Annotated in this window: 108 protein-coding genes and 3 pseudogenes (2 of these 111 running past the window's edge); 66 read left to right on the top strand and 45 right to left on the bottom strand. The window is 61.6% G+C overall.

The window, feature by feature from the left end; genetic code table 11:
- A protein-coding gene (locus tag BOO69_RS21925; RefSeq protein ID WP_237267664.1) for an enoyl-CoA hydratase-related protein crosses the window boundary here: on the bottom strand, positions 1 to 594 show its 5' portion. It extends 213 nt beyond the left edge of the window; only the first 594 of its 807 coding nucleotides appear in the window; its start codon is at positions 592 to 594; the stop codon falls past the left edge of the window.
- 112 nt (positions 595 to 706) lie between these two features.
- Here BOO69_RS21925 and BOO69_RS21920 point away from each other — a divergent pair, with 112 nt between their 5' ends.
- The 6 genes from BOO69_RS21920 to BOO69_RS21895 are packed head-to-tail and all read left to right on the top strand — an operon-like array spanning position 707 to position 5692.
- Entirely contained in the window at positions 707 to 1921 is a 1215-nt protein-coding gene (locus tag BOO69_RS21920; RefSeq protein WP_051372710.1) for an acyl-CoA dehydrogenase family protein, read from the top strand.
- A gap of 13 nt (positions 1922 to 1934) precedes the next feature.
- Complete coding sequence (locus BOO69_RS21915; RefSeq protein ID WP_027264420.1) at positions 1935 to 3134, top strand: acyl-CoA dehydrogenase family protein; 1200 nt, start codon at positions 1935 to 1937, stop codon at positions 3132 to 3134.
- A gap of 11 nt (positions 3135 to 3145) precedes the next feature.
- A complete protein-coding gene (locus tag BOO69_RS21910) occupies positions 3146 to 4000 on the top strand; it encodes an SDR family NAD(P)-dependent oxidoreductase (RefSeq protein WP_027264419.1) in 855 nt (284 codons plus the stop codon).
- Entirely contained in the window at positions 3993 to 4796 is an 804-nt protein-coding gene (locus tag BOO69_RS21905) for an enoyl-CoA hydratase-related protein (protein WP_027264418.1), read from the top strand. The genes BOO69_RS21910 and BOO69_RS21905 overlap by 8 nt, the downstream gene beginning before the upstream one ends.
- Before the next feature lie 12 nt (positions 4797 to 4808).
- Complete coding sequence (locus tag BOO69_RS21900) at positions 4809 to 5291, top strand: PaaI family thioesterase (protein WP_027264417.1); 483 nt, start codon at positions 4809 to 4811, stop codon at positions 5289 to 5291.
- Positions 5291 to 5692, top strand: a complete 402-nt coding sequence (locus tag BOO69_RS21895) for a PaaI family thioesterase (protein WP_027264416.1) — start codon at positions 5291 to 5293, stop codon at positions 5690 to 5692. Before BOO69_RS21900 ends, BOO69_RS21895 begins: the two co-directional genes overlap by 1 nt.
- On the opposite strand, the gene BOO69_RS21890 is transcribed toward BOO69_RS21895, so the two are convergent.
- Positions 5674 to 7038 carry a TetR/AcrR family transcriptional regulator gene (locus tag BOO69_RS21890; protein WP_051372709.1) on the bottom strand — a complete coding sequence of 455 codons (1365 nt, stop codon included), beginning with the start codon at positions 7036 to 7038 and terminating at the stop codon, positions 5674 to 5676. The two genes, BOO69_RS21895 and BOO69_RS21890, sit on opposite strands and share 19 nt — an antisense overlap.
- Positions 7039 to 7165: 127 nt before the next feature.
- On the opposite strand from BOO69_RS21890, the gene BOO69_RS21885 reads away from it, so the two are divergent.
- The 6 genes and pseudogenes from BOO69_RS21885 to BOO69_RS21860 form a co-directional block, all read left to right on the top strand.
- Positions 7166 to 7927 carry a glucose 1-dehydrogenase gene (locus tag BOO69_RS21885; protein WP_027264415.1) on the top strand — a complete coding sequence of 254 codons (762 nt, stop codon included), beginning with the start codon at positions 7166 to 7168 and terminating at the stop codon, positions 7925 to 7927.
- A 113-nt stretch (positions 7928 to 8040) separates the two neighbouring features.
- Positions 8041 to 9978 carry an AMP-binding protein gene (locus BOO69_RS21880; RefSeq protein ID WP_027264414.1) on the top strand — a complete coding sequence of 646 codons (1938 nt, stop codon included), beginning with the start codon at positions 8041 to 8043 and terminating at the stop codon, positions 9976 to 9978.
- On the top strand, positions 9975 to 10829 hold the full coding sequence (locus BOO69_RS21875) for an SDR family oxidoreductase (RefSeq protein WP_027264413.1): 855 nt from the start codon (positions 9975 to 9977) through the stop codon (positions 10827 to 10829). Before BOO69_RS21880 ends, BOO69_RS21875 begins: the two co-directional genes overlap by 4 nt.
- A gap of 4 nt (positions 10830 to 10833) precedes the next feature.
- Entirely contained in the window at positions 10834 to 11538 is a 705-nt protein-coding gene (locus BOO69_RS21870; protein ID WP_223228098.1) for a helix-turn-helix domain-containing protein, read from the top strand.
- Positions 11539 to 11559: 21 nt separating this feature from the next.
- The gene (locus BOO69_RS21865) at positions 11560 to 12015 is read left to right on the top strand and encodes a PaaI family thioesterase (RefSeq protein ID WP_027264411.1); all 456 of its coding nucleotides are present in this window, start codon (positions 11560 to 11562) and stop codon (positions 12013 to 12015) included.
- Positions 12016 to 12280: 265 nt separating this feature from the next.
- Positions 12281 to 12593: pseudogene (locus BOO69_RS21860) on the top strand (DNA-3-methyladenine glycosylase I); the annotation flags it as partial.
- A gap of 64 nt (positions 12594 to 12657) precedes the next feature.
- Here the strand turns inward: BOO69_RS21860 and BOO69_RS21855 are convergent.
- A pseudogene (locus BOO69_RS21855) lies at positions 12658 to 13859 on the bottom strand (IS256 family transposase).
- Positions 13860 to 14023: 164 nt separating this feature from the next.
- Here BOO69_RS21855 and BOO69_RS21850 point away from each other — a divergent pair.
- Complete coding sequence (locus tag BOO69_RS21850; protein ID WP_317512639.1) at positions 14024 to 14254, top strand: DNA-3-methyladenine glycosylase I; 231 nt, start codon at positions 14024 to 14026, stop codon at positions 14252 to 14254.
- A gap of 89 nt (positions 14255 to 14343) precedes the next feature.
- Here the strand turns inward: BOO69_RS21850 and BOO69_RS21845 are convergent, their stop codons facing one another.
- Complete coding sequence (locus BOO69_RS21845) at positions 14344 to 14772, bottom strand: MarR family winged helix-turn-helix transcriptional regulator (protein WP_036051603.1); 429 nt, start codon at positions 14770 to 14772, stop codon at positions 14344 to 14346.
- Positions 14773 to 14870: 98 nt separating this feature from the next.
- Between BOO69_RS21845 and BOO69_RS21840 the strand changes: the two genes are divergently transcribed.
- Both BOO69_RS21840 and BOO69_RS21835 read left to right on the top strand, forming a co-directional pair.
- On the top strand, positions 14871 to 15305 hold the full coding sequence (locus BOO69_RS21840) for a DoxX family protein (RefSeq protein WP_036051600.1): 435 nt from the start codon (positions 14871 to 14873) through the stop codon (positions 15303 to 15305).
- Positions 15302 to 16006 (top strand): glutathione S-transferase family protein, encoded by a 705-nt coding sequence (locus BOO69_RS21835; RefSeq protein WP_027264407.1) that lies wholly within the window; start codon positions 15302 to 15304, stop codon positions 16004 to 16006. The genes BOO69_RS21840 and BOO69_RS21835 overlap by 4 nt, the downstream gene beginning before the upstream one ends.
- Positions 16007 to 16469: 463 nt before the next feature.
- Here BOO69_RS21835 and BOO69_RS21830 read toward each other — a convergent pair whose 3' ends face one another.
- Both BOO69_RS21830 and BOO69_RS21825 read right to left on the bottom strand, forming a co-directional pair.
- Entirely contained in the window at positions 16470 to 17990 is a 1521-nt protein-coding gene (locus BOO69_RS21830; RefSeq protein WP_027264406.1) for a class I adenylate-forming enzyme family protein, read from the bottom strand.
- A 26-nt stretch (positions 17991 to 18016) separates the two neighbouring features.
- Positions 18017 to 20017: an NADPH-dependent 2,4-dienoyl-CoA reductase gene (locus BOO69_RS21825; protein ID WP_036051597.1), complete on the bottom strand. Its 2001-nt coding sequence runs from the start codon at positions 20015 to 20017 to the stop codon at positions 18017 to 18019.
- A gap of 128 nt (positions 20018 to 20145) precedes the next feature.
- Here BOO69_RS21825 and BOO69_RS21820 point away from each other — a divergent pair, with 128 nt between their 5' ends.
- The 18 genes from BOO69_RS21820 (at position 20146) to BOO69_RS21735 (ending at position 40893) form a co-directional block, all read left to right on the top strand.
- Positions 20146 to 21327 (top strand): acyl-CoA dehydrogenase family protein, encoded by a 1182-nt coding sequence (locus BOO69_RS21820; RefSeq protein WP_027264404.1) that lies wholly within the window; start codon positions 20146 to 20148, stop codon positions 21325 to 21327.
- Positions 21324 to 22103 carry an enoyl-CoA hydratase/isomerase family protein gene (locus BOO69_RS21815; protein WP_027264403.1) on the top strand — a complete coding sequence of 260 codons (780 nt, stop codon included), beginning with the start codon at positions 21324 to 21326 and terminating at the stop codon, positions 22101 to 22103. Before BOO69_RS21820 ends, BOO69_RS21815 begins: the two co-directional genes overlap by 4 nt.
- Positions 22104 to 22112: 9 nt before the next feature.
- Positions 22113 to 23273 (top strand): acyl-CoA dehydrogenase family protein, encoded by a 1161-nt coding sequence (locus tag BOO69_RS21810; protein ID WP_027264402.1) that lies wholly within the window; start codon positions 22113 to 22115, stop codon positions 23271 to 23273.
- Between the two features lie 27 nt (positions 23274 to 23300).
- Positions 23301 to 24692: a phenylacetate--CoA ligase family protein gene (locus tag BOO69_RS21805; protein ID WP_027264401.1), complete on the top strand. Its 1392-nt coding sequence runs from the start codon at positions 23301 to 23303 to the stop codon at positions 24690 to 24692.
- Complete coding sequence (locus BOO69_RS21800; RefSeq protein ID WP_027264400.1) at positions 24689 to 26296, top strand: acyl-CoA carboxylase subunit beta; 1608 nt, start codon at positions 24689 to 24691, stop codon at positions 26294 to 26296. Before BOO69_RS21805 ends, BOO69_RS21800 begins: the two co-directional genes overlap by 4 nt.
- A gap of 10 nt (positions 26297 to 26306) precedes the next feature.
- Positions 26307 to 28313: an acetyl/propionyl/methylcrotonyl-CoA carboxylase subunit alpha gene (locus BOO69_RS21795; protein WP_027264399.1), complete on the top strand. Its 2007-nt coding sequence runs from the start codon at positions 26307 to 26309 to the stop codon at positions 28311 to 28313.
- A 4-nt stretch (positions 28314 to 28317) separates the two neighbouring features.
- Positions 28318 to 29277, top strand: a complete 960-nt coding sequence (locus tag BOO69_RS21790; RefSeq protein ID WP_027264398.1) for a hydroxymethylglutaryl-CoA lyase — start codon at positions 28318 to 28320, stop codon at positions 29275 to 29277.
- A 12-nt stretch (positions 29278 to 29289) separates the two neighbouring features.
- Positions 29290 to 30204 (top strand): SDR family NAD(P)-dependent oxidoreductase, encoded by a 915-nt coding sequence (locus BOO69_RS21785; protein WP_027264397.1) that lies wholly within the window; start codon positions 29290 to 29292, stop codon positions 30202 to 30204.
- Positions 30204 to 30998, top strand: a complete 795-nt coding sequence (locus BOO69_RS21780) for a citryl-CoA lyase (RefSeq protein ID WP_027264396.1) — start codon at positions 30204 to 30206, stop codon at positions 30996 to 30998. The genes BOO69_RS21785 and BOO69_RS21780 overlap by 1 nt, the downstream gene beginning before the upstream one ends.
- Positions 30999 to 31001: 3 nt before the next feature.
- The gene (locus BOO69_RS21775; protein ID WP_071974358.1) at positions 31002 to 32165 is read left to right on the top strand and encodes an acyl-CoA dehydrogenase family protein; all 1164 of its coding nucleotides are present in this window, start codon (positions 31002 to 31004) and stop codon (positions 32163 to 32165) included.
- Positions 32166 to 32176: 11 nt separating this feature from the next.
- Positions 32177 to 33016, top strand: a complete 840-nt coding sequence (locus tag BOO69_RS21770; protein WP_027264394.1) for an HTD2 family dehydratase — start codon at positions 32177 to 32179, stop codon at positions 33014 to 33016.
- A 212-nt stretch (positions 33017 to 33228) separates the two neighbouring features.
- A complete protein-coding gene (locus BOO69_RS21765; protein ID WP_028288584.1) occupies positions 33229 to 34008 on the top strand; it encodes an ABC transporter ATP-binding protein in 780 nt (259 codons plus the stop codon).
- A gap of 4 nt (positions 34009 to 34012) precedes the next feature.
- Positions 34013 to 36010, top strand: coding sequence for an AMP-binding protein (locus tag BOO69_RS21760; protein WP_223228100.1), 1998 nt, complete (start codon positions 34013 to 34015; stop codon positions 36008 to 36010).
- A 15-nt stretch (positions 36011 to 36025) separates the two neighbouring features.
- On the top strand, positions 36026 to 36910 hold the full coding sequence (locus BOO69_RS21755; RefSeq protein ID WP_027264391.1) for a branched-chain amino acid ABC transporter permease: 885 nt from the start codon (positions 36026 to 36028) through the stop codon (positions 36908 to 36910).
- Positions 36911 to 36913: 3 nt separating this feature from the next.
- A complete protein-coding gene (locus tag BOO69_RS21750; protein ID WP_027264390.1) occupies positions 36914 to 37966 on the top strand; it encodes a branched-chain amino acid ABC transporter permease in 1053 nt (350 codons plus the stop codon).
- Positions 37967 to 38000: 34 nt separating this feature from the next.
- A complete protein-coding gene (locus BOO69_RS21745; protein WP_027264389.1) occupies positions 38001 to 39239 on the top strand; it encodes an ABC transporter substrate-binding protein in 1239 nt (412 codons plus the stop codon).
- Positions 39240 to 39300: 61 nt separating this feature from the next.
- Positions 39301 to 40092, top strand: a complete 792-nt coding sequence (locus tag BOO69_RS21740; RefSeq protein ID WP_027264388.1) for an ABC transporter ATP-binding protein — start codon at positions 39301 to 39303, stop codon at positions 40090 to 40092.
- 12 nt (positions 40093 to 40104) lie between these two features.
- Entirely contained in the window at positions 40105 to 40893 is a 789-nt protein-coding gene (locus BOO69_RS21735) for an SDR family NAD(P)-dependent oxidoreductase (protein ID WP_027264387.1), read from the top strand.
- A gap of 25 nt (positions 40894 to 40918) precedes the next feature.
- On the opposite strand, the gene BOO69_RS21730 is transcribed toward BOO69_RS21735, so the two are convergent.
- Positions 40919 to 42022: a CaiB/BaiF CoA transferase family protein gene (locus BOO69_RS21730; RefSeq protein WP_036051655.1), complete on the bottom strand. Its 1104-nt coding sequence runs from the start codon at positions 42020 to 42022 to the stop codon at positions 40919 to 40921.
- A gap of 200 nt (positions 42023 to 42222) precedes the next feature.
- On the opposite strand from BOO69_RS21730, the gene BOO69_RS21725 reads away from it, so the two are divergent.
- Genes BOO69_RS21725 through BOO69_RS21715 form a run of 3 tightly spaced genes read left to right on the top strand, consistent with a single transcriptional unit; the run spans position 42223 to position 45362 of the window.
- The gene (locus BOO69_RS21725) at positions 42223 to 42924 is read left to right on the top strand and encodes an enoyl-CoA hydratase/isomerase family protein (RefSeq protein ID WP_237267666.1); all 702 of its coding nucleotides are present in this window, start codon (positions 42223 to 42225) and stop codon (positions 42922 to 42924) included.
- Positions 42925 to 42940: 16 nt separating this feature from the next.
- Entirely contained in the window at positions 42941 to 44179 is a 1239-nt protein-coding gene (locus BOO69_RS21720) for a thiolase family protein (RefSeq protein ID WP_027264384.1), read from the top strand.
- A gap of 16 nt (positions 44180 to 44195) precedes the next feature.
- Positions 44196 to 45362 carry an acyl-CoA dehydrogenase family protein gene (locus BOO69_RS21715; RefSeq protein WP_036051588.1) on the top strand — a complete coding sequence of 389 codons (1167 nt, stop codon included), beginning with the start codon at positions 44196 to 44198 and terminating at the stop codon, positions 45360 to 45362.
- Between the two features lie 84 nt (positions 45363 to 45446).
- Here the strand turns inward: BOO69_RS21715 and BOO69_RS21710 are convergent, their stop codons facing one another.
- The 3 genes from BOO69_RS21710 to BOO69_RS21700 are packed head-to-tail and all read right to left on the bottom strand — an operon-like array spanning position 45447 to position 48746.
- On the bottom strand, positions 45447 to 46610 hold the full coding sequence (locus BOO69_RS21710) for an acyl-CoA dehydrogenase family protein (protein WP_027264382.1): 1164 nt from the start codon (positions 46608 to 46610) through the stop codon (positions 45447 to 45449).
- A gap of 4 nt (positions 46611 to 46614) precedes the next feature.
- Positions 46615 to 47490, bottom strand: coding sequence for a GntR family transcriptional regulator (locus tag BOO69_RS21705; RefSeq protein WP_027264381.1), 876 nt, complete (start codon positions 47488 to 47490; stop codon positions 46615 to 46617).
- Positions 47487 to 48746 carry a CaiB/BaiF CoA transferase family protein gene (locus BOO69_RS21700; protein WP_071974357.1) on the bottom strand — a complete coding sequence of 420 codons (1260 nt, stop codon included), beginning with the start codon at positions 48744 to 48746 and terminating at the stop codon, positions 47487 to 47489. The genes BOO69_RS21705 and BOO69_RS21700 overlap by 4 nt, the downstream gene beginning before the upstream one ends.
- A 217-nt stretch (positions 48747 to 48963) precedes the next feature.
- Between BOO69_RS21700 and BOO69_RS21695 the strand changes: the two genes are divergently transcribed.
- The 4 genes from BOO69_RS21695 to BOO69_RS21680 all read left to right on the top strand — a co-directional run bounded on the left by BOO69_RS21695 (position 48964) and on the right by BOO69_RS21680 (position 52524).
- Entirely contained in the window at positions 48964 to 49557 is a 594-nt protein-coding gene (locus tag BOO69_RS21695; RefSeq protein ID WP_083545805.1) for a TRAP transporter small permease, read from the top strand.
- The gene (locus BOO69_RS21690) at positions 49554 to 50840 is read left to right on the top strand and encodes a TRAP transporter large permease (protein ID WP_027264380.1); all 1287 of its coding nucleotides are present in this window, start codon (positions 49554 to 49556) and stop codon (positions 50838 to 50840) included. Before BOO69_RS21695 ends, BOO69_RS21690 begins: the two co-directional genes overlap by 4 nt.
- Positions 50816 to 51949, top strand: a complete 1134-nt coding sequence (locus BOO69_RS21685; RefSeq protein ID WP_156875021.1) for a TRAP transporter substrate-binding protein — start codon at positions 50816 to 50818, stop codon at positions 51947 to 51949. The genes BOO69_RS21690 and BOO69_RS21685 overlap by 25 nt, the downstream gene beginning before the upstream one ends.
- A 395-nt stretch (positions 51950 to 52344) precedes the next feature.
- Positions 52345 to 52524 carry an SDR family oxidoreductase gene (locus BOO69_RS21680; protein ID WP_027264377.1) on the top strand — a complete coding sequence of 60 codons (180 nt, stop codon included), beginning with the start codon at positions 52345 to 52347 and terminating at the stop codon, positions 52522 to 52524.
- Between the two features lie 96 nt (positions 52525 to 52620).
- Here BOO69_RS21680 and BOO69_RS23530 read toward each other — a convergent pair.
- Positions 52621 to 53238: pseudogene (locus BOO69_RS23530) on the bottom strand (CoA transferase).
- Between the two features lie 43 nt (positions 53239 to 53281).
- Positions 53282 to 53806: a CoA transferase gene (locus BOO69_RS23525; RefSeq protein WP_250637868.1), complete on the bottom strand. Its 525-nt coding sequence runs from the start codon at positions 53804 to 53806 to the stop codon at positions 53282 to 53284.
- A 249-nt stretch (positions 53807 to 54055) separates the two neighbouring features.
- Between BOO69_RS23525 and BOO69_RS21665 the strand changes: the two genes are divergently transcribed.
- The 4 genes from BOO69_RS21665 (at position 54056) to BOO69_RS23655 (ending at position 55884) form a co-directional block, all read left to right on the top strand.
- Positions 54056 to 54862, top strand: a complete 807-nt coding sequence (locus tag BOO69_RS21665) for an ABC transporter substrate-binding protein (RefSeq protein WP_071974356.1) — start codon at positions 54056 to 54058, stop codon at positions 54860 to 54862.
- A gap of 12 nt (positions 54863 to 54874) precedes the next feature.
- Positions 54875 to 55171: a hypothetical protein gene (locus BOO69_RS21660; protein WP_133119767.1), complete on the top strand. Its 297-nt coding sequence runs from the start codon at positions 54875 to 54877 to the stop codon at positions 55169 to 55171.
- 117 nt (positions 55172 to 55288) lie between these two features.
- The gene (locus BOO69_RS23660) at positions 55289 to 55645 is read left to right on the top strand and encodes an ATP-binding cassette domain-containing protein (protein ID WP_198952313.1); all 357 of its coding nucleotides are present in this window, start codon (positions 55289 to 55291) and stop codon (positions 55643 to 55645) included.
- The gene (locus tag BOO69_RS23655; protein WP_051372688.1) at positions 55627 to 55884 is read left to right on the top strand and encodes an ATP-binding cassette domain-containing protein; all 258 of its coding nucleotides are present in this window, start codon (positions 55627 to 55629) and stop codon (positions 55882 to 55884) included. Before BOO69_RS23660 ends, BOO69_RS23655 begins: the two co-directional genes overlap by 19 nt.
- Positions 55885 to 55958: 74 nt before the next feature.
- On the opposite strand, the gene BOO69_RS21650 is transcribed toward BOO69_RS23655, so the two are convergent.
- The 11 genes from BOO69_RS21650 to BOO69_RS21600 all read right to left on the bottom strand — a co-directional run bounded on the left by BOO69_RS21650 (position 55959) and on the right by BOO69_RS21600 (position 68020).
- The gene (locus BOO69_RS21650) at positions 55959 to 57113 is read right to left on the bottom strand and encodes an acyl-CoA dehydrogenase family protein (RefSeq protein WP_027264374.1); all 1155 of its coding nucleotides are present in this window, start codon (positions 57111 to 57113) and stop codon (positions 55959 to 55961) included.
- A gap of 6 nt (positions 57114 to 57119) precedes the next feature.
- Positions 57120 to 58241: a CaiB/BaiF CoA transferase family protein gene (locus tag BOO69_RS21645; protein ID WP_027264373.1), complete on the bottom strand. Its 1122-nt coding sequence runs from the start codon at positions 58239 to 58241 to the stop codon at positions 57120 to 57122.
- Complete coding sequence (locus tag BOO69_RS21640; RefSeq protein WP_036051583.1) at positions 58238 to 59056, bottom strand: citryl-CoA lyase; 819 nt, start codon at positions 59054 to 59056, stop codon at positions 58238 to 58240. The genes BOO69_RS21645 and BOO69_RS21640 overlap by 4 nt, the downstream gene beginning before the upstream one ends.
- Entirely contained in the window at positions 59053 to 61164 is a 2112-nt protein-coding gene (locus tag BOO69_RS21635; RefSeq protein WP_198952314.1) for an acetate--CoA ligase family protein, read from the bottom strand. The genes BOO69_RS21640 and BOO69_RS21635 overlap by 4 nt, the downstream gene beginning before the upstream one ends.
- Positions 61157 to 61648 (bottom strand): MaoC family dehydratase, encoded by a 492-nt coding sequence (locus BOO69_RS21630; RefSeq protein ID WP_027264371.1) that lies wholly within the window; start codon positions 61646 to 61648, stop codon positions 61157 to 61159. Before BOO69_RS21630 ends, BOO69_RS21635 begins: the two co-directional genes overlap by 8 nt.
- On the bottom strand, positions 61645 to 63159 hold the full coding sequence (locus tag BOO69_RS21625) for a class I adenylate-forming enzyme family protein (RefSeq protein ID WP_027264370.1): 1515 nt from the start codon (positions 63157 to 63159) through the stop codon (positions 61645 to 61647). The genes BOO69_RS21630 and BOO69_RS21625 overlap by 4 nt, the downstream gene beginning before the upstream one ends.
- A gap of 10 nt (positions 63160 to 63169) precedes the next feature.
- Positions 63170 to 64342, bottom strand: a complete 1173-nt coding sequence (locus tag BOO69_RS21620) for an acyl-CoA dehydrogenase family protein (protein WP_048534161.1) — start codon at positions 64340 to 64342, stop codon at positions 63170 to 63172.
- Positions 64335 to 65084, bottom strand: coding sequence for an SDR family NAD(P)-dependent oxidoreductase (locus BOO69_RS21615; protein ID WP_027264368.1), 750 nt, complete (start codon positions 65082 to 65084; stop codon positions 64335 to 64337). Before BOO69_RS21615 ends, BOO69_RS21620 begins: the two co-directional genes overlap by 8 nt.
- A gap of 19 nt (positions 65085 to 65103) precedes the next feature.
- Positions 65104 to 66393, bottom strand: coding sequence for a TRAP transporter large permease (locus tag BOO69_RS21610; RefSeq protein WP_027264367.1), 1290 nt, complete (start codon positions 66391 to 66393; stop codon positions 65104 to 65106).
- A gap of 2 nt (positions 66394 to 66395) precedes the next feature.
- Entirely contained in the window at positions 66396 to 66884 is a 489-nt protein-coding gene (locus tag BOO69_RS21605) for a TRAP transporter small permease (protein WP_027264366.1), read from the bottom strand.
- Between the two features lie 92 nt (positions 66885 to 66976).
- A complete protein-coding gene (locus BOO69_RS21600; protein ID WP_027264365.1) occupies positions 66977 to 68020 on the bottom strand; it encodes a TRAP transporter substrate-binding protein in 1044 nt (347 codons plus the stop codon).
- A 312-nt stretch (positions 68021 to 68332) separates the two neighbouring features.
- On the opposite strand from BOO69_RS21600, the gene tnpA reads away from it, so the two are divergent.
- Genes tnpA through tnpC form a run of 3 tightly spaced genes read left to right on the top strand, consistent with a single transcriptional unit; the run spans position 68333 to position 70698 of the window.
- The gene (gene tnpA / locus BOO69_RS21595; protein ID WP_027264364.1) at positions 68333 to 68740 is read left to right on the top strand and encodes an IS66-like element accessory protein TnpA; all 408 of its coding nucleotides are present in this window, start codon (positions 68333 to 68335) and stop codon (positions 68738 to 68740) included.
- A complete protein-coding gene (tnpB, locus tag BOO69_RS21590) occupies positions 68734 to 69087 on the top strand; it encodes an IS66 family insertion sequence element accessory protein TnpB (RefSeq protein WP_027264363.1) in 354 nt (117 codons plus the stop codon). Before tnpA ends, tnpB begins: the two co-directional genes overlap by 7 nt.
- A gap of 54 nt (positions 69088 to 69141) precedes the next feature.
- Entirely contained in the window at positions 69142 to 70698 is a 1557-nt protein-coding gene (gene tnpC, locus BOO69_RS21585) for an IS66 family transposase (protein WP_027264362.1), read from the top strand.
- A 331-nt stretch (positions 70699 to 71029) separates the two neighbouring features.
- Here tnpC and BOO69_RS21580 read toward each other — a convergent pair whose 3' ends face one another.
- From BOO69_RS21580 to BOO69_RS21565, 4 genes are all read right to left on the bottom strand, one after another.
- Positions 71030 to 71833, bottom strand: coding sequence for an IclR family transcriptional regulator (locus BOO69_RS21580; protein WP_027264361.1), 804 nt, complete (start codon positions 71831 to 71833; stop codon positions 71030 to 71032).
- A gap of 144 nt (positions 71834 to 71977) precedes the next feature.
- A complete protein-coding gene (locus tag BOO69_RS21575) occupies positions 71978 to 74092 on the bottom strand; it encodes an acetate--CoA ligase family protein (RefSeq protein ID WP_027264360.1) in 2115 nt (704 codons plus the stop codon).
- A gap of 23 nt (positions 74093 to 74115) precedes the next feature.
- Positions 74116 to 75282, bottom strand: a complete 1167-nt coding sequence (locus tag BOO69_RS21570) for an acyl-CoA dehydrogenase family protein (protein WP_027264359.1) — start codon at positions 75280 to 75282, stop codon at positions 74116 to 74118.
- A gap of 30 nt (positions 75283 to 75312) precedes the next feature.
- Positions 75313 to 76521 (bottom strand): CaiB/BaiF CoA transferase family protein, encoded by a 1209-nt coding sequence (locus BOO69_RS21565; protein ID WP_027264358.1) that lies wholly within the window; start codon positions 76519 to 76521, stop codon positions 75313 to 75315.
- A gap of 186 nt (positions 76522 to 76707) precedes the next feature.
- On the opposite strand from BOO69_RS21565, the gene BOO69_RS21560 reads away from it, so the two are divergent.
- Genes BOO69_RS21560 through BOO69_RS21535 form a run of 6 tightly spaced genes read left to right on the top strand, consistent with a single transcriptional unit; the run spans position 76708 to position 82032 of the window.
- Positions 76708 to 78099: an acetate--CoA ligase family protein gene (locus BOO69_RS21560; RefSeq protein ID WP_027264357.1), complete on the top strand. Its 1392-nt coding sequence runs from the start codon at positions 76708 to 76710 to the stop codon at positions 78097 to 78099.
- Positions 78096 to 78767 carry an acetate--CoA ligase family protein gene (locus BOO69_RS21555; RefSeq protein WP_027264356.1) on the top strand — a complete coding sequence of 224 codons (672 nt, stop codon included), beginning with the start codon at positions 78096 to 78098 and terminating at the stop codon, positions 78765 to 78767. Before BOO69_RS21560 ends, BOO69_RS21555 begins: the two co-directional genes overlap by 4 nt.
- 59 nt (positions 78768 to 78826) lie before the next feature.
- Positions 78827 to 79264: a MaoC/PaaZ C-terminal domain-containing protein gene (locus BOO69_RS21550; protein ID WP_051372686.1), complete on the top strand. Its 438-nt coding sequence runs from the start codon at positions 78827 to 78829 to the stop codon at positions 79262 to 79264.
- The gene (locus BOO69_RS21545) at positions 79261 to 80403 is read left to right on the top strand and encodes an acyl-CoA dehydrogenase family protein (RefSeq protein ID WP_027264354.1); all 1143 of its coding nucleotides are present in this window, start codon (positions 79261 to 79263) and stop codon (positions 80401 to 80403) included. The genes BOO69_RS21550 and BOO69_RS21545 overlap by 4 nt, the downstream gene beginning before the upstream one ends.
- A gap of 47 nt (positions 80404 to 80450) precedes the next feature.
- Positions 80451 to 81623: an acetyl-CoA acetyltransferase gene (locus tag BOO69_RS21540; protein WP_027264353.1), complete on the top strand. Its 1173-nt coding sequence runs from the start codon at positions 80451 to 80453 to the stop codon at positions 81621 to 81623.
- A gap of 4 nt (positions 81624 to 81627) precedes the next feature.
- On the top strand, positions 81628 to 82032 hold the full coding sequence (locus BOO69_RS21535; protein WP_027264352.1) for a Zn-ribbon domain-containing OB-fold protein: 405 nt from the start codon (positions 81628 to 81630) through the stop codon (positions 82030 to 82032).
- Between the two features lie 83 nt (positions 82033 to 82115).
- On the opposite strand, the gene BOO69_RS21530 is transcribed toward BOO69_RS21535, so the two are convergent.
- From BOO69_RS21530 to BOO69_RS21510, 5 genes are all read right to left on the bottom strand, one after another.
- On the bottom strand, positions 82116 to 83993 hold the full coding sequence (locus BOO69_RS21530; protein ID WP_237267662.1) for a TRAP transporter permease: 1878 nt from the start codon (positions 83991 to 83993) through the stop codon (positions 82116 to 82118).
- Positions 83994 to 84148: 155 nt separating this feature from the next.
- Positions 84149 to 85120 (bottom strand): TAXI family TRAP transporter solute-binding subunit, encoded by a 972-nt coding sequence (locus BOO69_RS21525; RefSeq protein ID WP_027264350.1) that lies wholly within the window; start codon positions 85118 to 85120, stop codon positions 84149 to 84151.
- Positions 85121 to 85165: 45 nt separating this feature from the next.
- A complete protein-coding gene (locus BOO69_RS21520) occupies positions 85166 to 85903 on the bottom strand; it encodes a CoA-transferase (RefSeq protein WP_081710587.1) in 738 nt (245 codons plus the stop codon).
- 26 nt (positions 85904 to 85929) lie between these two features.
- Entirely contained in the window at positions 85930 to 86790 is an 861-nt protein-coding gene (locus BOO69_RS21515) for a CoA transferase subunit A (protein ID WP_036051647.1), read from the bottom strand.
- Positions 86791 to 87014: 224 nt separating this feature from the next.
- Positions 87015 to 88442, bottom strand: coding sequence for a hypothetical protein (locus tag BOO69_RS21510; RefSeq protein ID WP_027264347.1), 1428 nt, complete (start codon positions 88440 to 88442; stop codon positions 87015 to 87017).
- A gap of 509 nt (positions 88443 to 88951) precedes the next feature.
- Here BOO69_RS21510 and BOO69_RS21505 point away from each other — a divergent pair.
- Genes BOO69_RS21505 through BOO69_RS21495 form a run of 3 tightly spaced genes read left to right on the top strand, consistent with a single transcriptional unit; the run spans position 88952 to position 92585 of the window.
- Positions 88952 to 90382, top strand: coding sequence for an MmgE/PrpD family protein (locus tag BOO69_RS21505; RefSeq protein WP_027264346.1), 1431 nt, complete (start codon positions 88952 to 88954; stop codon positions 90380 to 90382).
- The gene (locus BOO69_RS21500; protein WP_027264345.1) at positions 90382 to 91440 is read left to right on the top strand and encodes an acyl-CoA dehydrogenase family protein; all 1059 of its coding nucleotides are present in this window, start codon (positions 90382 to 90384) and stop codon (positions 91438 to 91440) included. The genes BOO69_RS21505 and BOO69_RS21500 overlap by 1 nt, the downstream gene beginning before the upstream one ends.
- The gene (locus tag BOO69_RS21495; RefSeq protein ID WP_027264344.1) at positions 91437 to 92585 is read left to right on the top strand and encodes an acyl-CoA dehydrogenase family protein; all 1149 of its coding nucleotides are present in this window, start codon (positions 91437 to 91439) and stop codon (positions 92583 to 92585) included. The genes BOO69_RS21500 and BOO69_RS21495 overlap by 4 nt, the downstream gene beginning before the upstream one ends.
- A gap of 40 nt (positions 92586 to 92625) precedes the next feature.
- On the opposite strand, the gene BOO69_RS21490 is transcribed toward BOO69_RS21495, so the two are convergent.
- A complete protein-coding gene (locus BOO69_RS21490) occupies positions 92626 to 93381 on the bottom strand; it encodes an IclR family transcriptional regulator (protein ID WP_237267661.1) in 756 nt (251 codons plus the stop codon).
- A 97-nt stretch (positions 93382 to 93478) separates the two neighbouring features.
- Positions 93479 to 93961: a MaoC family dehydratase gene (locus tag BOO69_RS21485; RefSeq protein WP_036051571.1), complete on the bottom strand. Its 483-nt coding sequence runs from the start codon at positions 93959 to 93961 to the stop codon at positions 93479 to 93481.
- 320 nt (positions 93962 to 94281) lie between these two features.
- Between BOO69_RS21485 and BOO69_RS21480 the strand changes: the two genes are divergently transcribed.
- The 9 genes from BOO69_RS21480 (at position 94282) to BOO69_RS21445 (ending at position 102658) form a co-directional block, all read left to right on the top strand.
- Positions 94282 to 95394, top strand: coding sequence for an acyl-CoA dehydrogenase family protein (locus BOO69_RS21480; RefSeq protein ID WP_027264341.1), 1113 nt, complete (start codon positions 94282 to 94284; stop codon positions 95392 to 95394).
- 16 nt (positions 95395 to 95410) lie between these two features.
- Complete coding sequence (locus tag BOO69_RS21475; protein ID WP_027264340.1) at positions 95411 to 96637, top strand: acyl-CoA dehydrogenase family protein; 1227 nt, start codon at positions 95411 to 95413, stop codon at positions 96635 to 96637.
- Entirely contained in the window at positions 96615 to 97832 is a 1218-nt protein-coding gene (locus tag BOO69_RS21470) for a TAXI family TRAP transporter solute-binding subunit (RefSeq protein ID WP_237267660.1), read from the top strand. Before BOO69_RS21475 ends, BOO69_RS21470 begins: the two co-directional genes overlap by 23 nt.
- A 68-nt stretch (positions 97833 to 97900) precedes the next feature.
- Positions 97901 to 99520, top strand: a complete 1620-nt coding sequence (locus BOO69_RS21465; protein WP_237267659.1) for a TRAP transporter permease — start codon at positions 97901 to 97903, stop codon at positions 99518 to 99520.
- Positions 99517 to 99867 carry a hypothetical protein gene (locus tag BOO69_RS23495; protein WP_237267658.1) on the top strand — a complete coding sequence of 117 codons (351 nt, stop codon included), beginning with the start codon at positions 99517 to 99519 and terminating at the stop codon, positions 99865 to 99867. The genes BOO69_RS21465 and BOO69_RS23495 overlap by 4 nt, the downstream gene beginning before the upstream one ends.
- A 1-nt stretch (position 99868) precedes the next feature.
- Positions 99869 to 100282, top strand: coding sequence for a PaaI family thioesterase (locus tag BOO69_RS21460; protein ID WP_036051569.1), 414 nt, complete (start codon positions 99869 to 99871; stop codon positions 100280 to 100282).
- A gap of 60 nt (positions 100283 to 100342) precedes the next feature.
- On the top strand, positions 100343 to 101119 hold the full coding sequence (locus tag BOO69_RS21455; RefSeq protein ID WP_027264336.1) for an SDR family NAD(P)-dependent oxidoreductase: 777 nt from the start codon (positions 100343 to 100345) through the stop codon (positions 101117 to 101119).
- 1 nt (position 101120) lies between these two features.
- Positions 101121 to 101516, top strand: coding sequence for a Zn-ribbon domain-containing OB-fold protein (locus tag BOO69_RS21450; protein ID WP_027264335.1), 396 nt, complete (start codon positions 101121 to 101123; stop codon positions 101514 to 101516).
- The gene (locus BOO69_RS21445; protein ID WP_027264334.1) at positions 101513 to 102658 is read left to right on the top strand and encodes a thiolase; all 1146 of its coding nucleotides are present in this window, start codon (positions 101513 to 101515) and stop codon (positions 102656 to 102658) included. Before BOO69_RS21450 ends, BOO69_RS21445 begins: the two co-directional genes overlap by 4 nt.
- A 68-nt stretch (positions 102659 to 102726) precedes the next feature.
- On the opposite strand, the gene BOO69_RS21440 is transcribed toward BOO69_RS21445, so the two are convergent.
- The 8 genes from BOO69_RS21440 to BOO69_RS21405 all read right to left on the bottom strand — a co-directional run bounded on the left by BOO69_RS21440 (position 102727) and on the right by BOO69_RS21405 (position 110937).
- Positions 102727 to 103860: a C4-dicarboxylate TRAP transporter substrate-binding protein gene (locus BOO69_RS21440; protein ID WP_027264333.1), complete on the bottom strand. Its 1134-nt coding sequence runs from the start codon at positions 103858 to 103860 to the stop codon at positions 102727 to 102729.
- A gap of 66 nt (positions 103861 to 103926) precedes the next feature.
- Entirely contained in the window at positions 103927 to 105234 is a 1308-nt protein-coding gene (locus BOO69_RS21435) for a TRAP transporter large permease (protein WP_027264332.1), read from the bottom strand.
- 10 nt (positions 105235 to 105244) lie between these two features.
- Positions 105245 to 105766: a TRAP transporter small permease subunit gene (locus BOO69_RS21430; protein WP_027264331.1), complete on the bottom strand. Its 522-nt coding sequence runs from the start codon at positions 105764 to 105766 to the stop codon at positions 105245 to 105247.
- A 41-nt stretch (positions 105767 to 105807) separates the two neighbouring features.
- A complete protein-coding gene (locus tag BOO69_RS21425) occupies positions 105808 to 106584 on the bottom strand; it encodes an enoyl-CoA hydratase/isomerase family protein (protein ID WP_027264330.1) in 777 nt (258 codons plus the stop codon).
- 28 nt (positions 106585 to 106612) lie between these two features.
- The gene (locus BOO69_RS21420) at positions 106613 to 107755 is read right to left on the bottom strand and encodes an acyl-CoA dehydrogenase family protein (RefSeq protein ID WP_027264329.1); all 1143 of its coding nucleotides are present in this window, start codon (positions 107753 to 107755) and stop codon (positions 106613 to 106615) included.
- A gap of 17 nt (positions 107756 to 107772) precedes the next feature.
- Positions 107773 to 108948, bottom strand: coding sequence for an acyl-CoA dehydrogenase family protein (locus BOO69_RS21415; RefSeq protein WP_027264328.1), 1176 nt, complete (start codon positions 108946 to 108948; stop codon positions 107773 to 107775).
- Between the two features lies 1 nt (position 108949).
- Positions 108950 to 110140 carry a CaiB/BaiF CoA transferase family protein gene (locus BOO69_RS21410; protein ID WP_027264327.1) on the bottom strand — a complete coding sequence of 397 codons (1191 nt, stop codon included), beginning with the start codon at positions 110138 to 110140 and terminating at the stop codon, positions 108950 to 108952.
- On the bottom strand, positions 110137 to 110937 hold the full coding sequence (locus BOO69_RS21405) for an enoyl-CoA hydratase/isomerase family protein (protein ID WP_036051562.1): 801 nt from the start codon (positions 110935 to 110937) through the stop codon (positions 110137 to 110139). The genes BOO69_RS21410 and BOO69_RS21405 overlap by 4 nt, the downstream gene beginning before the upstream one ends.
- 193 nt (positions 110938 to 111130) lie before the next feature.
- On the opposite strand from BOO69_RS21405, the gene BOO69_RS21400 reads away from it, so the two are divergent.
- On the top strand, positions 111131 to 112096 hold the full coding sequence (locus BOO69_RS21400) for an NAD(P)H-dependent flavin oxidoreductase (RefSeq protein WP_027264325.1): 966 nt from the start codon (positions 111131 to 111133) through the stop codon (positions 112094 to 112096).
- A 71-nt stretch (positions 112097 to 112167) separates the two neighbouring features.
- Here BOO69_RS21400 and BOO69_RS21395 read toward each other — a convergent pair whose 3' ends face one another.
- The 3 genes from BOO69_RS21395 to BOO69_RS21385 all read right to left on the bottom strand — a co-directional run.
- The gene (locus BOO69_RS21395; RefSeq protein ID WP_237267657.1) at positions 112168 to 113220 is read right to left on the bottom strand and encodes a phenylacetate--CoA ligase family protein; all 1053 of its coding nucleotides are present in this window, start codon (positions 113218 to 113220) and stop codon (positions 112168 to 112170) included.
- 171 nt (positions 113221 to 113391) lie between these two features.
- Entirely contained in the window at positions 113392 to 114201 is an 810-nt protein-coding gene (locus BOO69_RS21390) for an enoyl-CoA hydratase/isomerase family protein (protein WP_027264323.1), read from the bottom strand.
- A gap of 27 nt (positions 114202 to 114228) precedes the next feature.
- Positions 114229 to 114693, bottom strand: the end of a protein-coding gene (locus BOO69_RS21385; protein ID WP_027264322.1) for an acyl-CoA dehydrogenase family protein. The gene runs 687 nt beyond the window's last position; only the last 465 of its 1152 coding nucleotides appear in the window; the start codon falls outside the window, past its right edge — the gene reads right to left on this strand; its stop codon occupies positions 114229 to 114231.

Raw genomic sequence — 114693 nt, 5'->3', positions numbered from 1 at the left:
GTCGTCCAGCCCCGCGGCATCGGTCACATAGTTGACCAGATTGAACTGCAGGGCTTCCTCGGCCGTCAGAGGAACGCCGGTGATGAACATCTCCATCAGCCTCCGCCGGGGCAGCACGCGCATCATGGGTGGCACGATCGTCATGGGAAACAGACCCACCTTCACTTCCGGCGTTCCGACGCGGGCATGATCCGCCATCACAGCCAGATCGCAGGCACAGATGATGCCCGCTCCCGCCCCCATCGCGACGCCATTGATGCGCGCGATCGTTGGCTTTCGGCACGCCTGTATCGTCTCGAACAACCTTCCGGCAAAATGATCCGGGTCCGCCGGATCCTGAACAAACGGGCCGCCATCCGCCCCCGCCTTGATGTCGCCCCCGGCACAGAAGGCGCGCTCGCCCTCGCCGGTCAGAACGATCACGCGGCAATCGCTGTCCCTCTCGGCAGCACATATGGCGGCCATGATCCCGTCTGCGACCTCACGGTTGAGGGCATTTCGATTATCAGGACGTCGAATCGTGATACGCACTTCTTTGCCGAGCACCTGCGATTGAACAACGCTCTCAGTCATTTCCGAAGTTCCCCCCTGCATTCAGGACGCCGCGCTTTCTTACGTCAGGTCGTCAAAAGCTTGGCTTGATCTATTTTCTAACATGTGTTTGATTTTGGTCAACAACGCAAACAACATTTTTCGGGAGGACGATATGACCGCTCAAAGTGAGGCCATCTCGGCTGATCTGGAAGCCATCAGGGCGAACTATTCTTTGACTGATGAGCAACGCCAGATCGTCGATCACGTGGATCGGGTATCGCGCGAGGTGCTGCACCCGCTGCAGGCGCGCATGGATGACGAGGAATGGTGGCCCGATGATCTGTTCAAGCAGATGGGCGAGCTGGGCCTGCTGGGGATTACCGCGCCGGAGGAGCTGGGCGGATCGGGGCAGAACGAGTTCACCCAGGCGCTGGTGTCCGAGGTGATTTCGAAGTGGAATCCGGCTGTGGGCCTCTCGCACGGGGCGCATGACAACCTGTGCCTGAATAACCTGCTGCGCAATGGCTCCGAAGAGCAGGTGAAGAAATACGTGCCGGGCCTTTGCTCGGGCGAGCTCGTCGGTGCTTTGGGCCTGACCGAACCGGGTGCGGGATCCGATGCGCTCGGATCCATGGCCACCACTGCCCGCCGCGACGGTGATGATTATGTCATCAACGGCTCGAAGATTTACATCACCAACGGCCCCATTGCCGATGTGATCCTGCTTTATGCCAAAACCGACAAGTCGAAGGGCGCCAAGGGCATTTCTGCTTTCATCATCGAGACGGACAATCCCGGTTTCAAGGTGGCGCAAAAGCTTGACAAAATGGGCTTTCGCGGCTCGCCAACCGGAGAACTGGTGTTTGAGGATTGCCGCGTACCCGCATCCGCCATGGTTGGACCGGAAAACACCGGCGTTTCGGTGGTAATGAGCGGGTTGGATCTGGAGCGTGCTATGGTTGCCTCAGTCTGCGTTGGCATGGCCGAACGCGCCCTGGAACTGGGGCTGGAATACGCCAAGATTCGCGAACAGTTCGGCAAGCCGATTGCAAGTTTCCAGATGATGCAGTCGAAACTGGCCGAGATCTACACCGAGGTCGAAACCGCGCGCGCCTTCGGTTATCGCGCGCTGGCCGCCTGTACCGGGTTGCCGAAAGGGGCCGGGGGCCGCGGCGAAATCCACAAACTGACGGCGGCGGCCTGTCTTTACGCCGGCGAGGCATTCAACAAGGCGGTGACCGAAGCCTGCCATATTCATGGTGGCTCTGGCTACATGCAGGACACCGAGATCAACCGGCTGTTCCGCGCCAACAAGCTGCTGGAAATCGGCGCGGGTACAAGCGAAGTCCGCAAGATCATCATTGCCGAAGAACTTTTGCGCGCCTGAGGGGGACGAGACAATGAACAAGCAACTGCGCAACGACACCGCTCTGCCAACACATTTCATGACGGACGAACAGCAGGCCCTGGCCGATCAGGCCGGCAAGTTCTTCATGTCCGAATTCCACCATCTGAACGCGGAAATGGACGATACTGATGACCTGCCGCCTTCGGTTTTCCCCAAGCTGGGCGAGATGGGATATCTCGGCCTGAACGTGCCGCCGGAATTCGGCGGGGCCGGGCTCGACTTTACCTCGGCCTGTATCATCACCGAGGAAATGTCTAGGGCCTCGGCGGCCATCGGACTGACCCATGTGGCCCATGACAATTTGTGCGTCAACAACATCTATCGCAACGCCAATGACGAGTTGCGCCGAAAATACCTGCCGGGCCTGTGCAACGGCACGCTGGTGGGTGCTCTGGGCCTGACCGAACCCGGCGCGGGGTCCGATGCGCTTGGCTCGATGCGGACCACGGCCAAAAAGGATGGCGACGACTACATCCTGAACGGCGCCAAGATCTACATCACCAATGGGCCGATTGCCGATCTGGTGCTGGTCTATGCCAAGACATCGCCCGAAAAAGGGGCCAAGGGCATTTCCGCCTTTATCGTGGAAACCGACACGCCCGGTTTCAAGGTGGCGCAGAAGCTCAACAAGATGGGATTCCGCGGCTCGCCGACGGGCGAACTGGTATTCGAAGATTGCCGTGTTCCGGCCAGAAACATGGTCGGCAAGCTGGATGGCGGGGTTGCCGTTACCATGTCCGGACTTGATCTGGAACGTGCCATCGTCTGTTTCAACGCTCTGGGCATTGCGCAGCGGGCGCTGGATATTTCCATCGATTACGCCAAGACACGCCAGCAATTCGGCAAACCGATCGCCAGTTTCCAGATGGTTCAGGCGATGCTGGCCGACATGTATACGCAGATCGAGGCCGCGCGCAGCCTGTCCTTGCGCACCGCTGCCATGTGTGAAGGCCTCGAAGAGGGCGAAGGCGGGCGCGGCGAAATCCACAAGCTCACCGCTGCGGCGATCTACAAGGCCGCTGAGGCGACATCCTTCGTGCTGGACAAAGCTGTCCAGATTCACGGCGGCTCAGGCTACATGCGTGATACCGAAGTGAACCGGCTGTACCGGACCGGTCGCGTGCTTGAGGTCGGCGCGGGCACCCAGGAGGTTCGCAAACTCATCATCTCCGGCGAATTGCTGAAGAACTAAGGGGGCGGAACATGAGCGAAGCGAAATCAAGGCGTTACGCGTCGGATCTCATGGCGGGCCAGGTTGCCCTGGTCACGGGGTCTGGATCTGGAATGGGCCGGGCGACGGCGATCGAAATGGCCGCTTGCGGAGCCAGGCTTGCGCTGTTCGCGCGCCGGGAAGAGCCGCTGGAAGAGACCGCCGAAATGATCCGCGCGGCGGGGGGCGAGGCCTTCGTCGTGCCCGGAGACACCCGCGACGAAGACAGTATTGAAACTGCGATGGGGCGGATCAAGGACCACTATGGGCAGTTGGATGTCTTGGTGAACAATGCCGGCGGCCAGTATATCGCGGCCGCCCGCGATATCACCAACAAGGGCTTCGAAGCCGTGATCCGCAACAACCTGATCGGATCTTGGCAGATGACCCGGGCAGCGGCGGATCACTTCATGTACGACAATGGTGGATCGGTTGTGTTTGTCACCGCCATCTCTGCGCGCACCGCGCTTACCGGCTTTACACACACCGTCGCCGCCCGCGCCGGTGTGACGGGCATGATGAAAACGCTGGCCGCCGAATGGGGCGAGTACGGCATCCGGCTGAACTGTGTCGCGCCGGGCACGATCAAGACCGATGCGCTTGGCCGCTATCCGATTCCGCCGGAACAGTGGAAAAAGCTGAACCGCTCGGTGCTAAACCGGATGGGGGCGGCCGAGGACATCGCAGGCACGATCATTTTCCTGGCCTCGAAACTTGGCGGTTTCATCACCGGAGAAGACATTTATGTAGACGGCGGTGAGACCTTGCATATGGGTCATGACGCGCGGGACATGATCAACCCCGCGATGTTCGAAAAACGCGAACGGGGAGATGGCAAGAATGAATAAACAGCCCGTCCTTCTGGAGATTTCCGACAGGATCGCCACGGTTACGCTGAACGATCCCGAGCGGCGCAACCCGGTCACCGGAAACGACATGATCGCTGCCCTTCTGAAGACCTTCGCCAAGGTGCAGGCCGATCCTCAGGTCAGCGTGATGATCCTGACCGGCGCCGACCCGGCCTTTTGTGCCGGCGGCGACATCAAGGAAATGAACGATCCCGACAGCGTGTTCCGCAAGGAGCCGCTGGCGGCGGCGCAGAGCTATGTTGATGGGGTGCAGCGGCTGCCGCTTGCGCTCTACAACATGGATATTCCGACCATCGCCGCAGTCAACGGCCCGGCGGTGGGCGCGGGGTGCGACCTGACCATGATGTGCGACATGCGCATCGCGTCGGAAAAAGCAAGGTTCGGCGAGGTGTTTCTGAATCTCGGAATCATTCCGGGCGATGCGGGCAGCTGGTTCCTGTTGCGTCGTCTGGGCCACCAGAAGGCCGCCGATCTGACCTTCTCAGGGCGCATGGTCGAGGCCAAGGAAGCGCTGGAGCTTGGTATGGTGCTTGAACTTGTGCCTCATGAAAAATTGATGGAACGTGCCCGCGAACGGGCCGCTGTCATCGCCGCGAAACCGCCGCGTGCGGTGCGGGTCGCCAAGCGTCTGATGCGCAATGCCGAACGGATGGACCTGCCGGATTTCCTGAATTCCGCGGCGGCCTATCAGGCGCTCATGCATCAGACCGAAGACCACCACGAGGCGGTTGCTGCGTTCGTCGAAAAACGAAAACCCAATTTCACGGGGCGTTAAAGGAAAGATCGCATGTCAGACATCACCCAAAAGAAGATGGAGCAAATCGCGCAGATGTGGAATGCGCGCGGCAAGGGTCTGATAACGCATATGGCGCTTGAGATCGAAGAGGTCTCGACGGAAGGTGTTCGGGTTCGGATGCCGTTCAATCCGGACTTTTGCGTCGATGCGGAACAATCGCTGCTCCACGGTGGTATCCTGACGGCACTTCTGGACAGTGTCTTTGGACTGGCGAACTTTGTTGCCATCGAAGGCGTCAGTACCATGGCCACTCTTGACCTCAGAGTTGATTACCTGCGCCCGGCCCGTTCACGCGCGGATGTCATCGTTCAAGCGCATTGTTTTCGCAAGACCCGCCACATCGCCTTCAATTCCGGCAGCGTCTGGTTCGCGGGCCATGAGGATGCTGAAATAGCCAGGGGAACCGCCTCGTTTGCATTGACGCGCGGCGAAACCAGCCTGTTTGACGCAATGACAAAAGGAAAAACTTCGTGATGGACGTGCAAACTGTCAATGCCAATGTATCCCGGGTGCCGTTCTTCCGATTTCTCAACTTTGAGGTCAGAAGTCTAGACAGTCTCCATGCTGAGGCGGAAATGACCTTTGATGACCGCCATGTCGGTAACCCGATCATGGAGTACTACCATGGCGGCATAATCGCGAGTTTTATGGAGGCCACTGCCGCCATCGCGGTACAGCCCGATTTCGCCGACGTTCCGGCCAAGCCGATCAACCTGACCGTCGATTACCTCAGACCCGGTGTGAAGGGACCGCTTTTTGCGCGCGCTAACGTCACGCGCAAAGGCAAACGGATGGCAAGCGTCAGCGTGCTCAGCTGGCAGACGGATCGGGAAAAGGCGGTTGCCGAAGGGCTGTATCACTTCCTTCTGGTCTGACCGGGGCAACCGCTTTCAGGGCTACCTTGTCCTGTGGACGGGGTCGCTTCCCGGTTACAAATGCCTTCCAATAACAGATTGATGAGCATGCTGGAGAATTCAGGCAGTGATAGATATCCTTCCACTCCTGCCTTGTTCGGGTCGAACCATTCCACCGTCCAGTTTAAGGCACCCAACATCACCTGGCGCAAGGGGACGATCTTGATATCCGACCGTATGGCACCGTCGTCCTGAGCTTCACGGAGTATCCGATCCCAGAGTTTTCCATACTCACGGCGAATACCCCTGTGCCTCTCCCTGAAATGATTGGGGAGCATTCCATAGCTTCTGATATTCGCCGAGGTGAATTCGCTTGCCTTGAAGAGGAAATCCAGGTGCGCCCAGATTGCAGTCGCTATCCTGGCGTAATGATCGTACGGGGCATCGAATTTCCGAACGGCGGCTTCGACACCTGCTAGCAAGTCCCTCAGTCCGGCGTTTAGAACTTCGTCAACGATCGCTTCCTTGGAGTTGAAATGGTAATAGACGCTTCCCGCTTTCATGTCCGCTTCTTCCGCGATCTTTCTCAGCGTGGTCGCCTTGTAGCCATTGTCCCTCAGAACGCGCGCTGCGGCCTTTAGAATTTCTGCACGGGTCTTAGCCGCCTTGCCGTCGGGATCCGGGATCTTGGCGGGAGTGGCGGGGCACAGCTTCAAGCCTTCGGTACCCGCCTTGCGATGTGGACACATTCCGTCAAGTATCAGCTTACTCATTCGTACCGCGAGGATGCGCACCGGATACTTGTCGACATCGTACCATTCTACGGTCCAGTTCATGGCACTCAGGATGAACTGGCGGATCACAGCAGTGGATATGTCGCTTCGAAGGTGGCCGGCGCGTTTGGCGTCATTCAGGAATTTGCCCCAGGCCCCTGCATATGATGCACGCAATTCGCGATGCGGGGCGCGTGTTTCGTCCGACAACATCGGATAGTTCCGAATATTGGCTGACGTGAAGTCGCTGTCGGTCAAGAGATAGTTCAGATGTGTTTCAATCAGCAATTCGAAGGTCTTGCGAAAACCCTCCGAACTTGTCGGTGCCGACCGAACGATTTCACTGACCGCCTGATATAGTTGACGGACGCCAAGATCGAGAACTTCGCTCAGAATCTGGTCTTTGGATTGAAAATGATAATAAATGCTGCCGGCCTCAATGCCAGCTTCCTGCGCGATGTCGCGCATAGTCGTTGCGTGATAGCCTTCATACCGAAAAAGTCGCGCAGCCGCCGAAAGGATACCCTCACGTGTCCTCTCAGACTTGCTCAAGTCTTCGCTCAGTGTCCTGGGTGGGTCAGTCTTGTGTACCATTCCATTTCGATACTTGCGGGACACGAGACTGTCCATTGCATTAAATCTAACAAATGTTAGAATAACGCAAGGAACGTTCCGAATCAAGTTCTTTGCCAAGATGATAGCGGAAGAGGAGGACCTCCATATGCGAGGGTTGAGTGGAAAACGCGTGATCGTGACCGGCGGCGGCAGCGGCATCGGGCGCGCGGTGTGCGAACGGTTCGGCGAAGAAGGTGCCGAGATTGCGATCTTTGACATGAGCGAAGACGGGGCGAAGGAAACGGTTCGCCTGATCACCGAGGCCGGCGGCAAGGCGCAGGCCTTCAAGGTGGACATCACCGACCGTGCCCAGGTCGACAAGGCTGTAGCCGAGTTCGAGGCCGGGGGTCCGGTCGATGTGCTGGTGAACAATGCCGGCTGGGACGTGATCAAACCGTTCCTCGACACCGATCCCGACCTTTGGAAAAAGGTCATCGACATAAATCTTTACGGTCCGCTGAATATGCATCACGCGGTGCTTCCGGGCATGGTCAAGAACGGCGGCGGCCGTGTGGTCAACATCGCGTCCGACGCCGGACGCGTCGGATCATCCGGCGAAGCCGTGTATTCGGCCTGCAAGGGTGGCATCATCTCGTTCACCAAAACCGTAGCGCGCGAACTGGCGCGTAAAGGTATTCAATTGAATGCGGTCGCCCCCGGCCCGACCGATACGCCGCTGTTCGCTCAGGTTGCCGAGGGCGAGGCCGGTCAAAAGATCGCCGAAGGTCTCAAGCGGGCGATTCCGATGAAGCGTCTTGCGCAGCCGACGGATTACCCTGGCATCATCTGCTTCCTGTCGTCGGACGACGCAGGGTTCATTACCGGCCAGGTGATTTCGGTTTCGGGCGGCCTGTCCATGCACGGTTAAAACGCTGGCAGCAGCGCCGGACTCAAGGCGCTGCTGCCATACCGTGCCAAGAGTTACCTCCCCGACTGGCCGCGCCTTATGTGCGGCCCTTTTTCATTCTAGAAAGGTTGCGAATGTTTCAGCCAGGCTCTGACATCCAGCGGACAAGCACGCTGACCTCATTTCTGAAGGGCTGCGGCATTGACAGTTACGAGGAACTCGTCCGCCGTTCGAATGAAGACCCAGACTGGTTCTGGGGCCAGATCATTGACCATGCCGGGATACGGTTCGCGCGGCCCTACAGCCGGTTGCGAGATATCTCCGAAGGGCCCGAATCGATCCGGTGGGCCGTCGGGAGTACTTTGAATCTGACGGAAACCTGTCTTGACGCCCGAATTGCCGATGGCTTGGGCGACAAGGTCGCAATCGACTGGGTCGGCGAAGACGGAAGCCGCCGCCGCTGGACCTATTCCGACCTTACCGCCGAAGCCTCCCGCGTCGCCTCGGCCCTTGCCACGCGCGGTGTAAGGCCCGGTCAGGCGGTGGGCATCTATATGCCGATGATCCCCGAAATCGAGGCCGCGCTTCTGGGTATTGCCCGGCTGGGCGCGGTTGCGGTGCCGCTGTTTTCCGGTTTTGCGCCCCATGCCATCGTATCGCGCCTGAACGACGCGGATGCCGTGGCGGTGTTGACGGCGGATGCCACACCCCGGCGAGGCAAGCCGGTCTGGATGGAAGCGACCCTTGCCCAGGCTTTGACCGACGTACCATCGGTTCATACCGTGATCAGCCTGCGACGGTTCGGCGATGCGGTGGCCGATCCGGCCCGCGATCTGGACTGGACCGAAACAGTGGGCCGCGCCAGTCCGGAGTTTGCCGCCGTTCCCGTCAGTGCCGATGACACCTTTCTCATCGCCTATACATCGGGCACCACCGGGCGGCCCAAGGGTGTCGTGCATACCCATTTGGGCGTGCAGGCCAAGGCCACGGCCGATTTCCTGCTTTGCCTCGACATGAAACGGGATGACCGGCACCTCTGGATGACCGACATGGGGTGGGTCATGGGACCGCTCACCCTTTTATCGGTGCTCTTGTCCGGTTCGACTCTGGTGCTGGCCGAGGGCGCACCATCAATGCCCGGCGATCCCTTCAGGCTGCTGCGTCTTGCGTCCGAGATGGAGGTCACGCATCTCGGCGTGGCCCCGACCCTGGTACGGCAGTTCATGACGCAGGATACTGAATCTTTGTCGGGCTACGACTTGTCGTCCCTGCGCATCGTCGCCTCGACCGGCGAGCCCTGGACCGAGGATGCCTGGCTCTGGCAGCTCGATCATATCTGTCGCCGCCGCGCCGTGCCGCTGAACATCTCGGGCGGGACCGAGCTTTTTGGCGCGATCCTGACCTCGACCGTGCTGCACGAGCTCAAGCCCGGCGGATTTTCGGCCCAGGCCCTGGGTGTCGGGGCCAAGGTTCTGCGCCAGGACGGCAGCGAAGCCGCACCGGGCGAGGTCGGCGAACTGGTCGTGACCCAGCCGCCTCTGGGTCTGACCCCGGCCATCAGGGGGGACCGCGATCGCTACCTTGACACCTACTGGTCCACCTTCCCCGGCCTCTGGCGGCACGGCGACTGGGTGCGCTGCGATCCGGACGGGACATGGTATATCCTGGGCCGGTCGGACGACACGCTGAACATCGCCGGCAAACGCATCGGCCCGCCCGAGATCGAGGCGGCCCTGACCGAAACCGGAGAGGTGGTGGACGCCGCGGCCATCGCGGCACCTGATGACATCAAGGGCGTGGCTGTCGTCTGCGTCTGCGTGGCGGCACCAAATGTGTCGCCGGACGCGGAGCTCGTGAACCGGCTCAAGGATCGTGTCGGGGAGATCGTCTCGAAACCCTTCCGCCCGCGCGAGATCCACTTTGTCGAAGCGCTGCCCAAGACCCGCAGCATGAAAACCATGCGCCGTGTCGTGCGCGCCGCCTTTCTCGGTGAAGATCCAGGCGATCTGTCGTCGATCAGCAACCCGGAAACCATTCAGCCCATCGCAGACCTGCAAAAGGAAAAGTCATGATCACTGTTTTCGGAGCCACGGGCACGACTGGTGCGCCCCTCGTCGACACGCTTCTGGCAAAAGGCGCGACCGTGCGCGCTGTCACCAGCGACCTCTCAAAGTTAGACGCGCTAAAGGCCAAAGGATGCGAGGCGGTCGTCGCGGATTTCACGGACCCTGCCGCGCTGGCGCGGGCCTGTGACGGGGCAGAAAAGATATACCTGGTCACGCCTGCCCATCTGAACATGCGCCAGTGGAAGGCGAACGTGATCGAGGCGGCCAAGGCCGCGGGCGTGCGCCATATCGTTGTGGCCACGGGGCTTGGCGCGTCGCCCAAGGCGGGGCTGACCTTTGGAAAGTGGCATTCCGAAACCCAGGAGCTGCTGAAGCAAAGCGGCCTTGACTGGACCTTTGTCCAGCCGACCTATTTCATGCAGAACCTGCTGTGGCAGGCCGGTAACATTGCAAAGGACGCCGTGTACTATGACGATCTGGGCGGCCCCGTGGCCTGGATCGACGCCCGCGACATCGCGGATGTCGCCGCCGAGGCGCTGACCGCTCCGGGTTACGAAGGCAAGGCTCTTGGTCTGACCGGGCCCGAAGCTCTTACCGGAGAAGATATCGCCGCCCTCCTGTCCAGGGTGACCGGGCGCACTGTCACCTGCGCACCCCTGTCGGCCGAAAATGCCAAGGCGGGCATGGTGGCTGGCGGAATGCAGGACGAGGTCGCCAGAGCCATGGTCGAATTGGCTTCCATCGCGCCCAAGGGCTACCTTGCCGGCATCGAGACCACGGTCAGCGATGTGATGGGACGCCCGGCGCGCCGATTTGCCGATTTCGTCGCCGAGAACCGGGATGCTTTCGTCAAGTAACCTGATGGCGGCGCCGCTTTATCTCGAACTGGCGCCGCCTGAGGAAGCGGCCAAACAGATCGACCATTTGTTCGTGTTCCGCGATACCGGTGTGCTGAGCGGTGGTGGACGCGGGCGGTTCGCAACCGACCTCTTTACCCTTTCGGTAACGCGCGACGACAGCGGCGGCGGGCGCGTATCGCTGGCAGAACCGCGCCCCTATTTTTCGCCCCGCCCAAGGCCATTCCAGGGTGTCGTGGCCGGGCTGCGACTGTCGTCACGACCGCAGCGATTTCCCGACTCCAAAGGGCTGGACATGCTGGCCTCAGAACTGGCCCGGATTCAGACCGGGGACGATGACCTGCCTGCGCTCATCGCGGTGCTTGACGGCCTTGCGAGAGACCTGAGCTTTGCCGCACCAACCGGAGCTTACAGCGACCGGACCAAACGTCGAAAGGTGCGGGCGGAAACCGGCGTGTCGCGGCGGCGGCTTGCGACCTTGCGACGCTTTCGCCGGGCTCTCGGGCAGCTTGCGTCAAAGACCCTGCCGCTGAGCGATCTGGCGCTGGACGCCGGATATTACGATCAATCTCACTTGTCCGCCGCTTGCCGGATCTTCGCCGGCAAACCGCCCGGCGCGTTGCGCGCTCTGTCTATTCCGCGTCGTTTTGACCTTTCGCTACAAGATACGCGCCTCAAAGACCGCCTAAGATTGGTCATTGACGAATGAAATCGAAGAGGAAGACCCGCCATGACACAATTCAAACCGAAAAACCCCGACTATGACGCACGCGTGCGCAACAGTTTCGATCGCCAGAAGGTGATGAACACGTTGGGGATCAGCATTGCCGAGTTGTTACCCGGCCGCATCGTTCTGGAAATGGCACATCAGGTTGCACTGACCCAGCAGCATGGGTTTTTGCATGCCGGAATCGTGTCGACAGCGCTGGACAGCGCCTGCGGATACGCGGCCTTTTCGCTGATGCCAGCGGACGCGGCAGTGTTGACGGCCGAATTCAAGATCAACCTACTCAACCCGGCGGACGGCGAACGGTTTCGCTTCGTCGCTGACGTGGTGAAACCAGGCAGGACGCTGACCATATGCGAGGCGCGTGCCTATGCCGTGAAGGGCCAGGATGAAAAGCTCGTCGCAACGATGACCGGAACGCTCATGGCGCTGATCGGGCGGGCGGGGGTCGCGGACTGAGCGCAACCCGGCCGCAGCACATCCGATCCGGGCGGTCGGGCCGATTATTCAGACAGCTGGATCAGCTGTTCCAGCGGCTCGCGACCTCGGCCAACCGTTTCCCGTAGGCGCGCGCGGTATCCAGATCGCCGCCAGCAGGTTCAGACCTGTCAAGCGGTAATGTTAGCTTTTAGCAGTGCGGTCGCCGATTGTCCGTCGTCAGGGTTTTTCGGAGAGCTGAGACTGTATCGTAACGGAGGATCTGGTTCGGTTTCTGTTCAAGTTTATGCGGCAGCGGCCTGATGCTGCAACCGTAATTGGAACGGATGGACGCCCACGGTGCCGATGGGCTGCCGTCACGCCGGAGTTTCCAGTCAGGGCTGAGCTGGCGCACCATTCTGGCCAAGCGCGAGAACTTTCGTGCTGCCTTCGCCGGGTTCGACTTTCGGGGAGTTGCGAACTTTGACGACAACGACATTGAGCGCCTACTTGCCGATGAAGGAATTGTTCGCTATCGAGGCAAGATCGAAGCCGTGATCAACAACGCTCGCCGTACTTTCGAGGTCGTCCAAGAGGAAGGCTCCTTCGCCGCATTCATCGATCACGTCCCAATTGGTGGTGTAGCTCAAGGCTGGCCAGCTGGTTTTCGGCGCGCCGAGCTGGTCAGTCCGTCTGCGCGGCAGGCAGGCTGACGATGGGATCATCGCAGACGGGCCCAAGGTTTCCAGTGTCATGTAGCGAGAGCGCTGGACGGCCCATTCCTCAGTCTGCTCCATCAGGATCGCGCCGACGAGACGCCGGATCGAGGCTTCATTGGGAAAGATCCCGACGACATCGGTGCGCCGCTTGATCTCGCCGTTCAGACGTTCGATCGGATTGGTCGAGTGTAACTTCGCCCGGTGTTGCTGGGGGAAGGTCATGTAGGCCAGCACGTCCTCCTCGGCGCCATCCATGAGGGTCGCGAGCTTGGGCAGCTTGCCCCGCATCTGGTCGGCGACGTTTCGCCATTGGGTCTTGGCCGCCGCATGGTCCGGCTGGGCGAAGGCGGTGGCGATGAAGGCTGATATGACGCGACGGCTGCTCTTGCCGGCATGGGCGAGCGCATTTCGCTGGAAATGCACGCGGCAGCGCTGCCAGGTGGTGGACAGGACACGCGCCGTGGCAGCCTTGATCCCCTCGTGTGCGTCGCTGATCACCAGCTTCACCCCGTTCAGTCCGCGGCGCACCAGGTCGCGCAGGAAATCGGTCCAGAACGTCTCGGCCTCGGACGGCCCGATGGACATGCCCAGCACCTCGCGGCGCCCGTCCGTGTTGACGCCGACGGCAATGGTCACGGCGACGGAGACGATACGACCGCCCTGTCGGACCTTGAGATAGGTGGCGTCGATCCAGAGGTAGGGCCATTCGCCCTCGATCGGGCGGGTGAGAAAAGTATCGACGCGTTCGTCGATTTCCTCGCACAGGCGGCTGACCTGGCTCTTCGAGATGCCGGTCCCGCCCATCGCCTGGACCAGATCGTCCATGGATCGGGTCGAGACGCCGTGGACATAGGCCTCCTGAATGACCGCCGTCAGGGCCTTCTCGGTGGCCCGGCGCGGCTCGAGAAAGGACGGGAAATAGCTGCCGCTGCGCAGCTTTGGGATGCGCAACTCCACGTTCCCGGCCCGCGTCTGCCAGTCCCGATCTCGGTAACCGTTCCGCTGCACAAGCCGTGCCGGATTCTTCTCGCCATAGTCGGCGCCTGTCTTCGCGCCAACCTCGAGTTCCATCAGCCGCTCGGCGGCAAAACCGATCATATCTCGAAGAAGATCGGCGTCTGCGCTCTTCTCCACAAGCTCTCGCAGGTCCATCATGGGTTTGGTCATCGGGGTCTTCCTTCGGTTCAGGTTGGTTCAGCAACCCGACCCTACCGAAAATTTTCCGATGACCACCGCGCCCTTGATGCCGTCCTACAGCGCCTCATGCGGAACGCGGACGCCATCAAGGGCGCGACCCAGAGTTACACCTCTCCAAGGGACGTGACCCATTCATCTGGCTATATGAACCTGCCAAGGACGACGCACTGCCACAAATGCGGTCCAAATCACCAGCGTCCGAGACCCTTTCCAAAGACCTACGAAAGCTTGGCTTCAAATTCGTGGGACCGACCACCGTATATGCATTCATGCAGGCCATGGGATTTATCAACGATCACGCAGAAGTCTGTTGGATGCGAAAGGACGTCGAAACAGCCCGAAACACCCTTCGCACACCGACATAGGCAACTGTCGGCCAATTAACGTGAAAAAAAATTCAGGGCCACTTAGCGTGGAAAGTCACAGACAGGTTTCGCGTCAGTCGACCGAGACTTCAGAGCCTTGAGAGTAGCGTGGCCAATTGAGCGGCGTCTTTGGGTTTCAGCTTTGCGCCGATCCTTTCCGACAGAACCCGTTCATAGATCGGCCACATCGCCCTCCTGACAGATTTACCCTTTTCAGAGATAGAAATGTTTTGACCTCGCCCATCTTCCAAGCAGTCCTGTCGGTCCACCAGCCCTGCTTTCACCATACGGTTCAGCAACCGCGATGTACCGTATTGGGGTAACAAAATCCGGTCTTTGAGTTCGAATGGCCGGAGTCCGTCTGGGCCTGCCTTCTCGAGTTCCAGAAGCGCGTCATACCATGCAAGTGGCGGGTATCCTGCCGATTTCAGAGACGTTTCGACAGCCTCAAGCAAAACGCGGCTTTTAGTCATGAGGGCTGTCCAGGCGGCCTCAGTAGCATGGTCAATCTCGTTCATACCCAGCACCTATCATGTACATGTAAGTGCATCAACCTTGACGCGGCATATGACGCGGCATATATAGATGCCAATGCATCGACATATGGGATCATATCATGTCACAATCGCACCTCACAGAATTTGGGATATTCCTGCTCCGTATAGCACTCGGGATCATGTTCCTGGCGCACAGCCTGTTTCTCAAGCTCTTCATTTTCACACTTCCCGGAACGGCGCAGTTCTTCATTTCGATCGGGCTGCCCGGCTGGTTTGCTTATATGGTCTTTGCAGTCGAGGCGATTGCCGGTGCCCTTTTGGTCCTCGGCGTACAGGCTCGGTGGGTCGCATCGGCGACCGTGCCCATCCTGGCCGGTGCGACCTGGGCTCACTCCGGAAACGGCTGGATGTTCGGATACGAGAACGGCGGGTGGGAATACCCGGCCTATCTGACGCTGCTTGCCATCGTGCAAGGGCTTCTGGGCGACGGCCGTTTCGCCCTCAGCCCTTCCTTCGCGCCCGGTAACGTGCAGATGGCGGGAGAGACAACATGAGCCTCCACCTCATTAGCCATGCGCTCTGCCCATATGTGCAGCGCGCGGCGATCTCGCTCACTGAGAAAGGTGTCACGTTCGAGAGAACTGACATCGATCTTTCGAACAAGCCCGACTGGTTTCTTGCCATATCTCCGCTGGGCAAGACGCCTGTCCTGGTTGTGGACGGGACGCCGATTTTCGAATCTGCGGTTATCCTCGAATATCTTGAGGATACACAACCCCACGCGCTCCATCCGCACGACGCTCTCGATCGCGCCCGCCACCGTGCCTGGATTGAATTTGGATCTGCTGTCTTGAACGACATTGCGGGGTTCTACTCGGCGCCGAACGAGAAAGCGTTGGAAGAAAAAGTGGCGGCGCTCCGCTCAAAGTTCCTTCGGCTGGACGCGGAGCTTGGGGAGGGACCATGGTTCGATGGCCACCGGTTCAGCCTCGTCGATGTCGTATTCGGCCCGGTCTTCCGCTATTTCGACGTTTTTGACACCATCGGAGAGTTTGGCGTCTTCACAGGGCTTGCCCGTGTAAGGGCCTGGCGACATGAACTGGAGCGTCGGGTTTCTGTGAAGAATGCCGTCAGTGAAGATTACCCGACCCTTCTGCGTGACTTCATCAGACGGCGCAATTCTTACCTGTCCCAGATCATGCAGACAGGAGGGCCGAAGAAGACAGTTACACAGGTGCGATCGGCTGACCGCTGATCACTTGATATCGTTTTGTCGGGCCGCAGTACAGAACCGGACGTTTGAGGTCGCTTGGCGAATGTCCGCTTTGTCCCGCACATCGGATAGTCGCCGACTTTCCCTTGAAGGCCCGCAGCAGCGTCAACCGGCACTTGCCGGCATTCCATGCCCGTCCGTGCGAAGCGCCGGGTTACCTGCTGCTCCCACAGCGCAACCTGGAACAAACCACCGATCGCGCTGATTAATGGCTTAGGGATCGAAGAATCCTCCTGAGCTCAATCCCCCGGAATACCCGCAGCCCTGTGGTCCGACAGAGGGCAGCACATCAATCGCGGGTCAATCTATCCCAGTTGGTGGACCTCTTTCAGGGGGCTACTCCAAAGGGCGGGGATGAGAAGCTCATCGCAACGATGAAAGGAACGCTTATATCGCTAGTGGGGCGAACGGGCGTGGCGGGGTGACGATCGGGTCAGAGCGAAAATTAATCTGCGAGCCGGGCTTCGAGGATATGCCGCTGGACCTTTCCGCTGGTCGATCTGGGAAAGTCCTCGAACGCGATGAAGCGAATTTCGCGCGGTCGCTTATAGCCAGCCAGGCTTTCGCGGCACAAGTTCAGCAGCGCCTCGGCATCCGGCCCGTCATCGTCACAGGCGACAAAGGCCACCGGGCTTTCCCCCCATTTCGCGTCGAAGGCCCTGACCACGGCAGCATCGATCACATCGGGATGGGAAAGAAGCACACGTTCGATTTCCGCCGGATAGACGTTTTCACCTCCGGTCTTGATCAGGTATTTCGCCCGATCCACAAAGTCGACGGTGCCGTCCGCATTGCGCCGGAACAGATCGCCCATGTGGAAAAAGCCGTTGCGAAAGTCACGGGCATTGGTGTCGTCGGCGTTCCAGTACCCGGAAAACAGCGTCGAACCCCGAAGCGCCATTTCGCCCGGCGTTCCATCGGGGACTTCGCGGTCGTCGGGATCGACCAGCCGCACCTCGCAAAAGGCGCTGATGCGCTTGGACAGCCGGTCCGGGGTCACACCCGGCGCGATCAGATCGGCGGTTCCCGGCGGCAGGCCGGTTTCGGTCGCCCCGAAGGAATTCAGATAGGGCGTGTCCAGAAGACCGGTCAGTTCCGCGATCTGATGCGGCGGCACCAGATCAGCCATTGCGCCGCAAACCTTGATCCCCTTCAGCGGCAAAGGGTTGGCGTGCCGTTCGTTAATAAAAGCCTCCAGTGCCCCGGGCATCATCACGAACCAGCCGATCCTGTGGCGTGACAGCGCCTCGTTGATGACGGCGGGCTGCAGCCCGTCCACCATCACCACGGTCCCGCCCCGCAGGATCGTTGCCAGCGCATGATCGGTGGAGGCCATGTGGAACATCGGCGCCCAGGCGATGAACCCGTCGCCGGGATCCAGCGCCAGCTGGGCCGCAAAAACCATGGATCGGGCGATATGCGCGCGGTGGCTGATATGCGCCCCCTTGGGCAGGCCCGTGGTCCCCGAGGTATAGAGGATCGTCAGACCGGCCTCGGGGTCGTCAACCATGGTTCCGGTGCGCGGGTCCGGCTCGACCCCGGCAATGGCCGTTTCCAGGTCTGGCCCGACGGTTAGACAGGGTGTCGACGCGACGGCGCGGTAAGCTTCTGAAAGTTCCGGTTCGACAACCGCGAGAACCGGCTCGACCAGATCGATGCAGTGCCGCAGTTCATCGGGGGCAAGCCGCCAGTTCAGACAGGCGACGATCGCGCCGATTCCCGCTGCTGCAAGTTCGACCTCCAGGTATTCTGAGCGGTTATGCGACAGGATCGCGATCCTGTCTCCGGGCGCCACGCCTCGTGCCAGAAAGACAGCCGCCAGACGATCGACCCGCTCCAGCAGTTCTGCATAGGTCAGTTTCCTGCTGCCGTCCTCGATGGCGAGGGCGCGGGCGCAGTCATGTGCGCGGGTTCGAAAGATCGAATACAGATCAGCGCGCCCCGCGCGGATGACGTCGGTCAGCATAGTTTCCCCCTTGCCCGAGCCTCGGTTCAGAGATCCTGCGCCAGGCGCACGCCCTCATCAATGGCGCGCAGCGCATCCAGTTCGGCGGCCTCCTTTGCCCCGCCGATCATCGTAACCGGGACGCCGCGCGCTACAACCTCTTTGGCCAGGGCTCGTTCCGGTTCCTGACCGGTGCACAGCACAATTGTATCGGCTGCGATGACCGTCGGGTTTCCGTCCGCGACGATGTGCAGCCCCGCATCGTCGATATGTTCATAGGTCACCCCGCCCATTGCCTCGACCCCATGTTTGCGCAGCGCGTTGCGCAGGATCCACCCTGTCGAAACACCAAGCCCCGCGCCCGGTTTAGCGGTCTTGCGCTGCAGCATGACGACCTTGCGGCGCGACGGCTTCGGTGCCAGAGGGTCGCCCGCCAGGGCACCCGAGGAGACAAATTCGGGGTCCACACCCCAGGTTTCGCAAAAGACGTCGGAATTCGCGGTCTCGGCGGGTTTGGTCACTAGGAACTCGGCCACATCATGACCGATGCCCCCCGCCCCCATCACCACGACACGGTCGCCCGCCTCGCGGTCACCGGACAGAATTTCGGCGTAGGTCGCGACGCTGGGATGGTCGATACCCGGCAGGTCGGGAATGCGCGGCGTGACCCCGGTGGCGATGACCACATGGTCAAATCCCTCAAGATCGCTCGCCTCTGCCCGCTGTCCCAGACGCTGCGTGACCCCGTGTTTCTGCATCTGACCGGCATAATACCGCAGGGTTTCGTCGAATTCGTCCTTGCCTGGTGCGGCGCGGGCCAGATTCAGCTGACCGCCCAATTTGTCCTGCGCTTCGAACAGGGTGACATCGTGGCCCAGCCGCGCCGCCTCGGCGGCTGTGGCCATGCCCGCGGCACCACCGCCAACGACGGCCACTTTCTTTGGCGTGTCGGTTGGCGTATCCCGGAATTCCGTTTCACGCCCGGCCCTTGGATTGACCAGACATCCGACCGGCCGGTCCGAAAAAATGAAATCCAGGCAGGCCTGGTTGCAGGCAATGCAGGTGTTGATCTCGTCTGCGCGGCCCTCGCGCGTCTTTTTCACGAAATGCGGATCGGCCAGAAACGGGCGCGCCATCGAGATCATGTCCGCATCGCCAGAGGCAAGTATGTCTTCTGCAAGCTGGGGTGTGTTGATCCGGTTCGAGGCGACTACCGGGATCGACACCGCCGCTTTGACGTTGGCTGCCGCCTTGCGCCAGGCACCGCGCGGCACCGGGTAGGCGATCGTCGGCACGCGGGCCTCATGCCAGCCGATGCCGGTGTTCAGGATATCCGCACCCGCAGCCTCGATCTTGCGGGCCAGTGCGGCAATTTCATCGGCGGGCGCGCCGCCCTCGACCAGATCGGCCGCCGAAATCCGGTAGATGACCAGAAAGTCGGGGCCGCAACGTTCGCGCACCGCGCGCACGATCTCGACCGGGAATCGGTGGCGGTTCGCGGCGCTGCCGCCCCAGTCGTCTTGGCGCTTGTTGGTGTGGGTGACGGTGAATTCGTTGATCAGGTATCCTTCGGACCCCATGATCTCGACGCCATCAAAGCCTGCGGCCTGCGCATTGGCGGCCGCCACGGCAAAATCCTCGATGGTACGGAGAATGTCGGCTTCGGTCATTTCACGCGGGATGAAACGGTTGATCGGAGCGCGGATCGGCGACGGGGCCACACACCCTTCGATCTTGGCATAGCGCCCGGCGTGGAGGAGTTGTGCGCAGATCAGGCTGCCTTCGGCCTGCACCGCCTCGCAGATCGGGCGCAGGTCAAGCGCTTCTTCCGGGTCATCGATTCTCGGACCTTCTGGATCGAATATGCCCTCGGCATTGGGCGAAAACCCGCCGGTGACCAGAATCGCCGCCTCCCCCCGCGCACGCTCGGCGTAAAATGCGATCTGTTTGGCTATGCCGTCGGGCTCGGTTTCCAACCGCGTGTGCATCGACCCCATGATGACACGATTTCGCAACGTATGCTGGCCTGCGCGGATGGGCGAGAGCATGGTTTCAAAGCTTCCATCTGGTCTATTTTTCACTTTGGTTCTCCTCCTCAAAACTGCACTTGATCTACATTCTAACATTTGTTAGATTTTTTTGGAAAGAAGATTTTCGCTCATGGGGAGGAGCACCGATGCAATTCCAGCCTACAGACGATCAGAAGGCGTTTCGCGAGACCGCAAAGCGCTTCGCAACTGAAAGGCTTGCGCCCACATATCAAGAACGCGCCAGCGGCCATACATTCGACCGTGCGCTGATCAAGGAGATGGGCGCACTGGGGCTGATCGGGGCCGATCTGCCCGAGGAATTCGGGGGACTCGGCGAAAGCTCTGTCACGTCAGGGCTGATCGTCGAAGAGATCGCCTATGCCGATTTCAACGCAAGTTACGTGCAGCTTCTGGGCTCTCTCATGGGCGGAATGGTTGCCAAACATGCCTCCAAGAACATCGCGTCGGAATGGGTGCCCAAGGTTGTTTCGGGTGATGCCGTCATTGGTCTGGGCCTGACAGAGCCGCGTGGCGGTTCGGATGCGGCGAACCTGATTCTGAGGGCCGAGAAATCCGGCAACGGCTGGCGGCTGAACGGTGAAAAGACATCCATGAGTTTTGCCAGTCAGGCGGATGCGGCGGTCGTCTTTGCCCGTACCGGCGATCCTGACGGCGGCTCACGCGGGGTCAGCGCCTTTTTCGTCGATCTGAACCAGGAAGGCATCAAGCGCACCCATTTTGACGACATCGGCACCAAGCCTGTCGGGCGCGGCTCGGTTTTCTTTGACGATGTTTTCGTGCCGGCTGAAAACATGATGGCGGAACAGGACCGTGCTTTTGGCACGATCATGGCGGGCTTCGACTATTCCCGCGCACTGATCGGGCTGGAGTGCCTGGGGGCCGCGCAAGCGTCGGTGGATGAAACCTGGGCCTACGTTCAGGAGCGCGAGGCATTCGGAGCCCCGATCGTGCAGTATCAGGGTGTCAGCTTTCCCTTGGCCGAGGCCGAGACCCAACTGACCATGATGCGCCAGCTTTGCTATTACACGCTGGACCTGCGCGACTGTGGCCTGCCCCACACCTCTCAGGCTGCCATGTGCAAATGGTACCTGCCCAAAACCGCCTGCGAGATCCTGCACCAGTGCCTGATCCTGCACGGACATTACGGCTACACCACCGACCTGCCCCACCACCAGCGTTACAACGACGTTCTCGGCCTTCAGATCGGCGACGGCACCGCGCAGATTCAGAAGCTGGTGATCGCCCGCGAGAAGGTCGGTCGCATGGCGCTGCAGTATGACAAGAAGGCGAAGGGAGCCTCGAAATGAGCGACCCCATCCTCGTCACTTCCGAGGGCAACACCGGCATCATCGAACTGGCCCGCCCCGAGAAATTCAATTGCCTATCACTTGAGGTGCATGAGCGTATTTCTGTCGCGCGTGCGGAATTCGAGGCGAACCCCGCTATTCGGGCGATCCTCATCCGGGCGCAGGGCAAGCACTTTTGCACCGGTGCCGATCTGGTGGAAGTGAAAGGTAAATTGAACGATCCCGCCGCGCTGGACCATTTCATCGCCTTTGGCATGAACAACCTGCGTGCGCTTGAAACCTCCTCCCTCCCTGTCGTGGTGGCAGTGCAGGGGTTGTGTCTGGCCGGCGGGATCGAACTGATGCTGGCATGCGATGTGTGTTTCGCGGCCGAAAGCGCCCAGTTTGGCGATCAGCACGCGCAATTCGGGCTGATTCCCGGTTGGGGTGGCTCGCAGCGGTTGACACGGTTGATGGGGCAGCGCAGGGCGCTCGACCTGATGTTCTCGGCCCGCTGGCTCAAGTCGGACGAGGCCAAAGAGGCCGGATTGGTCAACTACATCGTGCCGGATGCGGACCTGCACAAGTCTGCGCTGGAATACTGCGAGAAAATCGCCACCCGTTCACGTCCCGGCATCGCCGAGATGAAGCGGTTGGCGCGCGAAGGCGCGGACCTTGGTATCGACCAGCAGATGCGGCTTGAGCGCGATGCCGCCGTGCGCGCACTGCCCAGCGATGACGTGGCGGAGGGCCTCGATGCATTCGAGAACCGGCGCGCCCCCGAATTCAAGGCTTGAGGACGAAACATGGATTTCATTTTGAACGACGAACAACGCCAGATTTACGACTATGGCGGCCAGCTGGCGCAGAAGTTCGACAACGATTACTGGCTGAGACACGCACGCAAGCACGAGTTTCCGCACGAAATGTTCCGCCAGATCGCCGATGACGGCTTCCTCGGCATCATGGTGCCCGAGGAATATGGCGGCGCGGGCCTTGGTATGACCGAAATGGCCCTGTTCATGGAGGGCACCGCCAATCACGGCATTCCGCTTTTGATGATGGTGGTCGGGCCGACCATGTCGCTGGCCCATATCGCCAGCCACGGAAGCGAGTTCCACAAGAAAGAACTGCTGCCGGCTGCCTGCCGCGGTGATATCCAGTTCTGTTTCGCGATCACTGAACCGGGGGCCGGGTCGAACACGATGAAGGCCACTACGCTGGCCAAGCGTCGAGGCAACCGGTTCAGCCTGTCGGGCGAAAAGACCTTCATCACCGGGGCCGAAGTGGCCGACTACTGCCTCGTGGTGGCGCGGACCAAACCGCATACCGAGGTCAGCCGCAAGACCGACGGCTTTACCCTGTTCGCCGTGGATCTGAAGAAAAAAGGCGTCGACAAGCAGCGGGTGAAGATCTCGATCCCCCTGCCCGAGGAGCAGTGGACACTGTTCTTCGACGATGTGGATCTCGGCCCCGAGGATGTGGTCGGCGAGGTGGACGAAGGGTTCTCGATCCTGTTCGACAGCCTCAACCCCGAGCGTATCATCCTGGCCGCCTTGTGCTGCGGCATCGGCCGGTTCGCCCTGAACAAGGGCGTGGCCTATGCCTCCGAGCGCAATGTGTTCGGCCAACCCATCGGTGCGCACCAGGGCGTGCAGCACCCGATGGCCAAGGCGCACACAGCGGTCGAGATGGCCAGCCTGATGACCCGGCGCGCGGCATGGGAGTTCGACAACAAGCTGCCTGCCGGTGCGTCGTCGAACATGGCGAAATATGCCGCCGCCGAAGCCGGGATCGAAGCGGTCGACGCGGCGCTTCAGGCGCATGGTGGATCGGGCTTTACCGAAGATACGGGGCTTTATGAGATGTACCCGCTGGTCCGCCTGCTGCGCACAGCGCCGGTGAACCGCGAACTGTGCCTGAGCTTTATCGGCGAAAAGGTCATGGGGCTGCCACGATCCTATTGATCGCCACGGCTTGGAACGGAGAACGACATGCAATTTGGAATGCGCTTCCGGCGGGAAGATGCCGCCGACAAGGTAAATGATCGCTTCTGGCACGCGATCGAGGGCACGCCGCTCGACGAGGTGCGCCGTATTCAGGAAGAGCGGCTGCGCGATCAGATGGCCTATCTCAAGGCAAACTCGACTTTCTATCAGGAGAAGTTCGCGAAAGCCGGTGTGGAATTCGACGATATCCGCACCATCGAAGACCTCCAGAAACTGCCCTATACCTACAAGACCGAGATCCGCGAAAGCCTGGCCGCCGAACCGCCGTTCGGCAAACACCGGGCCGCGCCGATGGCCGATATCATCCAGATGCAGGCCTCGTCCGGCACCACCGGAAGCCCGTCTTACGTGGCGCTGACCGAAGCCGATACCGAGATGTGGCACGAGATGACGGCGCGCTGTTTCTTTGCCAATGGCGTGCGGTCCGGCGATATGGTGCTGCATGCGTTTTCGCTGGCCAAGGGTTTTGTCGGCGGCATTCCGGTGATGCAGGGGTTGCAGTACATGGGCGCAATCGACGTGCCTGTGGGGGCGGATGGTGGCGTGGAACGGCTGCTGCGCGCCTGCGCCGACACGCGCCCGCGTTGCATCGTCGGCGCGCCGAATTTCGTGCTGCACCTGGCTGACAAAGCGCCCGAAGTGCTCGGCTGCAAAGCCAGTGAACTGGGCGTCGAACAGATCATCGTCGGTGGCGAACCCGGCGGCGGCATTCCCGCCATCCGGGCCAAGATCGAAGCGGCCTGGGGCGCGAAATGCTGTGAGATGCTGGGCGGCACCGATCTGGGTGTGACCTATTGGGCTGAATGCGATGCCCAGTCGGGGATGCATATGGTCAACATGGACTACATCATTACCGAATTGCTCGACCCCGAAAGCGGAGAAATCATCCCTTGGGAAAAGGGTGCCGAGGGCGAGATGATCTATACCGCGCTCGGCCGTCGGGCGAGCCCGCTCGTGCGATTCCGGTCGGGCGATTACATCGAGGTTCTCGACACCGACTGCACCTGCGGGCGCACCGGGCCCAAGATCCGCTGCACCGGCCGGACCGACGACATGCTGATCGTGCGCGGGGCCAATGTCTTTCCCTCGGCCATCAACAGCGTGATCACCGAGATGGTGCCGGAGACCAACGGCGTCATGCGCATCGTGGCCGATTTCGAGGGTCACACCACGCAGGGCGCGCTGACGGTGATCGTCGAACGCGGTCCCGACCGCGACGCCGCGGATGACCAGGCGCTCAAGAAGAAAATCGAGCAGCGCCTGCGCGATGCCCTTGTCTTCAAGGCCGACGTTCACCTTGTCGCGCCCGACACCTTTGAGAAACCCGGTGCCGCCAAGGTCGCCTTCGTTCTGAGAGAATATCCGGACCTGCCATGACAAGAATGAAATCCCTTCTCGACACCGGGTCCGACGACTTCCGCGCCAACGACGTGTCTTACCGCGAAAAGGTCGATGAACTACATGCCCTCCGGCTCAAACAGCGCGTCGGCGGCCCCGAAAAGGCGCGCAAACGTCATGTGGACAAAGGCAAAATCCTGCCGCGCGAAAGAATTGAAAGGCTGATCGACCCGGGTACACCATTCCTGGAACTCGGCGAGCTGGCCGGGTTGAACAAATATGAAGGCGTGCCACCGGGCGCGGGCATCATCACGGGCATCGGTGTGATCGAAGGCCGTCAGTGCATGATCATCGCCAATGATGCCACCGTAAAGGGCGGCACCTATTTCGGCATGACTTCCCGCAAGCATGTGCGCGCCCAGAAGATCGCATGGAAGAACCGTCTGCCCGTCATCACCCTCGTGGATTCCGGCGGTGCCTTCCTGCCGGATCAGGAAAACATCTTTCCTGACGAAGGCCAGTTCGGGTCCATCTTTCACCAACAGATCGGCATGTCGGGCGATGGTGTGCCGCAAATCGCCGTGGTCATGGGGCCCTGCACCGCGGGTGGCGCATATATTCCCGCGCTCTGTGACGAAGTGGTGATCGTGCGCGGTCAGGGCTTTATGTATCTGGGCGGACCGGAATTGACCTTTGCCGCAACCGGCGAAAAGGTCGAAGCCGAAGAACTGGGTGGCGGCAAGATGCATTCGTCGGTGTCGGGCGTGACCGACCATCTGGCCGAGGATGACGCCCACGCCCTGGCCATCACCCGCGAGATCGTCAGCCATCTGGGCGAAAAGCCCCGGCCCCGCAAGACGCCCGCCGCGCCGCGCCCGCCGGCCTATCCGGTCGAGGAAATCTACGGCATTGTCAGCCGCGATCCCAGGGTGCCGACAGACAACCGCGAGATCGTCGCGCGGCTGGTGGACGGCAGCGATTTTCACGAATTCAAGCCGCTTTATGGCGACACGATCATGACCGGCTGGGGGCGCATCCACGGCCACGAGGTCGGGATCATCGCCAATACAGGCGTGCTTTTCGTCGAAGCCGCGCTGAAGGCGACGCATTTCATCAATCTCTGCGTCCAGCGTGATATTCCGCTGCTGTTCCTGGCCGATGTGAACGGCTTCATGGTGGGCCGCGAGGTCGAGCAGATGGGCATTGCCAAGGCCGGTGCTAAAATGATCACGGCCATGTCTTCGGCCCGGGTGCCGAAATTCACAATCATCACCGGTGGCTCTTACGGCGCGGGATACCTGGCGATGCTGGGCCGCCCGTTCCAGCCGGACGCAATGTTCGCCTGGCCGACGGGACGGTCGGCAATCATGGGGCCGGAACAGGCCGCCAGCGTGCTGGCTCAGGTCCGCGCGCAGATCAACGAACGCGAAGGCAAAAGCTGGACCCCCGAGGAGGAGGAAGCCTTCAAGGCACCGATCCGCAAGGAATACGAAGATTTTCAGGGGGCCTATAATTTTGCTTCCAACCTTTGGATCGACAGCGTGATCGAGCCCTGTGAGACCCGTGACGTCATGGCGCTGATGCTGGATGTAACATCGCGCAGACCCAAGGTCGAAACCAACTTCGGCGTGTTCAGGATGTGAGGAGCGAACCGTGAAAATCAAGACGCTTCTGATCGCCAACCGCGGCGAAATTGCCTGCCGGATCGCGCGCACTGCGCGGGCAAGCGGTATCATTCCCGTCGGCGTGCATTCGCAGGCCGACGTCAATGCCCTGCATGTCCGCGAGATTGGCAAATCTGTCTGTATCGGCGCCGGACCTGCATCCCAGAGCTATCTGAAAATCGACGCGGTGATTGCCGCTGCGCAATCAGTGGGCGCGGATGCGATCCATCCCGGTTATGGCTTTCTGGCCGAAAACCCCGATTTTGCTCGTTCGGTCGAAGCCGCCGGCATGATCTTCATGGGGCCGACGCCGGAAACGCTTGAACGTTTCGGCGACAAGGCCAGCGCCAAAGAGGCCGCCGTGGCGGCCAGCGTCCCGGTGATTTCGGGCGCCGAAGGTGCGCGGTCCGATCCCGAGCAGATTGCCGAGGAGGTGCGCCAAATGGGCCTGCCGGTGCTGCTCAAGGCGGTCGGCGGCGGTGGTGGGCGCGGACAACGGCTCGTCACTGACGAGACCACGCTGGTCGAGGACATCGAAGGCGCGCTGCGCGAAGCAAAATCCACCTTCGGCTCCGAAGGGCTGCTGTTGGAGCGTTTCCTGCCCGAGGCGCGCCATGTTGAAGTGCAGATCGCAGGTGACGGCAAGGGCCATGTGGTGCATCTGTTCGAACGCGATTGCACGCTTCAGCGCCGCCACCAGAAGGTCATCGAGGAAGCCCCGGCCTGGGGTCTGCCCCGAACGCTTCTGGACGACATCGCACGCGACGCGGTGCGCTTGGGCGAAACGCTGGACTATCGCGGGCTGGGCACGGTCGAATTTCTGGTCGCGGGTGGCGAGTATTTCTTCCTTGAGGTGAACCCGCGCATTCAGGTGGAACATCCCGTCACCGAAGCGATCACCGGGCTGGACCTTGTCGCGCTTCACCTGCGGATTGCCGAAGGCGCGGGCCTTGGACTGGTGCAGGACGATCTGACGATCAACGGCCACGCGGTCGAGGCGCGGCTTTACGCCGAAGATCCGGCGATGCAATTCGCCCCGTCGACGGGCACGCTCTCCACGCTCAGCCTGCCATCGGGCCTGCGCATCGACAGCGGCGTCGAAGAAGGCGATGCCGTCACGCCCTACTACGACCCGATGATCGCCAAGCTGATCGTGCACGCGCCCGACCGGGAAACCGCATTGGCACGTCTAGCCACGGCGCTTGATCATGTCGCGGTCGAAGGTGTCGAAACCAATCGCGCCTTTCTGACGGCGCTGGCGCGAAACCATGAATTCGAACGGATGCAGGTGCATACCCGCTGGATCGACGGCAGGCTGGATGAGCTGACACAGGCACCCGGCCTGACCCGCCCAGATCTGTGGAAGGCGACCGCTGCCATTCTCTTCGTGACCCAGTCGCGCAGCGACACAGACGCCAATCCCTGGACCAACCGTGATGCCTTTACCGGCTGGCGGCTTGGACTGGGCGGCGATGCGATTGAAGCGGGGCAGCGCGTGACGCTTACCGATTCTGACGAGGTATCCGAAGAACTGCGCGTCAGTCCTGTCAAACCGGGTGCCAAGTACACCATCCGTTCGGAGAAAGGCGAGGCGCTGATACTGTCGGCACGTGAACTGACCCCGGGCCGTTGGCGTGTCGGCGAAGGCGACACCGTCCATCTGATCGACGCGCGCCTGCACGCGGGCGTGATCGAACTGGATACGCCCGAAGGCCGCCTGGTCTTTCGGCCCGCCGCGCCCCTTGCCTTTGCCGGCGGCGATGCCGCGGCGGATCGCGCCGTGACCTCTCCGCTGACCGGCATGATTGTCGAAATCAAGGTCTCCGACGGTCAGAGCGTGGCCGAAGGCGACGTGGTCGCGGTCATGGAATCCATGAAACTCGAAATCTCGATCCGGGCGGCCGCGGCCGGGATCGCCAGCAATATATCCGTCTCGAATGGGGACATGGTCGATCGCGGCCAGGTCATCGCCGAGATCCTGCCATCCGAGGAGTGATGAAATGAGCGACTTTCCCAAATTCGTAGAATTTCGTGAAGAAGGCCCGCGTGAGGGTTTTCAGATCGAAAAGAAGATTTACCCGATCGAAGAGCGGATCGAACTGATCGACATGCTCAGCGAAACCGGCTTGAAACGCATTCAGGTCGGCAGCTTTGTCAGCCCGAAATACGTTCCTCAGATGGCGGACACCGGCGAGTTGTTCCAGCGTATCAAGCGCAAACCGGGCGTGAACTACACATCGCTGTGGCTGAACGACAAAGGGTTTCGCAAGGCCCTGACCGCGCATGAGGTCGATATCGACCCGCGTCTGCTGTTCTATCCTTCCGAAGCATTCGCCCAATCGAACAACAATTGTTCCTCGGCCGAGATGCGGGAAAAACAACGTGACTGGGTCCGTCTTTACAAGGAAGAGGGATATACCGTCGACGCGGCCTATGTGATGACCGCTTTCGGCTGCAACCTCGAGGGCCCCATCCCCCAAGAACGCATCTTGGACGATTTCCGCTTTATCCTTCAGCTATGCGAAGAAGAGAACATCCCCGTGCCGATCCTCGTGGTCGCCGACACCATGGGTTGGGGAAACCCCGAGGCGGTCAAACGGATGATCGGCGCCCTGCGCGAATTGGCGCCCGAGGCGCGCATCGGTATGCACATCCATGACACACGTGGGCTGGGGATCGCCAACGTTTATGCGGCCCTGTCGATGGGCGTGGACATGTTCGAAAGCTCCGTCGCCGGTCTTGGCGGCTGTCCTTTCGCGGGCCACGGCCACGCGCGCGCCGCAGGAAATGTCTGCACCGAGGATGCAGTGTTCCTGTGTCACGAGCTCGGCATCGAAACCGGCATTGATCTGGACAAGCTGATCGCAGCGGCGGTCAAAGCAGAAGAGATCATCGGTGTGCCGCTCATGGGCCGGGTCATGCACACCGGCGGGTTGGACAAATACCGCAAGTCACGCTGAGGGAGCAAGAAGATGACAAAAGCACTTGACGGAAAGGTCGTTCTGGTCACCGGGGCCGGCGGTGGGATCGGGCGTGATATCGCCTTGATGGCAGCTACCGAAGGCGCCGCCGTGGTGGTCAATGATCTGGGCGCATCCCTGAAAGGCACCGGTCAGACAGAAACTGCGGCGCAGAAAGTCGTCGAAGAGATCAGGGCCGCTGGGGGCGATGCCATTGCCGATGGCGGCTCTGTCACCGATCCCGATGCCGCGCGCGCGATGATCGAAGCCGGGGTCAAGGAATTCGGTCGCATCGACGCGGTGGTAAACAACGCCGGCATTCTGCGCGACGGTTACTTCCACAAGATGACCTATGAGGATTTCGACGCGGTGGTGAAGGTCCATCTTTATGGTGCCTTCAATACCAGCCGCGCGGCCGCCGACTATTTCCGCGAACAGGAAAGCGGCGCGCTCGTGCACATGACCTCGACCTCGGGGCTGATCGGCAATCTGGCGCAGGCGAATTATTCGGCGGCAAAGCTGGGCATCGCGGCCTTCTCGAAATCGGTAGCGCTCGACCTGAAACGCTGGAACGTGCGGTCAAACTGCATCGCGCCCTTCGCCTGGAGCCGGATGATATCGTCGATCAAGACCGACACGGAGGAACAGAAGGCGCGGGTCGAGAAGGTCAAGAAGATGACCCCCGCCAAGGTCGCGCCGATGGCCTGTTACCTGATGAGCGACCGCGCGGCGGATGTGTCGGGGCAAATCTTTGCAGTGCGGATGAACGAGATATTCCTGTTCAACCAGCCCCGCCCGCTCCGGTCCGTCCACTCCGGTGACGGCTGGACCGCCGATGAAATCGCCGAGCGCGCCATTCCCGCGCTCAAATCGCAATTCACACCGCTCGAAGTTTCGGCGGATGTCTTTTCGTGGGATCCGGTCTAATGGGAAAACGCAAAGAAAAAATCAGCTCCGACATTGCCTGGAGCACCCCCGACAAGATCTGCGTGCGCGGGCTCGACTTGCCGAACGAAATCCTCGGCCACATGAACCTGGGCGATCTGGCCTTTCTGCAATTGACGGGCCGCAAGGCCACGCTCGAGGAAAGCCGCGTCTTCAACGCCATCATCATCACCCTTGTCGAACATGGCATCACGCCATCGGCCCTGGCGGCGCGGATGACCTATATGGGGGCGCCGGAATCGCTTCAGGCGGCTGTGGCGGCTGGCTTGTGTGGGCTGGGCACCGTCTTTGTCGGTTCTATGGAAGGTGCCTCGAAAATGCTTTACGAGGCACTGCCACAGGACAAGTTGGGCACCGGTGTCGATCTGGATGCGCTGGCCGTCGAGACGGTGGAAAAATTCCGCGCCCGCAAGATGATCGTGCCGGGGCTCGGACATCCGGTGCACAAGCCGGTCGATCCGCGCACACCTCGCCTGTTCCAGATCGCTGCCGAGAACGGCAAGTCCGGTGAATACATCGAGTTGATCCAGAAAATTCAGGCCGTTGCCGAAGAAAAATCGGGTAAGATGCTGCCGATTAACGCCACCGGGGCGATCGGAGCAATCTGCTGTGAATTTGGCTTCCCCTGGAAGATCGTGCGGGGCTTTGGCGTCATGGCACGCGCCATCGGTCTGGTCGGTCATATCCTCGAAGAGAGCGAAAACCCGATTTCCTATGAGCTTTGGCAGCGTGCCGAGCAGGAAATTCTTGAAACGTCGGGTTCAGGAGCGAAGTAACCGATGCAGACGTCAGCCCCAGACACTCACACCGATCTGCGCGACGCCTTGCGCGCACTTTGCGCGCAGTTTCCGCCAGAATATCATCGCAAGTTCGGCGAGGATGAAACCTACCCCGAGGAATTCGTCGATGCGCTGACCCGCGAGGGCTGGCTCGCCGCGATGATCCCAGAAGAATACGGCGGCTCGGGTCTGGGCCTGACGGAAGCCTCGATCATCATGGAGGAGGTGAACCGCTGCGGCGGCAACGCGGGCCATTGCCACGGGCAGATGTACAATATGGGCACGCTGCTGCGGCATGGTTCGGAGGAGCAGAAACAGAAATATCTGCCCGGCATCGCCAGCGGCGAATTGCGCCTGCAATCCATGGCCGTGACCGAACCGACCACCGGCACCGACACCACCAAACTGAAGACCACGGCGGTGAAAAAGGGCGACCGGTATGAGATCAATGGCCAGAAGGTCTGGATCAGCCGTATCCAGCATTCCGACCTGATGATCCTGCTGGCACGCACCACGCCGCTGGCCGAGGTCAAGAAGAAATCGCAGGGCCTGTCGATCTTCATGGTCGATCTGAAAGAGGCGGTCGGCAACGGCATGGAGGTCCGCCCCATCGCCAATATGCCCGGCCACGAAACCAATGAAGTGTTTTTCGACAACCTGGAAATCCCCGCCGAGAACCTGATCGGGACCGAGGGGCGCGGATTTTACCATATTCTTGACGGGCTGAACGCCGAACGTACCCTGATTGCGGCGGAATGTATCGGTGATGGATACTGGTTCGTCGACAAGGCCCGCACCTATGCCGGCGACCGCATGGTCTTTGACCGCCCCATCGGCCAGAACCAGGGCGTGCAATTCCCTATCGCCAGGTCCTATGTGAACATCGAGGCCGCCAATCTGATGCGCTTTGAAGCCTGCAGGCGGTTCGATGCTGGGCTGGATTGCGGAGCACAGGCGAATATGGCCAAGCTGCTGGCTTCGGAGGCCAGCTGGGAAGCGGCCAATGCCTGCATCCAGACCCATGGCGGCTTCGGTTTCGCACGGGAATACGATGTCGAGCGCAAGTTCCGCGAGGCGCGCCTCTATCAGGTCGCCCCGATCTCGACCAACCTGATCCTGTCATATGTCGGAGAACATATCCTCGGCATGCCAAGATCGTTCTGAAGGCCAGGATTATGGGTGAGATCGACCTTGACGCGCTGGCGCCCTGGCTGGGACGCACCGAGACTAAAGAAGACGTTCTGACGGAGGGGCTGATCGACAAATTCCGCGCCACGCTCGGTCCGCATCTTTGGGACGGATCAGGCGATGTCCCGCTGGGAATTCATTGGTGCATTTCCCTTGATACCGTGCCAGCGACCGCCCTGTCAGAAGACGGCCATGCCGCAAGGGGTGGATTCCTACCCCCTGTCCCGCTGCCCGCCCGGATGTGGGCCGGCGGCGATGTTAAACATATCGCGCCGCTGAAAATCGGCGAAACCATCACCCGGCGCTCTTCGATCAGGGATATTGTGGCCAAGCAGGGCCGTAGTGGACCATTGGTGTTTGTGACCGTCGAACATGAGTATCTGAGTGGCAACCGGCTTTGTATCCGGGAGCAGCAAACGATCGTTTATCGTGAGATTTCCACCCCCCGCACGGGCGAGAGCGCAGCTGACGCGGGTGACCCCACCACGCTTAGATCGACGCTGACACCGGATCCTGTTCTTCTGTTTCGCTATTCGGCGCTGACGTTCAATGCCCATCGCATTCACTATGATTACGTCTACGCCACCGAAACCGAAGCCTATTCCGGGCTTGTTGTGCATGGCCCATTGCAGGCCACGCTGCTTCTGAATCTGGCGGCGGATGCGTTGAAAACATCGCCCCACCGGTTTTCGTTCCGCGGCCTCGCGCCACTCACCCTGCCCTGCGAATTGCAACTGCACAATGAAGAGACCGGCACCTCCGGGACAGTCTGGTGTCAGGATCAAAACGGTCTTCGAAGCTTTTCCGCAGAGTACGCGGCTGTCTGATCGGTTTCCTTTGGTAGCGGATTCAGTTGTTGACCAATTTTTCTAACATCTGTTAGGCTGCGCGGAGAGACTTGGTAAAATAGACCAGGCAAACCTCTGAATTAAGAGGTGGGAGGAGGAACGATGCGAGGAAAACTCGTAACCAACGGAAAACCGTGCGGTCAGGCTATGCGTGCCTCCATGAGGTGTTGGGGAAAAGCACGGGTTGTAACATGACCACGAATAACGGGCACGTATCGTCACCGCTTGCGGTGCGTGGCGCAACTTTGAAATTTGGCGGTGTGACCGCGCTCGACGATGTGAGCATCTCCGTGGCCGACGATGAATTGCTTGCAATTATCGGTCCGAATGGTGCCGGAAAAACATCACTTCTGAACGTGACTGCGGGCTTCTACCGTCCGCAGAAGGGCCGTGTCGAATTGTCCGGGCAGGACGTGACCGGCCTGCGTGTTGACCAGATCGCCCGGCGCGGTCTGGCGCGGACGTTTCAGGGCACCCATCTTTTTGCCGGGCAGACGGTGGTGGAAAACATTATGATCGGCCGCCACATGCTGATGAAATCGAATGTAGTCCAGGCCTTTTTCCAGTTCGGTCCCGTGATGCGCGAGGAATCGGAACATCGTGAAGCCGCAGAGGAGATCATCGATTTTCTCGAGATCGAGGCAATCCGCAACCGGCCCGTGGGCACGTTGGGGTATGGGTTGCGCAAGCGTGTCGATCTGGGCCGTGCATTGGCGCAGGAACCGTCGATCCTGCTGATGGATGAACCGATGGCCGGCATGAACTCGGAGGAAAAAGAAGACCTGGCGCGCTTCATTCTCGATGTGCGCGAGGCGCGCAAGATTCCGGTAGTTCTGGTGGAGCACGACATGGGCGTCGTGATGGACCTTGCCGACCGGATCGTGGTGCTGGATTTCGGGCGGGTCATCGCCGAAGGCACCCCGGAAGAAATCCAGAAGGACCCGGCTGTCATAAAGGCATATCTGGGGTAGCGGCATGGTCAAACAACGGACAGCAATGGTCTTTTCGGACCCAGCAGTGACACATAGCGAAACCCTGCCGCAGGTTTTGCTCGCGCGAGCGACATCCACACCGACCAACCTCGCCGAACGGCACAAGCGCCTGGGCATCTGGCGTGAATTCACCTGGGCCGATGTTCTTGACAGGGTTCGCGCCCTGGCTCTCGGGTTGGAGAACCTGGGCTTGTCGGCTGGCGAATCCGTCATGATGATTGGCGAAAACGAACCCGAACATTTCTGGGCTGAATACGCCGTCCAGTCGTTAGGCGGCAAAGTCCTGTCTGTCTATCCGGATCAAAACGCTGAAGAGATTCTGTATCTGGCCGAAGACTCGCAAACGCGGGTTTTTCTGGCGCAGGATCAGGAGCAGGTCGATAAATGCATCGAGATTGCGGGCAAGTACTCGGGCGCCCTGGCGGTCGTTTACTGGGACGATTCCGGTCTGTGGGGCTATGATCATCCCCTGTTGCATTCGTTTGAAAGTGTGAGCGCGGCAGGGCGTCAGATCCACGCCAAGGAACCCGCCAGATTTGAAGAACACGTAAAACGTGGACGGGCGGACGATACCGCCTTGCTGTCCTATACTTCGGGGACCACGGGAAAACCCAAGGGCGTTGTCATCAGCCATCGCTACCTGTTCGACAATTGCTCGCGGGTGATGGGGGCAATCGAAATCGCGCCGGGCACCGAATACCTGACCTACATTTCGCCTGCCTGGGTCACGGAACAGATTTTCGGCCTGTCGATCGGTTTGATCGCGCCCATGGTCGTCAATTTTCCCGAAGGCCCTGAAGACGTACTGACCAACATTCGCGAACTGGCGGTTGATGCACTGGTGTTCAGTCCGCGCCAGTGGGAAAACCTCGCCTCCATCGTTCAGGCCCGGATGCTGGGCGCGGGCAAGTTCCGCAATGCGATGTACAATTGGGGCATGAAGGTTGGCCGCAACGTTTACGTCGAGCGGCTGGAAGGGCGTAGCCCCAGCCTTGCCGCACGCCTGCAGCTTCCCTTTGCCGAAGCTCTGGTGCTGCATCACCTGCGCGACAATCTTGGCCTTGGTAAGGCCAAAAACGCAATGAGCGGCGGCGCCCTGATGGCACCTGACGTCTTTCGTATGTTCCACGCGATGGGGGTTAAGCTGCGCAACGTGTATGGCGCGACCGAAATCGGCCTTCTGACCGCGCATGTCGGCGAAAGCTATCAGCTGGAAACCAGCGGCAGCTGGATGCAAAGCAACACGAACTACGGCGAACCGCTGGAATACAGGGTCTCGGACGAAGGGGAGCTTCAGGTGCGTGGCGGATCGGGCTTCGGCGGCTATCACGGCAAGCCCGAAAAGACCGCAGAGGTGCTGACCGAAGACGGTTGGTACAAGACCGGTGATGCGGTCTCGATGACCGACGACGGCGAGCTATTGTTCTTTGACCGTGTCAAGGACATGCGCCGCCTGGCAAACGGTCACAGCTATCCGCCGCAGTTCATCGAAACGCGGTTGCGGTATAGCCCCTTCATCAAGGACCTCATGACATTGGGCGACGAACGCCGGAATTTCGTCAGCGCGCTTATCAATATCGATATGGAAGTTCTCGGGCGTTGGGCGGAAGAGAACAAGATCAGCTTTTCGACCTACACCGATCTGTCGCAGAAACCCGAAGTTCTGGACCTTATCAAAGGCGAAGTGGCGCGCATCAATGCGCTCCTGCCCGAAGGCTCGCGCGTGGCACGTTTTGCGAATTTTCCCAAGGAACTCGACCCGGATGAAGGCGAGTTGACCCGCAGCCGAAAGCTTCGCCGGGCCTTTCTGGAGGAACGGTATGCCAAGCTCGTCGAGGCGATCTATGCTGGCGATGACGAGACAGATCTCGAAATCGCTGTGACCTATCAGGACGGTCGTCAAGGCGTTCTCAAGACCACGGTTCGCGTGTCGGATGTTGAAAACGCATCGAAGGCTGCCAAGCGGCAGTCCAAATCTTAAAGGAGGTCGGCGACAATGGTCTATTTCATCAATGACATCATTACCGGGGCTTTGATCGGCCTTCTGTATTCGCTGGTGGCCATGGGCTTTGTTGTGATTTATCGCGCCAGCAAGGTGTTCAACTTCGCGCAGGGCGAGCTTGTGATCATCGGCGGGTTCATCGTCTGGTTCACAACGATGCAAGCGGGGCTTAGCCTTTGGTTGTCGATACCCCTTTCGCTGGTTCTGGCCGGGCTGGTCGGGTACGCAATCGAACGGATTTTCCTGACAAAGCTGATCGGTGAATCGGTTTTCTCGATGGTCATGGTCACCGTCGGTCTTCTGATCCTGCTGCGCGGTCTGGTGCTGCTTGTGTTCGGTCCCGCCGTGCGGCCCTTCCCGATCATTTTCCCGCTGAAACCCTTGTTCCTCGGCGACATGTTGATCCCGATGAACCTCCTGATAGGCGGGATCATCACCATTGTCGCCGCCGTCGGCCTGTCGTGGTTCTTCAACCGGACCCGGTCCGGCCTGCGGATGACCGCCGTGGCGGAAGACCACGTCGTGGCCTCCTCGATGGGCATTTCGGTGAAAGGCTCGATTGCCTTTGCCTGGGTTCTCGGGGCAATCCTGTCCACAATTGGTGCGATGATCTTTCTCAGCGGCAAATCGCTGACCTTCCTGGCCTCGGATATCGGGTTCGCGGCCCTGCCGGTGGCGCTGTTTGCCGGGCTGGAATCCATCGGCGGGCTGATCCTTGCGGGCGTGATTATCGGCATCGTCCAGAGCCTGACAACCAACTATCTTGACCCGCTGATCGGAGGGTCACTGGGCAGCGTTGTCCCCTATATCATCATGCTTGCCATTCTGCTGATCCGACCGACCGGCCTGTTCGGCTGGCGCACAATTGAACGGGTGTAATCCATGGACCCTTCCGGCGTATTCCCGACAAGCTATCGCAGTGACAGACGTTTGATCCGAACGCGCTGGCAGTTTCTGGCCCTCGTCGTATTCATGGCTCTACTGCTGTTGGCGCCTTACCTGGTGAGCAGCCGTATCATCGCTATCCTGAATATGATGATGATCAGCGCCGTCATCGCCGTCGGGCTTCAGATCTGCACCGGCTATGCGGGCCAGATCAACCTGGGTCAGGCGGCTTTCATGGGGGTCGGGGCCTATACGGCCTCGATACTGGCCTCGAAGACCGGCCTTACGTTTCTGCTGACCATTCCTCTGGCCGGGCTCTCGGCTGCGCTGTTCGGCTTTCTCTTTGGCTTGACCGCGGCGCGGATCAAGGGGTTCTATCTGGCACTGACCACGATTGCAGCTCAGTTCCTGTTCCACTTTGCCGTATTGAACCTGCCGTCTACCTGGCTGGGTGGATCGAACGGTATCACCGTGCCCCCGGCCGAGCTTTTCGGGCTGCGATTTGTCAGCGAATCTTCGCAGTTCTATCTGAATTTCGCGGTCACCGCGATCATGGTGGCGGGCGCGTTCGGGATCGTTCGGTCACGCTTCGGCCGTGCCTTCGTGGCGGTCAGGGATGATGACGTGGCCGCGGGTATAATGGGGATCAATGTCGCGGCCACAAAGGCAAATGCCTTCCTGATCGGCGCTTTCTATGCGGGCGTCGGCGGGGCGCTTTGGGCCTATCTGATCCGCTTCGTGGGGGTAGACCAGTTCACCCTGTTTCACTCGATCTTCTTCGTCGCGATGATCATCGTCGGCGGGATGGGTTCAATCGTGGGGGCCCTGATCGGCGTCTTCATTATCCGCATCATCCAGGAAATTATCGCGACGGTCGGCCCCAATATCGCCGACTCGGTATCATTCCTTGGCGGTGACATCGTGTTCGCTGGCATGAATGTCGTTCTTGGCGGCGTGATCGCATTGTTTATGATCCTCGAACCCAAGGGGCTGATGCACCGCTGGAACATCCTGAAGTCGTCATACCGTATCTGGCCGTTTCCTTACTGAGAAATAGAGCGGCTCTAAACCTGGGAGGAAGAATATGACTTACCAATCGAATCGAGGTCTTCGCGGCTTTCTGGCTGCGGCTGCCTTGGCGGCCGCGGCGACCATGCCTTTGAAGGCGCAGGCCGAAGAGACCTATAATCTGGCCCTGCTGTCGGACTTTTCCGGCCCTTATGCTGACATCATGCCCATTCTGGCCGGCGGACGTGAGGCTGTGTTCACCTGGTGGAATGAAACCCGCGGCAAGGAACTTGGCGTCACGCTGAACTACAAAAACTACGAAACCCGCTATGACGCGGCACAGGTGGCAAGTCTCTGGCCCGGGATCAAATCGGAACTGGACCCGATTGCGGTTGTCGGCCTCGGCGGGCCCGACGTCGCGGCCCTTTCCGAACGCCTGCCGGAAGACAAAATCCCGATGTTCATGGCCACAGCGGCCTACGGTTTTGCCTGGCAACCGGATGCCTGGATTTTCAACCCACGCCCGACCTATTCGCACGAAAGTGTCGGCTTTCTGAACTGGATGCGTGAACAGCGCGGCGGAGACGAACCGCTCAAGGTTGCGATCCTCGCCTCAGAAGCATCGCCTGCCTATGTCGACATGGCAAAGGGCATTGAACTCTATGCCGAAGAGCACCCCGAGGAGATCGACCTCGTCGAGGTCATCTATACCGAAGTTCAACCCACCGATCTGACGGGGCAAATGCGCCGCGTTGTACGAGCCGGGGCCGAGGTGCTGGTAATCCAAACGAACACCTCTATCGTGGTTGCCGCGAAACGTGGGCTGCAGGCCAACGGGGCGAACATCCCGATCATGATGAGTTCGCATAACGGGCTTCCAGCCTCGGGTAGCGCGCTTGGCGGGCTTGAGCAAATGGAGGGGGACTTTGAAGCCTACGGCATGGTGATTGCGGCCGATGAGGACACTCCCGCGCGACAATTCTACGAGACATTGGTTGCCGATTACGGACTCGAAGCACCTTGGAACGTCGTGACCGCAATGGGCGTATCTCAGGGTCTCTATACCGTGACCGTGATCGATCACGCGATCGAGGCGAACGGCGCCGAGGGCCTGACCGGAGAGATGGTACGTGAGGCGCTTTTTGCCAAACCGATCACCACCGAAGAAACCCATGGGTTCCTGCCGACCTTGTCCTTTACGCCAGAAGCACCGTTCCCATTGGAAGGCCTCAAAGTGAATGTGGGCACCGTCAAAGATGGGAAAATCACCATCGCGGCAACGGGTGTCGACGTTCCGCAAGTTGAGAAATGGTGAATTAATCCGGGCGCCGCAGTCGCGGCGCCCGTTCTGATCCTTAGCCCCGGGCAATATGACCATGCTGGAACTCAACAACGTAGAGGTGACATATTCCGACGTCATCCTGGCGCTCAAAGGCGTGTCCATGACAGTCCGTGCGGGACAATGTGTTGCTCTGCTCGGTGGCAATGGCGCAGGAAAAAGCACGACGCTTAAAGCCATCTCGGGAACGCTCAAATCCGAGGATGGAACCGTTTCGGCGGGGTCCATCGTTCTGGACGGAACTCCCATTCAGAACATGGAAGCCTCGGAAGTCGTGAAGAACGGTCTCATCCATGTGATGGAAGGGCGGCGCGTTTTGCGGCATCTGACGTCAGAGCAAAACCTGATCGTCGGCGGGCACATGGTGCCCAACTCCGCCGAGCTGAAAAAGCGCCTGGACCATGTTTACACCTTGATGCCCCGGCTTGCGGACCTGCGCAACCGCACCTCTGGCTTCATGTCTGGTGGCGAACAACAACTGCTGCTGATCGGCCGGGCCATGATGGCCAGCCCCAAGATCATCGCGATCGACGAACCGTCGTTGGGATTGGCCCCGATGATGGTCCGGGATGTTTATGAAGTGCTCAAGCAGCTCAAGTCAGAAGGCACGACCTTCTTCCTGGTCGAACAAAACAGCGCCGCGGCGCTATCGATCGCCGACTATGCCTATGTGATGGAGAACGGCCGGATCGTGATGGACGGCCCTGCCGACAAGCTCGCTGACAACGAGGACATCAAGGAATTCTATCTCGGCGTAACCGCATCGGGCGAGCGCAAAAGCTATCGAGATATCAAACACTATCGCCGCCGGAAGAGATGGCTGGGATAGAAAGGAGCGAAGATGAGTAACCTGCTTTCCATCAAAGGTCGTACCGCATTTGTAACCGGAGCGGGGCAAGGCGTTGGTCGGCAAGTCGCGCTTTATCTGGCGGAACACGGAGCCGGTGCCATCGTTGTCAACGATTTTCACGCCGAACGGGCCGAAAGCGTTGCCGCGGAAGTGGAGGCAGCGGGTGCAAAGGCTCTGCCGCTCGCCTTCGACGTCTCGGATTTCGACGCGGTTGGCGCGGCGTTTGCCGAAACGCAGACCACATTTGGCGGCGTGGATATTCTGGTCAACAATGCGGGCAACGCCGGGCCGACATCGCGGCTCGACGATCTGGTCCCTTTTTGGGAATCCGATCCCGATGAATGGCGCCGCTGGATGGCCACCAATTTCGATGGGGTGCTGAACTGCACCCGTCACGCCATGCCGTTGATGGTTAACAGTGGCTATGGGCGCATTGTGACCGTCATTTCCGACGCCGGCCGTGTCGGTGAACCGCATCTGGCGGTTTATTCCGGGGCCAAGGCCGGTGCGGCCGGCTTCATGCGGGCAATTGCAAAGGCCGGCGGCCGGTTCGGGATCACCGCGAATTGCGTCGCCTTGGGGGGCACAAGAACTCCGGCTGTCGCCGACCTGATCCCGGATGCAGAGACCGAGAAGCGGGCATTGTCGCAATACGTGATCCGCCGTCTGGGCGAGCCGGAAGACCCCGCCGGAATGATCCTGTTCCTCTGCTCGGATGCTGCCAGCTGGATCACCGGACAGACCTATCCAGTGAATGGTGGGTATTCGTTTGCCTGCTAGAGTAGACATCGACCAACCGCCGCCTCTAGGTGGCGTCGTCCGAAAAAACGCTGTCATTATCTGCCCCGAGTTCAGGGGGCAGATTCGGTGTTGCGGTTTCGAAGCCATCAAATTTCAACGGCTGGACAATAAAAGTCTCGGCCTTGCCGCCGTCATGCGTAATCTTGCGCAGCAGCTGGCGCGCACGCACATGGGGGTCGTCCAACGTTTCGACCAGGGAATTGACCGGACCCCATGGCACCCCCGCCTTATCCAGAAGGTCGCCCCATTCGGCGCGCGTCTTGCCAACCAGAATCGCCGCGATTTCTTCGCGCAGCGCGGCCTTGCGGGCGACACGGTCGCGGCCTGTCAACGGCGCAAGATCCGCCCTGTCGATCACATCGCAGAACGGTTTCCAGAACCAGTCCTCATGCGCGATGGACAAGGTCAAGAGCTTGCCGTCTTTGCAGGTGAACACGCCATAGCCCGGCTCGGCGATAAATTCGCCCAGCGGTGTTCCATTGGCGGCGGGAACGAGGAATGCGGTCAACATCGAAACCACCGCATCCGACATGGACACGTCCACGTAACGCCCCTGCCCTGTGCGCTGGCTCGACACCACCGCCGACAGGATTGCGATCGCCGCGAACAACGCCGCGCCAACATCCGCAAGGGGGATCGGCGGCACAGGGCCGGGCTGCTTTGCATCGGCCTGATCGGCCAGCAAACCGCCAACCCCTTCATAGCTCAGGTCATGGCCAGCCCTGTCACGATAGGGGCCGTCCTGCCCGTAACCCGAAATCGATACATAAACCAGCCGCGAGTTGACACTACGCATGTCCTCGAAACCGGCACCCAAGGCCGCAAGCTTGCCAGGGCGGAACCCTTCGACGATGACATCCGATTCCTTGGCCAGTTCGCGAAACCGTGCCAGCCCCTCGGCCGATTTCAGATCCAACGCAACGCTGCGCTTGCCTCGGTTCAGTGCCCGGAACAAGGGCGGAAATTGCCGGGCCGGATCACCGATGCCCGGGCGTTCAATCATGATCACCTCGGCTCCCATGTCGGACAACAGCATTGTGGCATAGGGACCGGGAAACTGTTCGGCAAGGCTGAGGATTTTCAGGCCGGCCAGGGGTGCAGTGCTCATATCAATCTCCAGTTCTTTTGTTTTCCACGTGCGGGTCCGCCCGAGTGCAGCGTAAATCGCCGCAAAAGACAAGGCGAAAAACCAATAATATGTATAATTATCAGGAGCTTAGCATGAGTGAGGCAAAGCAGACGCTATTCGTTGAGCGGGTCGCAAAAACTGAATGGATTACCTTCCAGCGCACCGAACAGCTCAACGCAATGTCAACGCAGATGCTGCGCGAGATGGCGGCAGCACTGGAATCGGCGCTGGCCGACGATGGGGTGCGTACAATTGTCCTGACCGGCTCTGGCCGGGCATTCTGCGCCGGTGCCGATCTGAAAGAAGTTGCTGGCGCCAAACATGCACCAGGCGAGCCGGATCTTCTGGATCTTGTCGATCACACGTTTGGGCTTATGCGACATGGCCCGAAACCGGTGATCGCCGCAGTGAACGGGCTGGCGATGGCGGGCGGTTTGGAAATGGTGATGGCCTGCGATCTGGTCTTTGCCGCCGAAAGCGCGCAACTGGGCGACGCACATTCCAACTTTGGCGTCTTTCCCGGGGCCGGCGGTGCGGCGATCCTGCCGCGTAGGATTGGCCTGAACCGCGCGAAATACCTGCTGTTCTCGGGCGAGAACGTTTCGGCACGGGACATGATGGACTGGGGACTGGTGAACAAGGTCGTCGCGGACGAAGACCTGCGACAAGCGGTGCAGGCCTTTACCGACAGGCTGGCAGAAAAAAGCCCGGCGGTCTTACGCCGCATGAAGACGGTTTCCAATCGGTCGCTGGACGTGGACGAAACCGCCGCGCTTTCCGAAGAGATGCTGAACCTGCGCGCGCACATGCGATCCTGGGACATGCACGAGGGTCTGTCGGCGTTCAATGAAAAACGAAAACCGCAGTTTCGCGGATACTAGGTCAGGAGGACAAACGATGCAGGACATTTACATCGTTGGCATCGGGATGACGCCGTTCGGAAAGTTCCGGGACAAAACCATCAAGGACATGACCGGCGAGGCCGTCGCCGCCGCGCTTTCCGATGCCCGAGTGACGGCAGATCGTATCGACGGCGCATTCTTCTCGAACGCGGTGCAGGGCCACATGGAGGGCCAGCACATGATCCGCGGCGAAATCGCGCTGCGTGAAATGGGCATTCAGGGCATTCCGGTGGTGAATGTCGAAAACGCCTGCGCCAGCGCCTCGACCGGGTTCAAACTGGCAGTCGATTTCCTCAAGGCCGGCAATGGCGACTGCTGTCTCGCCGTGGGCGCCGAAAAGATGTATTCTGACGACCGTGCGTTGATGTTTTCGGCCTTCGACAGCGGCTGGGACGTCAGCAACAGCGAAGAGGTCGCGCAACGGCTGGCCGATCTGGGTGCAGGGGTCGAGGAACCCGAAGGATCGAAATCGCCCAAGCCCTACAGCGTGTTCATGGATGTCTACGCAGGCTTCGCCCGGCTGCACATGAAGACCTTTGGCACAACTCAGGAACAGTTCGCCGCCGTCGCCGCCAAGAACCATGCGCATTCCGTGCATAATCCACTGGCGCAATACCGAGAAGCCATGAGCGTCGATCGGGTATTGGCCGCGCCGCCGATCACCTATCCGCTGACCCTGCCGATGTGCGCCCCGATCTCGGACGGGGCCGCTGCGGCCGTTTTATGCACCGGCGAGGGGATAAAACGTCTGGGCCTAGATCCCGCGCGCGCGATCAAGGTCAAGGCCGCGATCCTGCGCTCGGGCACCGATCGTCCGCCGGAAGATTACAAGAACCACCTGACCCGGCTTGCCGCGCTTGAGGCCTATGAACAGGCCGGGATCGGCCCCGAGGATATATCGGTGGCCGAAGTGCATGACGCCACGGCCGTGGGCGAAGTGATCCAGATCGAGAACCTCGGATTTGTCGAATTCGGCGAGGGCGGTCCCGCCAGTCTGCGCGGCGAGACAAAGATCGGTGGACGCATTCCGGTGAACCCCTCGGGCGGGTTGGAATCCAAGGGCCACCCGGTCGGTGCCACAGGGATAGGGCAGGTTTTCGAACTGGTCACGCAACTACGCGGCGAAGCTGGCGCGCGTCAGGTCGAAGGGGCAAAGAACGCCATCGCCGAAAACGGCGGGGGGTTGCACGGGGTAGAAGAAGCGGCCGCCTGCGTCACCATTCTGGGCCGTTGAAACAAGGAGACGAACCATGGAAAACGTGATCGCCGCCGCTCAGGCAATCTATACAGATGAGCAACGCATGTTGCTGGAAAACTTCCGCAAGATGGCCGAGGCAGAGTTCGCGCCGCTGGCCGAGAAATACGAGAACCTCGGCCACCCCCCCGATGCGAAAACCCTGAAGTCCCTGTTCGCCAAGGTCGAGGAATTCGGGCTGATCAGCGGCCTGATCCCCGAAGAGGACGGCGGTGCCGGAATCGACCGCATGACCTATGGCATCCTATACGAGGAACTGGCCCGGATATGGGCCGATCTGGCAATCGCGGTGCTGATTCAGGGTCATGCCGTGTTCGCGGTCAACCTCTTGGGAAATGTGGCGCAGAAAGAGGCCTATCTGAAGCCGCTCCTGCGCAGCGAACGGATCTGTGCCACCTGTATTTCCGAACCAGAGGTCGGTTCGAACGTACGCGAGGTCAAGACACGTGCGGACCGCGAGGGCGATAAGATTTTCGTCACTGGCCAGAAGCTCTGGATTTCCAATGGGGCCCAGTCGGATTTCGCCATCGTTGTCTGCAATCTGGACGACGGTATTTCCATGGTCATCGTCGACCGCGATACCGGCAACTACGAGAGCCGCGAATTGCGCAAGCTGGGGCTTGTCGGTGCATCGACCTGCGAATTGTTTTTCGACCGTGCCGAAACCAGCGCTGACCATGTTCTGGGTAATGCAGGCGGCGGCCTGTTCCAGACATTGAAACTGTTTGAGAGCGCTCGCGTGTTTGTCGGCCTGACGAGCATTGGCATAGCGCAGGCGGCGTTGGAATGTGCCGTCAAATATGCGCAGGATCGCCAACAACATGGTAAGCCGATCGGCGGGCACCAGTTGATTCAAGGCTACCTGGCCGACATGGCCACGCACCTGGATGCCGCGCGCCTGTTGTGCCAGCGCGGGCTGCAACTTCTGGACCTGGGCGTGCGCTGTGACACCCAGACCTCGATGGCGAAATGGTATGCAACCGAAATGGCCGTCGAAATCGCCGGCAAAGCGGTGCAGATCCACGGCGGCAACGGCATCACCAAAGAGTTCCCCGTTGAACGGCACTTCCGCAATGCAAAGGTCATGCCGATTCCCGATGGCACCACCGAAATCCAAAAACTGGTCATCGGGCGCAACCTGACCGGGCTTAACGCGTTCTGAAAAGGGCCTTGGCCGCCCCACCGTCGGCGCTCGTCAGCGTCGAGGGTGGGCACGACCCGGAGTGATCGCGATACGGGCGAAGAGTCAGTAGGACTTGGGCATCCCCAATGCCTTCTCGGCCACGTAGGAGAGGATCAACTCCTCGCTGACCGGCGCGATGAAGTTCAGTACGCTTTCGCGAAAGTAACGCTCGACGTGGTATTCCTGCGCGAAGCCAAAGCCGCCGTGGGTGCGCACCGCGCGGAATGCCGCTTCGTAGGCCGCCGAGCCGGCGAGGTTGCGCGCGGTATTGGCCTCCAGCCCGCAGGGCTTGCCCTGATCGTAAAGCGTGGCGGCTTTGTAGGTCATCAGTTCCGCCGCCTGAAGGCGCATCCACACCGAGGCCAGCGGATGCTGGATCGCCTGGTTCTGGCCGATTGGACGGTCGAAGACGACGCGTTCGCGCGCATAGGCGGCCGCCTTTTCCAGTACGTACATCCCAAACCCGACCGCAGCCGCGGCGACAATGATCCGCTCGGCATTCAGCCCGTGGAGCAGGACCTTGAAACCCTCACCTTCCGCGCCGATGCGGTCCTCTTCGGGCACCTCCAGCCCATCAATGAAGATAGCGTTGGAGTCGACCGCCTTGCGGCCCATCTTGGCAATTTCATGCACGTCGATCTTGCTGCGGTCGAAATCGGTGTAGAACACTGACATGCCGTCGGTCGGTCGCTCGCAGTCCTCGATGGGCGTGGTCCGGGTCACCAGCAGGATGTGATCTGCGCGCTGTGCGGTCGAGGTCCAGACCTTGCGCCCGTTGACCACATACCCACCGTCTTCGCGTCGGCGCGCAAAGGTCGAGATATGCGTGGTATCAAGGCCGGCGTCCGGTTCGGTTACGCCGAAGCAGGAGCGGTGCTCTCCGCGGATCAGAGGCGGCAGCATTCGAGCCTTCTGTTCGTCGGTGCCGAAGCCGACCACCGGTTGCAGCCCAAAGATATTGATATGCACCGCGGAACTGGCCGCCGCGCCGTAACGCCCGATCTCCTGCATGACCAGCGATGCCTCTGTGATACCCAGGCCCGATCCGCCATACTGCTCTTCCATCGTGACGCCATAGAAACCGCCCTTTGCGATCTCGGCCGCAAAATCTTCGGGGAAGGTCCCGGTTCGTTCGCGTTCCAGCCAGTAGGCATCGTCGAAACGCGAGCAGATCCTGGCCACCGCGTCGCGGATGGCCCGTTGCTCTTCGGTGAGATCGAAATCCATGCGATCACTCCTTCTTCTGACGTGGGTGTGGTTCGCCCGAATGCTCGGGCGGGGCGGGTTCCGCCATATGCGGGCGCCAGGAGCCGGGATCTCCTGTGGCGAGATTGCCGAACTGGCGCTCGGCGGAAAAGACGTCGCTGCGGATCTGCACGAGGTGAGCCATGACCGGGCGGCCTTCGGGATCGAACAAGCGCGAGACCACATGGGCCACCGGCTCGCTGAGGGTGATGCCCAACAGGTGCGCGGTGGCGATGTCGGCCCGAACGATGGTGATGATCTGGTCGCCCGACAGATCCGTCATGCCGGTGTGGTCGCGCAGCAGTTGCGAATATAGCTGCGTTTCGTCAGCGCCCTCGGGCAGCATCTCGAAATAGCGTTGCGGCAGCCACAGATCGACCAGCGAATACGGCTGCTGCCCGGCGTGATGGCGCTTGCGCACATGAACCAGCGGCGTTTCCATCCCCGTCAGGTCGCGGCCAAGATCGGGAAGCTCCTTACAGGGCGCACGCGACAATATATCTATACGCACCTGTGCCCCGAGCGTCAGCGGATCGTAGGCGGGCGCACGTGGCTCGCTCTCCTCGGCCGCCGCAGTCACGAAGGTGCCCAGTCCGCGCGTGCTGTCGATCATGCCCTCATTGCGCAGAACCCCAAGAGCCTGGCGGACGGTTTCGCGCGCCAGGCCGTATTCGTCGCGCAGGGCCGGAAGGGTTGGCAACTGGCTGTGTATGGGCCAATCGCCGCAGCGAATCTTTTCGCGAAATAGGCTTGCGAGCTTGAGATACAAGGGGATGCCGTCACGCTGCCGAAGCAGTTCCCTGGCCGAGCCTTCCTCCGGGCGGGGACAGTGGCCGACGCCGGTGGTCCGGGTGCCGCTCAAGGCTGGTCGCCGGACCGAGGCACCGCTCCTGTCAGACCGTCGTTTACCGACGAGTCCTGCTCGGGTTGCACAACGACACCGGCCTTTATCAGTTGAGCAACCCTTTCCGGTGAGAAGCCGAACTCTTCCAGGATCGCCGTGCCCTGTGCGCCAAGGGCAGGTGCCGGAAGATCGGGGCCCATCTCGACGCCGCGCATCGTATAAGGGCTTCGGACCCGGCGCATCGGCCCCTGCTGGGGATGGTCATAATCTTCTATCAGGCCAACGGCGCGGACATGCGGATCGTCGGGCAGGTCCTCCATCGCCATCACTGGGGCATTGGGAATATCGAGGGCATCGAACAGCGCCTGCCACTCTGCGGTGGTCCGCTGCGGCAGGATATGCGTTACAACAAGTTCATAGAGTTCGGGAAAATGCCGCTGTGCGGTCGCCGCGTCGGTCATCATGGGGCCGTCGGCCACGTCGTCGCGACCCACAGCACGCAGAAACCGCTGCCATTGATCGAATTTGTAGATCCCGTGCGCGATGAAACCGTCGCTGGTTTGCGCTGGTTTGCGGAATGGACTCATGACCCGCGCATAGCCGAACCCGCCTTCCGGAGGCCGGAAGGCCGCCCCGTTGAAATGCTGGCTCAACATCACCGATATCATCGTTTCGAACATCGGCGTTTCGATGTAGCACCCTTCGCCGGTGGTGCGCTGCCGGAACAGGCCGGCCAGCATCGCCTGACCCAGCGCCAGCCCGGTGATCTTGTCGGCGGCCACCATCGGCACAAAGGCGGGGGCACCTGCGTTGCGCCCGTTGGCCTCGGCCAGACCCGACCGGGCCTGAATCAGGTCATCGAAGGCGGGCAAGTCGGCATAGGGCCCGTCCTGCCCGAACCCGATCGCGGCGCAGTAGACGATGCGCGGATTGACCTCCCGCACGGCGTCATATCCAAGACCCAGCCGCTCGATCGCAGGCACTCGCATATTGTGAACCACGATGTCCGCCTGACTCAGCATCTCCAGCAGCGCCGCACGCCCTTCGGGGGATTTGAGATCAAGCGCAATGCTGCGTTTGTTCCGGTTCACCGCCATCCACTGAGCGGTCATACCCGGCACGCGCGAGGCGCCGAGGCGCCGATAATAGTCGCCTTCCGGCGCTTCGACCTTGATCACATCAGCGCCGAAATCGCCCAGGAACTGGGTGGCGTAGGGGGCCAGGAGAATATGGCCCAGCTCTACCACGCGCACCCCGTCGAGCATTTGAAACATGATTCCCCCCCCGGCACCGGATCGGCTGCACCGACCGCACGCTACAAAAGACTAAAAGACTGTATTGCTAGTTTTTTTGCACGGGGAGCGTTGACATGCAAGGGGGCCTTGCTAAGTTTGGCGCCACAATGAGGCTAAGGCGGCTCGTTTCCGGCGTGGAAATCGCCGATGGAAATGGCCCGAAATAGCGCCAAAAAAAAGGGGGGGGGTGGCCGCAATGGAACCGCCGAAGAAAAGGGGGGGCGCGCGCGGCCTGTTGGCCGTTTCGCGGGGGCTGGCCGTGCTAGAGACCGGGTTTGCGGCGCTGGCCTGTGTCGCACTGGCGGTGATCATGCTGATCGTGGTCGTGGATGTTGCGATGCGCTACGCGCTTTCGATGCCACTGGGCTGGTCCTACGACCTGATCGGTCTCTACCTTGTGGTCACGGTATTCTTCCTGATGCTGCCCGACACACTCCATCATCACGGGCACGTGGCAATCGATCTGTTCCAAAACATACTTCCGCGACGGGTTCGCCATCTGGGGCAGGCGGTGGGCTATGCTGCAGGGGCAGTTGTCATGGCGCTGATCGCGTTCGAGGCCTGGGGCCGCTTCCAGAGCGCCTATGCCGGGCAGGACCGGATCGCCGCGCTGGTCCCATGGCTGACCTGGCCGGCCTATCTGGTCGTCCTGATTGGCACCGCGCTGCTGACGCTGCGCCTGATCTACCGGGTGGTCGGGCACGCGTTTTCCATCTTCTCGCGCCACGATCTGGTTGAAATGCCGCCCCCGCCCGAGACCACCGCGCTCCAAGGGGAGGACGTCCTGTGACGGTGGCTCTGGTAATTGCGCTTCTGGCCGGGCTGCTTGTGATCGGGCTGCCGGTGGCCTTGGCAATGGCGATTTCGGGGTCTGTAGGGCTCTATCTGTTCGGCGGCATGGCGGTACTGGGCGGCATCCTGAAGACTGCACCCCTAAGTACCGCGAATTCCTACGAAATCATCACCATCCCGATGTTCATCCTGATGGCCGAATTCGTGATCATCTCGGGCGTGGCGCAAGATCTCTTTCGCGCTGCAACCATTTGGGTCGGCCGTCTCCGCGGCGGCCTGGCCATGGCTACCGCGGTAGCCGGGGCGGGCTTTGGCGCGATCTCGGGGTCGAGCACGGCAGCGGCGGCAACGCTGGCATCCACTTCGATCCCGGCGATGATCGACGAAGGCTACGACCCCAAGCTGGCCAGCGGCGTCGTGGCGATTTCGGGCACACTGGCGATGTTGATTCCGCCATCTGTGGCGCTGATTCTCTATGGGATCATTGCCGATGTCTCGGTCGGACAGCTGCTGGTGGCGGGGGTGATACCGGGGATTCTGGTCGCTCTGACCATCATGGCCACGGTCGCGGTTCTGGTGCGGATTGATCCCTCGGTCGCGCCTGCCGGCCAGCCTTACAGCTTTCGCGATAAATTTGCGTCGCTGTCGCGTGTCGGGCCAATGCTGCTGCTGTTCCTGGCCGTCACCGGCACGATCTACTCGGGCATTGCCACGCCGACCGAGGCATCGGGGATCGGCGCCTTCGGCGCGATGCTGCTGGCGCTGCACGAGCGCAAACTGGGATTCAGCCAAGCCTGGGGTTGCCTGAGACGGGCGGCGCAGACCACCTGCATGATCCTTTTCGTGATCCTCGGCGCGCATATCTTTGGCTATTTCTTCACCCTCACGCGGGTGACCAACGATTTGACCCAATGGATCGGCGGCCTTGGTATTTCGCCGATGGGGGTGATGGTGGTGATCCTGATCATCTACGTCTTTCTGGGTGCCTTCATGGACCAGATCGCCATCCTCATCCTGACGGTGCCGGTGCTTTTGCCGCTGGTCCTGTCGCTGGGCTTCGACCCGATCTGGTTCGGGGTGATCGTCGTGGTGACGGCCGAGGTCGGCATGGTCACTCCGCCGCTGGGCATGAATGTCTTTGTGGTGGCCCGATATACCCGGCGACCCTTGGGCGAAATCTTTCGCGGGACGTTTCCGCATGTTCTGGCGCATTTGCTGGTGATCGCGTTGCTCACTGCATTTCCCGTGCTGGTGCTGTGGCTGCCCTCGACAATGAACTGACGACGTCGGCCTGCGCAATAGCGCCAGTCCATAACCCTAAAAGACAGGAGGAGAATGAAATCATGACCAGAATATCCAAATTCCCATCGCCCTTACGGACAGCGGGCTGGGCCCTGAGCGTTGCCTTGCTACCGCTCGCCGTGCAGCCGGTTGCAGCGCAGGAGATCGAACTGCGCGCGGCCGACAGCCTGCCCACCGGCCATTACATTGCCCAGAGCCTGATCGAACCTTTCATGGAACGGGTGAGCGAGCGGACCGGGAAAACCGAGTTCGCGTACTTCCCGGCTCAGCAACTCGGCAAGGCCAAGGACCTACTCTCGCTGACCCAGACCGGCGTGACCGATATCGGCTATGTCGGCCCCTCCTATGTCAGCGACAAGATGCCCCTTTCGGCGGTCGGGCAGTTGCCCGAGGCGTTTTCGACGTCGTGTGAGGGCACGATGGCCTATTGGGAGATCGCCAAGCCCGGCGGCGCGCTAGACCAGGCCGAATTCGCGCCGAACGGCGTGCGCCTGCTGATGGCGATGGTGCTGCCGCCCTACAACCTGCTGACGTCGAGCCGTGAGATCACCGGTTTGGACAGCATGGACGGCCTGAAGATCCGCAGCACTGGCGGCGCGCTTGACCTGACCGTCCAGAAAATCGGCGGCGTGCCGGTGCAGATGCCGGCGCCCGAAGTGCGCGAGGCGCTGTCGCGCGGGACGATCGACGCCGGGCTCTTCCCCTATCCCAGTGTCACCCCTTACGGAATGGAAACATTCCTTGACTGGGGTACGCAGGGGATGAACTTTGGTTCCTTTGTCGCGACCTACGTGATCAGGCAGGAAAAGTGGGACAGTCTGCCCGAAGACGTCCAGCAGGCGATCACCGAGATCGGCGAAGATTTGACTAGGGAAGGATGCGAAACTGCCGACCGCCAGAACCTTGAAGTCAAGCAGCAGATCGCCGAGGCGGGCGTGACCTTCGTTGACCTGCCCGCCGGAGATGTCGAAAAGCTGAACCAGATCCTGTCGACGGTTGGGTCCGAATGGGCCGAGCAACTCGATGCCCAAGGCAAGCCCGGAACCGAGATCCTGGAAGCCTTCCGGTCCGCGCTGAAAAGGAACTGATACCAGATCGTGGTCGGCCCGGCTCCTGTGTCGGGCCAGGCCACCAAAAACGCGCAGAAGTCAGCCGGTGGGTGCATCTGAATCCTGCCCTTCGACACTCAGCCTGGTCGTCCGTTATGCAGCTGAAGTCCGGGCGAGCCGTGCATACGTTCGGCCACATTGATCTGGCGTAGATGCGCCTCGCCGGTCCCGATCTCGGCGACGAGTTGATGCGCGAACGGCGCGGGCGAATTGGGTTTCGGCGATATGGCGCAGATGGGCGGCAGCGAGAGTGTCCGACCTTTTGTGTATGACTGATCCGGTCCATGCTTCATCGAAAGGACGCATGAATGACCATCTCGAAAGAAATCCTGGATGGATAACGTACAGGATCTTCCGCACATTTGATTCCGGCGATGGTTCCTTTCAGACTGGCTGACCCGGACGGTCAGAAGGATATACTTGGGACAACGATCATGCAGCGCCCGGCCCAACCGGAAGAAGTAGCCGGGGCGGTGCCGTTTCTGGCGTCCGACGAGGCATCCTATATGACCGGATCCGAAATGGTGGTCGATGGCGGCTATACCGCGCAGTAAAATGGGCGGAGCCGGAAGCTTGGGACAGGCGGGTCCGGTTGGCCGCGAACCGATCCTGGCCAGCCGGGCACCGGCTGCCCGCCTGGCCTGGTTCCGTCAGGCGTCGGCGCGCGGAAGGCGGATTTCGGACAGAACCTCCTCCGTGTGCTCGCCCAGCCGCGGTGGCAGCCGGCGCACCCGGCCGGGGCTGTCCGAGAACTGGACCGGTATCCGGAGCGTCACGACGGCGCCCTCTGTCGGGTGCTCGTGGCGCTCGAAATACCCGGTTTGAACCAGATAGGGATCAACCAGCAGATCCTCCAGGCTGTTGGCCGGTCCATTCGGCACGTCGGCCGCGTCGAACCGGCGGCGCCACTCGGCGGTTGTATTCCCCGCGATTGCCTCGGCGAGGAACCAATATAACTAGTCAATGTGATCGGTGCGCAACTCTGCTGTGGCAAATCGTGGATCGTCGCGCAGCTCGGGCCGGCCTATGGCGTCGAAGAGACGCAGCCACTGGTTGTCCATCGCCGCCATCACACAGATGTGCCCGTCCTGCGTTGGATAAGGCCGATGATGGGGCGAGAATACCCGGCTGTAACCCATGCCCAGATCGGGCCGGTCGAGCGTTGCGCCCCAGAGATGCTCGATCAGATTGAAGTTGACCATCGCATCCATCATCGGCACGTTTACCTGCTGCCCGTGGCCGGTGCGCTCGCGCCAGACGAAGGCCATCGCGATGGACGATGCCTGGATGTAACCGCATAGTTGTCGGCGATTACCGTGGGTAATAGCGCGGCTCATCGGTGGCCCGGGCCATCATCCCGGCTACGCCGCTGGCGCCCTGGATCACATCGTCGAAAGCAAGCCAGTCGCGGCGCTCACCATCCAGCCGGAAGCCAGAAGACGAGGCATGAATGATGCGGGAATTGACCGCGCGGATCGCCTCGTAGTCGACGCCCAGCCGTTCGGCGGCGCCGGGGCGTATCGAATGCACCAGCACGTCCGCGGAACGCACCAGATCAAGGAGCGCGGCCCGCGCGTCGGGTTTCTTCAGGTCGAGCACGACCGAGCGTTTGTTGCGGTTTGTATTGAGGAACAGTGCCCCCATCTTCGGGTTGCGCGACGGTCCCACCTGGCGTGTGTAGTTGCCGTCGGGTGACTCGATCTTGATGACGTCGGCCCCCATGTCGCCGAGGATCTGGATCGCCACCGGTCCAAGCACGTTGACCGAAAGATCAAGCACCCTGTAACCCGCAAGCGGTCCGTCCCCCTCGGCTGGCTGCTGCGGCTGACTGTCCATTTTCTTTTCCCTTTGCGGTATCGCACCCTTCGAGTCAGCAATGCGCGCCGTAGTCTGGCGGTCAGTCGACCCGCGACCCAAGGGCGCAGCGCCGCGAGCGAAGCTTGCGATCGCTGTATTGCTGTTCTGACGGCGTGCGTGGTCGTGGCGCTTCCGTGACGAACTTGTCCCATAGGGCCTCCTTCCATTCCTGCGAAAGGATCACACCATTAAACCGTGGGATCAAACACCTAAGCCGAAGAAATCGTGATGCCGGCGATCGTCGCCATGTCGGGAGCGATCGCCGTGACCGGACAGGATGCGCAAAAGGGGATCGCAGTTGCCCTTGAGCACATCAACGCCGATGGCGGCGTCGCCGGTCGGCCGCTGAAGATCCAACTTTACGACACACAGGGCAATCCCGGGGTGGTGCGCCAGGTGATGGAGCGGTTGACCCGCCTCGAGCGGGCTCCGGTCATCCTTGGCTGCGAGATCAGCGCAGGCACATCGGCTGCGGCGCAGTTCGCCGAGCAGGCGCGGGTTCCTCACCTGAACTCGCCGGCGGTGTCGGCCGAGCTCCTCGAGCGCGGTTACAAATGGTATTTCTCCGATCAGATCACAGCCGATACCGAGGCGGCCACGGTCGTGGAATTCTTCGAACACCTGATGACGCAAGGCGACGTCGTCCCGGCGTTGCTTTATGAAGACAGCCCGCGCGGCGCCGGAACCATCGAGCGGATCGAAGTTCTGCTGGAGGAGCGGGGCATCGAGATCGCCGCCAGCGCGCCGTATTCGCGCAGCGATCGCAACCTTCTGCCGCCGGTCAAGCGGGTGCAGACATCGAGTGCCAACATGGTGATCTGGGCCGGCTACACCGAAGATGTGGTGACCAAGCTCCAGGCAATGCAGCAGCATGACTTCAAGCCCTACATTGTCGGAATCAGTGGCGGTCCGGTTGATGTGCGCACCCCGCAACTGGTGGACAGGGGCTTCGTCGAGGACGTCAATCTCAGCACGGTGGACTACTTAAATCCCGACATGGACCGCGCCCAGCGTTTTGTGAAGGCTTACGAGTAACGGCACGGCATCGTGCCGTCAAGCTATGCGTCGATGTGCAACCGCGGTGTCTACACGCTGAAGGCCGTGCTGGAGAAGACGCTTGAGTCCGGCCAGAAACTGACGACCGAGAACCTTCGCGCCGCCATCCTTAAGATCGACATCCCCGGCGATCAGCTGATCTCGCCGTTCTCGCGGATCAAATTCGACGAACACGGCAGGAACGTCGGATCGCAGAACCTGATCGCGCAATGGAAGAACGGCGGCACGAAAAAGGTCACGATCTGGCCGCCAGAGGTGGCTGTGGAAGAGCCCAATCCTCTGAACTGATGCGAAAACTATAACCGGGGCCCAAGATGAAGCTGTCGATCGAGTCTCTCGTCTCCGGTTACGGTCTGCTCGACGCGCTCCACGGCGTCAGCATCGAGATCGGCCGAGGGCGAGGTCGTGGCTGTGATCGGACCGAACGGCGCGGGCAAATCCACCCTTCTGCGCACGATTTCGGGCCTTGTGGCCGCCCGTTCCAGAGCGATCCGCCACGATGGCAAGGAAATCGGCGGTTTTGCCGCCAGCGAGATTCCGCGCCTCGGCCTCGTCCATGTTCCTGAGGCGCGGCACGTCTTCGGGTCACTCACGGTCGAGCAAAATCTGATCGTGGGTGCGAGCGCCGCACTCGACGCGAAAGACCGAAAGGACGCCCTTTCCGATGCTGAGCCAGAAGGCCCGCGAACTTGCCGGAGGGCTCTCAGGCGGTCAGCAGCAGATGCTGGCGATCGGGCGCGCTTATGGCCCGGCCCAGCATGATCATGCTCGACGAGCCGTCGCTCGGCCCCGCGCCTCTGATGGTCGAGCAGATGTACGAGGCCCTCGACGGTCGGCGCCGCACCGGCCTGAGCATTCTTCTGGTGGAACAGGATGTCTACATGGCGCTGGATTTCGCCAGCCGCGCCTATGTTCTGGAAAACGGGACAATCGCCCTCGCCGCAGCCTCTGACGTCTTGCGCCACGACGATCACGTGCGCCGTTCGTATTTGGGAATCTGACCCGCCCTGTGCCCGCATTCCGCCTGCCATTCAGACCGGCAGCGGCGACAGACCGTGCGCAAACTGCGGACCGATCAGCCCCGTAGCGCCGAGATGCCCAGGGCCCCCTGTGCCAGAAGCAGCGCCTGAAGCTGGTTGGTGCCTTCAGCGATCGTGAGATGTCGCACATCGCGATAATAGCGCTCGACGGGGAAATCACGGGTGTATCCGGCCCCGCCGTGCACTTGCAGGGCAGTCTCGCAAACCCGCAGAGCCGTATCGGAGTTGTGACGCTTGGCCATGGAACAGGCCCGGCCGCGATCCGGTGCCCCGCGATCCAGCGCGTCAGCGGCCCGGCACGCCAGCAACCGCGAGGTTTCCACGCCAGTCAACATATCTGCGATCATCTGCTGGACCAGTTGAAACCCGCCGATCTTGCGTCCGAACTGTTCTCGCGCGCCCGCATATCGCAGCGCCGCCTCATAGGCGGCAATTGACAGGCCCAGGCAGGTGAAAGAAACGAAACAGCGCCCCACGTTCAGATAATGCTTGGCGATGGCGAACGCCTCGCCCTCGGCGCCGATCAGGTGGTCTGCGGGCAGCAATACGTCCTCAAACAGCAGCTCGCCTAGCGGGCATGAATTCATGCCCATGCTGCGGACCTCTCGGGTTGAAAACCCTGCTGTTCCCGCCTCGACCACGAAGGCCGATACCTCCGCGCGTTCGCCGTCGCCCGACCGCGCGAAAACCACCCCGAGATCGGCCCCGGTCCCGTTGGAGATATACAGTTTGCGTCCGTTCAGCCGCCAGCCATCACCGTCGCGCCGGGCCCGTGTTTCCACGTTGCTGGCGTCCGAGCCGACGTTCGGCTCGGTCAGCGCAAAAAAGGCTGTCTTGCGACCCGAAACCAGATCGCCCAGCCACCTTGCCTGTTGCTCCGGCGTTCCATGCTGCGCGACGATCATCAGGACAAGGTTCGACGTGCTGACGATGCTGCGCAGCGACGGCCATACCTGAGACAGCTCGCACAGCAGCGCGCAATATGTCAGATAATCAAGCCCGGCACCGCCTTGCGCCTCTGGCAAAAGACCGCCCAGCAGGCCGAACTCGCCCATCTTCTGCAACACTTCGGGCGGCGGCGGACGGTGGGCATCCTCGTGCGCCTCGACCAGGGGCGCCACCTCGGCGTCAAGGTATTTGCGGAAGCTGCGCCGCGCCGTTTCCTGCCAGTCGTCCAGCTCAAACTGCATCGGTCCTCACTCCAGCTTTTCGGCTTGGTCCAGAATTTCGGCCTGATGCTCGCCCACTGCCGGGACGTGGCCCGCCGGATCACTCATCCCAGCCATCGGCACCGGGAAGGCCATCACCTGGGCCGCGCCGGCTGAGCGCACCATCCCGCGCGCCTTGAGCTGCGGGTCCCGGGCCAGATCCTCCAGCCCGTTGACCGGGGCGAAGGGAACATCCTCGGCCTCGAAGATCTCCGCCCAATGCGCATAGGGACGCGCGGCGATCAGCGGGGTCAGGGCGGCGCGGATATCATCCGTGCGGTCGGTGCGTGCGGCGAAGTCGTCAAGCGCAGGATCGTCGAAGCCCGTCATCCCGGTGGCACGGATCAGGCGGCGGAAGAAATGCGTCTCGATCGCGCCGATGGTGATGTATTTACCGTCGGCGGTCGCGAAGATACCATAGGCGGCGCGGCGCAGGATATCGGCCTTTGTGATCTCGCGCCCGGCCTGGCGTCCGGCGTCCCACACACCGTAGCGCGGGGCGACCCAGCTGGCCAGCGCGTCGGTGATCGCCACGTCCAGATACTGGCCCCGCCCCGTGGCGTCGCGTCCGTGCAACGCAGCAAGAATGGTGATGATGGCATACATGGCTGCCGAGAGATCCCCGATCGGCACGCCCGTCGTGTATTCAGGCGGTCCGTCGGGCGCGCCCGAGATCGCCACCGCGCCCGCCATCGCCGCGTAGTTCAGATCATGCCCCGGCCAGTCGCGCGCCGGCCCGGTCTGACCATAGCCGCTGACCGAACAGTAGACGAGGCCGGGATTGAGCGCCGAAAGCGTCTCATAGTCGATGCCCAGCCGCGCGGTCACGCCCGGGCGATAACCCTCGATCACGACGTCCGCCCGTTTGGCCAGCCGCAGGAAAGCCGCGCGGTCTGTGTCATCCTTTAGGTTCAGGGCGATGCTTTTCTTGCCGCGGTTCACGGCGGCAAAGAGGCCGGGGAACATGGCGCGCGCGGCGTCGCCCGCAGGACGTTCGACCTTGATGACCTCGGCCCCCATCTCGGCCAGTTGCTGCGTTGCATAGGGCCCAGGCAGAAGCTCGGTCAGATCGAGAACGCGAAGCCCCGAAAGCGGTGCAGTGCCGGTCATTTTTGCTCTCCTGTGCTGTCTGCGCGGTCCGGGTCGGCAATCCCGGCGCATTCCGCCGAGTCGTCCTGTTCCAGGATCATGTCCCAGATCTTCTGACCCTGCGGATTTTCGAGCTCTTCCATCAGATGCGCCAGAAGCCCGGCGGATCGGCCAATCAGGGCGAAGGCCCGCGCCCAGATCGGGGCAAGCCCCATGTCCGAAACGGTGGCCCCGACCGCGCCGGCGGCGTTGATGGGCAGCAGACGTCCATATTCCTCGCGGGCGGCGGCCTCGACGGCCGCCATGAAGCGCCAGTGCCGCCCGTCGAACCCATTCTCGCCGGCGATCCGGCGCAGGACCGGCGTGCGGGGGTCGCCGTCGACATGGATCGGATGACCGAGGCCTGGCACGATCCGGCGCGCCGCGCGAAAGGCGCGCACGGCCTCTTGCGCGCGGGCGGCATAGGCTGCGTCGTCGTCGCTGTCGGACAGCTCGCCGATCTCGTCGCGGGTAAAGGCCGCGGCGTTCTGCATGGTGCCGAGAAAATGGTTCCCCGCGCCCAGCAAGCCCGCGGCCACCGCACCCTGAAGCGATTCCGGCGCGCCGAGAATGGTCATCCGCGCGGCGATGGCGCTGGGGGTAAGGCCGTGATCGGTGGCGGTGACGATGATCGCGTTGGTCATCGCGCGGGTGCGGGCATCCGGCTCTTTCCCCGTGGCGGTGAAATAGATCATGTCGACGAAATCCATCTTGCCCAGGATCTCATCGGCCAGATCGCGCCCGCGCACATAGATGCGGTCGCGGGTGGTGAAACCGATGTCCGTCTTTACCGTCATTGCCTTGCCTTTCCTTCTATCTCGGTCGGAGCGCGCAGGATCACCGCGTCAAGCACCGTCGCACCCGCCGGACCGGCGCGCACCGGATTGAGATCCATCTCCGCGATGTCGCCGCGCGCACCCAGGGCGGCCAGGATCACGAGAAGATCGGCCAGCGCGCCCAGATCGGCGCCGGGGCGGCCGCGCAGCGGACCCAGCAGTGCGCGTCCGCGGATCTCGTCGATCATCGCCAGCGCCTCGTCCCGCCCAAAGGGCGCGGCGCGGTGCGTGACGTCAGAAAGCGCCTCGACCATCACGCCGCCGAGGCCGAAGCTCACCACCGGGCCGAACACCGGATCGCGGTGCAGTCCCGCCATCACCTCGACGCCCGGCCCCTGTTCCATGCGCTCAACCAGAGCGCGCTCCAGCCTGTGCCCCTGTGCTGAAAGCGATGTCATCATCGCGCCCCAGGCCGCCGCCAGCGCCTGCTCATCCATCAGCCCGACGGCCACGGCCCCGGCTTCGGTCTTGTGCAGAAGACCGGGCACCAGCGCCTTGAGCACCACCGGAAAGCCGATCCCGCGCGCCGCCTCGCCTGCCTGTCTGGCACTGGTCACGACCCGTCCTTCGGGCACGGTCAGACCCAGGTCGGCCAGCACCGCCTTGGCGGCAGCCTCGTCAAGCTCGCCGGGCGGAAATGCGGGTAGAGCAAGCGTGGAGGTCCCCGAGGGGCTCCAGTCGCCGCGCCAGATCAGCCGCTTCAACGCCGTCACTGCCTTGCCGAGGCTGCGAAAAGGCGCCAGCCCTGCCGCGTTCAGCGTGGCATAGCCAGCGGCGCGATGCCCGCTCATCCAGACCGGCAGGAGCAGAGCCGGGCTGTCCGGCGCCAGCGCGACCATGTCGTCGGCGGACCGGTCGGTGATCGGGCCGTAGTCGGCGGGAATCGGCAGAAGCACAACATCGGTGGCCGGGTCCCGCGCCACCAGCGACAGGCAATCGCGGTTGAGCTTGTCTTGGGTGAAGACCTGGGTGGTCAGGTCCACCGGGTTATCGACCGCCGCATAAGACGGGGCCAGCGCACGCAACCCCGCGCGGGTGCCGGGGGCCAGTTCGGACAGGATCAGCCCGGCGCTGCCCACCATATCGGCGGCCAGCGCCGCTGTGCCACCCGAGAAGGAATAGACGCAGATCCCCCGCCGCGGGGCGATGCCGACGCGCTCGAACAGCGCCACCGTATCGATCAATTCGTCCAGATCCTCCACCTCGACGATGCCATGCTGGCGAAACAGTGCCGAGGTGACCGCCGCCGATCCGGCAAGCGCGGCGGTGTGCGAACGGGTGGCAGCAACGCCATAGTCCGACTTGCCCACCTTCATCGCCACCACCGGCTTGCCGGCGCGAGCAGCGGCGCGGGCAGCTGCCAGAAAGCGCGGCCCGTCGCGGAAGCCTTCGGCGAGAAGGGCGATTACCTTTATGTCGGGATCGCCCACCATGTGGTACACGACATCGGCCATGGTCAGGTCGGCTTCGTTGCCGGTAGAGCACCACAGGCCAACGCCGATACCCCGTTCGCTTGCCTGGATGAAGGCGCGGCCAAGTCCGCCGCCCTGGGTGACAAGCCCAATGCCGCCGCCCAGCGTGTCGTTCTTGAATACCGGTGAAAAGGTCAGCCCAAGGCGGCGGTTGATGTTGCTCAGCCCTGGCGAGTTCGGCCCGTAGATGCGCATCCCGCTTTGCCGGGCGATTTCAGCCATCTCGGCTTCGACGGCACGGCCCTCATCCCCGGTTTCGCCAAAGCCAGAGGTGAAGACCACCGCAAACCCCGTTCCTGCTGCCGCGCAATCGCGCAAGGCGCCCACCACCGCATCGGCTGGAAGGCACACCACCGCCACATCGACGGGGCCAGGCAAGGCCGACATTGCAGAATAGGCGCGCAAACCATGCACCCTTTCACGCCCGGGGTTGACCGGAAAGATCTGCCCATCGAAGTCGGAATGCTCGGCAAGGTTCAGCAAGGTGTCGCTGCCCACGCTACGGGGCCTTTCACTGGCGCCCAGGATCGCCACGCTGCGTGGCGACAAGAGCCGCGAAAGATCGGGAAAGTCGCGGGCGACCACCGGCTCAGCCACCTTGCGGCGCCCGCCGGACGAGCAGTTTCCAGACCCCTTCCACCACGGTTTCGCCACGCTGGTTGATGACCTCGCGCCGGAACGACAGGATGCCGCGTTCGGGTTTCGAAGTCTCGCGCTTCTCGGCTACGGTAACGCGCACGCCAATCGTGTCGCCGATGAAGGTGGGGTTGGGAAAGCTGCACTGCATGTCGAGCAACCCCAGAAGCGAGGGTTCCAGGAACGTGTTCATCAGCATCCGCGTGGTCAGCCCGGACATCACCGACACCACCAGAAGCCCGTGCGCGATACGCTGGCCAAAGGCCGAATCGGCGGCATATTCGGCATCGACGTGCAGCCGGTTGAAGTCGCCTGACAGGCAGGCGAAATTAGCCACGTCGGCCTCGGTGATGGTACGGGTGGGGCTATCGAACTGGTCGCCTTCGTTCAGGTCCTCCCAGTAGAGTTGCTGGCCCTTGAGGGCCGAAAGATCGGGCCGTGTCATTGGGTTTCCTCCTCTGGCAGCGCTAGCACTGCCTCTTTCAGTTCAGCCTTGAGAACGCGGCCGGTCAGGTTGCGCGGCACCGCCGTCATAAAGACCACGCGCCGCGGGCGCTTGTATCGGTCAAGCCGGGTTTCGGCATGGGCGATCACATCGGCCGCTGTCAGCTGCGCGCCCGGCGCGGGCACGATCACTGCGCAGATCGCCTCGGTCCAGTGCGGATCGGGCAGGCCGATGCAATGCGCCTCGGCAATCGCCGGGTGGCCGGCCAGCGCCTCCTCGATCTCGGGGGCGTAGACATTGATGCCGCCGCTCTTGATGATGTCGCGCTTGCGACCCGTGAACCAGAGCAGCCCTTCGTCGTCGATCCGGCCCAGATCGCCCACGGTCAGATAGTCGCCGCGCCGGGTTTCAGCGGTCAGCGCCTCATCCTTGTAATACCCGTCGTAGCGGCTTTCGCTGCGGGTGCAGATCTCGCCGACCTCGCCCTGCGGCACCTCGTTTCCATCGTCGTCCAGCAGTTTGAGTTCCACCCCGAAGAAGGGGCGGCCGACGCAGTTGCCCGCAAGGTTGCGGCGCAGATCCCGAGCGGTCAGGTTGGCATAGGGTCCTGCTTCGCTGGAGGCGGCATAGATCATCAGCGCATCGCCGAACTTGTCGAGCGCGGCACGCTTGAGGTCGAGATACATCTCGCCGCCGCCAGATTGCAAAGTCCCCAGCGACGACAGATCGGCGCTCGCGAACCCCTCGGCCTCGACCATCCGCTGGAGCATGGCGGGCAGCAGCATGGTGGCGGTCAGCCGCTCGTCTTCGATCAGCCGTAGCGCGGCGGCCCCGTCGAAGCGGCGCATCAGATAGACGCTGGCACCCAGATAAAGCGGCAGCAGCGTATAGGTGCAGCCGGCCGACAGGCAGATCGGCAGCGCCGACAGCGCCCGGTCGTCGGGGCGGAAACGCTGCTCGATGGCGCGTTCCTCCATGCCGAAGAGACTGCGCAGCGCGCCCTTGGGCTTGCCGGTGGTCCCCGACGTGTGCAGCATGATCGTGGTGCCGTCCTGCCCTTGCGGCGGATCGGGCGGTGTGTCTGCCAGAAGGTCCGACAGGCGCGGCAGTCCTTGCGGGGCCCCGTCGCCGATGGTGACGATGTCGTCCACCACGGTCCGGAACAGATCGGCATGATCCAGCGCCGCATCGCCCAGCAGCAGGGTTTTGCTGTCCGAGCGGGCAACCACATCGGCCATGACTTCGGGCGCGATGCGATAGTTGATCGGTGCGGGAATTGCGCCTAGCCCCGTCACCGCCACATAGGCGGCAAGGAAATCGGGATGATTTTCCGAGATCACCGCCACCTTGTCGCCCGGTCCGATGCCGCGCCGCGCCAGCACCGTCATCATCCGTTCCACCCGGTCAAGGAAATCCGTATAGGTCTGGCTCCTCCCCTCGAACACCACCGAGGGTTTCGTGGGGAACCGCCGCGCGTTCAACCTCAGGGCCTGGAGAAAGGTCATCGGCATGGCCGCCTCCTCAGGTGAAGGCCGAGATCCCGAGAACCTCGCGCCCTATGATCAATGTCTGGATTTCCGATGTGCCTTCGGGGATCAGCCCGCCGCGCGTGTCGCGGAACAACCGTTCGACGGGGTAGTCGGTCGAATAGCCCAGCCCGCCGTGCGCCTGCAGCGCCATCGAGGCCACCTCATGCGCCGCCTCGCTGGCATAGAGCTTGGCAATCGAGCATTCCTTGCGCCCAGGCAGACCCGCGTCCAGCGCTTGGGCGGCACGGTCAGTCAACGCGCGCGCCGCTTCGGTGCGGATGGTCATGTCGACGATCAGCTTCTGCACCAGCTGATAGCTTCCGATCACGTTGCCGAACTGCTTGCGCGTCTTGACGTAATCGGTGGACAGGTCCAACGACCGCTGCGCCGCGCCCACCGCGCCCGCCGCCACGTTGAGCCGGCCATAATTCAACCCCGTAAGGATCGCCTTGAGGCCCTTTCCCGCAGGACCCAACAGGTTTTCCTTTGGCACCTTTGCGTCTTGAAAGGCCAGCTGCGATGTCGCGGTGGCCTTGATGAACATCGTGCCCACCCGCGAAGCTTCGAAATCGGTCTCCTCGAGGTCCACGATGAACAGACTCAGATCGCCATCACAGCCTTCCGTGAATGTCCGTGCCACCAGGATTCCGACCCGGCCGTTGACGCCGTTCGTCGTCCACAGCTTGCCGCCATTGATCAGCCAGTGGTCGCCCTTGTCCTCGGCGCGGGTCTGCACCGAGGCAACATCAGAGCCGTGGTCGGGTTCGGTGATCCCCACCCAGACCGGCATCTGGCCAGCCATGACGGGTTTCAGCCACTTTTCCTTCTGGCGCGCATCGCCCAGGTGGTGGAACAGTGCGATCACGATGTTCACGGTGTTGAGCAGAACCCGGAGTGAAAGCCAGCGGTATCCTGCTTCCTCCATCATCATCGCCCAGGTGCGATAGCTGAGGCCGTAGCCACCGGCCTCTTCCGAGAGAAGCCCGCCAAGATAGCCGAACTGGCGTAGCTCGCCCATTATCGCCCAGGGCAGATCGCCCGTCGCCTCGCATTGCGAGATGCGCTCTTCGGTCAGCTCGCGCGCCATGAAGCCCCGGATGCTGTCTCGCAGCATCCGCGTCTCTTGATCCTCGACACAGGCGGAGGCCGGGACATGTTTAGCCATATCGCCCCCCGGTGATGTGAAGCGTCTCGCCCGAGATGTATTCCGCCGCATCCGAGGCGAGGAACACCACGCCGTTGGCGATGTCGCGTTCGTTGCCAAGGCGCTGCACGGTATTCATTGCCAGAGCGCGCGACTTTATCCGGTCGTAGTTTGGAAGCGCCTCGATCATCTCGGTGGCGATGAACCCCGGCGCGATGGCATTTACGGTGACATTGAAGCGCCCCTGTTCCATCCCCAGCGCCCGGGTGAAGCCGATGATGCCGGCCTTGGCGGCGGCATAGTTGGTCTGTCCCGGATTGCCGAGATAGGCGCGAGAGGAGATGTTGATCACCCGGCCCCACTTCTGTTCCATGAAGTACGGCACCACGGCGCGCGAGCAGGTATAGGCACCCTTCAGGATCACGCCCACAACAGCGTCCCAGTCCTGTTCGGGCATCTTGGTGATGTAGTTGTCGCGCGGAAATCCGGCATTGTTGACCAGGATGTGGACGGCGCCAAATGCTTCGATCGTGCGCGAGACGAGGGCTTCGACCTGTGCCTCGTTCGTGACATCGCAGACCACGCCGATCGCGTCGTATCCGTCGGCCTCAAGAGCGGCGCGGGTGGCTTCTGTGGTTTCGGGGTCGATATCGGTGATCACCACCTTCGCCCCCTCTTCGGCCAGCGCGCGGGCGGTCACTGCGCCGATCCCGCGACCCGATCCGGTGACGATAGCCACCTTGTCCTTTAGTCCCAGTTCCAAGTTACGCTCCTTCAGGTTGTCAGTATTCGCCCGAGAACACGGTTACGATCTCGGGAAAGAATGCGATCAGGGCCAAGACCGCGAACTCGGCCAGCACGAAAGGCAGCACCCCGACAAAGACCCGTTTAAGAGGTACGCCGGTGATCGAGCTGGCGACGAAAACGTTCATTCCGATTGGGGGGGTAATCAGCCCGATTTCGACCGTTTTGGTCACCAGGATGCCGAACCAGATCGGCGAATAGCCAAGCTCCATGACCATTGGAAAGACGATCGGCATGGTCAGGATCAGGATCGCCAGCTGATCCATCACGCAGCCCAGCAGGATGTAGATCAGGATCAGGATTAAAATCACCACGCCCGGCCCGATCTCAAGCCCTTGCACGTACGAAACCAGCGCCTGCGGTGCCATGGTCAGGGTGACAAAATAGCCGAAAATGTGCGCCCCGATAATAATGGTGAAGATCATTGCAGTCGGGCGCGTTGTACGTTCGAGCGCCCCCATGAATTCGCGCCAGCCCATACGTCTGAGCAACACGGCGGCAATCATGATCGCGCCAAAGCAGCCGACCGCGGCGGCTTCGGTCACGGTGACAGCGCCAGAATAAATCCCGGCCACGACAAAGACGAACAGCAGAACCACCGGCCAGATGTCGCGCAGTGACGCGAAGCGCTCACGCCACCCATGGCTTTGCACTGGTGGCGCCAGATCGCGGTTCAGCGTCGCCCAGACCATCGTGATCCCGGCAAAGCTGAGCGCGGTAATGAGACCCGGCAGAATGCCGGCAATGAACAGCCCGCCGATCGAGGTTTCGGTGATGATACCGTAAACCATCAGCACAACCGAAGGCGGGATCATGATCGACAACGTCCCGGCGGCCGCAACCGTGCCTACGATCATGCCGCGGTCATAGCCATATTTCTCAGCCTCGGGCGCGACGGTGCGCGCCATCGTGGCCGTCGCCGCGGTGGACGAGCCCGAAACCGCCCCGAAGCCTGCGCTGGTAAAGACCGTGGCCACGGCCAGTCCGCCGGGCAAATGGCCCACCCACCTGTTGGCGGCGCGGAACATGTCCGACGAAATCCGACTGGCCGACAGGATCTCGGCCATCAAGATGAACAAGGGAATGGCGGTCAACAGCCAAGAGGCGGTGTTGCGATACGGGGCCACCGACAGGATGCCGAGCGCCAGATTGAGCCCGCCGATCAGATACAGGCCGACGGTGCCGGCGATGCCCATCGCGAAGCCTATCGGCATCCCGACGACGAGAAGCCCCGCCAGCAATAGCGACACAGGTGCAAGAAATTCCATACTCAGCCAATCCGATCCGAAGCGCCGCGAAGGTGCTGAACGTCACCCGCCGCATTTACGAGAAGGCGCAGAACGATCAGCACGCAGCCAATCGGCGCAATCACAAGCGTGGTGACGAGAGGCGCGTCGATGTCGCCGGATGTGCGATATCCGAAGTCCCACGCCTTAAGCGCCTCGCGCGAGGCACCGTAACAGATCAGCGCAAAAAACGCGGCCGCTGCCAATCGCAAGACGACATTGAAACCGGCCCGCAGCCCTTCGGGCAGAGCATCAAACACTATCCCCACTCGCACGTGGCCATCATACATTTCCAGATAGCTCAGGCTTCCGAACACGATGATGGGCATCAGATATAGCTCTGTAGCGCCAATGACCCCTTCGATCGGGTCATTCAGGATATAGCGCGTAAAGACCTGTATGAGGATCAGCACCAGCATGACCATCATCGCAGCGCGCGACAGCCAGTTCATCCCGGTATCCACCCGGTCCATCGCTCGGCCCAGAGGACCGTGCAATCCAACTCTCGGCGACGGCACGGCGTCCTCTCGGGGATCAAGATCGTGACGGGACACGGTTGCGCGCCTTACTGCGTCTGGTGCTTTTCGATGTTCGCACGAAACATCTCCAGCACTTCGCCCGCAGGCAGTCCGCGCTCTTGCAGACCAGAGACCCAGGCATCGAACACCGGCGCTGTGGCCGATTTGACCTTTTCGCGCTGCGCTTCATCCAGAACGATGACCTCGATACCGCTGTCCCGCATCTTGTCCTCAAGCTCGGCGGCCGATCGGTCGGTTTCTTCGGCAACTCGCTGCATCGCCTCCTGCGACGCCTGTTGAATGGCCTGTTGATGCTCTGGCGACAGATCCTGCCAGACCTCCTCGCGGATCGCGTAGGGCGCCCAATACACAAAAACATCCAGACCCAGAACGGCGGTATCGATTACCTCGTCCAGCTTGTAGGAATAGATGCTGGTGGTGGGAAAGATCGTGCCGTCGACGGTGCCGGTGCGGATGGCCTGATAGGTTTCCGGGCTGGGAATATCAACCGGCGCGCCCCCTAGGGCCTTGACCGACTCCGCCATGTTCCCGGCAATGGTTTTCAGTTTCAGCCCTTTGATGTCATCAATGCCGCTAACATCCTGGTCGCGGGTGAACAGGTTGTAGGTCGAGGTCATTACACCCCAGACTGGGCGCATCCCGTTGGCCAGGAAGTCGTTTTGCAGGATCGGATCCGACGTCACCGTTTCAAAAAAAGCGGGCGTCCCGACAACGCTCTGCGAGAAAAGGCCAGGAAGCGTGTGCACGCCCGCCAGCGGCATCGTGCCCCCGTTATAGGCCGGCGGAACATAGCCGATGTCCACCACGCCTGTCTGCACCATCGAGAACATATCGCGCAGCGAACCCAACTGACCGGCACCGAAATACTGAAACTTGACCTCGCCATCGGTCAGCTCGGTTACGCGGTCCATCCAGTAGGTGGTGCCGGTCTCGACGATGTAGTGGCCGGGCGGAAAGGTATCTGCAACCTTGAGTGTCACTTCGGCCGCCGCAATTTGCGGCATCGTTCCGACCGCGATCACCAGCGCCGCCCCTGCGGCAAACCGATCGAGTTTTGTGTTTCTTGTCATGGCAGTCTTCCTCCCTGTGGCGTTGTCGATCAGCGCACCATGGTGCGGTGAACCGGTCAATGTTTATGGGTGGCCGGGAGCGCAACTGTCGCGAGATCACACATATATGCGAATACGCGAACTGAATCCGCGGCGACGCAACAGAGAAGATCGAACGCCAATCGTGGGTGGGAATCTCCAGCGCTTTCACGGCCGAAAGAAAGGATTCCGTGGCCTGCCGATCAACAGTAAGCGGCGGCTGCGCCCCACGTTGTAGATGAGCTCCGGCACTGCGAGGTGATATCCATCTCATGATGGGGAGTGTGTTTCGCAATGTGCGCGACAAATTCGTTTCTCAGATCTCTGGGCGTCGAGATCTACGGGTCAGGTCATCGGCGCTGGCCGGACGACGTGAAGGCTCGCGCTGTGGCAGAGACTTTGGAGCCGGGAGCGACCGTGAATGCGATTGCCGAGCGATATGACATCCGCCCAAACCAGCTCTCGGCTTGGCGGCGTCTGGCAAAGCAGGGCCAGCTGGTTCTTCCTCCGGCGGAACTCGGAGAGCCGGTCTTCGCGCCTCTGGTCATTTGCGATCCGACTGAGACGCCCGAGCTTTCCGACGCGAAGCCCCAGCAGGTGATCCGGATCGTCAAGGGAACAACCCGGATCGAGCTGTCTTCTGACACGTCGGCAGGTCAGATCGCCGCGATCGTGCGCACTCTGGAAGCGCCTGCATGCTGATGCCGTCTCAAGGGGTCCGCATCCTGGTGGCGACGAAGCCGGTAGACTTCCGCAAGGGGCATGATGGACTGGCAGCCTTGGTGCAGTCGACCTTGACCGAAGATCCGTTCACCGGGACGGTCTTTATCTTTCGGGCGAAGCGCGCAGACCGGATGAAGATCCTGTTCTGGGACGGCAGCGGTCTCGTCATGGCCTACAAACGGCTGGAGGAGAGCACCTTCACCTGGCCCGCGATCCGGGATGGTGCGATGACCCTGAATCGCGCCCAGTTCGAGGCGCTGTTCGCCGGGCTGGACTGGCGGCGGGTGCGGTCTCTGGAGACGCGCGCCCCCGCTGTGGCAGAGTGACTCAGGGCGGGGAAAGCCGGTCTGACGAACGCAGGAGCGGGGTATGATCCCCCCATGTCCAGCGCCCTATCCCTCGACCTGTCGGCCATTCCGGAAGACCAGCGTGACGCTGTTCTGGCCGTCCTGCGCGAGCGTGATGCACTCAGGGAAGCCAACAAGCGCCTCGAGCACCTCGTCGCCGAACTGAACCAGGTCGTGCATGGCAAAAGGTCCGAGAAACTGAGTGAGGACGAGCGGCAGCTGGCCTTCGAAGATCTGGAAACTGCCGTCGTCGAGGCAGAGGCCCAGCAGGATGAAGACGCCACGGCCTCGTCCGGTCCGCGGCGATCCAAGGTCGCCCGCCGCAATCGGGGCAATCTGCCTGAGAGCCTCCCCCGGATCGAGCAGATGATCGAGCCGGCCAGCCTGGAGTGTCCCTGCGGCTGCGGCACGATGCACCGGATCGGCGAGGACCGCAGCGAGCGGCTGGACATCGTGCCGGCCCAGCTCCGCGTCATCGTGACGGTTCGACCCAAGTATGCCTGCCGTGCCTACGCCGAAGGGGTCACCCAGGCGCCAGCCCCTGCCTTCCTGATCGAGGGCGGGCTGCCGACCGAGGGCGCCATTGCGTATGTGCTCGTCGCCAAGTTCGCCGACCATTTGCCTCTCTATCGCCAGAGCCAGATCCTCGCGCGTTCCGGGATCGACCTTCGGCGCAGCACGCCCGCCGATTGGGTCGGCACCGCGGCCTTCCACCTTGCCCCGGTGGTCGACCGGCTCGCCGAGCACCTGAAGGGCTCGGGCAAACTCTTCATGGACGAAACGACGGCGCCGGTTCTGGAGCCCGGGCGAGGCAGGACGAAGACTGGCTTCCTCTGGGCGCTGGCCCGAGATGATCGGGGCTGGGGCGGCGATGACCCGCCCGGCGTGGTCTTCACTTACCGCCCGAGCCGCGCCGGCGTGAACGCGGAGCAGATCCTGCAGGGCTTCGACGGCATCCTGCAGCTGGACGGCTATCCCGGCTACGATCGGCTGACGCGCCCCTCGCGCAAGGGCGGCGCGCCGATCACGGTTGCGCACTGCTGGGCACATGCCCGCCGGAAGCTGAAGGAAGTCTTCGACCGTGATGGATCGGAGATCGCCGCCGAGGGGCTGCGCCGGATCGCCGAGTTCTACCGGATCGAAACCGAGATCCGCGGCATGGGACCGGGACAGCGCCTGTCGGCGAGACAGACACGCACCGCGCCGCTGGTGGCCCAGTTCGGCGAATGGTTGCAGAGCCAGCGCCGCCGGATCTCCGCCAAGTCCCGCCTCGGAGAGAAACTCGCCTATATCCACCGGCAGTGGGACGGGCTACAGACCTTCCTGCAGGACGGACGCGTCGAGATCGACTCCAATGCCGTGGAGAATCTCATCAGGCCGATCGCCCTGACGCGGAAGAACGCACTCTTCGCCGGCCACGACGAAGGTGGTCGGACCTGGGGCCGCATCGCCTCGCTCATCGCCACAGCAAAGATCAACGAAATCGTACCCTTTGTCTATCTCAAGGCGACGCTCGAGGCGATCGCGGCAGGGCATCCCGCGAACCGGATCGACGAGTTGCTACCCTGGAACTTCAAGCCGTCGAGCTGAACTCCGGTGGGGCGTAGACGCCGCTTACGATCAACACGATGATGGTCGGCCTCTTTCGCGGCGCCTCTCTTCAAGCCGGTATTCTTGGGGCGGGCCGAAACCGTGGTCGCACTGCTCTGGGCAGCGCATCCTACACCGCCCGGCCTTCGGGGATGCCGGTGCTAACGACGCCCCGCCGGTCAGGCTCAACCTTGAGCCTGACGCGAAGAGGCTATTTCCGCCGCCTGAAAACGGACCCTGACATTGGCAAGTGGCGCGTTTCGTCCGCGCCCCCCAAGTCCCGTCTTCGTCAAGCCGGGCCATTTTTTACGGCGCTGGCTGATCCAGGCGGTCAGGCGGTCAGGGACTGTTGACCCATCTTCTTCAGATTTCGAACGATTTCTTCGTGCATGATCCCTACGATCTCTTTTTCGGATCTCAAGATAACATCAGTTGGAGCGCCAACCCCGACAGCGAAAAGCCGCGAGTTCAGATGGTTAGGAAACGGCATGGAAATCAAGCCGCTCCCTTGAACCACCTGATCGGTTGAGAGGTAATAGCCCTTGGCACGGGTTTCTGCCAACGAGGCCACGAAAGCTTTCACATCCACTGCCGGTTTGTCGGGCGCGCGATAGGCGTTGATCCTGCGGAACAGACTGCGCACTTCGTCGTCACTGAAACGACTCATCAGAACGCGCCCGACACCTGAGTTACCCAGCGGACGACGTGTCCCGAGCGATATGTGGTGGATCGGCGAATCTTTCGGGCGGACAACTTGCACGTACTCGGCTTCGTCCCCATTCTTGGTTGCCAGAACCACCACATGCCGTGTGCGTTCCGAAATTGCCTTGAGCAGCCGGTGGATGGTGCCTTCGCCGAACAGATCTGGATTCATCCACGACCCTAAAAGCGGAACGCGCTCGGTGGGAAAATAACTCTTCTTTCGGGCATCGTGGGTCAGAAATCCAAGCTTCACCAAGCTTTTGAGCAGCGCCGAGGTACTTGACTGCGGGTACCCCAGTTCCTTGGACACTTCCACGACCGAAAGCGGTCGCTGAACTTCATCGAAATACACCAAAGTCTGACAGGTGCGCGCCACCGATTTCACAATTTGATCGCCGCCTGTTCTTGCTGAAGTCTGATGCGCGGTTTCCATGATCTCCTCCCTTCGTGTGCAGTTATATGCACAGCGTTCCATACGGAAGGATGGCCGCGCTTGTAAATTCTGTCAACTGTTAGAAAACTGCCGGGGGCACGCCGCAAGCGGCTTGGGGATCAGGAAAGATTTCGGGTTCGGTTGTCAGTGGCCTCCTCGATTGGCGGGTATGATCACACCGTCAGCGGCGACGGCTCCCTGCCCGCTTGCTCCGACGATCAATGGATTGACATCAATGGTCTCAAGCGCGGCCCCGTGATGGGCGGCAAAAGCAGACAGTCGGGCAAGGGCGCCGGCGAGGGCGTCGATGTCGCGTTCGGGCGCGCCCCGGAATGCGTCCAGCAGTTTGCGGCTGCGGATTTCGTCAATCATACGGCGCGCTTCGACAGGTCCGAATGGTGCGACGCGGAAAGACACGTCTTCGAGGGCCTCGACAAACACCCCGCCCAGACCGAACATGACCACCGGGCCGAAAGCCGGGTCCTGGGTCACGCCGAGTATAGCCTCCAGTCCAGGTGCTGCCTGTTCCGCCACGACCAGCCCGTCGATCCGCGCACCGGGCATCTTCTCGGACGCCAATTCCAAGATTCGTGCCCCGGCAGAGCGGACATCTTCGGCCGAACGCAGATCAAGCGCGACGCCCCCGATGTCGGATTTGTGCAAGATGTCGGGCGAGGCAATCTTCAGCACGACCGGGAATCCCATTTCTTGCGCTGCCTGAGCTGCCGCTTCGGGGGTGGTGGCCAGGGTTTCGCGCACGATCCCGATTCCGGCCTCTGCAAGCAGGGCCTTGGCCTCGATCTCGTTCACAATTCCGTCCGGCAACGGCGACAGGTTGGAGAGTTCGGGTATCGGGTCCTTTTCGCCTGCCCGCGCGAAGGAACGGGCAAAATAGCGCAATGCGGCCATCGCCCGGACTGCACGGGTCGGTTCCTCGAACACGATGAACCCCGACTTTTCGTACGCGGCGCGCCCCTCTGGCTCTGTCAGCGAACAGAACAGCATTGGCCGATCGGGATATTTCTCGCGAATGCGCTCCAGTCCGCGCCGAATGGCTTCGTTCAGGTCGGCGACAAGTCCGACCGTCGACATGAAGATGATGGCCCCATCGATCTCGCCGTCACCAAACAACACATCCATGTTGGTTTCCAGAAGATCGATCTGGTTGACCAGCTGCGCCGTCACATCGACCGGGTTTCGGACACCGGCAAATGGCAGCACCTCTTTCAGCTTTTTCTGTGCATGATCGGGAAGCGCAGGCACGTCCAGTTTCAGCTTTTCGGCTTCGTCGGCCATCAGCACCCCGACCCCGCCCGAGACTGTCACAAGGCCCAGCCGGTCGCCCTGCATCATCGACGCGGATTCGGCACAGGCATAAGTCACATCGAACATTTCATCGACCGATTGCGCCCGGTAAACGCCGTACTGCCGGAACGCCGCGTCATAAACCGCGTCTGCCCCAGCCAATGAGGCGGTATGCGACTGCGCGGCCTCTGCTCCGACCGCGCTGCGCCCGACCTTCATCATGACCACCGGCTTTCCCCGGGCCCGCGCCAGCTCAAGTGCCTCGACCAGCCTGTCGCGATCGGTTGCCCCTTCGAGATATCCCATGATGACGCGGGTATCGTCATCCTGCGCGCAATAGGCCACGGCATCGGCAAAATCGACATCGCAGGAATTGCCCGTCGTCGCCCAGATATTGACCCCAAGTCCGCGCATTCGAACGAGCGTCATGCAATACGAGCCGAACGCGCCGCTTTGACTGACGATCGACACGCCGCCGGGTTTTGGCAGGTGTTTTTCGACCCCGGGCGTGAATGTCGCATAGAGGTTGTGGCGCACATTCGCGATGCCAAGGCAGTTCGGCCCCACAAGCCGCATGCCGCCCTCGCGCGCGATGTCGACCATGCGCGCCTGAAGGGCGGCCCCGTCGGCATCGACCTCCGAGAACCCCGAACTGAAGATCACCGCCCCCCGCACACCTTGGGCCGCGCACTGTTCGACCGCCTGAACGGCCAGCGGCGCGGGCAGCGCGATCACGGCCAGGTCCGGTGTCGTGGGTGCCTCCGAGATCGACGGATACGCCGTCAGGCCCTGCACCTCTGGCGATTTCGGGTTGATAGGCAGGATCGGGCCGTCGAAACCGTGCCGCTTGAGAAAATCCACCGGCCTTCCGCCGATGCGCTTGGGATCGCTTGAGGCGCCAATCACCGCTACCGAGCGAGGGTTGAAAATGGCATCCATTCCATGAATTCGCATGGGACTTCCTTTGATGTTCGTAACTAGTAGGATTTTGGCAGGCCGAGGGCATGTTCCGCGATAAACGAAAGCACCAGCTGCGGGGTGACCGGCGCGATGCGGAACAGGATGGCCTCGCGAACAAGACGCTCGACATGGTATTCCTTGGCGTATCCGAACCCCCCGAAGGTCAGCTGCGCGGTCTGTGTCGCCTTCACCGCCGCTTCGGCGGCCAGATATTTTCCTGCGTTGGCTTCATTTCCGCAGGGCTTGCCCGCGTCGTAGAGCGCGCCGGCGTGCATCGCCATCAGGTTGGCCGCCTCCAGTTCCGCCCAGCTGGCGGCCAGGGGGTGCTGTACACCCTGATTCTGACCGATTGGTCTGCCAAAAACGACGCGCTCATTGGCGTAATCCGCGGCGCGCCGAAGCGCATTCCGCCCGATTCCGACTGCTTCAGCGGCAATTAGAACCCGTTCGGGGTTCAGCCCGTGCAGGATCTGACGAAAGCCCTGGCCTTCTTCGCCGATCAGATCCCCGGCGGGGATCGGAAGCCCGTCGATGAACAGTTCGTTCGAGTCGACACATTTGCGGCCCATCTTTTCGATCTCGCGCACGGTGACGAAAGATCGGTCCAGATCGGTGTAAAAAAGGCTTAATCCTTCTGTCGGTTTCTTGACGTCCTCAAGCGGGGTCGTGCGCGCCAGCAACAGGATCTTGTCGGCCTCCTGGGCGGTTGAAATCCAGACCTTCTGGCCGTGCACCACATATCGGTCACCCTGTCGCACGGCGCGTGTTTTCAGTTTGGTGGTGTCCAGACCGGTTGTCGGCTCGGTCACCCCGAAACACGCACGTTCATCGCCTGCCACCAAAGGCGGAAGGTATTTCTTTTTCTGGTCATCGGTGCCGAATTTCACGACTGGGTTCAGACCGAAGATATTCATGTGAATCGCCGATGCGGCGCTGTTGCCGCCGCCGGATTCCGCAATGGCCTGCATCATGATCGCGGCATCGACGATGCCAAGACCGGCACCTCCGTACTCTTCGGGGATTGCAATCCCCAGCCAGCCATCGCGGGCCAGCTTTTGATGCAGCTCTCGCGGGAAACCGCCTACGCGATCGCGTGTCAGCCAGAATTCGTCGTCGAATTCTTCGCAGATCCGCAGGATCGCATCGCGGATTCCCTGCTGTTCGGATGTCATCTGATAGGTCATGATTTTCTCCTCACGTCTTGCAGACCCGGCTCAGCGGCCCGGTTCGGCCACAGTGCCTTGTTCGATTAGGGTGTCGATTTGCCCGGTGTCGTACGCGAGCTCTTGTAAAATCGCCCGGGTGTCAGCACCCAGTTCGCGGCGCCCAAGCCAGCGCAGCCGTCCCGGCGTCTTGTCCAGCTTTGGCACGGGTCCGACGACCTTGGTGTCGTCGCCCTCCACCCCAACAATGTCCCTTCGCGCGGCGATCTGCGGATCGGCCAGGATGTCATCGACGTCATAGACCATCGCAGCCACGGCATCGTGGGCCTGGAAGATGTCAATCGCCTTCTGCGCGTCATGCTGTGCCACAAATGCGCCGAGACGGTCCACAATCTCGTCCATGTGCTCCGCGAAGCCATCGAGGCTTTGGAATTGCGGCTGTTCCGCCCATTCCTTTCCGCCCGCGGCTTCCAGAAGCCGCCGCCCGGTCGCGGCACTGCCTGCGCTGATTGTGACCCATTTCCCGTCGCGGGCGCGAAACACCCCCGCCGGGGCGTAGGAATTGGGCGCCTGGAGCCCGTTTCGGTCAACCGGCAGCCCCGCGCCGGTTCGCGTCGGAACGTGATAGTCGATCAGGCGCAACAGCGGCTCGAAAATAGCCAGGTCCACCACTTGCCCCCGGGCGCGGCCGTTCTGCACCGCATGCAGCGCCATCATCGCGCCGTAGGCCGCCATCAGGCCTGTGGTCGAATCCGCAGCGGGAAAGCCGGGGTGCATCGGCGCGTTGTCGGCAAAGCCGGTGATGTGCGCCAGTCCGCTCATGGCCTCGCCGGCCCGACCGAAACCCGGCCACGAGGCGCGCGGCCCCGTCTGGCCATAGCCCGAGATCCGCACGATCACCAGATCGGGGTTCCACTCATGCAGGACCTCTGGGGCCAACCCTGCCCGTTCCAGAACACCGGGTCGAAAGTTCTCGATAAGCACATGGGCGTTTTCGACCAGCCGGCGCAGAATGGCGCGGCCGTCTTCACTCTTCCAATCCAGCGCCATCAGACGCTTGTTTCGTGCCAGGGTCTTCCACCAGGCGCCAACGCCATCACTGGCCCGCGCGCTCAGTACCCGCAGCATGTCACCCTGCCCCGGACGCTCGATCTTGACCACGTCGGCGCCAAAATCGGACAGCAATGCGCCGCACATCGGTGCTGCGATCACATGCCCCAGTTCAATCACCCTGACATCGCTCAGTGGCCCATTTTCCATTTTCACGTGTCTGCCTCGTTCTGCGAATTTTCCGACGTCAAGCCCTAGTTTGCGGCTCTGAAAGCCTCATTCTGCTCGGAACTAGAATCCATTGCGAGAACAATCGAACAACCGTTAGATCGCCGAAACGAGCCGATGTTTTTTCACTTGACGGAGGAAAGAATGGCAGAGCCAAACACGAATCGAATGACGGCATGCCGGCCCACGGTAGCCGACGCACTGGACGGGTTGTTCGACCCTCGCACCATTGCGGTGGTCGGCGCGTCCCGCACCAAGGGCAAGTTGGGGCAGGCCGTCATGGCCCTGCTGAAGAGCAACGGTTACAGCGGCACGATTATCCCCGTGAACCCTTCGGGCGGCGAGATCGAAGGCCTTCCGGCTGTGCGCAGTCTGGACGAGATTGACAGCCCGATCGACGTGGTTGTGCTGGCAACGCCGGTCGGGGTCGCGCTGGACGCTCTGGAGACCTGCACCAGGCTCGATGTAAAGGTCGTGGTCGGGGTCACCTCGGGCTTTTCCGAAGCCGGGGAAGAAGGGCATGACAACGAAGAGCGCTTGCGCCGGATCATGCAAGACGCGCCCTTCAGACTGGTCGGACCGAACTGCGAAGGCGTGGTGCGCCCCGCGGCGGACCTGCAACTGACCTTCAGCCCGATGTTCAACGATCTTCGGCCTGGTCCCGTGGCCATGATTTCCCAGTCCGGCGCGCTTGCGGGCCTTATGGCGTTGCGCCTGGGCGAACGCGGCGTGGGCATCAACGCCATCGTTTCCAGCGGCAACGAAACCGACCTGACCGCAGCGGACCTGCTGGATTATCTGGGCAACGACCCCCAGACGCGGGTGGTTCTTTGCTACGTCGAGGAACTGCGCGACGGACGCCGTTTTTCCGAAGCGGCCCAGCGGCTGACACAGGCGGGGAAGCATATTGTCGCGGTCAAGGGTGGGCGCAGCCGCGCCGGGTCACGCGCGGTCCAGTCGCATACCGGCGCCATGGCCGGGGACGACCGGGTGATCAGCGCGGTCTTTCGCGAAACCGGTGTCATCCGCGCCCGTGAATCCGTCGCCGCCGTCGATGCCGTGACGGCGCTCGCCGCGGGTCGACGACCTGCCGGAAACAGGGTCGGGATCATTTCTGTCACCGGCGGGCTTGGCGTCGAAATGACCGACTTGGCCGAAAGCGCCGGCTTCGAGGTTCCGGTGCTGGATGAAACGACGCAGACGGCGCTGTCGCGCTATGTGCCCTTTTATGGGTCGGTGACAAACCCGGTCGATCTGACCGGTGTGGTTTTGGCGAATCCCACATATGTCGGACGCTGTCTGGAGGCCGTTGCCGCCGATCCGGGCGTGGATATTGCCATCGCAATTATCACATTTGTGCCAGATCAGCAGTTCATCGAGGCCTTGGCCGAGGCGTTCGACAGCACAGACAAGCCGATTCTGATCGTCTGGACCGGTTCGGCACGCAGCAATGCCTCGGGCGAGGCGCTGCGCGAACGAGCCGTTCCTGTCTATGATTCGCCCGCTCGGGCGGCATCGGGCCTCGCCGCACTCGCGGTCGCGACAGGAGAAGTGGCATGACCCAAAGAGAAACGCTGGAAAACTGGCAGCGTGCCGGGCGCACGGTTATCCACGAGGCCGATGCGAAGGATCTGCTGCAACGGATTGGAATCCCGGTGCCCCGACGTGACCCCGACCACGGGCGCTGTGTCGCCAAGCTGTGTCACGATGACTATCCGCATAAGTCCGATCACGGGCTCGTCCGTTTGGGTCTTTCCCCCGACGAGGCGAAACAGGCCGCCGCGGAAATGGCGGAACGTTTTGCGGGCGGCACGGCGCTGATCGAGGAAATGGAAGAAGGGTCCGTGGCCGAATGGATTATCGGCTGCAAACGCGACGACACCTTTGGTCCGATCGTTCTGGCCGGTCCTGGCGGCATCCTTGTAGAACTGATTGATGCCGCCGAAATCAGGCTTGCGCCCGCCACCCCGCAAACTGCCGCGGCCATGCTGCGATCGGGTCCGGGGGCGCGGTTGCTGACTGGACTACGCGGCGCAGAACCGGCCGACAAAGATGCCCTGGCAGACCTGATTTCACGCATATCTGTTTTCTTTGCCGAGAACGCCGATCTGATCTCGGAAATTGAAATCAACCCTGTGATGGTTCGGGCCGACGGGAAGGGATTGGTCGCCGCCGATGCCTTGATCGTTTTGTCATCAAAGGCGGACGGACAGGAGAAATCAACGTGATACGTCACCCTTTTGGAGAGTTGTCACTTGGCCAGACCGGCATTTCGAGCGGTCGGACGATGACCGAAACCGATGTCGTCAATTTCTGCATGTTGACCGGGAACTGGCTGGAACTTCACTCCAACGTCGAGCACGCCAAATCGTCTCTGTATGGCCAGCGCCTCGTGCAGGGCAGCCTCGTGTTCTCGATCGTCAATGCGATGATCCCCTTCGACAGTTCCGTGCTGGCCGCTTTCTATGGCTGTGACAAGCTACGCTTTTTGCGGCCCACTTTTATCAACGACACCCTTTGGGCCCGCACCGAAATCATCGACCTGAAGGACCATGACGAAAGGCACGGCGTCGTGACCAGCAAACTGGAAGGCATCAACCAGCGGGACGAAACGGTCCTGCGCTGCGAGTTCAGCCTGCTGATCCGCAAGTCGCGTCTGGATCGCCCCGGAGAACCGGCCAAAATCCGTGCGGCGCACGACAAGACACAAGGACAGAGCGCATGAACTTTCTGACACCCGAGCAAGAGATGTGGCGCGCCACCGTCGAGCGTTTCGTCGACGAAGAGATCGGCCGCGATTATATCCGCAATTGCGACCGCGAGCGCAAATACCCCTACGAAGCCTATGAAAAAGTGGCCAAGCAGGGCTGGCTCGGCATCCTGTTTTCAGAAGAGAGCGGCGGTCTTGGCGGTGACATCATGGATTATGCCCTGATGTGCGAAGGGTTGGCCAAATACGGCTTTGACTTCTCGACCGGGTTGATGGTGGCGACGTTCACCGCGATGAATGTCGAGAAATTCGGCACGCCCGAGCAAAAAGAGCGGTACATCCAGCCCTTCCTCAATGGCGACATCCGCTTTTCGATCTCGATTTCCGAACCGGGCGCGGGGTCGGATGCGGCATCGACAAAGACCCGCGCGCGGCGCGACGGCAACGGCTGGGTCGTCAACGGGCAGAAACTGTGGTGCTCGGGCGCTGCGGCCGATAACGCAATCCTTGCAATGCTGACCCGGACCGACCCCGACGCGCCCAAACACAAGGGGCTGTCGGTTTTCCTGATCCCCAATGACACCGAAGGTCTGGACATCCGCAAGCTGCCGACCATGGCGCGCCGCGCAACCGGCACCACCGAGATTTTCGTGGACGACGTGAAACTGCCGGCCGATGCGCTGCTGGGCACGGAAAACGATGGCTGGAAGATCATCACCGACCATCTGGAACTGGAACGCGTGGCCGTGGCCGCCGCCTATGTGGGCAATGCCCAGACAGCCGTAGACGATGCTCTGCGCTACGCCCACGAACGGATTCAGTTCGACAAGCCGATCTTCGACTTTCAGGTGATCCGCCACATGCTGGCCGACATGCAGACCCAGGTCGATGCCGCCCGGCTGTTGGTTTATCGCGCCGCCAGCCTGGCCGCAGCCAAGACGCCCTGCACGCGAGAGGTCTCGATGGCAAAGCTCTATGCCTCCGAGACGCTGCAGACGGTGACGCGCAACGGAATGCAGATCCTGGGTGGCCACTCGATGCTGCCCGAAGCAGATATGGAGCGGTATTTCCGCGAAGGGATGCAAAGCACCATCGGCGGCGGAACCTCGCAGATTCAGCGTACGCTCATCGCCAAGACCATGCGCCCGGGCTAACAGTTCGGGGCGCACCGGGACAGCCCGACAAGAAGGAGAAAGAGCATATGAAGAACGGACGAGAACCGGTGGTCGTCGGCATCGCCGACGCGCCGCTGAAGGACGGCAAGTTCGTCACCAAGGCTTCGGTCCTTGGTCATGCCGCATTTGTGGCAAAAGCCGCCGTCGAAGAAGCAGGACTGAAGTTGAGCGATGTCGACGGTCTTCTGACGGCCGGCATGTGGGGGGTCCCCGGCCCCGGCCAACTGGCCACGGTGACGCTGGGCGAATATCTGGGCATCATGCCGACATTCGTCGATGGCACGAATATTGGCGGTTCGGCATTCGAGGCCCATATCGCACATGCCGCCATGGCTCTTCGCGAAGGCTATTGCGAGGTTGCGCTGATTGTCTACAGCTCGGACCAGAAATCCCTGCGCAGCCGCAATCTAGGGGGTCGGCCTTCAGTCCTGTCCATGCAGCATGAAACGCCTTACGGAATGCCCACGCCTGTGGGCGGCTATGCGATGGCCGCACAGCGCCATATGCATGAATTTGGCACCACGTCCGAGAATCTGGCCGAAATCGCCGTCGCGACGCGGAAATGGGCACAGTTGAACCCCGAGGCGACGCGTCGCGATCCGCTGTCCATTGACGACGTGCTGTCCAGCACGATGATCTCGGAGCCGCTGCATCTGCTCGATTGCTGTCTCGTCACCGACGGGGCCGGCGCCCTCGTCATGACCACCGCCGAGCGGGCCAAGGACCTCAACACCCGTCCCGTCGCGGTCAAGGGCTATGGCGAGGCGCATACCCACTGGGCCATCGGCGAAATGCCGGACCTCGCCCGCCTGCTTCCCGCGCAAAAGGCCGGGGAACGCGCAATAAAAATGGCCGGGGTGAGCCATTCGGATATCGACCTGGTCGAGATCTATGACAGCTTTACCATCACCGTGCTGCTCTCGCTCGAGGCTCTCGGCTTCTGCAAGATCGGCGAAGGCGGGGATTTCGTGTCGGGCCAGCGCACGGCACCAGGCGGGGCGTTCCCAATGAACACCAGCGGCGGCGGCCTCTCGGCGCTGCATCCGGGCATGTTCGGAATGTTCCTGCTGATCGAGGCCGTCCGGCAGCTTCGCGGCGAAGGCGGCGAGCGCCAGGTCAAGGGCGCCGAGACCGCTCTGGTGCATGGTACCGGGGGTACGCTTTCCTCAGGTGCGACCGTGATTTTGCAGAAGGGCTAAGACGATGAGCATTGAAAAACCGCTTCCGGTGATCGACCATGACAGTGCCCCCTATTGGGAGGCCACGCGCGAGGGCCGCCTCGACATCCCGCTTTGCGGCGATTGCGGCAAACATCATTTCTATCCCCGCTCTATTTGCCCGTATTGCCATTCCGACAATCTGCGCTTCAACACCGTGAGCGGACGCGGCAAGGTGCATACCTTCACCATCGCGCGCCGTCCGGCAGGGCCGACTTTCGCGGATGACGTGCCATATGTCGTGGCATTGATCGAGCTGGAGGAAGGCCCCCGGATGATGAGCCGGATCCAGACCGGCGACCCCGAGAAGGTTCATATCGGGGCCAAGGTGGAAGTGACGTTCGTCAAGGCAACCGACGAAGTGACTTTTCCCTACTTCAAAATGACCTGAGGCCAGAGGCACCGCCACTTCGGGGCCGAATGTGGAAGAGCCGTCGCAGAGGTTGTCTGCGGTGGCTCTTCGCTTTTCGGAGGTCACCCGGCGCGGCCGGGCTGCGGTGCTCCGCGCAAAAACCGCCACGCCAAGAGCCCGGCCAGCGCCAGCCCACCAACGATGTCGGCCGCAGGCGCGGCGTAAAACAGCAAGCCGGCAGCCGACAGGAACAGCAACCGGCCGATGACCGGCACCTTTCCACGAAACCAGCCGCTTGTGCCGACGCTGACGGCAAAAACCGCGGCGCAGGCCACGCCCATATCCAGTAGGATTTGCACCGTGCCGCCCTGGGCCAGTATGCCCGGCCGGAACACAAAGAGAAACGGCACCACATAGATCGCTCCGGCCAACATCAGCGCGCGACCCGCCACCCGCCAGAAATTGGCCCCTGCCAGGGCGGCGGCGGCATAGACACTGGCGCAGACCGGTGGCGTGATGGCCGACAGGATCGCATAGTAGAAGACAAAAAGATGAGCCGTCAGTTCGGGTAGGCCAAGCCGCACGAGACTGGGCGCGGCGATTGCCGCCGCCAGCACATAGGAGGCCGTCGTCGGCACGTCCATACCCAGCAAGATCGCCAGCACCGCCGCCAGCAACAGGGCCACGATCAACCCCTGACCGGACACAGAGAACAACAGGTTCGAGACTTTGACCCCGGCACCCGTCGCCGTCAGAACCTTGACGACGATGGCGGCGCAGGCTAGCAGCGCGGCGATCATCACCAACGCCCGCCCTGCTTCGATCATCCCCTCATAGAGGTCGCGCGCCAGCTTGGCCCAAGAGGCCAGCACGCCCTGCTCTCTTCCGTCACGCGCGAACGGGCGCACCACCACACAGGCCAAAACCAGTATGATAACAGCACCGGCACCTGCAAAGCTCGGCGTGTAGCCGTTGAACAGGAAGTAGACCATCGCCGCGATGGGAAGAAACAAGGGAATTGACTTGTCCGGTGCGAGGAATTCCGCCGGTTCGGGCATTTCGCTCCTCGGTGTCGGTTGCAACCCTGTGCGACGCGCATAGAGATCCACCCCGAGCCATACCGCCAGGTAGTAGAGAAATGCCGGACCGATCGCCGCAACGACAATGTCGGTATAGGGAATGTTCAGGAACTCAGCCATGATGAAGGCCGCTGCCCCCATCACCGGCGGCGTAAGCTGGCCGGCGGAGGAGGCAACGGCCTCGACCGCCCCGGCAAAGGCCGGTGGATAGCGCAGCCGCTTCATCGTGGGAATGGTGATCGAGCCGGTCGCCATGACGTTGGCCACTGCCGAACCGGTCACCGTCCCGAACATCGCCGAAGACAGGGCACAGACCTTTGCCGGGCCGCCATACGTTCGACCGGCGATCCACGTTGCCATTTTCATGAAAGCATCCGTTGCCCCGGTCGACAGCAGGAGCGCCCCCAGAAGCACATAGATCACGATGACCCGTGCCCCGATATCCGCAAGGTAGCCGAACAGGCCGGTGGTCGAGCTGTAAAATGTCTCGACAGCGGTACGTGCCGAAACGCGCGGCGGGCGCCAGGCGCCGTCGATCAGGTCATAGCCGAAATAGAAATAGATCACGGTGCAAAGGGCCAGCAGCGGCAGGAACCATCCGATCACCCGGCGCGCGGCCTCGAGGGTCAGCAGAACAGCTATCAGACCTGCCGCCTTGTCGATCGGCCCATAGCGCACCATGATATCCGAAAAGCGATCCCGGTTCAGGATCACGTAGAGGCAAACCGCGAACGCCAGTAGTCCCAGCATGATGTCCACAGCCCGTTCAATCCCGCTTCGCGCACCGGTCCGCGAGGCGCGTGCCGCATAAAGAAAGAACGCGCCGCCGATACCGAAACCGATAAAGATCGGCCGCTGAACCAGCGGTTCGAACTGCCCGAATAAGGCATTGTAGAAATGCAGAGCGACGAATGCCGCCAACAATACTCCAAGCGCCTGCCCTCCGCGCCGTTCCCAATTGGGTATTGCGGTCGATGTCTGCGTCATGTTCTCTCCGAGAGCGGTAACGGCGGGGTGCCCGCAGCACCCCGTCTGGATCAGCCTATGGCCGCCGTCGTGACGGCCCGCGATTCCGGTCAGCTTCCGGCCGCCTCTCTCCAGTAACGTTCCGCACCTGGATGATAGGGTATACCGGTCTCGATTGTGGCGACGGCATCGGCGGCGATGTCGTAATCCGCAAGCTGCGGCCAGGCTTCGACCAGCAGGTCCATGTTCTGGTGGATGCTGCGAGCGATGTCATAGGCGCTCTGGTCATCCATGACGCCGGTGCGGGTCAGGAAGAAGACGTTGAGCTTGGGTACCCGCATTTCCTCGGATCCCGGAATAAGCCCTGCGGGAAGAGTCGTGAAACCGACGCCCTCCATGGCTTCTGTCGCCGCTTTCTCCTGCTCTTCGGTGAAGCCGATCAACCGCATCTTGGTGCTTGTCATCAACTCTTGCAGGGTTGCATCGACAGAGTTTGCGGCCCCGTATTTGCTATAACCGATGATCTGGCGGTTCTTGATGCCTTCCACCGCGTCGCCAACGGCGCCATGCACCAGGTCCGCGTTGATATCGAACATGGACAGGACACCGGTCGTCAACGTCTCGGCCGCCGATCCGCGGATGCCGGGATTGAACTTCTTTCCGTCCAGTTCGTCCAGCGTCGTCACACCAGACTCTTCGGTGACCGCGATCAGCAGGATCGAGGCGCTGTAAGGATAAAGCGCAACCGTATCTGGGATTGCGTTACCTTCGAACTTGCCGGTCCCGTTTCTGGCGGAGATCAGAATGTCGGTGGTGGCAAGCCCAAGGTCGATCTCGTCGCGCGCCAGCCGCAGCACATTGTCCACGCTGGCCCCGGTTTCGATCACGCTGACATTGGTGCCTTCCATGCCGGTCTCGATCGCCTTGCTCATCGCAACCGAAATGGTGAAATGGCTCGACGTCGGGCTGGTCGTGCCCATCGTGAGATCCTTGGCAGATGCCGCGCCGCCAAGGGCTATCGCGCCCATGGCCGCGATAGCACCCACCGCCGCCCGGTATCCGGTCAACTTGCGTTGGATCATTTTATCCTCCCGTTTTTGCCTTTAAAGTAACGTCAGCCCGGTCGCTTAAGCACGCAGGGCCCCCGATGTATCGATCCGCTCTCTCAGAACGCGCAATTCTTCCTCCGTTGGTGGCCGCGTTTGCGGCACCTCGCCTCTGATCGCCAGATCGAACCCCGTATGACGCTGGACCTCTTCGGGCGTATTTCCCGCATGCACCGATTTCAGTCGCATTCGCAGCGTCGTCTTGTCGAAATCCATAACCGCTCGCGGTGTCACCACCAGGCGCGGTCCTTCATTGACCAGCCCGGCGTCGCGTTTCGCGGCAGGCCCGGACAGATGTCCGGGTATTGTGATGAAATCGACCGTTTCCACAAAGTTTCGCGCCGTATGCACGGTGGGGCAAATGTAATACCGCGACGAGGTGTGGCAGTATGACAGGTTTGCTGCCCCCGGCCCGCGCATCTTTGGTGCGTGCAGCGTGCCGCCGACGTGGTGCAGGTTGATGTTGCCGTACACATCGTGCTGCAAGCCACTGTGAAAGAAAAAATCCAGCCCGTGATGGCTGTGGCCGAACAACTCGATAAAGGTCTCGGCGGCCTCGCAGCGGCCGAGCGCACGATCGTCCAGCATCGACGGATACAAACGCCCCGGCTCGGGGTTGAAGAACATCTCGCCGCCGACCGTCAGGTTCGGTGCATGCAGCTCGCGGGCTAGCGCAATGGCCGCCATCGGCACCAACGCGGCTGCACCCGCCGCACCCAGTTCTCCGTCGGCCAGATCGCGGGCCAACACGACGACCATCTGTTCAATTGGGGAAACCGCTGCACTCATTCGTTCCGTGCCTCGGCTTCGAGCACGGCGAAATACCCGGCTCCCCCGACCGCTTCGATGTAGTCGCTCTGGTTTTTCGGTCCGGTCACATGGCGGGCGATATAGGTGTCCAGCCCCGTGCTGTCGCCGGTCCGGGCGGCATCCCCCAGATCGGCGTAGGCGTCGATATGGTCCTCGTCCATCGCATAGTTGGGAAAGCTCGCGGTTGGGTGCGCGCCATAGGGCACCTCGACCACGGCATCGACATAATAAGACGGCACGGTAACCCGCGAGGGATCGTCCAGAACGACCTCGTCCGGCACGATCCGGTCCACGCTGGCAATGACCATGTCAGACGCGCGTGCCATCAGCTGATCGGCGTAGACCATCGTGCTGAGATGGCGCAGGTTTCCCCAACGGTCGGCTTCCTGCGCGTGCAAGAACGTCACTCTGGGGCGGATCGGCCCGACGGCGTGAATACGGCGGCCGGAGAACGGGCAGTCGATTTCGTGCAAAAGCGGGTTGTGCTTCAGAACGTCCGATCCGCGCAGCGCGTCGATTGGCTGGAACGGCACGCCATGAGCCGACGCCATCAGCCCGCCCACCACGGTCAGCGCATCCAGCGCGTGCGCGGTCACCTGCCCTGCCTCGACCGCGCGGCGGAAATTGGGGCAAAGCCGGTTTTCCAGCGTAACGCCGGGAATAAAGACCTGTGCGACCGCGCCTGCCGCAATCATCAGGTCGACATCATACCCCGCGCCCGGCGAGGAATACACATGCAGACCATCTGCGCCCGCGGCCAGCAACGCGCGCACCAGTGCGACAGGGCGGCTTTGCTTGAACAGACCACCGAGACAAAGCTCGGGGCGTTCTTCCAAAGCGCCTCGTGCCAGCCGGGCTGCGTCTTGCAGGCCTGTGACCTTGCTGCGACGTGTGGGTTTCGCTTGGCCTTCCATCGTTGGGCGTGCCACTCCGATAGTGATTGCGCTGACCCATCCTAGTTGACGCTATGGGGTCCATCACCTTCCGACTAGCGCAAAGCCTGATCGAACACATATGTGGAAATGCTTGCGCCCGGTTCCTGACAGGCAATTGAGACCGGTCAGAACCACCCTGCCGCGACACCGCCGCCAACGATGAGCGTGATGAGGAGGATGCTCGCAACACCGAAGATCCCGTTCCACCGCAAGCCGATGGTCAGCGGCCGCTCGCCCACGATGGAGGAGGCGTAGACCACCGCCGTGATGGCCGGTCCCATGCAGATGATGCTGCTCCAGCCACCAGCCAGTGCAAGGCCCAGAGCAAGCGGCGACAAACCTTCCACGCCGACGCGGTTGACCACCTCTGCCAGCAGGACCACCGAGATCATCGGATGCACGCCCAGCAGCCCCGTCAGAAACACCGTCATGATCAACAGCACGACGGTCAGCACAGGCCGCGTTGCGATCCAGCCAAGATGGTCGGCAATCCATTCGACCGGAACGACCTCCAGCGCGACGAGGCCGATGAACCCCGCCGACGCGATGACGCTCATTTCGGTCGCGAAACCCGGTGCCTGGGTCACAAACCGGCGCGATATACCGGCAAGGCTGCCACTGCCGCTGCGCATAACCGACCAGAGCAGCGCATAGATCGGCACGATGGTGATCAGGACGGTCTGGAAACTGTACTGGGTCAACCGGTCCAGCGTGACCACGGCGGCGCCCAAAAAAAGCACATGCCCGGACACGATCAGGACGGCCCAGGGGCTCCAGTCCGGCAAGTCACCGCTCAGGGCCGGTGCCCGGCCGCGCGCCGAGGGCGGGCGCCACCATTCCACCGTGTCGAACAGCCATCCCAGAAGAAACAGAATCCCGGCCAGAGCAATCCCGTAAGGCGCCAGGGTCGTCCATTCGAGCCCCGGTATTGTGAGAATCATCAGATTGAGAGCGATTCCGAACGGCGTCCAGAACGCGATCGAGGAAAACCCCCGCATACAGGCGCTCACCATCCTGCGCTTGCGAGCCTGGAACACGAATTCGTCCATCTCGTGCCGATGCGCCGCCAGCCCTTTCATTATGATCTCCAGCATCACCCCAAGCCCGCCGAGATTTAGAAGCACCCCGAACAGATGCCCGCCCGCACCCAGAGAGGCGTAGCGACGGGTCGGCGGCTGCAGTGTCAGGAATTCACCGGCAACCTCGACAATCGGGTCTTGGGTGGCCGCGATGCGCAGGAAGGCGACAGCCGTCAGCAGAGCGGACAGGAACACGACGCGCCCCGCCGCCTGGACGAAGATGCCGGGGTCGATTCCATTGGCCAGCGCCAGAAGGGCGATCGCGAGCGAGAAGAAAAGCAGCACCCATCCGACACGGGCGATGTAGCGGGACGAAATGGCAAGATAGATGCAGAAAAACGGCGCGGCAGCGATGGACGCGACGGCGGAGGGCAAGACACCCTGAATGATGGCAGCGCCAAGACAAATCAGCAGACAAATGGCCGTAAACCTGTTGCGCTTGCCGGAACGTTTCAGGCGCTCGACAGGCGACATCTGCCCCCCCTTTTCCGAAGGCGCTCGTTGTGTCTGTGACGCAACGGCAGATGCGGTCTTTCATGGCACGACGGCGGAAATGCGATGCCGACAATTTCCCATTCACAGGCAAGGACACACAAGGTGCTCATCTTGTCGGCGCAGGGCGGACTAGCCCGGATTTGTGGTGGCACTGACCGCCTTGGTTCCGGGCCTCCGAGGATACATCGTCTGGCGGTCAATGACACAACGATGCCTCGAAATGTCTCTCCGCACATGCGTGCTTGTCTGCCCGACTTTTCACGCCGATACCCTCAACCACGTCTGTTCTTCTTTCCGAAGTTCTACGGTCACGTCCAACGCCCGATCCTGCACGGAAACAGAGGAAGGATGAGCACCCAGAATATCCAACGGCAGCAAGGATCACAACGCAAGCATCCCGCTCCAACACATATGTGCGAAAGAGTGGGGCCGAGAGTTGATAGCGCCCGCCTTGATGAGGCAATATGCAGTGTCAGAGAAAGAAGTGGATGATCAGCGATTTCACCATCCGTTTGTCGCGGTTCGTCGCCGCGCCGCACCGGCTGAGCGTTGCAGACGCCGAGCAGGCCGCGCTTTGCGTTGAGGATACCATAGCCGCCATCTATGGCGGGTGGCATGAACCGGTGGTTCGCCGGCTGGCGGCGCTTGACGCGGGCGGACCGGCAGTCCCGGCAGGAGCTGCTGAAGGTGGCAGTCCCGAACAGGCCGCGTTCCTGAACGCGGTTGCCGGTCATGCGCTCGATTTCGACGATGTCCATACGGTCAGCGTCACCCATCCCAGTGTTGTAATCGTGTCGGCGCTGCTGGCCACCGTGGATGTCCGGCCGGACACGGCCGGCCGCATTGCCCCCGCGCTTGCGGTCGGAACAGCCGTCAATGTCGCGCTCGGTCAGATCCTGGGTTTTGGCCACTACAACAAGGGCTGGCACGCAACGTCGACCATCGGGGTTCTGGCATCGGCGGCAGCGGTCGCGCATCAGCTTGGGCTCGACGACGACGCAGTCCGCAACGCCCTGTCCCTGGCCGCGTCGCTGGCCGGGGGAATGCAGATCAATTTCGGCGCCATGGCGAAACCGATCCAGGCCGGAAACGCCGCCCTTGTCGGATTGCGGGCCACCCGGATGGCCGAGGCCGGCATCACGGGCGCCCCGGACATCTTCGCGGCGCGCGGCTTCTTCGACCTTTATGCCGGCCCGGACGGGATTGCGGCCGACCCCGCAGCGGTGGAACCGCGGATCGATCTGGGCACGGTGTCCCGCAAGCTGTATCCCTGCTGCTACCTCACCCACAGGATGATCGCCGCCGGGCGGCACCTTCACGCCGAACGCGGCGGCGAGGCGGTGCCCGAAGGATCGGTGATTGAAATGACAGTGCCCGAAAGCGTCATGGTCCCGTTGCATGTCACCGACCCCAAAGATGGAATGCAGGCCAAGTTCTGTGCCGCCTATACGCTCGCCGTGGCCCTGCAGCAGGGCCAGGTCGGGCTGGTGGATTTCGAAGGGGACAGCCCCCATCGCCCCGCGGTGCGCCGGCTTATGGACATGGTGCATATCCAAACCATGCCGGAAGCGGGGCGGGATCACGCTGGCGTGGACCATGGGACGGTCCATGTCCGCCTGCGCAAAGGGAACGTAACCCTGGCCGAAACCTCGGTCGCGGCGCACCCCGGCTCTCCCTCGGATCCGGCAACCCCTGCCGCGATCGGCGACAAAATCGCCGATTGCCTCGGAAAATATCGCAGGGACGGGGGCGCGGCGCCCTCTGCCAGTGCGTTCCGCCGGGATCTGCGCACGCGGCTGCATCTGCCGCCACTGCGAGAGGCGTCGGCCCCCGACGGGCAAAAAAACCATGCGCGGCAGGACAAGCCCGTGAAGGAAATGTCCAGCGCCGATCAAACACCGTCTGAAAGGACCGTCTGATGGAATCGATGATTCATGACATGGCAGAGCGACTGTTCCGCGACCATGTCACCCACCGCATGCGCGAAGACGCCGCCTCGGGACAATGCCCCGAGGCGCTCTGGACGCAGATCGAGGAGGCAGGGTTAACCATGGCGCTGGTGCCAGAGGACGCAGGCGGTTTCGGCGTGCCACCGGCCGAGGCGCTCGGTCTTGTGCGTATTGTCGGGGCGCATGGCCTGCCCTTGCCTCTGGCTGAAACCCTGATCGCAAACGCCGTTCTGGCGGCCGCGAATATGGCCCTTCCCGGTGGCAGGCTGACCATCGCCGAAGGCGAAGCGCTGCGGTTGGAACGGCGCGGCAAGAAGATCCATGCGAGCGGGCATCTGACACTGGTGCCCTTTGCCCGCTGGGCGAACCGGATCGTGACCATTGGCGTCCTGGACGGTGTCGATCACGTCCTGTCCCTGCCGGTGAAGGATCTGATCGTTGACCCGGCGCAGGATTTTGCCGGGATGCCACGCGACGACATCGAACTCGATTATACCCTGACAGAGACCGATGTCACCCCCTTGCCACGACCCGTGGGAGGGATGCGCGGGCTTGGTGCACTTATCCGCAGTCTTGCCACCACCGGGGCGATGGAGACCATCCTGAAGATGAGCGTTCAATACGCCAACGACCGGGTGCAGTTCGGACGGCCAATCGGCAGGTTCCAGGCGATCCAGCACAATCTTGCGACAATGGCCGGAGAAACCGCAGCCTCGCGCACGGCCGCCGAGATGGCGGCCGGCAGCTATGACACACCGGCCTTTGCGCTGGCCGTTGCCGCCGCCAAGGCCCGCGCCGGAGAAGCGGCCGAGAAGGTCGGGGCCCTGGCCCACCAGATTCACGGGGCCATCGGTTATACCCAGGAACACGCGCTTCACCATTTCACCAAACGGATTTGGGGCTGGCGTGACGAGTTCGGCACCGAGCTTGACTGGACCAGGGAACTTGGGCGGGCCGCCCTGTCGAGCCCCCACGACACCTTCTGGCATTTCATCACAGACAGCGCTGCAAAAGGGACCCAGGCATGACCCTCACCGCTTTTTCTCCCCCCCCGCCCGGCGCCGACTATGACGACCTCCGGCAAGAGGTCCGCGCGTTCCTGGCCGACGAACTGGCCGATTTCCCGCCCATAAAACGCGCGCAGTCGTGGAATGGGTTCAGCCGTGATTTTTCACGAAAGCTGGCGCAGCGCGGCTGGGTCGGCATGACCTTCCCAAAGGAATACGGCGGCCACGCGCGCAGCGCGCTTGAGCGGTATGTCGTGTCCGAAGAGCTACTGGCCGCCGGTGCCCCGGTGATTTCGCACTGGATCGCAGATCGGCAGAGCGGTCCGCTCATACTTGCCAAGGGCACCGACGATCAGAAACGCCGGATCGTGCCGCGCATCGCCGCGGGCGAACTGTGTTTCTGCATCGGGATGAGCGAGCCGGATTCCGGCTCGGACCTGGCGGCGACGCGCACGATGGCCACCGAGGTCGACGGGGGGTTCCGGATCAACGGCACGAAGGTCTGGACGACCTATGCGCATGTCGCCGATTACATGATCCTGTTCTGCCGCACCGGCAAGAGCGACGACCGCCACGGCGGGATGAGCCAATTTCTGGTCGATCTCAAGGCCACCGACAACATTCAGATCACCCCGATCATCGACTTGGGCGGTGAGCATCATTTCAACCAGGTGGTATTCGACGATACCTTTTTGCCCTCCGATGCGCTGCTGGGCGAAAAGGGCGAGGGCTGGTCGCAGGTCATGAGCGAACTGGCGTTCGAGCGCAGCGGCCCCGAGCGGTTCCTGTCGTCGTTTGCCCTGATCGAGGAACTGATCCGATTGCTGCGCGACGACGCAACCGAAGCGCAGCAGGCCGAGATTGGCCGTTTGTCCGCGCATCTGATGGTGCTGCGGCAGATGTCACGATCGGTGGCCGGAATGTTGAACGAAGGAGAGAACCCGTCACTTCAGGCTGCCATTGTCAAGGATCTGGGAGCGCTTTTCGAACAGGACATTCCGCGCCTGGCCCGAAGTCTTGTGTCGCGCCCGGCGGTGCCTGGCGGGAGCGATAGCTATGCGGCTGTTCTGGCGTATACCGAACTCGCCGTTCCGTCGTTTTCGTTGCGCGGCGGCACACGCGAAATTCTTCGCGGTATCATTGCGCGGGGACTCGGACTGAGATGATCCCGCCTGCGGAATGACAACAACGGCGGGCGGCACACGTCTAGTGCCGGCCGGTTTCCCCAACCTCCGAACGATAGCCGAGTGCTCGGGAGAGCTGTTCAGCGGCCGTTTTGGCAGCGGCAACATATCGCTTCTTGTTACGCTTGGCGCGCTCCAGAGGAGCACCAATCACCAATGCTCCTGCCAAGTGTCCGTCGGCGCGAAAGACCGGAACCCCGAACCCCGCTGCATCTACATGCGCGGTTCCAGCTGTACTGGAATACCCGGTTTTGCGAATCTCCGAAATTAACCCGCGCAGTTCATTTTCATCGGTGATCGAATTAGGCGTCAGCGGCTTTAATTCAGTGCGCCGAAAATAATCGTCCAGTTCCTGCTGCGTGTCAAAGGCCAGCATGACCAGCCCCGATGCCGAACAGAACAATGGCCGGTTGATCCCCTGTTGGGCGACATACCGAACGGGCTGGGGGCTTTCGATGACCGACGAATAAATGACTTTCTCGCCGTCCCGGACAGCAAACAGGATGGTTTCACCGGTCTGGTTAACCACATCATTCATCACCCCGCGCAGGACCGATTCGAACGGGTGGTTGGTCAGAATTGACTGGGCGAACTGAAAAATCCTCGGACCCAGAAAGTAATTGTCTTCCTCGCGCATCAGATACCCCTTCTCGGTGAGGGGCCGAAGCAGCACCAGCAAACTGCTCTTGGGGCAATCAATCGCGATGCTGAGTTCCGAAAGAGACATGTGACGTTTGCAGCGCGCCAAAAGATCGAACAACGCAAGGATACGCGTCAAGGACCGGGGCCCTTCCGATGTGCGCCCGGCGGCTTCGGCTGGGCCAGATTGCGCGGTTTTCATAGTCATGTCTCCAGTGCCGCTATCCGGAACAGCCCTATGCCTTTCCTGGCTCTTTATCCGTCATGCGGGCCTTGATCATCCGCAACGGCGTATACTCCAATACCTGTTCTCCGGTTTGCTTGAACACCTTGTTTCGCGTCCGCACCAATCCGCGGTTCGGACGGCTCTTCGACCGGCGCGATTCTGTTACCTCGACCTCACAATGGATGGTGTCCCCGGCAAATGTGGGCCCCATGACCTTCAGTTCCATGTCCAGAAAGGCAAAGCCGGTATGTTGCATTGTGGATTGGGTCAAGAGCCCTTCCATAAAGGTATAGACCAGCGCACCGGGCGCGGCGAAACCGGGGATATTGGATTCCTTCTCTCGGAAGTCACGATTGATGAACAAGACCTCAAGCATGCCGGTAACACTTACAAAATTCGTGATATCGGTTTCGGTGACGGTGCGGCCAATGGTCCGAAACCTGCGCCCCACTGGCAAATCTTCATAACAAAACCCGAGTCCTACAGTTTCCATTTCGCACAATTCCCTTGATCAGTTCCATTTTCTGAGAGGGTTCGGCCACATCTGTCCTGCGCCCGGAACACGCCCCGGTTCCTTCACGTTAGGCGGCAAGCTCCGCAGCAATCAATCGACTGCCTCGTTTTTGCGGCTTTCACGTCGATTGAGCACATTCTTGATGAATCGCATTCTTCGCTCCAGTGGCCCCTTTTTCCACGCCACAGCACATATGTGGTTTTACGCGGCTGGTGCCGGATAGCGTTTGGGACATACCGAACGCGTACCTTACCTTTTTGTGAACAGGCGCCAAATGCCATGACCCGAAGAGGACCAGCATGAATTTCGGCTTTTCCGACGAACACGATGCCATACGCGACACGCTGGCACGAATGCTGAGCGATCACGCCACTCTCGCGGTGGCGCATGACTGTCTTGAGGCTGCCGACGGGTTCGATTCCGCAACCTGGACCGCCTTGGCGGACGGCGGATGGCTGGGCCTTGCAATTGCCGAAGACTACGGGGGGGCGGCGATGGGGGCGATCGAACTGGCCATTGTCGCCGAAGAGATCGGCCGTAGCCTGGCCGCCATACCTTTTGGCCCGGTTCTTGGCCTGGCGATCCCCGCGATTCAGGACTTGGGCACGCAAAGCCAAAGGGAAAATCTGCTTCCCCGGATCGCCGAAGGCCGCATGATCGTTACCGTCGCGCTTGCCGAGGATGGAGGGTCTGCACCGGAACGGGTCTCGGCAAAAGTGCTGCAGGATCGCCTTTCGGGACGGAAATCGCCAGTTTCGTTCGCATCCGATGCGTCATTCGCGATCGTCGCCGCCCTGGACGAAGGCGGCACCGCGCGCCTTTATCTGGCGGATCTTTCGGACCCCTCGGTGTCGATCAGCGCGCTGGATGCGATCGACCGCACCCGTCCGACGTCCGAGATCGTCTTTCACGACACGCCGGTTGAACTGCTTCCCGGGTCCGATCCCGCAGCGATCCGGACTCTTCTGGACGGCGCCGCAGTGTTGGCCGCCTTCGAACAGATCGGCCTGGCCGAGCGGGCGCTTTTCCTGACCAGAGACTATGCCTGCGAGCGGCAGGCGTTCGGACGCCAGATCGGCAGTTTTCAGGCGGTCAAGCACCGGCTCGCGGACATGTTCGCCAAGATCGAGCTGGCACGGTCCAATGCTTTTTTCGGCGCCTGGGCGCTGGCGAGCGGGGATGAACGGCTGTCCGAAGCGGCGGCGGTAGCACGCCTCGCGGCTCTCGATGCAGTGCAATTCACCACTGAGGAATCGGTGCAGCTTCACGGTGGGATCGGGTTCACCTGGGCGGCCGACCCGCATTTGTTTCTGCGGCGAGGATGGCAGTTGAAGGCCGAACTCGGCCTGGCCGATTTGTGGCGCGAGCGGCTGCTTTGCAATCTGGCGGACGGCCAAAGGGCCGCGAACTGACAAGGACAAAGTGCAGATGGATTTCAGCGACAGCCCGGAAGAAGCCGCGTTCCGCGCCAAGGCGCGCGACTGGCTTGATGCCACCGCGACCCGCCGCAATGGAAGCGAAAAGGCCCAGGACCATTTCATGGCCCGCGACGCCGACGAAGTTGCCCGTGCGCGCGACTGGCAGGCACGAAAGGCCGACGCAGGCTGGGCGGGGCTGACATGGCCCCGTGCTTTCGGTGGGCGTGACGCCACTCCGATCGAGCAAGTGATCTGGAATCAAGAGGAAGGGCGCTACGCCGTCCCGCCCAACGTCTTTCTGATCGGGATCGGGCTGGTCGGGCCTACGGTCATGATCCACGGCACCGAAGACCAGAAAACAAGATTCCTGCCCCGGGCTCTCACGGGCGAAGACATCTGGTGCCAACTTTTTTCCGAACCCGCCGCCGGGTCCGATTTGGCCGGTATCCGCACCCGTGCACGCCGCGAAGACGACGAATGGGTGATCTCCGGTCAGAAGGTTTGGACCTCGGGGGCGCATTATTCCACTCACGGCATCCTGCTGGCGCGCACCGATCCACAGGTGCCCAAGCACAAGGGAATGACCATGTTCCTTGTGGACATGTCCGACCCGGCCATCGAAACCCGTCCTATTCGCCAGATTTCGGGCAGCTCCAGTTTCAACGAAGTGTTCATCGACAACCTGCGCGTGCCAGACAGCGCCCGCTTGGGCGGTGTATCCGAAGGGTGGAAAGTGGCGCTGACCACACTCATGAACGAACGGTTCAGTATTTCCGTCGGCCGGGCCAGTGGCGGTGCGCGGGCCGAGGAATTGATTGATCTGGCTACCCGTGTCGAACGGAACGGTCGCCCGGCCATCGAGGACGACGAGGTGCGCGCGCGCATTGCCGATTTCATCGCGCGTCAACGCGGACTGGAATTCACCTCTTACCGGGTCATGACGTCGCTTTCGCGCGGCCAGGCACCGGGTGAAGAGGGCTCGATCGGCAAGCTGTTGCTGGGCAAGCTGCGGCAGGAAATGGGCGCTTTCGGGATGGATCTGGCGGGAACTTCGGCGGGCATATCAGCCAAGGTCGGGGATGACGTGGCGCGCTGGCGAAACGAATACCTGACCGCGCCGGGCAACCGGATCGCGGGGGGATCGGACGAGATCCAGCGCACGATCATTGGCGAACGCATTCTCGGGCTGCCGCCTGAAATACGCGTCGACAAGGATGTCGCGTTTTCAGAGCTTTGATCTGAATGGGCGCCACCCGGGACCAACGACCAACAAGGAGGAGAATATCATGAAGTTCAAGATAACCGGGATCGCTGCCGCATGCCTGGCAATGGCCACCTCGGCTGGCGCGCAAGACATCGATCTGCCTGACGTGATCGCTTGGTCGGCCTATGACACGGGATCGGCCGGTCATGCGCATTCCATAGCCATCGGCAACATGATGCGCAGCAAATACGGATCGACGGTCCGCGTGCTTCCGGGGCGAAACGACGTCTCGCGGATGACGCCGCTCAAAAACGGGACGGTCGATTATTGCCTGTGCGGCATCGCCTCCTATTTCGCTGCCGAAGGGGTTTTCCTTTTTGCTGCGCCTGAATGGGGCCCGCAGCCGATCCGCGCGGTGCTTCAGGCTGTCGGCGACTACGGTCTGGGTGTCGCCGTCGCGGCCGATGCCGGCATCGAGACGATTACGGACCTCAAGGGCAAACGGGTCGGTCGCGCCGTCAGTTCGCCGGCGATCGATGTCAACATGGAGGGGCTGCTGGCCTTTGCGGACCTGACATGGGACGACGTGGAGGCAGTGGAATTCTCGGGCTATGTGAACACGCTCCAGGGCATTCTCGAAGACCGTGTGGATGCCGCCTTTGCACTGACGACGACCACCGTAAACTACCAGATCGAGTCAAGCCCGCGCGGCCTGAAATGGCTTGAAACACCCGCGGACCAGACAGAAGCATGGGAACGCTACACCAGCGTAACGCCCTTCGTGACACCGCATATGGTGTCTGTGGGGCCGGGCATCGACCCTGCCTCCCCACTGCCCATGGCGCAGTACCCCTATCCGATCCTGGTCACTAACTCCGATCAGGATTCCACCGAGGTGCGCAACATCGTAGCCGCGCTTGACGCAGGGTTCGACGATTACAAGGATGCCGCCCCCGGTGCCAATGCGTATGCGATTGATCGCCAGATCCTGTCTTGGGTGATGCCATGGAGCGATGGCAGCGTTGCCTACTTCAAGGAAAAGGGTCTGTGGACACCGGAAGCCCAGGCAAACCAGGACAAATTGGTGGAACGGCAAGAGGTGCTCTTGCGGGCCTGGGGCACATTTGTCGGGGACGCTCCAGAGGGTGAAGAAGAATTTGCCGCTGCATGGATGAAAGCCCGTGCCGACGCACTGGAAGCGGCCGGCCACGAAGTCTTTTTCCGCTGATGCGACACAGCGCGGCGCCCCACAGGCGCCTTGCACAAAGCAACGCAGCACAAAACTGGAATACGGGCATGGCACAGGAAACACAGGAAGCGCCGGCGCAACCGACCGGTATGGGCACCCTGCCCGCGTTTGTTCGCTGGTCGCTCGTCGTCTCGGCGCTGCTTTTGACCGCGGCGTCGGTCAACCATCTGTTCAATCTGGGCTTCTTCATGAACGTCCGGTTGCTTGAAATTCACTACCTCTACGTGATGCTTCTGCTGACGCTGCCACTGGTGTTCCTTGTCTTTCCCTGTTCAAAGTCAGATCCTTACGGATCGACGCGATGGTGGGATTACTTTCTGGCCCTGCTGGCCCTGATCACCTGCGCCTTCTTTGCCTACTACGGGCGCAGCGTGGTGAACAAAGGGTGGGATTTCGCCGCTCCTCTTAATGCCGTGATCGCCAGCTTCGCCTTCTGGTTCCTGCTGCTCGTGGCCGCGCGCCGCACCGGCGGCTGGACGCTGTTCGCGGTAATCCTGGTATTTTCCATCTACCCCATGATCGCCAACTATGCGCCCGGCCCGATCCAGGGCTTCCAGCGCTCGCCCGTCGAAACGGCGATCTTCCACGCGATGAGCGGCGAAAGTGTGCTGGGCATACCGATGCGCAGCTTTGTCAATCTTGTCGTGGGGTTCATGATCTTCGGCGTTGCGATGCAACATACCGGCGCAGGTCCGTTTTTTATCGACATCGCCTTTGCCGCGCTCGGAAATGTCCGGGGCGGGCCGGCCAAGGTAGGAGTTCTGACCAGCGGGCTGACCGGTTCGATGAGCGGCAGCGTGATCACCAATGTGCTGACGACCGGATCAATTACCATTCCAGCGATGAAAAAGGTGGGGTTCAGGCCCACTTATGCGGCGGGGATCGAAGCGGCGGCGTCGACGGGGGCGGTGCTGATGCCCCCTATCATGGGCGCCACGGCCTTTGTCATGGCGACATTCCTGGCGACCGACTACACCAACATCGTTGTGGCGGCGGTGCTTCCTTCGCTGTTCTACTTTTTCGGCCTGTTCGCACAAATCGACGCATACTCGGCGCGCAACGGACTGAAAGGCGTTCCGCGCGCCGACCTTCCCAGGATCGGCAAGGTGCTGCGCGAAGGCTGGTACTTTCTCGCCGTCTTCGGGCTGCTGATCTGGATGTTGCTCTACCTCAAGCGCGAGGCGATCGCTCCATTCTATGCGACCGCGCTGCTTCTTGTCCTGAACCAGCTGCTCTCAAAATCACGCTGGGGGCGAAAGGAGCTGATGAATTTTCTGATCGCCACGGGACAGTTGTTCGTCGAACTTGTTGCCATTCTTGCGGCGGTCGGGCTGATCGTCGGCGGACTGGCGGTGACCGGGATGTCCGGGACGATCTCGAACGATCTGCTGTTCATCGCGGGCGGCAACATCTTTCTGCTTCTGCTGCTGGGGGCTTTGACCAGTTTCATTCTTGGAATGGGCATGACCGTGACCGCCGCCTATGTGATTCTGGCGGTGTCGCTGGCACCCGCCCTGGTCGCCGGCGGGCTCGATCCGATCGGCGTCCATTTATTTATCCTTTACTGGAGCATGCTGAGCTATATCACCCCCCCGTCGCGCTCGCGGCTTTCGCCGCGGCGGCCATCGCCCAGGCCAAACCCTTTGCGACGGCCTTCGAAGCGATGAAGCTTGGAAGCATCGTCTATATAATTCCCTTCTTCTTCGTCCTTGATCCGGCGTTCATCCTGCAAGCCGGTCCACTCGAAAGCCTGCTTACGGTTCTGCGCGCCGGTCTCGGCATTCTGCTGATCTGCGCCGGTATTCAGGGGTATCTGTTTGGCGTCGGGCGGATCGAAACCGGACTGCCAGGAACAATCGCCCGCGTCCTTCTTGGTATTGCCGGTCTGGCCTTCGCCTTTCCCTCGAACGCGGGTCTGGCGGTTCCGATCCTCGGCGCGGTGGGCGCAGGTGCCGCTATGGCGGCAGTGGCTGTCGCTTTGGTGATGGTCTCGGCCAAGCAGGAGACAGCGTAATATGAGCGCACAAGACGGCAGACCGGACATCCCCGCCCCGTTCAACGCATTGCTCGGCGTGCGCTTCGTCTCGTGGTCCGATGGCAAAGCCGAGCTGCGGTTGGCCATCGGACGCGATCACCTGAACGGCGCTTTTTCGGTGCATGGCGGTGTCTACGCGACCATGCTGGACAACGCGGTCACCTTTTGCGCGGCCTACGCGGGGGATGGCCGCCCAGGTCATCGCTGCCTTACGCTTTCGCTTACCACCAGTTTCGTCGCCCCGGCGACCGAAGGAGACACGCTGACGGCCCGCGCGCGCATTGTCGGGGGCGGACGCAAACTGGTTTTTGTACAGGGCGAGATCTTCAATCAGGACGGGCACCATCTGGCCCATGGCGATGCCGTGATCAAGCGGCTCGCACCACCGTCGTGACCACCTGAGTGAACCGATGGTGAGCGAGACCAAACAAACGAAGGACAAAAGGAGACAGAAATGATCAACCCGATGGCATTGGACAATCAAGTGGTTATCGTCACAGGCGCCGGACAGGGTATCGGCCGCGGTGTGGCGGCGCTGTCGGCAGAGCTGGGCGCCAAGGTCGTGGTGAACGATCTGAACGAGGACGGCGTCAAGGAAACCGCCGAACAGATCGGTGGCAATGCCCGCGCCATCGTGGGGAATGTGGCCGACCCGGACTTTCCCGGGAAGCTCGTGAAATTCGCCTTCGACGAATTCGGCGACATCAACGGGCTTGTGAACAACGCCGGGATCGTGCGCGCCGCGATGATCCACAAGATGGACCGGGCCACCTGGCAACAGGTCATCGACGTGAACCTCACCGGTGTCTTCGCCTGCCTTCAGGCCGTGGGGACCTATTACAAGGACCGGGTCGAAAAAGACCCCGAAAGCGCCGCGCGCCGTGCCATCGTGAATATCTCATCCGATGCCGGGCGTCGCGGCACCATCGGTCAGATCAATTATGGCGCGGCAAAATCCGGGGTTCTGGGCCTGACAATGAGCGCCGCGCGTGAATGGGGCCGTTACCGCATCAACGTCAATTCAGTCTGTTTCGGAATGGTCGAGACACCAATGACTGAGACCATCCGCTCTGAAAAATTCGCCGACAGGTATATGGCGCAGATTCCGATGGGACGGATGAGCACCCCTGAAGAAGTCGCGCAGCCCGTCTGTTTCCTGTTGTCCAACGCGGCATCCTATATCACCGGCCAGCACCTGAGCGTGAACGGTGGCTTCCACATCGGGTTCTGAGATGGCCGGCATTGGACAAGGCCCAGGGCCGGACGCCGTCTTCGCCGCGAAGCTGGCCGAGGGCGTCTTCGAGATTCAGAAATGTGGCGGCTGCGGCACCCATGTATTCCATCCGCGCGTGATCTGTCCGGCCTGCGGCAGCGCGGATCTGGGATGGTTCGCGCCAACCGGGAGGGGCACCGTCTATGCGCGAACGGTCGTGCGCCGAAAACCGGAACGAGGCGGCGATTACAACGTGGTTCTGGTGGACCTGGAGGAAGGGGTACGAATGATGTCGCGCATCGACGGTATCGCGCATGACCAGATTGTCGCCGGGCTGAAAGTAACCGCGTCGATCGGCGAAGGCGCCGAAGGTGACCCCGCCGTGGTTTTCCGGCCAGAAGGAGAAGCAAATTGAGTTTACGGGGAAAAGCCGCCATCGTCGGTGCAGCGCTGGCAGGCTGCGGCGAGGCCCATGGCAAAAGCTCGATGGAGATCACAATCGAGGGGGTGCACGGCGCGCTTGCCGATGCGGGGATCGCACTTGGCGAGGTCGATGCCGTTGCCACCTGCCAGCCGCTGGATATGCTGTCGGGTCTTACACTGGCGCAGGAATTGGGCTTGAACCCCAGGTTCACGATGAACAACCGCATGGGCGGCTCGTCGTTCCTGTCGCACACGCTCTGGGCCGCGATGCTGCTCGAATTGCGGCTCGCTGATACCGTGTTGATCTGCTACGGATCGAACCAGCGCACCGCCTCGGGCAAGCTGATGACTGCGCTTGGCCTGCCGACCTACGAGGCCCCCTACCGACCGTTGTTCCCGCTGTCGTCCTATGCGCTGGCCACAGACCGTCACATGACGCAATTCGGCACAACGCGCGAACAGCTGGCCGACGTGGCGGTGGCGGCCCGGGCCTGGGCCCAAAAGAACCCCGACGCTTTCATGCGCGATCCTCTGACGCGCGAGGATGTCATCGCCTCGCGGCCGGTTTCCGACCCTCTGCGGGTGCGCGACTGCTGCCTTGTGACCGATGGCGGTGGCGCGATTGTGATGCGCCGGGCCGAGACGGCCAAGGATCACCCCAGACCTCCGGTGTATTTGCTGGGCGGCGGCGAGGGCACGACGCACCGCGACATCTCCGAAATGGCGGACCTGACCGTGACCGGCGCTGCGCAATCAGGGCGAACGGCCATGGACATGGCGGGTGTCAAACCCGCGGACATCGACGTGGTCCAGCTCTACGACGCGTTCACCATCAATGTGATCCTTTTTCTAGAAGATCTGGGCTTTTGCAAGAAAGGCGAAGGCGGTGCGTTTGTGGCGAACGGCGGCATCGCGCCTGGCGGCCACCTGCCGGTCAATACCAATGGTGGCGGCCTGTCATGCGTGCATCCCGGGATGTACGGCATCTTCACGCTGGTCGAGGCGGTGCGGCAACTGCGCGGCGATGCTGGCGATCGCCAGATCGGCAGTGCCGAACTGGCCCTGGCCCACGGCAACGGCGGTGTCCTGTCCAGCCAGGTGACGAATATCCTGGGCACCGAAGCCACCCTCTGAACAGACGAAGGAAGCAATGAAGCGGCCCTTCTTGCGAAGGGCCGCTGTGTATTCAGGCCTGAAACGGCTCAGTTCGGGTAGGTTGCGAAGTCGATCTTGGAATAAATCTCCTGACGCAGAAGGTCTGCATAAGGCTGATGATTGTCCCGGATCGGTTGCAGCGGCTCAACCAGACCGTGCCATTTCTCGATCAGCTCGCGATAGGTTGCGATCAGCGGTTCCGGATCTTCGATGCCGCGTTCCTCGCGCGAGATGCGGGCGATCTCTTCAAGATCGGCGGTGCGGAAATCAATGAGATCCTGAAGAAACTCAGGCGACGGCTGGTGTACCTGCAGGCCAAGCCCACCCGCCTCTTTCAGCACGTCGAGATCGTCGGTTTCGTAGTACACCTCGGTCTGCGCCACGGCCTCGGGTATGTTCTTGACGAATTGCTCGCGTTGCTCCGGCGAAAGTGAGATCCAGAATTTCGGGCCGGCGGCAAAGATCGAACCGGAATGATAGGTGCCCAACGGCAACTCCGTCAGGTGCTTGGCAACCTCGATCAGACTGTGCCCCTTGAGCGCACCGACCGGCTGCACCGCAGCGGTGACGACACCGTGGCTCATCGTGTCGTACATCTCGCTCGACGGCACGTTTACCGGCTCTGCCCCAAGGCGTGTCGCCCAGCGGTCCCAGACCGACCCGCCCGTGCGCAGCTTGACCCCTTGCATATCGCTGATTTCGACGATCGGCTTGGTGGTCAGCAATACATAAGGCGCAGTGCTGATCCCGCTCAGCGCCACCATGCCGTTCTTTGCGAACTCGTCCTTGCACGGCTGGCAGTGCAGCATCACGAATTCGCTGGTCGCGCCGGCCATGGCATAGTGGTCCTCGCCCAAAAGAGCGAGATCGGCGACGAGCTGCGCATAGGGCATTTCCGACCTGAAATAGGTCAACGCCAGCAGACCTACATCGGCGACGCCGTCGCGCAGGCCGGACAGTGTTGGCTTGGGGCCAAGCAAGGCGCCGCCGGCAAACAGCTTGAAGTCGAAGGCATCCGGAAATTCAGATTCGGTCATTTCGGCAAAGGCGGCATGGCCACGCGATGTCGCGTGATTGGGTGACGTCCAGTTGGATATAGTCACCCGCTTTTCGGCCAGGGCCGGTGTCGCCGCTAGAACGGTCGTCGCCGCCAGCGCGGCAAACGCATTGGTCAGTTTCATGTGGTCTCCTCCTCTTTTTCAAGACCCCGCTATTGCGCGGGGTTCGTCACGGCCGGGATGGCCAAATCAGTTGCCGAGCTCTGGCAGGAACATGATCAGTTCGGGAAAGGCGACCATGATGATCAGGACCACCACATCCGCAGCCAAAAACCACAAAACACCCTTGAAAATCAGTGAAATCGGGACCGCATCACCGACGATGCCCTTGATCACGAACACGTTCAGCCCCACCGGTGGGGTGATCAGAGCCATCTCGACCAGCTTGGTTGCAAGCACGCCCAGCCAGATCAGGCTGATATGGTTCGCCTCGTAGATCGGCAGAAGGATCGGCAGCGTCAGCAGCAGGATGCCCAGCGGATCGAGGATCATGCCCAGCAGACAAAAGATCACGGCCGTGCCGAAAACCAGCATCACATAGCTGGCCCCCATATCAATCACCAGGTCGGTCATCGCTTCGGGGATACCGCTGATCGCCAGAAACCTCGAAAACAGGTTGGCACCGACCGCGATGATGAAGATCGCCGCAGTCATTTTTGCAGTGTCCATCAGCGCGATCCTGGAAACTTTCCAGTTCAGGGTGCCGCGCGCCGCCGCAATCACGAAGGACAACGCCGCCCCGACAGCCCCGGCCTGCGTGGGTGTGAATATCCCGGTGAACAGACCGCCGAAAACGCCCACCACCAGCAAGATCACGGGCCATGTCTCGCTCAGGGCCTCCAGCCGTTCGGACCATGTCGCGCTTTCGTCGAGCGACGGCGCGAGCGCGGGATTGATCCACACACGAACGATGATCACGGCCCAGTACCCCAGCATCGTCAGTACGCCCGGCACGATCGCGGCCAGAAACAGCTTGCTGATCGCGACCTCGGCAAAAATACCGTAGATGATCAGAAGGATGCTCGGCGGGATGAGCGACCCCATGGTGCCGGCTGCGGCAACCACGGCGGTACTCAGCCCGGGATCGTAGTCGCGCTTCAGCATTTCCGGCACCGCGATCCGGCCCATTGCCGCGGCGCAGGCCAGGCTGGAGCCGGCCGCCGCCGAAAACAGCGCCGCGCCGCCCACGCTGGCGACCGCCAGCCCGCCCGGCAGGAATGACAGCCAGACCCGGGCGGCCTTGAAGATCCCGCGCGTGATGTCGGTCTGGTAACAGACGTATCCCATCAACAGGAACATCGGGATCGAACTGAGGGTCCAGTGCGCGGCAAAATCATAGGGCACCGCCGTCAGCAGGCCGAAAGCCGCGCCGCTTCCCAGCATCGCCCAGAACCCGAAGAAGGACACGATACCCAGCGCGACCGCGATCGGAACGCGCAGCAAGACCAGCAGGATGACAGAAACGATGCCGCAAAGGCCGATCTGGAAAAAGCTCACCGTTCCACTCCTATTCGTACATGTCGTGATTGGGGCCGGCCATGCCAGCGTCGGTGAAAGGCCTCTGGATCAGCTTGGCCAGCAAGAGCAGAACCATCAGCCCCGCACCAAGAGGCAGACAGAAGCGACCGGGCCAGACGGTCACCGCCGCCATGCCCATGGATTGCTCGCCGATGAGGTATTTTTCGACGGCATCGATCCAGGTCTGCCAGGTGAGCAGCCCGTAGAACACCGCAGACAGCGCCAGAGCCAGCATGTCGAGAGCGGTCCTCGCCCCCGTCGGGAGCAGATCGTGGATCAGGTCGACCTTGATGTGCTCGTTGGTGTATTCGACGAAGGGAAGCGGCAGAAAGACCAGCCCGACCATGTAATAATACGACACGTAATCCACCGTGCCCGGCAGGGGCTCGGCGATGAACTGGCTCAGGATGACATCGAGCGTGACGTGGACCATCATCAGGGCCGCCAGGGCAGTCGCAATATAGGTGATAATCCGCGACACCCTGCCAAGTCGTGCAATGACTGTTTCCATCACTATCTCTTCCCTGTCGTAAAAAGGGCCAATCCGCTTGGTCATACGCCACGGAAAACCGGTTTTCTCTTGCTCAGAAAGGCGTCGATGCCTTCGGCGTGATCCGCGCTCTTGATGATTTGCCCCTGAATGATGGCTTCTGTTTCAAGAAAGCTCTCCAGAGACGGTTGCATCGCGGCGCGCATCAGCCGCTTGGTACCGGCCAGGGCAAAGGTTGGCCCCGCGGCCAGGTCTGTCGCATAGTCCAGGGCCGCCCGGTCGAGGGCATCATCGGGATGAACCTGGCTTGCCAATCCCAGGCTCAGGGCTTCATCCGCCGGCACCATCCGCGCTGAGAAGGCAAGGTCCGTCGCACGTTGCCGACCGATCAGATTCTGAAGGAAAAACGCCGCGCCGCCATCGGGGGCCAGCCCGATCTTGCGAAAAACCTGACCGAATCTTGCCGTCTCGGAGAGCAGGATAACGTCGCAGGCGAGCGCCATGCTCAGACCGATCCCGACCGCCGGACCGCGCACCGCGGCAACCACAGGCTTCTCGCAATTGAATATGGAAAGGATCATCTGGTGCGCCCTGTACAAGCGCGCCCGATCACCCCAGACATCGTCCTTGCCCATGGTCGAAATATCCGCACCCGCACAAAAAGCGCGGCCCTCGGCCCGCAGTAATACGGCGCGAATCCGCGGGTCAGTTTGGATATCGCGAAACGCGTCCAGGAGTTCGACGCGCATGTCGAGGGTCAGCGCATTCAGCTTGTCGGGCCGGTTCAACGACACGACGGCCAGACCTTCTGAGTGTTCCACAGTGATATCGCTTGTCATGACCACCCCTCCCTTTGGCGAAGATTCGTCAGTCAGTGAACAGCGCCCGAGCAATCCCGTTCTTATGTATCTGGGTCGTTCCCCCGGTGATCGTCAGCATCCGCACATCCCTCACCATCCGCTCCAACGGAAGCGAACCGAAATAGCCGTAGCCACCGAACATCTGCATGGCGTCATGGGTGACGCGCTGTGCCATTTCGGTGGCCTGAACCTTGGCGATCGAAGACAATGTTGGATCGGGCTGGCCGCGGTCGATCAGCGACAGCGCCGTATAACACAACGACCGCGCGGCCTCGATCTGCACCTTCATGTCCGACATCATCCATTGCAGCCCCTGCATCTCGGACAGCGCCTTGCCGAATTGCCGGCGGGTCTTCATGTAGTCGCGTGCAAGGTCGAACGCCCCCTCGGCGACACCAAGCGCCAGTATCCCCATGCCGACGCGCGTGGCGTTATAGACACCCAGCGGGCGGACAAAGCCGCTGGAGTTGCCGGCCAGCCCTTCGGTCACGACGTTTTCGGACGGCACCCGCACATCGTCGAAATGGATCTCGCATTCGTTGCAGCCGCGCGCGCCCATCTTCTGTTCAAGAATATGGACCGAAACGCCGGGGCTTTTGCGGTGCACCAAAACGGTTCCGATGCCTCGCGCGCCTTTGCTTTCGCAGAACCGAGCATAGACCAGAAGGTAATCGGCCCTGTCGCCGAAAGTGGTAAAGATCTTGCCGCCGTTCAGCACAAACCCGTCCCCGTCCGGGCGCAGCGATGTCGTCACCGCGGTGGCGTCCGACCCGGCCTCGGGCTCGGACCAGGAGATCGCGCATTCGATCTCGCCCGCGGCGAAGCGGGGCAGGAAAGCCTGCTTCAACGCCTCGCTGCCGCAGGTGGCGATGATCCGGGGCGAGACGTTCTGATCGTGAACGATCAGCGCGGTATTGAAATCCACCTTGGCCAGTTCTTCGATCACGAGATAGCAATCCACCAGCGGCGTACCGCCACCGCCGTATTCTTCGGGAATGGTCATGCCCAGATAGCCAAGCGCGCCCAGGCGATGGTGGTTTTCCTCGGGGTAGATGCCGTCGCGGTCCCAGCGTGCGGCGCGGTCCCGGAATTCCCCGAGCGCCAGTTTGCGCGCGGCATCCTTGAGAGCGACCTGTTCTGTCGTTAGCAACGAGGGATGCATCCGCCCTACCCCCGCCGCTGGTCGAAGCTGTGGCCGTAGACCATGGCGGCGATCGTATTGCGCAGGATTTCGACGGTGCCACCGCCAAGCGCGAAGCCGCGCGCGTCACGCACCATACGTTCCAGCGGGTATTCGCGCGTGTAACCATTGTGACCGTGGATCTGCAGCGCTTCGTTCGTGACCCTCTGCGCCATTTCGTTGGCGTAAAGCTTGGCCATGGTCGCATCCATCGGATCGGGAAAGCCGTTCGGCGCGGGGTTGGTCGCGGCCCGATAGACCATCAGACGCGCAGCATGGATCTGTGTGGCCATGTCGGCGATTTTCCATTGCAGGCCCTGGAATTCCTTGATCGGGCGCCCGAACTGATGGCGAATCTCGGAATACGACTTTGCAGCATCGAAAGCGCCCTGCGCCAGCCCCACGCACATCGCTGCGTTGCCCACCCGCTCGGGTCCGAAACTGCTCATCAACAGCGCGAAGGAGCGCGAGCTTTCCGGGTCCCCTTCGACCAGCACATCCTCGGGACCGGCCTTGTAGTTTTCAAGGATAATCTCGGCCTCGGTCAGCCCCCGGCCACCCATCTTCAGCGATATGTGGCCGATCCGCGCGCCCGGCTTCTTCAGATCGACGACAAAGGCACCAATCCCCTTCGCCCCGCTGGCCTTGCCGAAACGGCAGAAGACCAGCGCATAATCGGCCACATGGGCGCCCGTGGACCAGCATTTGTTGCCATTCAGCACCCATCCGTCGCCGTCCCTTGTGGCCGTGGTGCGCAGGTCTGTCACCGCCGACCCCGCCTCTGGCTCGCTGATGGCGATTGCGATGAATTTCTTGCCGGCCGCCATGTCTGGCAGGAACCGCTTTTTCTGCTCGTCGCTGCCCAGAACGCTGATTGCCCGGGATGGGCCGTTCAGGTAGAGTTGCGAGACCAGCGCCGTGTTGAAACAGACCCGCGCCATTTCTTCCAGAAACACCGTGCCCTGGATCACTGGCGCGCCGGAGCCGCCGTATTCTTCAGGGATGAACATTCCCAGATAGCCAAGTTCGGCCAGCTTGTCGCGGTTCGCGGCTGGAAACTCTTCGGCTTCGTCCCAATGGGCGGCCCTGGGAGCAAACTCGCGCTCAGCCAGCTTGCGTGCCTCGTTGCGAAAATCCTCCAATTCCGGATCGAGCTTGAACATGTCAGTAGGTGTCCTTTGATTGAGCAGAGGGCAGGTCCTGTTCCAGCGCGGCCAGGATGCGCGCCGTATCGGCGCCTACGGTTGGTGCGGGGATAGGGGCGACCTGTGGGTGAGCCGCGAAACGCATCGGCAGCCCTGGAACAGGGACCGTGCCCAGGTCTGGATGCGGAAGGTCATGGATCATGCCGCGGGCGCGCATGTCATCGTCCGACACCACCTCAGCGAGCGTGCGCACCGGGGCGCCCGGCACATGTGCGCTGCTCAGGGCCGCGAAAATCTCGGCGCGGGTCTGACTTGAGGTCCACGCCGTCACCCAGCCATCGACTTGGGCACGCCGCGCGCAGCGCGCGGGTCCCGCGGCCAGTTCGGGATCTTCGGCCAGATCAGGGCGACCCATGGCCCGGGTCAGCTGCTGCCAGTGGCGATCATTCAGGCACATGATGGCCACCTGCCCGTCGCGCGCCGGAAACAGGTCGTAGGGTGCGACCTTGAGCACGGCCTGACTGTTGCCGGCCCGGTCGGCGAACCCGTCAGGCGCCAGCAGATAGCTTGCGATATTCGACGCCAGCGCGTGGTGCGTGACGTCCTGCATCGCGATCTGGACAAAGTCCCCGCGCCCTGTCGCGCCGCGCGCATGCAACGCCGCCATAATGCCACCAAAAAGGTGGATACCGCCCAGAAAATCGGTGATCGCTGCGCCGCATTTCACCGGCGGACCATCGGGAAACCCGGTCACCGACATCAGCCCGGTCAGGGCCTGAATAGGAAAATCCATCGCCGGCGCATCGCGATAGACGGAATCGGCCGCGTAACCCTTTCCTGACCCCATGACCAGGCGCGGATTGCGGGCACAGAGTGTTTCCCACCCCAGCCCCAGTTTCTCCATCGTACCGGGACGGAAATTCTCGATTAGAACATCGGCCGAATCTGCCAGCGCCAGCAGGGCGCTGCGCCCGCCCTCGGACCCCAGATCAAGCGTCACGCTCTGTTTGCTGGAATTGAGCATCATCGCTGCGGGGTTCTCGCGCCCGCCCGCGATGCCGCGGATACTGTCGCCGCCGGGCGGCTCGACCTTGATGACCTCGGCCCCCATGAGCGCGAACATCAGACCGCAATAGGGCCCAAGGTAGACCTGCCCGAGGTCGATCACCCGAAGACCGGCCAGCGGGCCACAATCGGGCGCCGCGTTCATGATCCGACAAAGCCCGGCGGGCGCTTTTCCTTGAAAGAGGCGACCGCCTCGCGGTGATCTGCGGTCTGCATGATATGGGCTTCGGCGGTTGCCTCGATCTCGAGATAGGTCGCGAAATCGCAATCCATGCCACGGTTCAGCATCGACTTGCCCAGCCCAAAGGCTCGGGTCGGCCCTTCGGCCAGACGCACGGCCAGCGCATCGGCCTCTGCGTCGAGCGCGTCTTCTTCGTGGATTGCGTGGACGATCCCAAGGTCGTGCGCCTCTTGGGCATCGATCACCTGGGCCGTCAGGAACATCGCCTTCGCCCGCTGCGTCCCGACCGTCCGCGCCAGCAAGTAAAGCCCGCCACCGTCGGGCACGATCGCCACGCGCGCATAGGCCTGGCAAAAGCGGGCCGAGGGCGCGGCCAGGATCACGTCAGCCAGAAGCGCAATGTTGAACCCCACGCCAAAGGCCGGCCCGGCAACCGCCGCGACGACCGGCTTTTCAAGATCATATAGCATCCGGGTTACGCGGTGCTGTTGTTTCATGCGGTCCCGCATGGCCACAGGCGAAGAACCGGCGAAGGTGCTGATATCGCCTCCGGCGCAAAACGCGCCCCCGGCACCCGTGATCAACAGCGCGCGCACGCGGTCATCGTCGCGCACCTGGGTGACGATGCGTTCCATCTCTTTGCGTGCGTCTTGATCAAGGGCATTCTTCTTCTCGGGAAAATCGAAAGTCATCCGACCAACGCTTTCCGAGCGGCTGTAGAGCAATGGCACCGCTTCCTCCTCCCAGGAATGGGCTAGCATGGAACACGATAGGAGTGGCATTGAGCGACGGGCAATAGTCCGGTGCGGAAAATCAGACATGTGTAAAATTCACCCGTTCTGTGTATTTCCTTGCGGTCTGCTGGCACGTTTTTTCGGCTTCCCTTCCCATGCGCGCCCGTCACGGCTACGGGCCTCGGCACCCCCTGTTGAAACAGCAAAGAAGAAATAGACAATGTACTCCGACACCCCTCTCGGCCGCTTGCGCCTGCCTGTGATCTGCTCGCCCATGTTCCTGGTGTCCGGGCCGGATCTTGTCGTCGCCCAGTGCAAAGCCGGCGTCATCGGCAGCTTTCCGGCGCTGAACGCACGCGAGTCCGAAGGTGAACCGCCGCTGCTTGAAGCCTGGCTCAAGCGCATCACTGAAGAGCTTGACGCGCACAATCAGGCCAATCCCGATCGGCCCGCCGCGCCATTCGCGGTCAACCAGATCGTCCATCGATCGAATGATCGGATTGAGCGGGACGTCGAAATATGTGCGCGCTGGAAAGTGCCTGTCTGGATCACATCAATGGGCGCACGGGAAGACGTCAACCAGGCGGCACATGAGTGCGGCGGCACTGTACTGCACGATGTAATCAACAACAAATACGCCAGGAAAGCGATCGACAAGGGCGCCGACGGCCTGATCGCGGTCTGCGCCGGCGCTGGCGGCCACGCCGGGGCCTTGTCACCCTTTGCGCTGGTTCAGGAAATCCGGGAATGGTTCGATGGTCCGCTTGCCCTGTCCGGGTCCATCGCGACCGGGCGCTCAATTCTGGCGGCGCAGGCCATGGGTGCGGATTTTGGGTATATCGGATCCCCCTTCATTGCCATGACCGAGGCGGTCGCGTCGGAGGAGTACAAGCAAATGATCGTCGAAGGCGGGGCCGATGATATTGTCTATACCGACTATTTCAGCGGCGTGCATGCCAACTATCTGAAACCGTCGGTGCGGGCGGTCGGTCTCGATCCGGACAACCTGGCCGGGATCGGCAACAAACTCGATCTGGCCACCGGCGACATTCGCCCCAAGGCCTGGCGTGACATCTGGGGCAGCGGTCAGGGGATCGGAGCGGTGAAAGAGGTGATGACCACGGCGGACTACGTCGACCGTCTCGACCGGGAATACCAGGTCGCCAAAGATGCGCTCTGTTCCTGACGAAAGAGGGCGGCCGGTTGCCCGGCCGCCCATCTGTTTCTGCGGTTGTCGCGAATGATCGAGACCCGATCTTAGCGGTCCTTTTGGTTGACGATCAGTTCTGCATTTTCGGGTAGTTCCGAAACAATGTTCACTTCGTCGACACGAATTCGTGTATGCAGTTTGAAGTTTTTGGCGGCGGCTGCTTCCGCAGCAGAAGCGTCGGCACCGTCTTCCAGCACAAGCGAGAGGCGGATCATGTCGCGATCGTTCTCGCGCGTTACCACGGCCTGCGCGGCCTTTGCGCCCGGCGTGCCGATGACAACTTCTTCAACCACGCGCGGATAAACGAAAATCTCGCGCACTTTGACCGCTGCCCCGACCCGTCCCTGCAATGCTGAAATCCGGCTGACGGTGCCATCCGCGTTGCTTTCCAGGGCAAAGGCGCTGTCGCCGGTGCCGAACCGGATCATCGGCCAGGTGGCATCGCGCGCGGTCACGACAACCTCGCCCGGTTCGCCATGGGCGACCTGTTCGCCGCTGACCGGATCGCAGATCTGCACCACGCGGTCGGGATGAACCAGATAGCCTTCGCCGCCATCCTCATAGGCGACAAGGCCTAGATCGGCGGTGGCATAGGCGGCCCAGGTGGACACGCCGTATTCGGCCTCGATCCGGCGGCGCTTGGCCATCCAGTCGCCCATCTCACCGCCGAGGAAGGCTGTCTTCACCTTCCATGCGTCGCGGCCATAGGTTTCGATCACCTTGTCCGCCAGCGTCAGGAAAAACGCGGTCGAGGCGCAGATCGAAGTCACGCCGGTTTCGACGATGATCTGCGCCTGAAGCTCGGTATTGCCCACGCCGCCGGGAATCACCGTGGCACCTGCGGCCTGTGCCGCTTCGTCGAACAGCAAGCCTGCGGGCACAAGATGATACATCCAGGTGTTCAGGATGATATCCCCCGGCCCCACGCCTGCCGCCTTGAAAAGCAGGTCCAGGCCATGACCTCCCTCGCCCGAAAGGGCCGGCTCGAAAATTGGGCCAGGGGACACGTAGATCCGTCCAATATCCTTCAGATCCGAGGCAAGGAATCCGCCGAAAGGCGGGTTCTCGCGCTGGATCTTCAGAAGCTCTTCTTTTTTCATCACTGGAAGTCGCGAGAGGTCCGCCACCGATGTGACGGCTGCCGGATCGAATCCGGCAGCCGTAAATCGCGATTTCAGGCCAGGAGCTTTTTCGGCCGCAGCGGCATAGGCTTGCGCTATATCTTTGTAGATATCATCAGACATTTCCATGCCTCCTCGTCCAATCGGGCGTTAAAGCGGGCAGTCCTTGCGGAAGTTTGGCGCGCGCTTCTCGCGGTGCGACAACACACCTTCCTTGACGTCCTCGCTCATAAAACCAAGCATCTCCAGCGCGGTCGACGCATCAAAGATCGGCCCGGCCTGGCGCAGCCAGTTGTTCAGCGAATACTTGGTCCAGCGGATCGCGCTTTGCGAGCCGTTGGCCAGTTCGACAGCCGTGTCCAAAGCGATCTGCTGAAGCTCGTCATCCTCGACGCACATTGACACCAGACCGATGCGCTCGGCCTCTTCGCCCGACACCGGCTTGCAGGTCATCAGATAGTATTTCGCCTTGGCCATCGAGGTCAGCAGCGGCCAGATAATCGCCGCGACATCGCCAGCGGCAACGCCCAGACGCGGATGACCATCGACAATCTTTGCCCGTTTCCCGGCGATCGAGATGTCGGCCAGGATGGCAACCACAAGGCCCGCGCCTGCCGCAGGGCCATTGATCGCGGAAATGATCGGCTTGTTGCAGTTGATGATGTTGTAGACGAGATCCTTGGCTTCTTTCCACGTCTTCATGATCTCGTGCGAGTCGCCGATCATCTTCTCAATCAGGCTGAAATCGCCGCCCGCCGAAAACGCCTTGCCCGCGCCGGTCACGATGACCGCGTTGATGTCGGGGTCGCGGTCGATGTCGATCCACATGTCCGTCATCTGGGTGTGGGTTTCGGCATCGACCGAGTTGAATGTCTCGGGCCGGTCGAACGTGATGCGCAGGACGCGATCCGCCGGGTAGTCAAATTTCAGTTTGTCGTACTTTGCGTAACGCTCCGACATAGGTCTTTTCCTCCTCAGGGTATGGGTTCAGCCAGGCAGTCCCAGGACGGCCTTGGACAGGATGTTTCTTTGGATTTCGTTCGATCCACCGTAGATCGTGGTAGGTCTGGCCTTGTAGAAGCTCGACAAAACGTCGACGCTAACATTGCCAACCTGAAGCGGCCCGATGGAGCCGCCATCGGGACCGGCTGCTTCGATCATCAGCTCGGTGATGCGCTGGAAGCATTCAGTCACCCAGATCTTCAGCATGGACACATCCGCACCGAGCGTCTCGCCACGTTTGAGCTGATCTGCAAAACGGGCATAAAGCGCGGCATGATCTTCCACATCCAGTGCCGCTTGGGCAAAGCGGTCACGGAACACCGGATCGTCAAACGCGCCACGGCCACGGGCAAAGCTTTCAAGCTGTCCCAGAGCGTTCTGGGCCAGACTTGGCGAGCCGATGAAGATGCGCTCGAAGCTCAAAAGCGCCTTGGCCATCGTCCAGCCCTT

It is taken from the genome of Sulfitobacter alexandrii (assembly GCF_001886735.1).
In the GTDB taxonomy this organism is placed as follows: domain Bacteria; phylum Pseudomonadota; class Alphaproteobacteria; order Rhodobacterales; family Rhodobacteraceae; genus Sulfitobacter; species Sulfitobacter alexandrii.
Note: the sequence above shows the minus strand (reverse complement) of the source record. Positions and strands in the feature narration are given on the sequence as shown.

Coding starts and splice junctions, on each gene's coding strand:
- BOO69_RS21920 (WP_051372710.1), top strand. CDS start 707: ATGACCGCTCAAAGTGAGGCCATCTCGGCTGATCTGGAAGCCATCAGG.
- BOO69_RS21915 (WP_027264420.1), top strand. CDS start 1,935: ATGAACAAGCAACTGCGCAACGACACCGCTCTGCCAACACATTTCATG.
- BOO69_RS21910 (WP_027264419.1), top strand. CDS start 3,146: ATGAGCGAAGCGAAATCAAGGCGTTACGCGTCGGATCTCATGGCGGGC.
- BOO69_RS21905 (WP_027264418.1), top strand. CDS start 3,993: ATGAATAAACAGCCCGTCCTTCTGGAGATTTCCGACAGGATCGCCACG.
- BOO69_RS21900 (WP_027264417.1), top strand. CDS start 4,809: ATGTCAGACATCACCCAAAAGAAGATGGAGCAAATCGCGCAGATGTGG.
- BOO69_RS21895 (WP_027264416.1), top strand. CDS start 5,291: ATGGACGTGCAAACTGTCAATGCCAATGTATCCCGGGTGCCGTTCTTC.
- BOO69_RS21890 (WP_051372709.1), bottom strand. CDS start 7,038: ATGGTACACAAGACTGACCCACCCAGGACACTGAGCGAAGACTTGAGC.
- BOO69_RS21885 (WP_027264415.1), top strand. CDS start 7,166: ATGCGAGGGTTGAGTGGAAAACGCGTGATCGTGACCGGCGGCGGCAGC.
- BOO69_RS21880 (WP_027264414.1), top strand. CDS start 8,041: ATGTTTCAGCCAGGCTCTGACATCCAGCGGACAAGCACGCTGACCTCA.
- BOO69_RS21875 (WP_027264413.1), top strand. CDS start 9,975: ATGATCACTGTTTTCGGAGCCACGGGCACGACTGGTGCGCCCCTCGTC.
- BOO69_RS21870 (WP_223228098.1), top strand. CDS start 10,834: ATGGCGGCGCCGCTTTATCTCGAACTGGCGCCGCCTGAGGAAGCGGCC.
- BOO69_RS21865 (WP_027264411.1), top strand. CDS start 11,560: ATGACACAATTCAAACCGAAAAACCCCGACTATGACGCACGCGTGCGC.
- BOO69_RS21845 (WP_036051603.1), bottom strand. CDS start 14,772: ATGAACGAGATTGACCATGCTACTGAGGCCGCCTGGACAGCCCTCATG.
- BOO69_RS21840 (WP_036051600.1), top strand. CDS start 14,871: ATGTCACAATCGCACCTCACAGAATTTGGGATATTCCTGCTCCGTATA.
- BOO69_RS21835 (WP_027264407.1), top strand. CDS start 15,302: ATGAGCCTCCACCTCATTAGCCATGCGCTCTGCCCATATGTGCAGCGC.
- BOO69_RS21830 (WP_027264406.1), bottom strand. CDS start 17,990: ATGCTGACCGACGTCATCCGCGCGGGGCGCGCTGATCTGTATTCGATC.
- BOO69_RS21825 (WP_036051597.1), bottom strand. CDS start 20,017: ATGCTCTCGCCCATCCGCGCAGGCCAGCATACGTTGCGAAATCGTGTC.
- BOO69_RS21820 (WP_027264404.1), top strand. CDS start 20,146: ATGCAATTCCAGCCTACAGACGATCAGAAGGCGTTTCGCGAGACCGCA.
- BOO69_RS21815 (WP_027264403.1), top strand. CDS start 21,324: ATGAGCGACCCCATCCTCGTCACTTCCGAGGGCAACACCGGCATCATC.
- BOO69_RS21810 (WP_027264402.1), top strand. CDS start 22,113: ATGGATTTCATTTTGAACGACGAACAACGCCAGATTTACGACTATGGC.
- BOO69_RS21805 (WP_027264401.1), top strand. CDS start 23,301: ATGCAATTTGGAATGCGCTTCCGGCGGGAAGATGCCGCCGACAAGGTA.
- BOO69_RS21800 (WP_027264400.1), top strand. CDS start 24,689: ATGACAAGAATGAAATCCCTTCTCGACACCGGGTCCGACGACTTCCGC.
- BOO69_RS21790 (WP_027264398.1), top strand. CDS start 28,318: ATGAGCGACTTTCCCAAATTCGTAGAATTTCGTGAAGAAGGCCCGCGT.
- BOO69_RS21785 (WP_027264397.1), top strand. CDS start 29,290: ATGACAAAAGCACTTGACGGAAAGGTCGTTCTGGTCACCGGGGCCGGC.
- BOO69_RS21780 (WP_027264396.1), top strand. CDS start 30,204: ATGGGAAAACGCAAAGAAAAAATCAGCTCCGACATTGCCTGGAGCACC.
- BOO69_RS21775 (WP_071974358.1), top strand. CDS start 31,002: ATGCAGACGTCAGCCCCAGACACTCACACCGATCTGCGCGACGCCTTG.
- BOO69_RS21770 (WP_027264394.1), top strand. CDS start 32,177: ATGGGTGAGATCGACCTTGACGCGCTGGCGCCCTGGCTGGGACGCACC.
- BOO69_RS21765 (WP_028288584.1), top strand. CDS start 33,229: ATGACCACGAATAACGGGCACGTATCGTCACCGCTTGCGGTGCGTGGC.
- BOO69_RS21760 (WP_223228100.1), top strand. CDS start 34,013: ATGGTCAAACAACGGACAGCAATGGTCTTTTCGGACCCAGCAGTGACA.
- BOO69_RS21755 (WP_027264391.1), top strand. CDS start 36,026: ATGGTCTATTTCATCAATGACATCATTACCGGGGCTTTGATCGGCCTT.
- BOO69_RS21750 (WP_027264390.1), top strand. CDS start 36,914: ATGGACCCTTCCGGCGTATTCCCGACAAGCTATCGCAGTGACAGACGT.
- BOO69_RS21745 (WP_027264389.1), top strand. CDS start 38,001: ATGACTTACCAATCGAATCGAGGTCTTCGCGGCTTTCTGGCTGCGGCT.
- BOO69_RS21740 (WP_027264388.1), top strand. CDS start 39,301: ATGCTGGAACTCAACAACGTAGAGGTGACATATTCCGACGTCATCCTG.
- BOO69_RS21735 (WP_027264387.1), top strand. CDS start 40,105: ATGAGTAACCTGCTTTCCATCAAAGGTCGTACCGCATTTGTAACCGGA.
- BOO69_RS21730 (WP_036051655.1), bottom strand. CDS start 42,022: ATGAGCACTGCACCCCTGGCCGGCCTGAAAATCCTCAGCCTTGCCGAA.
- BOO69_RS21725 (WP_237267666.1), top strand. CDS start 42,223: ATGTCAACGCAGATGCTGCGCGAGATGGCGGCAGCACTGGAATCGGCG.
- BOO69_RS21720 (WP_027264384.1), top strand. CDS start 42,941: ATGCAGGACATTTACATCGTTGGCATCGGGATGACGCCGTTCGGAAAG.
- BOO69_RS21715 (WP_036051588.1), top strand. CDS start 44,196: ATGGAAAACGTGATCGCCGCCGCTCAGGCAATCTATACAGATGAGCAA.
- BOO69_RS21710 (WP_027264382.1), bottom strand. CDS start 46,610: ATGGATTTCGATCTCACCGAAGAGCAACGGGCCATCCGCGACGCGGTG.
- BOO69_RS21700 (WP_071974357.1), bottom strand. CDS start 48,746: ATGTTTCAAATGCTCGACGGGGTGCGCGTGGTAGAGCTGGGCCATATT.
- BOO69_RS21695 (WP_083545805.1), top strand. CDS start 48,964: ATGGAACCGCCGAAGAAAAGGGGGGGCGCGCGCGGCCTGTTGGCCGTT.
- BOO69_RS21680 (WP_027264377.1), top strand. CDS start 52,345: ATGGTTCCTTTCAGACTGGCTGACCCGGACGGTCAGAAGGATATACTT.
- BOO69_RS23525 (WP_250637868.1), bottom strand. CDS start 53,806: ATGGACAGTCAGCCGCAGCAGCCAGCCGAGGGGGACGGACCGCTTGCG.
- BOO69_RS21665 (WP_071974356.1), top strand. CDS start 54,056: ATGCCGGCGATCGTCGCCATGTCGGGAGCGATCGCCGTGACCGGACAG.
- BOO69_RS23655 (WP_051372688.1), top strand. CDS start 55,627: ATGGCCCGGCCCAGCATGATCATGCTCGACGAGCCGTCGCTCGGCCCC.
- BOO69_RS21650 (WP_027264374.1), bottom strand. CDS start 57,113: ATGCAGTTTGAGCTGGACGACTGGCAGGAAACGGCGCGGCGCAGCTTC.
- BOO69_RS21645 (WP_027264373.1), bottom strand. CDS start 58,241: ATGACCGGCACTGCACCGCTTTCGGGGCTTCGCGTTCTCGATCTGACC.
- BOO69_RS21640 (WP_036051583.1), bottom strand. CDS start 59,056: ATGACGGTAAAGACGGACATCGGTTTCACCACCCGCGACCGCATCTAT.
- BOO69_RS21630 (WP_027264371.1), bottom strand. CDS start 61,648: ATGACACGGCCCGATCTTTCGGCCCTCAAGGGCCAGCAACTCTACTGG.
- BOO69_RS21625 (WP_027264370.1), bottom strand. CDS start 63,159: ATGCCGATGACCTTTCTCCAGGCCCTGAGGTTGAACGCGCGGCGGTTC.
- BOO69_RS21620 (WP_048534161.1), bottom strand. CDS start 64,342: ATGGCTAAACATGTCCCGGCCTCCGCCTGTGTCGAGGATCAAGAGACG.
- BOO69_RS21610 (WP_027264367.1), bottom strand. CDS start 66,393: ATGGAATTTCTTGCACCTGTGTCGCTATTGCTGGCGGGGCTTCTCGTC.
- BOO69_RS21605 (WP_027264366.1), bottom strand. CDS start 66,884: ATGGACCGGGTGGATACCGGGATGAACTGGCTGTCGCGCGCTGCGATG.
- BOO69_RS21600 (WP_027264365.1), bottom strand. CDS start 68,020: ATGACAAGAAACACAAAACTCGATCGGTTTGCCGCAGGGGCGGCGCTG.
- tnpA (WP_027264364.1), top strand. CDS start 68,333: ATGTGCGCGACAAATTCGTTTCTCAGATCTCTGGGCGTCGAGATCTAC.
- tnpB (WP_027264363.1), top strand. CDS start 68,734: ATGCTGATGCCGTCTCAAGGGGTCCGCATCCTGGTGGCGACGAAGCCG.
- tnpC (WP_027264362.1), top strand. CDS start 69,142: ATGTCCAGCGCCCTATCCCTCGACCTGTCGGCCATTCCGGAAGACCAG.
- BOO69_RS21580 (WP_027264361.1), bottom strand. CDS start 71,833: ATGGAAACCGCGCATCAGACTTCAGCAAGAACAGGCGGCGATCAAATT.
- BOO69_RS21575 (WP_027264360.1), bottom strand. CDS start 74,092: ATGCGAATTCATGGAATGGATGCCATTTTCAACCCTCGCTCGGTAGCG.
- BOO69_RS21570 (WP_027264359.1), bottom strand. CDS start 75,282: ATGACCTATCAGATGACATCCGAACAGCAGGGAATCCGCGATGCGATC.
- BOO69_RS21565 (WP_027264358.1), bottom strand. CDS start 76,521: ATGGAAAATGGGCCACTGAGCGATGTCAGGGTGATTGAACTGGGGCAT.
- BOO69_RS21560 (WP_027264357.1), top strand. CDS start 76,708: ATGACGGCATGCCGGCCCACGGTAGCCGACGCACTGGACGGGTTGTTC.
- BOO69_RS21555 (WP_027264356.1), top strand. CDS start 78,096: ATGACCCAAAGAGAAACGCTGGAAAACTGGCAGCGTGCCGGGCGCACG.
- BOO69_RS21550 (WP_051372686.1), top strand. CDS start 78,827: ATGACCGAAACCGATGTCGTCAATTTCTGCATGTTGACCGGGAACTGG.
- BOO69_RS21545 (WP_027264354.1), top strand. CDS start 79,261: ATGAACTTTCTGACACCCGAGCAAGAGATGTGGCGCGCCACCGTCGAG.
- BOO69_RS21540 (WP_027264353.1), top strand. CDS start 80,451: ATGAAGAACGGACGAGAACCGGTGGTCGTCGGCATCGCCGACGCGCCG.
- BOO69_RS21535 (WP_027264352.1), top strand. CDS start 81,628: ATGAGCATTGAAAAACCGCTTCCGGTGATCGACCATGACAGTGCCCCC.
- BOO69_RS21525 (WP_027264350.1), bottom strand. CDS start 85,120: ATGATCCAACGCAAGTTGACCGGATACCGGGCGGCGGTGGGTGCTATC.
- BOO69_RS21520 (WP_081710587.1), bottom strand. CDS start 85,903: ATGGTCGTCGTGTTGGCCCGCGATCTGGCCGACGGAGAACTGGGTGCG.
- BOO69_RS21510 (WP_027264347.1), bottom strand. CDS start 88,442: ATGTCGCCTGTCGAGCGCCTGAAACGTTCCGGCAAGCGCAACAGGTTT.
- BOO69_RS21505 (WP_027264346.1), top strand. CDS start 88,952: ATGATCAGCGATTTCACCATCCGTTTGTCGCGGTTCGTCGCCGCGCCG.
- BOO69_RS21500 (WP_027264345.1), top strand. CDS start 90,382: ATGGAATCGATGATTCATGACATGGCAGAGCGACTGTTCCGCGACCAT.
- BOO69_RS21495 (WP_027264344.1), top strand. CDS start 91,437: ATGACCCTCACCGCTTTTTCTCCCCCCCCGCCCGGCGCCGACTATGAC.
- BOO69_RS21485 (WP_036051571.1), bottom strand. CDS start 93,961: ATGGAAACTGTAGGACTCGGGTTTTGTTATGAAGATTTGCCAGTGGGG.
- BOO69_RS21480 (WP_027264341.1), top strand. CDS start 94,282: ATGAATTTCGGCTTTTCCGACGAACACGATGCCATACGCGACACGCTG.
- BOO69_RS21475 (WP_027264340.1), top strand. CDS start 95,411: ATGGATTTCAGCGACAGCCCGGAAGAAGCCGCGTTCCGCGCCAAGGCG.
- BOO69_RS21470 (WP_237267660.1), top strand. CDS start 96,615: ATGTCGCGTTTTCAGAGCTTTGATCTGAATGGGCGCCACCCGGGACCA.
- BOO69_RS21465 (WP_237267659.1), top strand. CDS start 97,901: ATGGCACAGGAAACACAGGAAGCGCCGGCGCAACCGACCGGTATGGGC.
- BOO69_RS23495 (WP_237267658.1), top strand. CDS start 99,517: ATGAAGCTTGGAAGCATCGTCTATATAATTCCCTTCTTCTTCGTCCTT.
- BOO69_RS21460 (WP_036051569.1), top strand. CDS start 99,869: ATGAGCGCACAAGACGGCAGACCGGACATCCCCGCCCCGTTCAACGCA.
- BOO69_RS21455 (WP_027264336.1), top strand. CDS start 100,343: ATGATCAACCCGATGGCATTGGACAATCAAGTGGTTATCGTCACAGGC.
- BOO69_RS21450 (WP_027264335.1), top strand. CDS start 101,121: ATGGCCGGCATTGGACAAGGCCCAGGGCCGGACGCCGTCTTCGCCGCG.
- BOO69_RS21440 (WP_027264333.1), bottom strand. CDS start 103,860: ATGAAACTGACCAATGCGTTTGCCGCGCTGGCGGCGACGACCGTTCTA.
- BOO69_RS21430 (WP_027264331.1), bottom strand. CDS start 105,766: ATGGAAACAGTCATTGCACGACTTGGCAGGGTGTCGCGGATTATCACC.
- BOO69_RS21425 (WP_027264330.1), bottom strand. CDS start 106,584: ATGACAAGCGATATCACTGTGGAACACTCAGAAGGTCTGGCCGTCGTG.
- BOO69_RS21415 (WP_027264328.1), bottom strand. CDS start 108,948: ATGTTCAAGCTCGATCCGGAATTGGAGGATTTTCGCAACGAGGCACGC.
- BOO69_RS21410 (WP_027264327.1), bottom strand. CDS start 110,140: ATGAACGCGGCGCCCGATTGTGGCCCGCTGGCCGGTCTTCGGGTGATC.
- BOO69_RS21405 (WP_036051562.1), bottom strand. CDS start 110,937: ATGCTAGCCCATTCCTGGGAGGAGGAAGCGGTGCCATTGCTCTACAGC.
- BOO69_RS21400 (WP_027264325.1), top strand. CDS start 111,131: ATGTACTCCGACACCCCTCTCGGCCGCTTGCGCCTGCCTGTGATCTGC.
- BOO69_RS21395 (WP_237267657.1), bottom strand. CDS start 113,220: ATGAAAAAAGAAGAGCTTCTGAAGATCCAGCGCGAGAACCCGCCTTTC.
- BOO69_RS21390 (WP_027264323.1), bottom strand. CDS start 114,201: ATGTCGGAGCGTTACGCAAAGTACGACAAACTGAAATTTGACTACCCG.